Here is a 115343-nt window from a genome sequence, read left to right as displayed (position 1 = left end):
AAAGCGGTTTGCTGGAAGCGCAGGCGCGCGAGCTCAACCGTGGCTTTCTGTCGCGTATCGAACGCGGCAGACCGTTTATCCGCCTCAAATGCGCCGCCAGTTTGGACGGCAAAACCGCCCTTTTAGACGGCCGCAGCTTTTGGATTACCGGCGAAGCGGCGCGCGAAGACGTACAGATTCTCCGCGCCGAAAGTTGCGCCGTTTTGACCGGTATCGGTACCGTACTTGCCGACAACCCGAAACTCAACGTCCGCAGCTTCCCCACCTTGCGCCAACCTGCGCGCATCGTCTTAGACAGCCGGCTGCAAATCCCTTTGGACTGCCACCTCGTGACCGATACCGACAGCCCGACCGTTATCGTTACCCTTTCCTCAGACGAACAACGTTTGCAGGCGCTGGGTAAATTTGAACATATCCGCATCATCAGGCCGTCTGAACACATCAACGGCCGCATCAATCTTCCTTCCCTCATGCCGCAACTGGCAGAGCTTGGCTTTGGCGAAGTTCTGGTAGAAGCCGGCTCAACACTTGCCTCAGCCTTCCTGAAGGATGACTTGGTGGATGAAATCGTCCTCTACCAAGCGCCGAAACTGTTAGGCGCAGGCAAACCTCTTTTCTCCCTCCCTGAAAATCCGGCCGCCCTACTTTCAGACGGCCCTTGGCACAGTCAATCGGTAGAAATCATCGGGCAGGACATCAAATGGGTTCTACGGAAAAATCCGTCTGATTGCTTGTCATAAATAATTTAATTATTTTCAATAGAGTTATTCTATTGTTTATACAGCAATAAATGTGATTTATTCATCAATCTATTATAATGACTATAGCGTATTTCAATTTAAAACTTTGACTTAGGCTCATTATAATTAACCTGATTGTCAACAAAATTCTTTTTTTCTTCACGAAATAATAAACTTTTAAAATAAGTTAAGCCGAGAAAATTTATTAAAAGTTTTTATTCTAGAAGGGTTTTAAACGACATAACCGACAGCTTGATTTCATAAACCAAGCATTTGACAGAAAAATATCCAAAATTAAAACATGTGGTTGCATAAAACCTTTTAAAATTAAATATTCAAAAATACCGTTTCCATACCTCAGAGGCCGTCTGAACGACCGTTAAACTTTTTTGATTGAGACGAATCTGATAAATGCTTATGATTTCGTCTGCTGGGATTATAAGTACGGTTTTGAGGCTTCACACGATACGGCAGCAGCAAACAACTCAGGCATCGGGCAAACACTCCCGATTTACTCATTCATTACACGAAAGACATCATGAAAAACATTACGATACAAAAATTTGCCGATAAGACCGCAAAAATCGGCATCGTCGGTTTAGGCTACGTCGGTTTACCACTGATGCTGCGCTATGTGGACATCGGTTACCAAGTTTTGGGTTTCGACATCGACAAAACCAAAGTCGACAAGCTCAACAAAGGCGAAAGCTACATCGAGCATATTCCTTCCGACAAAATTGCCGCCGCTTCAAACAGCCTGTTTGAAGCCACCACCGACTTCTCCCGCATCGGCGAAGTAGAAGCCGTGATTTTGTGCGTACCGACTCCGCTGAACAAATACCGCGAACCGGACATGAGCTTTGTGATCGACACTACCGACGCGGTCAAACCTTACCTGCGCGCCGGTCAAGTGCTGTCCTTGGAATCCACCACCTACCCCGGCACTACCGAAGAAGAATTGCTGCCGCGCATGGAAGAAGGCGGCTTGAAAGTCGGTCAAGACGTGTTCTTGGTTTACTCTCCTGAGCGCGAAGACCCGGGTAACCCTAACTTCGAAACCCGTACCATCCCCAAAGTCATTGGCGGCCATACCCCTGCTTGTTTGGAAGTCGGCCTGGCACTGTACCAACCCGCCATCGATAAAGTTGTTCCGGTAAGCTCCACCAAAGCGGCCGAGCTGACCAAACTTTTGGAAAACATCCACCGCGCCGTAAACATCGGCTTGGTGAACGAGATGAAAATCGTTGCCGATAAAATGGGCATCGACATTCACGAAGTCATCAATGCCGCCGCAACCAAACCGTTCGGCTTCGTTGCTTATTACCCGGGCCCCGGCTTGGGCGGCCACTGTATCCCTATCGACCCGTTCTACCTGACTTGGAAAGCCCGCGAATACGGCGTAAACACCCGCTTCATCGAGCTGGCAGGCGAAGTGAACTCCCACATGCCCGACTATGTTATCGAAAAAGTCGGCCTGGCTTTGAACGACCACAACCGTTCCATCAAAGACAGCAAAATCTTGGTTTTGGGTATCGCCTATAAGAAAAACGTGGACGATATGCGTGAAAGCCCGTCTGTGGAAGTGATGGACCGCCTGCACAAACTGGGCGCAGTGGTTTCCTACTCCGACCCGCACGTTCCAGAGTTCCCACACATCCCAGGCCACCACTACTTCGACCTGAAGAGTGAAGCGCTGACCCCTGAAACTGTCGCCCAATACGACTGCGTGGTTCTGACCACCGATCACGACAAATTCGACTATGACATGATAACCGAACATGCCAAGCTGATTGTCGATACGCGCGGCAAATTCCCAGTGAAAAATCCTAAAGTCATCAAAGCATAATCTTGCTTCAGACGCATCCGGCTGCCTCCGGTTTCCCCACCGGGACGGCGGCCGGTTTCCCAAGGCCATTTGTTTTTCAGACGGCCTTGGGAAACCGGCAACGGTGACAACGCATCTCTTACGAAAAACGCTCAGCTCGAACTTCCGGCCGTCTGAAAACAAATAATATGAACGCGAAAAAAATCCTCGGCTACGCATTGGGCCCGATAGGAAGCGCCGCTTTCGGCCTGCTTTCCCTGCCGCTCATCTCATGGTACTTCCCTGCGGAAGACATCGGCCGTATTGTACTCTTGCAGACCATTGCCGGATTGAGCATCCTGTTGCTGGGCCTGGGTTTGGACCAATCCTATATTCGCGACTATTACGCCGTTAAAGACAAGGCCGCGCTGTTCAAATCCGTTTTTTTATCGCCATTAATTCTGACGGTGGCGGTTGTGGTTTTAGTGTTGCTGATAAACGCATCATGGCCGTCTGAAATCATTTTCGACATCCCCAGTGCGAATTTGGGAATTCTCTTCCTGATTTTCTTGGCCACCACGCTGATTATCCGTTTTTTAGCCTTGATTTTGCGGATGAAAGAGCAGGCACTGGCTTTTTCACTCAGCCAGCTTGCGCCGAAATTTTTGATTTTGGTGTTGGTTTTTGCCGTGATTGCTTCCGGCTTGCCCGCCAATACCACTTCGCTGGTTTTTGCCTATACCGCCGCCCAAGTGCTGACCGTTGCGCTGTTGATCTATCAACTGCGCCGAGACCTGCAAGCCGTTTCCCATGCGAAATGGTCGCCTGAGCTGCATCGGGACGGCCTGCGCTACGGCCTGCCGCTGGCATTCGGCAACTTGGCCTATTGGGGTTTGACGTCGATTGACCGCTTTGTCCTCAAGAATATCTCGGGCTTGGACGAGTTGGGTATTTATTCGATGGCAGTCAGCTTTGGCGCCGTCGCCTTGATTTTCCAAAGCGTGTTCTCCACCATTTGGGCGCCTTTGGTGTTCAAATGGGTGGAAGAAAAAACCAATCTGGACAAAATCGGCGACATCACGCTTTCCATGACCGTCCTCATCAGCGCAATGATTTGCCTTATCGGGATTTTCTCGCCGATGGCGACCTGGATACTGCCGGAAAAATACACGCAGGTTCAATTTATCCTGCTCTCGTGTATGCTCTTCCCCCTGTTTTACACGCTGACCGAAGTCAGCGGCATCGGTTTGAACGTCGTCCGCTCGACTTGGCTGATTACCGCCATCAACATCGTTGCCTTTATCGCCAATACCGCCCTGCTCTATCTGCTGGTGCCGAAATTCGGTGCAAAAGGTGCGGCTATGGCCAGCGCAACGGCTTTTTGGCTGTTTTTCATCTTGAAAACCGAATTCTCTTCACGCCTGTGGCAACCTTTGCCGCGCCTGAAGATTTATACCAACTCAACGCTCTGCCTGATAATCTGCCTTGCCTACACTTGGCTGGGTACGCGCGACAACTATATTTGGTTTGCGCTGGCATGGGCAGTCGGACTGGGTTTCCTGTTCCTAAAATACAAACACGCATTATTTGCCGCGACCGAAAAAATCAAAGCCAAATTAAACCGTTCGGCAAAATAGCCAACCTGAGATTCACGTCTCTACGATAACAACAGCACGACTATGAAAATAAAACGTCTGAACTTATACACTTACATCCTATACATCATGCTCGCAGCCTATATGCTGGGGCCCGCGCTGTCCTTCAAGGTCGGCGTGCCGCGTATCGACAACCCCTTGACCCTGATATTTGTACTGCTTGGTTTTGTCGTATTTTTTCTGGAAAGCAAGCATATTCCGCGCAAGATTTTCGCTATGCTCTGCGCCCTGACTGCCATGTGCATCTGGCCTGCCATCCACATGGGCATTACATCGCTGACGCCGACGCAGTACATGGATATTTTGTTTTTTATGGCGGTTCCGGCTTTCTTCTACTTGTTTTACCAAGTATTGAAGCGCGCCGACGACCCTTTGAGGACAATTCAGAAGTTCCTCGTCGTATTTACGCTGTTTATCGCCGTGCCGCCGTTTGCAGAGCTGGCCACCGGTATTCAGTTTGTGAGTGCCAGCGATGAGTTGGCTATTGACGAAGGCTCGCTCAAGGGCTTGTTCTTTAACCCGAACAACCTTGCCGCCACCGCAGTCTGCCTTGCGCCTGCCATTTTGTTTTTCTTCCAACTCCAAGGACGGAAACACAAAGAAAAACTGCTGGGCTGGGGCTTGTTCCTGCTGTTGGGCATGGCCATTTTCGCCAGCGTATCGCGTACCGCCATCGGCTGTTACCTGTTAATTTTGCTGGTTTATACGGCCTATCGCAAAAACGGTTTTATTACGGTCGGCGTAGCAGGTTTGCTGGCGTTGGTGTTGTCGATGATTCCGTCTCGCGCAATTGCGGAATTTTTGCTCTCACTCAACGGCAACCAGTTTTTGGAACGCTTTTCCAGCCGCGTGTACCTCTTCCTGTACGACTTGGGCAGCGACAACTCCGTGTCCTACCGTCAGGAGATTTACAACTACTTCTGGAACAACCCGCCCCTGCTGCTGACCGGCTACGGCCCTAAAAACTTCCGCGAATATTTCGGCGGCCATTTGAGCGGCAGCTTGGGCTTTGAAAACCCGCACAGCTTCATCATCGAGCTGTATCTGGGTTTCGGCATGATTTCCCTGCTCGGCTTTATTGCCTTTGTGGCGTGTTATTTCCTCTATACCGCCTCAAACCGAGCAGTAACCGGCAAATCACGCGTTTTGGCTTGGGTTGCCTTAGGCATTTTCCTGCTGGCCGGTTTTATTCCGTCCACTATTTTGCGTATGCCGTTTATCTGGCTGCCCTGCCTGCTGATTTTTATTTACAGCGTATTTGTCGCGCCCAAGCTGAAAGATATGGCCGCTTACGCATACAACGAAACACTATACGATACGAAGAAACCATCATGAAAATCATCCTGACTACCTCCATGTCCGGCCTCGGTGGCACTGAAAACGCCACTTTTCGCCTCGGCCGCCTGCTCAAACAACGCGGACACGATATCGTATTGGCCTCTTCAGACGGCCCTTTGATTCAGGAAGCGCAAGCATTGGGCATCCGTTGGCAGCCGATTGATTTTTATCAAGGCGGGCTTTTGGGTTACATCAAAGGCATGTTTGCCTACATGAAACTGCTGAAAAAAGAGAAACCTGATGTGATTCACTGCCAAATGGCGCGTATCGTTCCGGCCTGCGCCATTGCGGCCAAGTTTGCCTCGCCGAAAACCAAAGTGTTCTACCATGCGCGCGGCCTTGATCCGGAAACTTATCCGAAAATTGCCAAGCTTTTCGACAAGCTGGGCGTGTACATCATCGGCAACTGCAAACACGAACGCGAAAAACTCATCCGTTACGGTTTCCCTGCCAACCGCATCACCTACACTTACAACGCCCTGCACAAAGCGGATTACGTTCCTGAAAAAACAGTCAAAGACTATGTCCAACTGGGCACGCTTTCCCGTTTGGACACCGTCCGCGCCGTGCATCTGATGTTGGACATTCTCAAGAAAATGGTTGACCGCGGTATGCCTGTACGCCTTAACGTTGCAGGCATCGGCGAAGAAATGGACAACCTCAAAGCCCAAGCCAAACGTTTGGGCATCGAAGACAAGGTTACTTTCCTCGGCGGCGTCCGCGACTTGACCGGCTACTTCAAAGAAGTCGATATTTTGGTGAACACGCCGCATTGCGTGGGCGACCACGGTGCAGGCGTCGGCAACAATATTTTGGAAGCCGGCCTTTACGACACACCTGTCGTGACCTACAACATGGCGGGCATTTCCGAAATGGTCATCACCGGCCAAACCGGCTACTGCATTCCTTTCGGCGATGACGAAGCGTTTATCGAAGCCGTCGATACACTCATCAAACATCCAGAGTTGCGCGGTCAAATGGGCAAAGCCCTGCACAAACATGTCGAAACTTTATGCTCCGACGACGAAATCTACCGCACCACCATGGCTGCGTACAAAATGTAAGGCCGTCTGAAACATGAACATTACCATCGTCGCCCCTTATTGCTCGCTGCCGTCCGAGCCGCATTTCAACCGCTTCTGGTATCTTGCCGAGCTGTTGTCGCAGTCGCATGACGTGTTGCTGATTACCAGCAATTTCAAACACTACGACAAATCTTTCAGACGGCCCGAAGATGCAAAGGCCGCCTCACAAGGCCGTCTGAAAGTGATGTTGTTGGAAGAAAGCGGATACAGCAAAAACGTGTCTTTAGGGCGCGTGACCAGCCATCACCGCTTCGTCAAACATTTTGAAAAATGGTTGGAAAACTGCCGTCCGGGAGAACAAGACGTCGTCTTTTCCGCCTATCCGCTGATTGCTACCAACCTGCTCTTGGGCAAACACAAAGCGCGTTTGGGCTACAAGCTGATTGTCGATGTGCAGGACGTATGGCCAGAGTCCTTCTCTTCGGTCGTACCGTTTTTGAAAAAAGTACCGCACAACCTGCTGCCCTTTGCTTCACGCGCCAACCAAGCCTACCGCTACGCCGACGCGCTGGTCGCCGTATCGCAGACTTATCTCGACCGCGCCAAAGAAGCCAATCCGAATGTACCCGGCGAAGTCGTCTATATCGGCGCGGATTTTCCGAAACTCGATGCCGCGCCTGCCAAAAATTTCGGCGACGACAAAACCCGCTTCTTCTACTTGGGCACGCTCAGTTACAGCTATGACGTGGAAACCGTGTGCAAAGGCGTTCGCAAGCTGTTAGATGCCGGCGAAAATGTCGAATTGCACATCATGGGCGGTGGCCCCGATTTGGACAGGCTCAAACAATACGCCTGCGACGGCATCAAGTTTTACGGCTACATTCCTTACGCCGAAATGATGTCTGTCGCCAAGGGCTGCGACATCTCCGTCAACGCCATCCACTCTTACGCCATGCAGTCGATTACCAACAAACTGTCCGACTATATGGCTTTGCAAAAACCGATTCTGAACAGCCAGGTCAACGACGAAGTTGCCGAAGTCCTCACCCTGCTGCCGCATGCGAACTACCGTTCTGGCGATGTGGAAAGCTTCGTTAAAGCCGCCAAAGATATGTTGAAGCGCAAAGACGATCCTGTTCAGTCCGAAGAAATCGTCCGCCGCTTCAAGCGCGACGTTGCCTATCAAAAAATCGTCAACCTGATTGAAAGATTAGCTCATGAATAAATTTTTCAAACGCCTGTTTGACATTGTTGCCTCCGCCTCAGGGCTGATTATCCTGTCGCCTGTGTTTTTGATTTTGGTGTACCTCATCCGCAAAAACTTAGGCTCGCCCGTGTTCTTCATCCAAGAGCGGCCGGGCAAGGATGGCAAGCCGTTCAAAATGATTAAATTCCGCTCCATGCGTGATGCAATCGATAAAGACGGCAACCCCCTCCCGGACAGCGAACGCCTGACCGATTTCGGCAAAAAATTACGTGCTACCAGCTTGGACGAACTTCCTGAATTATGGAATGTCTTAAAAGGCGAGATGAGTCTGGTTGGCCCTCGTCCGCTGCTGATGCACTACCTGCCGTTGTACAACGACTTCCAAAACCGCCGCCACGAAATGAAACCGGGCGTGACCGGTTGGGCGCAAGTCAATGGCCGCAACGCTATTTCATGGGACGAAAAGTTCGCCCACGATGTTTGGTACATCGACCACTTCAGCTTCTGGCTGGATATTAAAATTTTGTTCCTGACGGTTAAAAAAGTCTTCGTCAAAGAAGGCATCTCAGCCGAAGGAGAAGCCACTATGCCTTATTTCACGGGTAATAAAACTGATGAAAAAAAATAACATACTGATTCTGTCGGCAGGCCGCCGCGTCGAATTGGTGCAGGACTTCCAAACCGAAGCCGCACGTTTTTCAGACGGCATCGGCGTATTTGCCACTGACCTCAATCCCCACATGTCTTCAGCCTGTCATGTCGCCGACCGCGCTTTCAGCGTACCGCGCATCGACGCAGCCGAATACATCGACAGCATTTTCGAACTGGCCAAACAACACAACATCGGCCTGATTGTGCCGACCATCGATACCGAACTGCTCAAGCTGGCCGAAGCACGCGACCGTTTTGAAGCCGAAGGAATACACATCGTCATTTCCGACGCCAAACTGATTACCCTGTGTCGCGACAAGCGCCTGACCGCAGGCCTGTTTGCACAATACGGCATCCGTTCGCCTGAAATTTACGAACGGGACAGCCTGGCCTTCCCGTGTTTTGCCAAGCCTTACGACGGCAGCCGCGCCATCGGTGCGAAAAAAATCAACACACCGGCCGATCTGACCGCCGACATTGCCGAAGATCCGAAAATGATGTTCGCCCAATACATCGATATTGAAAATGCTTTTTCCGAGTTTACCGTCGATATGTATTACGACCGTCAAGGCCGTCTGAAATGCGCCATTCCTCGCGAACGTTTGGAAGTGCGCACCGGCGAAGTCAGCAAAGGCGCGACCCGGCGCAATGCCCTGTATGAAGAGCTGGTTGAAAAAATGGCCGTATTGGAAGGCGCACGCGGCTGCATTACCGCGCAGTTCTTCGTCAGCAAAACCGACAATACGACCTACGGCGTGGAAATCAACCCGCGTTTCGGCGGCGGTTTCCCACTGACCTACGCCGCAGGCGGCAACTATCCGGGCTGGCTGATTCAAGAATACATCGGCGGCCAAGACATTCCCTTCTCCGACGACTGGGAAAACAATTTAATCATGCTTCGTTATGATGCTAAGGTTTTGGTAAGAGAACATGATTAAGCCGGAAGAATCCGTCATCGTTTTTGACCTTGACGATACGCTTTACTCCGAACATGACTACAAATGCTCCGGAATACGGGCAGTTGTAGAGATGATTACGTCGCTTTATCCGCAATACAATGCCGGCGTACTATATGAAATTGCCGACAATAAAAGTAAAGACTGGCTCGACAATTTGTGTCATCATTGCAAATTAAACGAATCAGAGAAACAATCACTCTTGTGGCAATATCGACTGCATCGGCCTGCCATCCGACCCTATGTCGAACCGTCTTTTTTACGGAAGCTGATGCGCCCTTTTGCCGCACGCGCCCTGATTACAGACGGCCGCAGCCTGACACAGCGGTTGAAAATACAGGCCTTGGGCCTGACCGATTTGTTTGACGACATTTTGATTTCGGAAGCCATGCAATCGGAAAAACCCGACGATAAGCGTTTTGTCTTCCTGCAAAACAAATATCCGGCCGCAAAACGTTTTATTTACATCGGCGACAACATCAAAAAAGATTTTGTCGCACCCAACAAACTGGGTTGGCTCTCCATAGGCATCATGCCTAAGCCGCACAATATTCATCAAGCCGAGCCCGAGCAATACGGCCGTGAATACCAGCCCACCCTTTGGATAAACACCCTGGAAGAATTGACTACACTGACAACTTCCGCCACCGAAAAAGCAAATGCATAAGGGACATTTCTCCATGAAAATCTTATTTATGGGTCGTAAACAGGTTTCCGCCAACCTGCTTCGTTTTTTGACCAAACAAGACCATATCGAAATCGTCGGCGTTTTGACCGACAGCCATCTGCAAGGCTCGCCGACCACGGCTGCCGCGCAGGAATTGGGCCTGCCCCTGTACACCTTCGATACGGCTTTGGAAGCAATGCGTGAAGGCCGTCTGAAATACGATTTGGGCTTGTCCGTCCTTTACTGGCGCAAGCTGCGTGATGAATTCCTGAGCATTCCGACTTTGGGCACGATCAACTTCCACCCTGCGCTGTTGCCTGAATACAAAGGCACAGGCGGCTACAACCTGGCCATCATGGATGAGCTGAACGAATGGGGCAACACCGCCCACTACGTCGATGCCTCCATCGACACCGGCGAAATCATCGAAGTGGACCGCTTCCCCATCGATGCCGAAACAGAAACCGCCCAATCGCTCGAACGCAAAACCATGCAGGCGCTGGAACCGTTCGCACAACGCATCATCGCCCGCGCCATCGAGTCGAAAACCAAATTGCCGACCACGCCCAACATCGGCGGCCGCTACGTCAGCCGCGACGAAATGGAAGCCATGAAGCAAATCCTCGACGGCGACAATATCGAGAAGAAAATCCGCGCCTTCTGGTTCCCTCCTTACGACGGCGCATACGTCGAAATCAACGGTCAGAAATACACCCTGATCAACCGCCAACTGCTGGAAGAAATCGCCCCCAAAGGCTCAACCAGTCTTTTTGCAGGAAAAACAAATGCTTAATACATCACTCTCCCCATGGCCAAGCTTTACTCAAGAAGAAGCCGATGCCGTTTCCAAAGTCCTGCTGTCCAACAAAGTCAACTACTGGACAGGTACGGAATGTCGCGAATTTGAAAAAGAATTTGCTGCCTTTGTCGGCACGCAATACGCCGTCGCCCTTTCCAACGGTACGTTGGCTTTGGACGTAGCCCTCAAAGCAATGGGCATCGGCCAAGGCGATGATGTGATTGTCACTTCGCGCACCTTCTTGGCTTCCGCGTCCTGCATCGTAACCGCCGGCGCCAATCCGGTTTTCGCCGATATCGATTTAAACAGCCAAAACATCAGCGCCGAAACCATCAAAGCCGCGCTGACACCAAACACTAAAGCCATCATCGTGGTTCACCTTGCCGGCATGCCTGCCGAAATGGACGACATCATGGCTTTGGCCAAAGAACATAACTTGTGGGTTATCGAAGACTGCGCCCAAGCACACGGCGCGAAATACAAAGGCAAATCCGTCGGCTCTATCGGCCACGTCGGCGCTTGGTCGTTCTGCCAAGACAAAATCATGACCACCGGCGGCGAAGGCGGCATGGTCACCACCAACGACAAAGAGCTGTGGAGCAAAATGTGGTCGTACAAAGACCACGGCAAAAGCTACGATGCCGTGTACCACCGCGAACACGCACCCGGTTTCCGCTGGCTGCACGAAAGCTTCGGTACCAACTGGCGCATGTTGGAAATGCAGGCGGTCATCGGTCGCATCCAGCTCAAACGCATGCCCGGATGGACGGCGCGCCGCCAAGAAAACGCCGCCAAACTGGCTGAAAGCTTGGGCAAATTCGCCAGCATCCGTTTGGTTGAAGTGGCCGACTACATCGAACACGCACAATACAAGTTCTACGCCTTCGTCAAACCCGAACACCTGAAAGAAGGCTGGACGCGCGACCGCATCGTCAGCGAACTGAACGCGCGCAAAGTCCCCTGCTATCAAGGCAGCTGCTCCGAAGTGTATTTGGAAAAAGCCTTCGACAACACGCCTTGGCGTCCGAAAGAGCGGCTGAAAAACGCTGTCCAACTGGGCGACACCAGCCTGATGTTCTTGGTGCATCCGACACTGACCGATGAAGAAATTGCGTTCTGCAAAAAAAACATAGAAGCCGTATTGACTGAAGCCACGGCATAATCATTTTCAGACGGCCTGCAACCTCAGGCCGTCTGAAAAAAGCAAAACAGCCTGCTTCAAACAATCCGTACCAAGCCACATTACAACACTCAGACACACGTAAAAAATAAAATGAACTTGGAAACCCTGCTGGCTCTGCCGCGCAATCTAAAAAAAACCTTCTTCGTCATTCACGATATCTTGATGATCTTCGTGGCATTTTGGTTTGCCCAAAGCCTTAAAGTGCAATACTCCGACGAATGGTTGAGTATCGCCAACTGGCTGGCTTTCGGTAGCACCGCGTTGCTGACCATCATCCTTTTCATCCGTATTGGCCTCTACCGCGCCGTTACGCGCTTCGTCAGCGTCCGCGTCCTGACCGCCGCCGCATTCGGCAGCATTATTTCAGCGGTCTTGTTCTGCCTGACCACCCTGGTTTTTGAACAAAAACTGCACCTTGCCCTGCCCATCGTCTATTTCTTGGTCTTGGTGGTCGGCGTAACCAGCTCGCGCATGATCCTGCGCGCGATTCTGACCGACCACCACCGCAAGCAGATGACACCCGTCATCATCTACGGCGCAGGCCAATCCGGCCGCCAATTGCTGGAAGCCATCAAACAGGTTAACGAATACTCGGCCATCGCCTTTGTCGATGACAACCCGAAAATCCAACGCACCGTCATCTATGACCTTGCCGTCTACAACCCCAACGAAATCCCGATGCTGATCAGCCGCTACGGCGTTCGCAAAATTCTGCTGGCGATTCCAAGTTCTACGCCTGAAGAACGCAAAGACATCATCCGCCGCCTCGAAGCATACAAATGCGAAGTCCTGACCATTCCGGGCATGAAAGATTTGGTGGACGGCAAAATCAGCGTCAGCTCATTGAAAAAAATCTCCGTGGTCGATTTGCTCGGCCGCGCCCCTGTGGCACCGCGCCCTGAATTGATGAGTGCCGACATCAGCGACAAAGTCGTGATGGTGACCGGCGCAGGCGGCTCTATCGGCTCCGAGCTTTGCCGTCAAATTCTCAACTGCCGTCCGACCAAACTGCTGTTGTTTGAATTGTCCGAATTCGCCCTGTACAGCATAGACAAAGAATTGCGCGAAACCCAAGCCGCGCAAGGCAGCCAAGTCGAAGTCGTACCGCTTTTGGGTTCGGTTCAAAACAAAGAACGCCTCAGCAGCGTCATGAAGGCCTACCAAGTCGATACCGTCTATCATGCCGCAGCCTACAAACATGTCCCTATGGTCGAGTTCAACACCATCGAAGGCATTCAAAACAACGTGTTCGGCACACTCTGCTGCGCACAGGCTGCCGTAGATGCTGGCGTTTCCACCTTTGTTTTGATTTCCACCGACAAAGCCGTCCGCCCGACCAACACCATGGGCGCCAGCAAACGCATGGCCGAACTCTGCCTGCAAGCCCTTGCCGCCGAGCCGGAACAAAAAACACGCTTCTGCATGGTGCGTTTCGGCAATGTATTGGGTTCGTCCGGCTCCGTTGTCCCGGTATTTGAAAAACAAATTGCCGAAGGCGGCCCGATTACCCTGACCCACCAAGACATTACCCGCTACTTCATGACCATTCCCGAAGCGGCGCAACTGGTTATCCAAGCCGGCGCAATGGGTAAAGGCGGCGACGTTTTCGTCCTCGACATGGGCGAATCCGTCAAAATCATCGACCTTGCCCGTCAAATGATTGTCCTCAGCGGCCTCAAAGTCAAAGACGAGCAACACCCGCACGGCGACATCGAAATCAAGATTACCGGCCTGCGCCCGGGCGAGAAACTTTATGAAGAACTGCTCATCGGCGACGAGGTGCAAAAAACCACTCATCCCCGGATTATGACCGCCAGTGAAGTAATGCTTCCATGGACGCAATTATCTGACATACTGTCGGAACTCCAAACCGCTTGTCTCCAAAGCGACCAAAACAGCCTGCGCCAGCTTCTGTTGCGCGCACCGACAGGCTTCGTACCTAAAGACGGTATCTGCGACTTGGTTTGGCAACAAAACAACAAGGCCGTCTGAACATTTTCAGACGGCCCGGACACCATACTGCAAGGACTACTACATGAAAAAAACGCTCTCCCTGCTTACTCTATTTGCACTGGCTGCCTGTAACAGCACGACAGTCATTCCCGGTTCGACCATCAAAACCCGAACCAAAACCATTGTTTACACCGACAACGACACCGCCGCCGATACCAACCTCGACAGCCGTGTTGCCGTTTACCCCATCACGCCCAACCTGATTGAAAAAATGCGTACGCCGCCCGTACTTTCCCAAGACAACCAAGGCTTGGAGCAAAGCAAAAGCGCTTACCGCTACCGCATCGGCAGCGGCGACGTCCTCAACATCATGGTTTGGGCGCATTCCGACCTCAACTCCCCTATCCAACAAAGCAACCCGCAAACCAACCAAGTCAGCCGCGGCGCCTGGGTGGATGAGGGCGGTTACATCACTTACCCGTTGGCAGGCAAAATCCAAGCCAAAGGCAAAACTTTGGACGAATTGCAAAACATCCTGACCAACCTTTTAAGACGCTACATCAAAAACCCTCAAGTCGCCATCAACGTTACCGAGTTCCGCTCGCAACGCGTTTCCGTTTCCGGCGCCATCAACCAAGCCGGCCAATTGCCGATTACCAATATCCCGATGACCATTTTGGATGCCATCAACCAAGCCGGCGGCGTTACCCAAAGCGCCGACACCCAGCACATCAAATGGACGCACAACGGCGTCGACCGCACCATCTCCCTGCAAAACATGCTGCAATACGGCGATATGTCGCAAAACCACCTCCTCAGCCATGGCGACATCGTTTACGTTCCTAACAGCAGCAACAACAAAATCTACATCATGGGTGAAGTCGGCAAACAAGCGACCCTGCCGATCGGCAACCACGGCCTCAACCTGACCCAAGCGCTCGGCGAAGTGGGAGGTATGAACCAAGCCTATGCGGATGCAACCGGCGTATTCGTGATCCGCCGCGTGCCTGAAGATGCGGCCAAACCTATCCACATCTACCAGCTCAACCTGAAAGATGCGACCTCTTACGCAATGGGCAGCGAATTCAAACTGCGTTCGGAAGACACCGTTTACGTTACCTCCGCCCCGGTTACCCGTTGGAACCGCGTAATGTCACAAATTACCAACTCCATCAGCAACGTCAACACCCTCGACAATACGTTTAAATAAGCAGTGGTTCCTGCTGTCAGACCCCGTTTGACAGCAGGATACAAAATCACGCACAATCCGACCAAATTACATAAACGGCATATAAAAGCCGTACACACCACACAAACGGAAAAGCAGTACCTTATAGTCTGACTCACGCTTTTTTCAGACCATAAACCGAAACAATATCATGTACCACAACATACTCATTGTCTGCCTAGGCAACATCTGCCGCTCCCCCACCGCAGAGCGGATTATGCAGAAAAAACTACCCGGCCACCGCATCAGCAGCGCCGGCATAAAAGCACTGGCAGGTAAGGATGCCGATTTCCAAGCCATCAAAACCGCACTCAAATACGGCGTTATCGTTGCAGGCCATACGGCACGCCAACTGACCGCCCAAATGTGCGAACAGGCCGATTTGATTCTCGTCATGGAGCCCAGTCAAATCGACATGGTGGCCGACATCCATCCGCCGGCACGCAGCAAAACCATGCTGTTTGCCCAATGGTTGCCGAAGAAAACCGTACCTGACCCATACAAACAAAGCAGCGAAATGTTTGAAGCCGTTTTCGAACAGCTCAATGCTGCCGCAGACACTTGGAAAACCAAACTAAACGGAAAAACTCAACCGGTATAAAACCGGCATGAACAAGAAAGCAAGCAATGAAAAAAACGACCTACACACCTTATAGCGCAGACAACGACGAAATCGACTTCGGCCAACAGCTCCGCGTCATTTGGATGCACAAATACAAAATCCTCGCCGCCCTGCTTGCAGGCGGCATACTCGGCACGGCCTTCAGCCTGGCATCCACCCCGCAATACCGCGCCGACGCCATGTTGGAAATTGAAACGCGGCAAAACCAAATCCTGACCGAAATCAACAGCATCTTCAACAACCAAACCACGCCGTCTGAAGCAGAAGTCGAGCTGGTTCAATCACGCCTGGTGCTGGGTAAAACCGTTGACGACCTCCAACTCGACCAAGAAGTCAAAGCCAAATACACGCCTGTTATCGGCAGCCTGATGCACAATCTCAGCGGCAACCCCGATCCCAAACTGACCGTCGGCAACTTTACCGTACAAGAAGAATGGTTCAACAAAACCTTCACGCTGACCGTCAAAAACAACAAAGCCTATACCCTCACCCTTCCCGACAAACACGTCGTCGAAGGCAAGGTCGGCGTGCCTCTGAAAATCAACAACCAAACCATCCTCAAAATCGATCAAATCCTGGCCGATCCGGGCCAAGAGTTTGCGTTGACCAAGTTCTCACGCATCAGCGCCATCGAAAACATCCAAAGCAAACTGGCGGTCATCAGCAAAGGTAAAACCAGCCCCATCATCAACCTTACCTTTACCGGCACCGACCCTAAACGCACTAGCGTCATCCTCAACAGCATTGCCGACAACTATGTTGCGCAAAACCGCGAACGCGACGTCCAAGTCGCATCCAGCGGCTTGGCTTTCATCAGCGAAGAATTGCCGCGCCTGAAAGAAACCTTGCAGGACGCTGAAAACAAACTCAATGCCTACCGCCAACAATCAGGCTCCCTCGACATTCCGCTTGAGTCTAAAGGCGCATTGGAAAGCCTGACCGGCATCGAAACCCAAATTACCCTGCTTAAAACCGAAGAAGCAGGTTTGGCCGAGCTGTACACACCGGAACACCCTTCCTATAAAGCCGTATTGGACAAACTCTCCGTCCTCGAACGCGCCAAAAACAAAATCAACCAACAAATCGCCGAATTGCCCAATACCCAACAAGAAGTCATCCGCCTGACCCGCGACGTAGAAACCAACCAAGCAACCTACGTCCAACTGTTGAGCAAACAACAAGAGCTCAACATCATGAAAGCCAGTGCGCAAGGTAATGTCCGCATCGTCGATTATGCTTACGTCCCTGAAAACCCGGTTGCACCGCGCAAAGCCGTCATCACGCTCCTGAGCGCACTTGCCGCAGGCTCGTTGACCGCTTTGTGGCTGATGATCCGCAACCGCATGAAAAACGGCATTACTTCATCCGAAGAAATCGAAAACCTCAACTTAGAAGTCGTTGCTCTTGTTCCGCACTCCAAAACCCAGCAAAAACGCGACTTCTTCAAAAACAAATTCAAGAAAACCGGCGGCCGTTCCAACTATCTGCTGGCTAGCGAAGACCGTACCGACACGGCCGTCGAAGCCATCCGCGCCCTGCGTACCAATATCTACTTCTCTATGCTGGACGCGCCCAACAACGTCCTCATGATTACCGGCGCCGCGCCTGAGGCAGGTAAATCCTTTATCTCCGCCAACCTCGCCGCCGTAATGGCGCAATCGGGCAAACGCGTTCTGCTTATCGATACCGATATGCGCAAAGGCTATCTTGACCGACTCTTCGGCCTTACCCCCGAGTTCGGCTTGTCCGACATCCTAAGCGGCAAAGCGGCTCCGGCCAAAGCCGTACAAGAGACCGGCATTGAAAACCTCCACTTCATCAGCAGCGGCAGCTATCCCAGCAATCCGTCCGAGCTTTTGATGGACAACCGCTTCAACGAGTTGCTTGCCCACGCGCGCCAACGCTACGATTACGTCATCTTGGACACGCCGCCCGTATTGGCCGTTACTGACGCCGTTATCATCGGCCAACATGCCGGCACCGTCCTGATGATCAGCCGTTATGCGCACACGCGTGCACGAGAGCTTGAGGCCAGCGTCGAACGCCTCAAACAAAACCACATCAACATCAAAGGTGTCGTCCTCAACGGCATGAAGCGCGAAGCCAACAACAGCTACGACTACTACGCCTACGATGCCTACCATTCCGGCAACAATAAATCATAAAACGAAGCAGGCCGTCTGAACTTTCAGACGGCCTGAGGCTTTTTAAACAGCACAAAATGTTTTTCACAAACGCCGCCCTTGCACCCCAAAGCCGTTTGTTTTAAAGTAAGCCCCGTTCCCATATGGAAGAAAAACATGAAAATTACCGTCATCGGCGCAGGTTCGTGGGGTACAGCTCTCGCGTTGCACTTTGCGCACCACAACAATGAAGTCGCCCTTTGGACACGCAATCCCGACCAAATCCGCACCCTGCAAGCAGACCGCGAAAACAAACGCGGCCTGCCCGGCTTCCCTTTCCCTGAGTCCCTGACCGTTTATGCCGATTTGGGCGAAGCGCTGAAAGACAGCCAACTTGCCCTGATCGTTACCTCCGTAGCCGGCCTCAGAAGCAGCGCCGAGCTGCTCAAACAACATAACGCCGCCGACATTCCCGTTCTCGCCGCCTGCAAAGGTTTTGAACAAGATACCGGCCTCCTGACTTTCCAAGTACTGAAAGAAGTCCTGCCTAACAATAAAAAAATCGGCGTTCTCTCAGGCCCGAGCTTTGCCCAAGAACTTGCAGCCCAACTGCCTTGCGCCGTCGTTCTTGCTTCCGAAAACAAAGACTGGGTGGAAGAAACCACCGCCCAACTGAACACCAACGTAATGCGCCTATACGGCAGCACCGACGTCATCGGCGTTGCTGTGGGCGGTGCCGTTAAAAACGTCATGGCGATTGCCACCGGCCTTTCAGACGGCCTCGAATACGGTCTCAATGCACGTGCAGCCTTAGTAACACGCGGCCTTGCCGAAATCACACGCCTTGCCATCGCCATGGGCGCGCAACCCAAAACCATGATGGGCTTGGCAGGCATCGGCGACCTTATCCTGACCTGTACCGGCGCACTCTCGCGCAACCGCCGCGTCGGCCTCGGCCTCGCAGAAGGCAAAGAGTTGCATCAAGTGCTTGTCGAAATCGGCCACGTTTCCGAAGGCGTCAGCACCATTGAAGAAGTCTTCAACACCGCCGCCAAATACCAAATCGATATGCCCATCACTCAAACCCTGCTGCAACTCATCCGCAAAGAAATGACCCCGCAGCAAGTCGTTGAACGACTGATGGAACGAAGCGCGCGCTTCGAATAAATGGTCGCGCCGTCTGCCATTCAGACGGCCTGACGCACAATATGACGACCATAAGGCCGTCTGAAGGGAAACACATGAACCAATCACTGAACAATCTGGAAATCAACGTTTACCAACTTGTCCAAAAATTTGAAACGCTGGTTTCAGAAAACCGCCGTCTCAACGAAGAAATCGACAGACTCAAACTCGAGCAAGAGCAACAAAAACGCCAACACGACGCGGCCATTGACGAACTCAGCGAAGCCTTGCTGGTTCAAGTCGGCAAACTCAAAGAAGACCTGCAAAGCAAAATTGACAACCTGACTGCCGAAAAAGAAAACTACCGCAACGCGCTGGCCCAAAGTGCAGACCAAATCCGCAGCCTCATTGCCCGATTGCCCCAAGAAACACAACAATAAAAGGACGCCCCGTGAGTATCGAACAAGTCAATCTCGACATCATGAATGTCAACTTCACCATCAACACACCGAGTGAAGAAAAAGCCACCCTTCTGCAAGCCGTTGAAATGCTCAACAAGAAAAGCGATGCGATTAAAGAAAGCGGCCGCATCGTCGGCACGGACAAAATCGTCGTCATGGCAGCCCTCAACGTCGTACACGACCTCTTGAAAACCACCCTCAACGACGATTTGGCAATCGGTGAATTTGAGCGTAAAATAACCGACATGAACAACGCGTGCCAAAAAGCACTGGCGCGCTTGGAGCAAAACTAATTTCCCCTTTTCCCTGCGGTGTTCGCGAAGGCATATATTCCTTTGAACCAATACGTTCGCTTTAGGTTGCCGGGAGTTGTAGTGGGCGCGAGCGTCCGTTTGCCGGACGCACCCGAAACTACCCGAGGTGACCGCCTTGTCAGCAAGGTTCAAGCGGATTCAGCCTAAACGGCACTCGTGGGGATTCCCTAAAAAAGCCATACCGAAAGGTGTGGCTTTCCCCTTTCTAAGTAAAGACTTTCGTAAAGATTTCCGGCCGTCTGAAAAAACCGCATATTCATGCATCAAACACGCTCAATTAAGATTGACAAAAACCAATCTCCTCTTTAAAATCCATAACTTTCTATATATATCTGGATTCCAACCATGAAAACCTTCTCTGCAAAACCCCATGAGGTGAAGCGCGAATGGTTCGTCATTGACGCAGAAGACAAAGTTCTGGGTCGTGTCGCAGCCGAAGTCGCACACCGTCTGCGCGGCAAACACAAACCCGAATACACCCCTCACGTTGATACCGGCGACTACATCATCGTCATCAATGCAGACAAACTGCGCGTGACCGGTGCTAAATTCGAAGACAAAAAATACTTCCGTCACTCTGGTTTCCCAGGCGGCATCTACGAGCGCACTTTCCGCGAAATGCAAGAGCAATTCCCTGGCCGCGCTTTGGAACAAGCCGTAAAAGGCATGTTGCCTAAAGGTCCTCTGGGCTACGCCATGATCAAAAAACTGAAAGTGTACGCCGGTGCCGAACACGGCCACGCTGCACAACAACCTAAAGTTTTGGAACTGAAATAATAAGGACACGACATGAACGGTAAATACTACTACGGCACAGGCCGCCGCAAAAGTTCAGTGGCTCGTGTATTCTTGACTAAAGGTACCGGCCAAATCATCGTAAACGGCCGTCCCGTTGACGAATTCTTCGCACGTGAAACCAGCCGCATGGTTGTACGTCAACCTCTGGTTCTGACTGAAAATGCCGAATCTTTCGACATCAAAGTTAACGTAACCGGCGGCGGCGAAACCGGTCAATCCGGCGCTATCCGTCACGGCATCACCCGCGCCCTGATCGACTTCGACGCAGCCCTGAAACCAGCTCTGTCTCAAGCAGGCTTCGTTACTCGCGATGCTCGTGAAGTTGAACGTAAAAAACCAGGTTTGCGCAAAGCACGTCGTGCAAAACAATTCTCCAAACGTTAATACGTTTTCAGAATCGAATCAAAAGCCTTGCTCTGCAAGGCTTTTTTCATTTATCAAACAATCATTCAATCTTTTTTCACGGCAAATACATGACGAAAACCCTGCTCCACTACGCCAAATCATTGCTTCAGGCCGTGATTATTTTCATCTTTCTCTCCTTGATTGTCGACTGGGTACGCAAACCCGACCAACCCTTGCAATCAGCAGCGCAAACCCTCACGCTAACCAACGGACAAACCACTTCCCTCCAATCCTTCAGCCAGAACCGTGTTGCCGTTGTTTACTTTTGGGGTAGCTGGTGCGGTATTTGCTCATACACATCGCCGACCATAGAAAAACTGCATCAAGACAATATTCCGACTCTGGGCGTAGCCTTGCGCTCCGGAAGCGACCATGATATTGCCCGCCATATGCAAGAAAACAATCTATCCTTTCCAAACCTCAATGATTCAGACGGCCTGATGGCTCAAAAATGGAACATAGCCGTCACACCAACCATTATCATATTAAAAGATGGAAAAATGATTCATCACACATCCGGACTTTCCAGCTACATCGGCTTAAAAATCAGAATTTACTTAGCAGACATCTTCGGCTAAATTCATTGAAAATCCACTAAAAATAGAAAATCCAAAGAATCATCTCCGCCGAATATATTTACCCTATTCCATTTCATAAATAAATAAACTATCTCTTTCCCGATAACATATGATTTTGTTGAGATTATAAAGAAAATAGACTAAGATATAACCATAAGAACAATTGGAAACATTATTATCAAAACAAACTGTTAGAGATCTTCATCTAATATTGTGGCCGTGATGCTTTTGTTCCCATAGACCCGGTTGCCGACGGCAGCCTTAAAACAGCAATATTCGCCTTTATTAATTTACCTCACGCTTCAACGGTTTGATTTTTGATAACCCCGGAGACTTAGTAATGCCCAACCAATCTAAACATGCATCTATCAATATCGGTCTGATTCAGGCAAGGGAAGCATTGATGACCCAATTCCGCCCTATTCTGAACCAAGCCAATATTACTGACCAGCAATGGCGTATCATCCGGCTCTTAGCGGAAAACGGCACACTCGACTTTCAAGATTTGGCCAATCAGGCCTGCATCCTCCGTCCCAGCCTGACCGGCATTCTGACCCGCTTGGAAAAAGCAGGTTTGGCCGTGCGCCTGAAGCCTTCCAACGACCAACGCCGCGTTTATCTGAAACTGACGCCCGAAGGCGAGAAACTCTATGAGTCCACCGGCGCATTGGTTGACGAGCGCTATGACGCAATTGAAAAAGTCCTTTCCAAAGAAAAAATGGCACAACTCAAAGAACTCTTGGCAGAGCTGGCAAAAATCGAACAGGCATTAAAATAAAGCGAGCCGGATGACAGATTCAACACACACACTCAAGAGATCCTTCCGAGATGCCATGGCCTCCTGTGCCGCCGGTGTACACGTTATCACGACAGACGGTGAAGCAGGGCGCTATGGCATTACCATGACTGCCGTCACTGCCGTTACCGACGAGCCGCCGACAGTCATGCTGTGCATCAACCGCCAATCCGCCATCATCCCCATCCTGCAGGGCAACCGCGATTTGTGTATCAACACGCTCAACGACAGCCAGCAGGATGTCGCCGAACACTTTGCCGGACTGACCGACCTCTCGCCCGAAGAACGCTTCGAATACCATATTTGGCATAGAGGGCAAACCGGACAGCTCGAAGTCGAAGGCGCGCTGGCGCACCTACACGGCAGTATTGTCGATCAACGCGAAATCGGCACACATTACGTCTTTTTCGTTCAGATCAACGAAATCCGCAATACCGACGCGCAAGCGCCGGCATTGCTGTATTTCCGTAGGCAATTCAAATCTTTGGCATAAATAAAGGTCTCAGGCCGTCTGAAACATCTGTTTCATTTTTTCAGACGGCCTGAGACTTTTTCTGTTTCACACATTATAGGCACAACCATGAAAGCAATGATATTGGCCGCCGGTCGCGGCGAGCGCATGCGCCCTCTGACCGACCACACGCCCAAACCTTTACTCGAAGTAGCAGGCACGCCACTTATCGGTTGGCACTTGCGCCGCCTGCAGCAGGCCGGATTCACTGAAATCGTCATCAACCATGCCTGGCTTGGCCAGCAAATCGAAGACACCTTAAAAGACGGTTCGGACTACGGCGTGCGCATCGCCTATTCTCCCGAGCGCGCCGGAGGCCTGGAAACCGCCGGCGGCATTGCCACTGCCCTGCCGCTTTTGGGCAACGAGCCGTTTTTGGTCGTCAATGGCGACGTGTTGACCGACATTGATTTCCAAGCTGCACGACTGGCTGCCCAGCGTATGCAGGAACACAACCTTCTCGCCCATTTGTGGCTGGTGGACAATCCGCCCCATCATCCCGAAGGCGACTTCGGCCTGCTTTCAGACGGCCTGGTATCTGCATCATCCGCAGACGGCCAAGCCCTTACTTTCAGTGGTGTGGGCGTTTATCATCCTGCGCTTTTCAAAGACACCCCGGCACACCAGGCTGCCAAGCTTGCCCCTCTGTTGCGTCAAGCCATGAGCCAAAACCAAATCAGTGGCGAACACCATAACGGCCTTTGGTTGGACGTCGGCACAGTCGAACGCCTGCAAGAAGCCGACCGTATCGCCCAAAGCTGGTAAAACAAAAGGGACGTATCCGATACGCCCCTTTTAATATTCAAGGCCGTCTGAAAACATTGATCAAATCATTTTCAGACGGCCTCAATCCATCAATCAAATTTTGCCAATTTCTTTTCTTTCTTCATTCCCAACAGGCCATTGGCAATCATCACGCACAATCCCGACCAAATCAGTCCGTAGCCGATCAATGCGCCGCCTTGTACCGGCTCGCCCAGCCACACAATCGACACAATAAAAAGCAATACAGGCTCCAAATAGCTCAACATACCGAACACTGCCACCGGCAGCAATTGATTCGCCTTCAAATTCAAATGCATGGATATTGCACTATTAAAACCCAGCAACACAATAAAAAAGATTAAAACCGGTTTGGCCGCAATCATCGCCGGCGTATCCGTTGCCAGCACAATATACGCCAACGCAAACGGCGTAATCATCATCAAATCAAAGGTCAGCCCGATTAAGGAAGGCACGCCCAGCTTGCGGCGCAGCAGATAATAAAACGGATAAGTACCGAACACCCATACAGTCGTCCACGAAAACGCGCCCGACCGCACCAATTCACATGCCACGCCTGCACACGCCAAGATTACCGCCACCCTCTGCAACCGGTTCAAACGCTCTTTAAACCAAATCCGTCCGCCCAGCATCATCGCCAAAGGAAACAGGAAATAACCCATGGCAATGTTTACCCCTTCCCCATTGACCGGCCCCCAGACAAACAGCCACAACTGGCTGGCAAATATCGGCGTCGGCAATACAATCAGCAGCCACCGTTTCCAATCCCGGCCGACGCCATAAGCAAAACGCATTGCCGCCTGCCAACCGTTGACCATGGTCATCAGCACGCACAAAGCCGACAGCATGGCGACCATGCGCCAGGCAAACACCTCCGTCCCCGTCATCGGCCTCATCCACATGCCGTACAAAAATAGCATGGAAAACAACAAATTGGACGCTACCGCAGCCAGCAAACCTTTGGATAAATTCGTCATTTCAGACGGCCTTTTGCAATCAATCAAAGTTAATATTGTAGAAAAAACGGATGAAAAAATTACTCATCTTTTTGAATGAAGTTGTACCGCAAACATCTATTTCATTAAAGGCCGTCTGAAAACCCTGTCTTCAGGTTTTCAGACGGCCTTTCATTACATCGAAGCAGTCTAATGTATCAACCCTGCTTCACAATATCCGACAGCGGCCAGCGCGGCTTGACATTGAATGCACCGACAGCCTGACGCTCGGCAAGACGCATCGCGCCGGCAAAGGCAATCATTGCGCCGTTGTCGGTGCAATATGCCATCGGTGGGAAATAGACGTTGATTTTTTCTTCCTGCGGCTTGGGTTTGCCTTTTTCAGACGGCATTTTGACGGTTAAGCGCGAAAATTCATCGCGCAGTTTCCAGTTTGCACCCACACCGCCGGCAACCACCAAAGTTCTGAAACCTGTATCCAACAACGCTTTTTTGGCTTTGGCCGCCAATACGTCAACCACCGCATCTTGGAAAGCGCGGCAAATGTCGTTACGCGTCTGCTCGGGAATTTCATCGCAACCCGTTTCGGCGCGGACTTTTTCGACAGCGGTTAAAACGGCGGTTTTCAAACCGGAAAAGCTCATCTGCAAATCGTGCGAATGGAGCATGGGGCGTGGGAACGTGAAGGCATCAGGCGTGCCGAGTTTGGCCAACTCGGATAATTTGGCACCGCCGGGATAAGGCAGGCCCAAGAGCTTGGCCGTTTTATCAAATGCCTCGCCTGCCGCATCATCCACACTTTCACCCAGCAAGGTGTAATCGCCGATACCGCGTACAGCCATAAATTGCGTATGTCCGCCCGACACCAGCAAAGCAACAAATGGAAATTCAGGCTTGTCGTCTGCCAACAAGGGCGAGAGCAAATGGCCTTCAAGATGGTGGACAGGGATAACGGGCTTGCCGATGGCAAATGCCAACGCATTGGCAAAGCTTGAACCGGCCAGTAATGCGCCACCCAAGCCCGGACCTTGCGTAAAGGCAACCGCGTCAATATCGGCATAGCCTACGCCTGCCTCCTTCAAGCAACCTTGCGTCAACGGCACCACACGGCGGATATGGTCGCGACTGGCCAATTCGGGAACAACGCCGCCGTATTCGGCGTGCATCGCCATCTGGGTGTGCAAATGATGCGCCAACAGGCCGCGCTTGGTGTCGTAGAGCGCAACGCCGGTTTCGTCGCAAGATGATTCAATTCCTAATACCAACATGGTTTGAGGCCGTCTGAAAAAATGATTAAAAACGATTCAGACGGCGTTTTCCCCGAAAACGGAAAAAGGCCGTCTGAAATAAAGTGCAGAATAAGCGATTTACAAAGTGCCGTAAGAGTGCAGGCCGCTCAAGAACATATTCACGCCGATAAAGGCAAAGGCGGTAATGACCAGGCCGATGACCGCCCACCAAGCCAACACTTTGCCGCGCCAGCCTGCCACCAGCCGCAAATGCAACCAGACCGCGTAATTCAGCCAAACGATGAATGCCCAAGTCTCTTTCGGGTCCCAGCTCCAATAGCGGCCCCACGCATCGGCCGCCCACAATGCGCCGAGGATGGTGGCAATGGTGAAGAACAGGAAACCGACGGCAATCGCTTTGTACATGACTTCTTCAATAACTTGAGATTGCGGCAGCCATGATTTTTTGCCCGCATCTTCTTTTCTGAGCGCCAACAGTTCGGCAATACCCAGCATGGCGGCGATACAGAATGCGCCGTAGCCGATAAAGTTGGCCGGAACGTGGATTTTCATCCACCAAGACTGCAAAGCAGGAATCAGCGGCTGAATGGTATGCGCCTCGCGCGAAACGCTGTACCACAAGACAAATCCGACTACAACCGCCATAAAGCTGAAGACAAATCCGCCCAGTTTTTGTACGGCAAAACGGCCTTCGTAATAGAGATACATCAGCGCCGTAATGACCAAGAACAAGATGAATACTTCGTAAAGGTTGGAAACCGGAATATGGCCGGCATCGGGACGCAACAGATAGCTTTCATGCCAGCGCACCAGCAAGCCAACAAAGCCCGCCATCGCGGAAACCCACGCAAACACGCTCCCCATGCCCAAAAGCGTATTGGTCGGCACATTCTTGCGCACCGCCGCTATCGCACCGACGATATAGGCAAACAAGGCAAAGAATACAAACGCGCATTGCCACATAATCGCCGACTGGCTGCTTAACAGGTATTTGAGCAGGAAGCCGTCTGCGCGTTTGATATCGCCGCCATACAAATCAACGGCCAAATACGCCAGGCACACGCCCACAGGGATAAACCAGCGCATCGGTTTAAAAAACCAACCCAGAAAAACGGCAATACCGGCACTCGCCCACAAAATCACCATTTCGTAGATGTCCATATGCAGACCGGCCTGGGTTTGGGCAATAAACGCACCGATGGCAATCAGCAGTGCGAATGCCCAGTCGAAGAGGTTGAGGTTTCGGATAAATGATTTGTGTGTCAGAAGCTCATGCTCGGGCAAGGCCTGATGTTTGTTATTCATGGTTCAAATCCTTGGCAAGCTGCTGCAATTGCCGTGTGTGTTGCGGAAATTCTTTCTGCAAGTCGCGTTCGTTGCGGCTGGAAGACATGGCAAAACGGATACGGCCGTCTGAAAACAGCAGCCAAGCGCGTTTTTCACGAATATAGAACATAAACACCGTACCCAACACCAGCAATACCGAACCCAGATATACCAAGAATGCGCCCGGCGAACGGGTCATCTGCAATCCGGAAGAGCGCACTTCGGAATAGCCGTCCAATTGCAACAACATCGGCGCAGGATACTCGGTCAAACCGGTGTACGCGTCCATTGCATGCAGCAGGAAGCGGTTGCGCTTTTCGTCTTGCGGCCAAGCCGGCAGGTTGTATGTACTGATCGTGTCTTCCAAAGCGGCGTTCATCACACCATAGAGCATCTCGTAAAAATAGCCCTGCATTTTTTCCTGCTGCTCTTTCGGAATATTGGTGGTAACAAATTTGTCCAAAGCCAAATAGCCGCCTTTGGCAAAAATCGACAAGGTATTTTCCGCCGCCGCCATGAATTGCTCGCGGATTTCGGCGGGTGCGCCTTTAACGGCGTTGGCAACGGTTTTACGGCGTGCCGCATCGTCTTTCAAATATTGGCGCAAAGCCATAAAGGTATCGATTTTACCGTTTTTATCCATCGGAATGCGCAACCAACGGTATTGCTGCGCCAAGCCGCTGCGCGTGCCGGTAATGAAGAAATAGTCTTCATCTTGTTTCAGCGGCAACATATAGTTTTTATATTCGACCGCCTGCCCCGCTTTATCGCGGATACGGTAAACGATAGACGGGCCAATATTGGTGTATTTTTTGTCTTCCTGACGGACGGAGCGTACATCATTAAGGGCGGATTTCAGGTTTTGCTCTTTTTCAGACGGCTCGCTCATGTCTTCGACGTTCATCGAAGTAAACTGGTCGAATTCCAGTTTATAAGAGGTCTTGCCCAAATCCAGCGGAAACTCGCGCATGGAAGTCGCTTTGAGTTTGACCGGAGTGCGGTCGGCATCGGCCAGATTCCACGCTTTAAACGTCAAGTCTGAACCGCCGTCGGCGAAACTTGCCTGATAAACCGTAATACCGTGCAGCGTCAAAGGATGGTTGACGCGGATGGTGTGTTCGCTGACTTTGCCGGTTGCCTTGTCCGTGACTTCCAAGTCGCTGGCGAAATCGCGTGGCATACCGGTATCGTAAAAATCAATATGGAATTTCTTCAATTTGACGGAAAACGGCAAGTCTTGCACGAGCATGCCGTTATCCGCATTCAAAAATACCACGTCCGCGCTCTGACCTTCCGAAATATTGACATTGCCCCTAAACGACAAATTAGACGTACCCAACACGCTTTCGGGCTTAAAGTCTTTGGCGTAAACCGCCGTATTGTCCGGCACGACCTGGCCGGTAAGCATACCGATTTTCAGCAGGATATTGCTGTCTATCAAACCGCCCAAACAAATCACAATCAGCGCGGCATGGGCAAAGATATAGCCCCATTTGTTCATCGCACCTTTTTTTGCCGCCACCAAAACCGAACCGTCTTCACGCGTAACGGTTTTGCAGCCATAGCCCTGCACTTCCAAATAACGTTGCGCGACTTCAGGCGTCACCTGTCCGTCTAAAACGATGGAATGGCGCATTGCCGCCAGCGATTTTTCCTTCGCATTTTCACGGAAGGAACGAATCTCGCGCAAAAACGGCGGAACATTGCGAATCAGGCACAATCCGGTGGAAATCACCAAAAACATCATGATGACAACGAACCACGCCGAGGCGTACACGTCGTACAGGCCCAAAAAGCCGAAAATCTGCGACCAAAACGGGCCGAATTTCACCAAATAATCGACTTGTGGCTGGTTTTGCTGCAAGACCGTACCGATAATCGAAGCCACACCCAACAGGCTAAGCAGGGCAACGGCAAAGCGCATGGAGCTGAAAAAGGCAAACCATGGTCTACGGATGAGTGGGACGGATGATGAAGATTTACTCATGTCTCAAATGTCGGCTTTGGGCAACCCGATCGGTAGAACGGACTGCAATGACGTGTGATGCGAAAGGAAGAATACTGCATATTGTAGTAAAAATCTTGCTGTCGCTATTTGAAAAAACCAATCAGGCTTATCGGCCTATATTGGCTAAGGCCGTCTGAAGGGTTTTCAGACGGCCTGTATCAATAAGCTCGTTTCAAAACGAAATTAGTGCAAACCTTGAATGAAGTTGGCTACTGCGTTCAACTCTTCTTCGCTCAGGCGGTTGGCAATATCGGCCATAATGGCGTTTTTGCGTTGGCCGGATTGGTAAGCTTTCATTTGCTCGACAACGTAAGCTTTGTGTTGGCCGCCCAGACGAGGATAGGCTTGGATTTCAGTACCGCCGCCCGGGATACCTGCGCCGCTAGGACCGTGGCAAGACATACATGCCGGCAGTTTTTTAGCGCTCAGGCCGCCGCGATAGATTTTCGCGCCCAGCTCTGGGTTTTCTTTAGGATTGGCTTCGCCCGGTTTGCCTTGTTGTTTGGCGTAGTAGGCGGCAGCGTCGCGGATGTCTTGTTCGGACAAGTTCATCACCATCGGTTTCATCACGCCGGCAGCACCGTGGGTACGGGTACCGTCTTTGATGGCCATGGTTTGACCGTAGGTGTAGGCCGCAAACTGACCTGCCAGTTTAGGATAAGTTGCGATACCGCTGTTACCATCGGCTGCGTGACACGCCGCACAGATAGTAGTCGCTACCTGTTTGCCTTTTTCAGCATCTGCTTTAGGGGCAGCGGAAACCGCACCGGCAGCCAATACCAAGGCCAATAAAGTCAATCGTTTCATGGAGTGCTCCTGATTACAGCATTGCGTACCGCGTCAATGCCTTTTTTATACTCAAATACCGGGGAATTTTCCCGATTAAAACCGATAATTCTATAAACGTGCTATTCTATACCAAGTTTACATTAAATTACTACTCAAATTACCAAACTGCTGCAACATAAATGCCCGATACAAATTATGATGTTGCAGTTTTGTTTCCATGCAAGGAAATACTGATGAACCTTTTTCAAAACGCCAAATTCTTTACAACGGTCAACCATCTGAAAGACCTGCCCGACACGCCGGCCGAGATTGCCTTTGTCGGTCGAAGCAATGCCGGCAAATCCAGCGCCATCAATACTTTAACCAATCATGTGCGCCTTGCCTACGTTTCCAAAACACCGGGCCGCACCCAACACATTAATTTCTTTGAACTGGAAAACGGCAATTTCATGGTCGACTTGCCCGGCTACGGCTACGCGCAAGTACCGGAGGCCATCCGTGCGCACTGGGTCAAACTCTTGGGCGACTACCTGCAACAACGCCGCCAGCTGATCGGCCTGATTTTGATTATGGACTCGCGCCATCCTCTCAAGGCTTTGGACATTCAGATGCTGGACTTCTTCCACATCACCGGCCGTCCTGTGCATATCCTGCTGTCAAAAGCAGACAAGCTGTCTAAAAACGACCAGATTAAAACTTTGGCGGCGGTTAAAAAATCACTCAAACCCTACACCGAACGCCAAAAAATCAGCGTTCAACTGTTCTCCAGCCTGAAAAAGCAAGGTATAGACGAAGTCAATCAAGTGGTTGGCTCATGGTTTGACGCGCATCGCGAAGAAATCGAAAATCTTGCAGGCGAAGCATCGCCTGAATGATTGTAAAACAAGGCGGAATGAGATGAGTTGACCAACCGCAAATCTTATTCCGTCATTTGTTTCCACAATGCCGTTTTCTATCTCACTTTCAAAGGGTATGTATACGCATACCCTTTTTTATTGCGTTTTTTTATTTCCTCATCGCAAACTCAAAGCAACGACGTATCAGTAAAAATTCTTAAAAAGCATGGTGTTATTCAACCAAACCTTTTTCAGACGGCCTTTGCACCATCTTCGCCGTCCACCCAACCTGCTTCTTTCAATTTCCGCTGTTGCGCATCATATCGGGCTTTTTCCGCCCAATACATTGTCTGAATACAGGCATCGCCGCACTCGCTGCCGCAACATTCCCACGACTCGGGGCGGACGGGTTCGTCTAACAACGGCTCGCCCAAGATGGCTTCGGCTTTATTCTTCAGGGTCGTATCCATCGGCGATTTCCAAGCGCGCACCATCAAACTCAATCACTTCGCCGCCACGTATTTTGGCGGTTTTACGCGTTTCGGTTTCGCCATTGCGCAACACCAGCCCTTCGGCGATAAACGCTTTTGCCTGTCCGCCGCTTTCGGCAAGACCGGCCAATTTCAACAGGTCGCATAAAGCGATGTATTCGTTGTCTTCAAGATAGACAGTAGCTTCCATCATTTAATCCTTTTCAATAATGGCGATATTTTAACATGGCCGTCTGAAAGAAAGCCCACTTCTGTTTTATTTGCTTTATCCAACCCCATTACATTTGGTTTTCAGACGGCCTTTCGCTGCCAACCCTGCTACAATACGCCTTTTATTGTTCACGCCGATTTTGCCATGACCGAGCCGACCTACATCCCCCTGCGCCTGCATACCGAATTCTCGATTACCGACGGTATGGTGCGGATAAAAAAACTGATTGCCAAAGCGCAGGAATACGGTTTGCCTGCTTTGGGCATCAGCGATTTGATGAACGAATTCGGCTTGGTGAAATTCTATAAAGCCTGCCGCGGTGCAGGGATTAAGCCCATCGGCGCGGCGGATGTGTGGATAGGCAATCCGAATGCGCCCGACAAGCCGTTCCGCGCCATGCTGATTATCCGCAACGATGCGGGCTACCTGCGCTTGAGCGAGCTTTTGACGGAGGCCTATGTCGGTAAAGACCGCAATATCCATCATGCGGAACTCAATCCCGAATGGCTGGAAAACGGCGACAACAGCGGCTTGATTTGTTTGAGTGGCGCGCATTACGGCGAAGTGGGCGTGAATCTCTTGAACGGCAATGAAGACGCGGCGCGTGCGGCAGCGTTGAAATATGCGGCGTGGTTCCCCAATGCGTTTTATTTAGAGCTGCAACGCCTGCCCGAACGCCCTGAATGGGAGGCTTGCGTTTCGGGCAGCGTGAAACTGGCGGAAGAATTGGGCTTACCGGTAGTGGCAACGCATCCAACCCAGTTTATGAGCAGCGATGATTTCAACGCGCACGAGGCGCGTGTGTGCATCGCAGGCGGCTGGGTACTGACGGACAAAAAACGTCCGCGCGATTTTACGCCGAGCCAGTTTTTCATTCCGCCGGAAACCATGGCCGAACGTTTTGCCGATTTGCCCGAAGCCTTGGAAAACACGGTAGAAATTGCCAAACGCTGCAATCTGCACATCACATTGGGCAAAAACTTCCTGCCGCTCTTCCCTACTCCGGACGGCCTGTCGCTGGATGATTATTTGGTGAAACTCTCCAACGAGGGTTTGCAGGAACGCATGGTTCAGCTTTATCCAGACGAGGCGGAGCGTGCGGCAAAAATGCCGGAATATCAGGAACGTTTGGATTTTGAGCTGAACATCATCATCCAGATGAAATTCCCCGGCTATTTCCTTATCGTACAAGACTTTATCAACTGGGCGAAAACACACGGCTGTCCGGTGGGACCGGGCCGTGGTTCGGGCGCAGGTTCGCTGGTGGCGTATTCATTGAAGATTACCGACCTTGATCCGCTCAAATACGCGTTGCTGTTCGAGCGTTTCTTAAACCCTGAACGCGTTTCCATGCCTGACTTTGACGTGGACTTCTGTCAGGCAAACCGCGGCCGCGTGATTGAATATGTGCGCGAGAAATACGGCGCGGAAGCGGTCAGCCAGATTGTCACCTTCGGCACGATGTCGTCCAAAGCGGTGATTCGCGACGTCGGACGCGTGCTGGAACTGCCGTTTATGCTGTGCGACAAACTGTCCAAGCTGATTCCGTTGGAAGCCAACAAACCCCTGAGTTTGGAAAAAGCCATGGAGGCCGAGCCGCAGATTCAGGAATTGATTGAAGCGGAAGAAGCGGACGAACTGATTACGCTGGCGAAAAAGCTGGAAGACCTGACGCGCGGTTTGGGTATGCACGCGGGCGGCGTGTTGATTGCGCCGGGCAAGATTTCCGATTACAGCCCCGTGTATCAGGCGGACGAATCCGCCTCGCCCGTATCCATGTACGACAAGGGCGACGTGGAAGACGTGGGTTTGGTGAAGTTCGACTTTTTGGGTCTGCGCAACCTGACCATTATCGAAATGGCGCAGAACAACATCAAAAACACCACCGGCGATATTGTCGATGTCGGCAAGATTCCGCTTGACGACCAGGCCGCCTACCAAATCTTCCGCGATGCGAACACCACCGCCGTCTTCCAGTTCGAGTCGACCGGCATGAAAAAAATGCTGAAAACGGCGCACACGACCAAGTTTGAAGAACTCATCGCCTTCGTGTCGCTCTACCGCCCAGGCCCGATGGACAACATCCCCGACTTCGTCGCGCGCATGAAGGGACAGGAATTCCAATACATCCACCCGCTGCTCGAAGGCATCCTCGCGCCGACCTACGGCATTATGGTGTATCAGGAACAAGTAATGCAGGCGGCGCAGATTATCGGCGGCTACTCGCTCGGCGGCGCAGACTTGTTGCGCCGCGCCATGGGTAAGAAAAAGCCCGAAGAAATGGTGAAACACCGCGAAATTTTCGCCGAAGGCGCGGCAAAACAAGGCATTTCGCGCGAAAAATCCGACGAAATCTTCAACTACATGGAAAAATTCGCCGGCTACGGTTTCAACAAATCCCACGCCGCAGCCTACGCCCTGATTTCCTATCAGACCGCATGGCTCAAAGCCCATTATCCTGCCGAATTTATGGCGGCAACCATGTCGTCTGAATTGGACAACACCGACCAGCTCAAGCATTTCTACGACGACTGCCGCGCCAACGGCATCGAGTTCCTGCCGCCCGACATCAACGAATCCGACTACCGCTTCACGCCGTATCCGAACATGAAAATCCGCTACGCACTCGGCGCGATTAAAGGCACGGGCGAAGCCGCCGTCGAATCCATCATCGCCGCGCGGCAAAGTGGCGGCAAGTTTACCGGCCTCTTGGACTTCTGCGAGCGCGTCGGCAAAGAACACATGAACCGCCGTACCCTCGAAGCCCTGATACGCGGCGGCGCGTTCGACAGCATCGAACCCAACCGCGCCATGCTCTTGGCGAACATCGACCTAGCCATGAACAACGCCGACCAAAAAGCCGCCAACGCCAATCAGGGCGGGCTGTTTGACATGATGGAAGACGCCATCGAACCGGTGCAGCTCATCGATGCGCCCATGTGGAGCGAATCGGAAAAACTCGCCGAAGAGAAAACCGTCATCGGCTTTTACCTGTCCGGCCACCCGTTCGGCCCATATGCCCAAGAAGTCCGCCAAATCGCCCCGACCAAATTAGGCCGTCTGAAACCGCAAGACAGCGTGCGCCTCGCCGGATTCGTTACCGCCGTGCGCACCATGATGGGCAAGCGCGGCAAAATCGCCTTTGTCAGCCTCGAAGATTTGAGCGGGCAGATTGAAATCATGGTCAGCGGCCAGACGCTGGAAAACTGCGCCGACTACCTCAAATCCGACCAAGTGCTGATTATCGAATCCAAAGTCAGCCGCGACGACTACGGCGGCGGCGACGGGCTGCGCATCATGGCCAACCAAGTCATGACCCTGCAAATGGCGCGCGAACGTTACGCCCGCAGCCTCAGCCTCGCCCTCGCCCCCGGCCACGACATCGCGCGCCTCGCCGCCATCCTTACCGCCCACCGCCTGCCCGATACGGCGCACATCCCACTGCAACTGTCGTACAGCAACGGCAAAGCATCGGGCAAATTGAAAATTGCGCCAAAATGGATGGTAACGCCAAGCACCGCTTTGTTTGAAGAACTGGAAACATTGCTCGGCAGCAGGGCAGTTCGTGTGAATTGGTAACACTAAAGGCCGTCTGAAACCATACGTTCAGACGGCCTTTAATTTAAAAAGCGCTTTAAAAACATAAATCAGATAAAGATTCAGGCTTTCAGACGACCTTATTGTATAGGGAGATTATCTGAAAAGTTTATTGTACAAAGCCTTTGGCCAATAGGGAAAAGTAGCCCACAATAAAGGGGAACGACAATGCCGAAACAATACCCAGCACCCAGTAAATACATTGGTTCAGTACAGTTTTTGAGGCGGTAAGCCGCAACAGTTTGAAATACAGAGAGAACCAGGTTGATGACAAGGCAATAATCAGCAAAAAGCTGACTAGGGAGAAGGAACCGGAGAAAGCGTATCCCAGCATTGTCCCTATCGCGGCATAAAGCATGCCTGCGCCTAGCGCCCATTTCCAGATGGGATAAAGCCTATCGGGAAAATTCAGTGTTCCGGAGGCTTGGAGCCTGCCGAATACCAATACAAATATGATGTCAAACATAATAATGGCTGTTTTAGTGTAGGGTACGACAATATATATGAAAAGGGGGTGAAAATACCCCCCCTTTCCCTACAGATGCTCCATATTAAAGGCCGTCTGAAAAACAGTTTTATTTAACGATTTCAACCGGGCCGTGGTCGTCGCAGTGGTCGCCATGTTGGTGATGCAGACGGCCGTTGACGATGTAGTCAACGTGATCGCCGTGCGGTACGGCTTCGTGGCCGCAACCTTCGCCGTGAACGTGGCCGTGGCAGGTGTCAACCGGATGGCAGCCGTCAGGGTTGGTTTCATTGACGCTCAGAGCATGCTCGTCGTAGTGGCCGTTGTGCTCATGGTGCAGGTGGCCGTCGTGCAGATAATCGACGTGGCCTTCGTGTTTGATGGCAGTGTGGCCGCAGTTTGCGCTGTGAACGTGGTCATGATGTTCGTGGGTTTTACAGGTCATTTTTCTCTCCTAATGTTCAGTGAATAGCAATCTTTCTCGATTGATTTTTTCATCTTATCTTTTTTTGATGCAAACGTAAAAAAATTTACAGTTATTAATATATTGTTACGATATATCATCTATTGATATATCAGCCTATTTTGTTTTTCAGACGGCCTTTTATTTATCATTCATTTATTTTCGGCGGGTAATTTAACCCTTTCCGCCTATGCTGAATATCGAATTTTTCAGCCGTAACGGGTAATATTGAAACCAAGGGATGAATCCTTCAAACAAACAGGTACTGCAATGGGAAAACAAGCCAGACTTTATATGGTTCGCAGCACGCAAGGTGCGCTTTATGATGTATTTTTTGAACGCGGTGTGGCGGCGTTGGCCTGGCCCATGCTGGCCGAAGCGGCGGCCAAGGGTTTTGGCCGAGAGGAACTGACGGATATTTACCGTTCGGCCGTGCCGGATGTGAAGTTGAGAACGGCGCAATCGGGTGCGGCTCAGATGTGGCGGTTTGTCAACGAATTGGCTGATGGAGATGCCGTACTGACCTACTCGCCTGCCCTGCGCCGTTATCGGGTCGGCAGGATTACGGGCGGAGCGGTGCATTGTCCGCAATGGGACGATGAAAAAATGTCGCTGGTGCGGCCGGTTGAGTGGCTGGGCGAAGTGTGCCGCGACGATTTGAGTGCGGCAGCACAACGGGCTTTGGGCAGCGTGGCAACTTTGTTTGCGGTATCGGAAGCGTGTGCGGCAGAAATTTTTGAACGCGTGGGTTTTCAGACGGCCTAAAAAGGAAAAGGAAACAGGATTATGTGGAACACCATGCATGAATGGCTGAACGCTTTGCCTGTCAGTGAAGAAATCATTAAATCGGCATTGATGTCGGTATTGATGATTGTGGCCGTCATTGCCGGGCGCAGCATTTTGCTCTCGGCACATTTTCGCAGCCATCCGGATTTGAGCATTGAAAACAAACGCCGCTCGCTGGTGTTCAGCCGCAACGTGACCATGCTGCTGATCCTGCTCGGGCTGGCGATGATTTGGGCGGCGCAGATTCAAACTTTGGCCTTGTCGATGTTTGCAGTGGCCGCGGCGATTGTGGTGGCAACCAAAGAGCTGATTATGTGTTTGTCCGGCAGCATCCTGCGCTCGGTAACCAAACAATATTCCATCGGCGACTACATCGAAATCAACGGTCTGCGCGGACGGGTAGTCGATATCAATATGCTGAACACGCTGATGATGCAAATCGGCCCCAATCCGTTGATTGGCCAACTTTCCGGCAAAACGCTCTCGTTTCCCAACAGCCTGCTTCTAAGCCATACCGTGCGCCGCGACAATATTTTGGGCAATTATGTGATTCATACGGTGGAAATCCCCGTGCCGATTCATTTGGATTCGGACGAAATCATAGGCCGTCTGAAAGCCGTTCTTGAGCCCTTGTGCGCAGCCTATGTTCCCGTTATCCAACAATATTTGGAAAACGTTCAAGCGCAAAAACTCTTTATTACCCCCGCCGCCCAGCCGCGCGTGTCCCGCGTGCCGCATGATGACAAGGTGTACCACATCATCGTACGCTTCGCCTCCCCCGTTTCCAAACGGCTGGAAATACAACAGGCCGTCTTAGACGAATTTTTGCGCACGCAATACCGACTGATCAACCAAACAAAATAGTACGGTTTGTTTATTGATACAATTAAATCCCTTACAATAATGAAGTTCACAATCAACAATAAGGAAAAGTCATGTTGCCCGAATCAGCCCTTGCCGAAATGTATCCCGTCATTATGACCCCCAGCCATGACGGCAAATATTTCCACAACTACACCCTCTCGCTTCTGAACATCGTCCACACCAACGCCTCCCTCGGCCTGCCGCTGCAAGTAATGATGCAGCGCGGCGAAAGCCTGATTACGCGCGCGCGCAACAACTGCGTGGCCAAATTTTTGGAAAACAAAGAATGGACGCATTTATTCTGGATTGACTCCGACATCGGCTTCTCTCCCGACTCATTCTACCGCCTGCTCTTGGCCGATAAAGACGTTGTAGCCGGCGTTTATCCGCTCAAACGCGAAAACTGGCCGAAAGCAGGCCTTCCGGCCGGCATGACCCAAGCCGATTTTGAGCGTATGTACACTTCTTACACCGTCAACACCAACGACAAAGATGAAAACGGTGAAATCGTATTGAAAGTCGATGAAGACGGTTTTATGAAAGTCCATGACGCGCCAACCGGCTTCATGGTTATCAAACGCAGCGTATTTGAAAAAATGATAGAGGCCTACCCCGAGTTGAACTACGTCTCCGACAGCGACTACAGCCCGGAAAACAAAGGCCTGCACTACCGCTTCTTCGACTGCATGGTCGATCCCGAAAGCAAACGCTACCTGTCTGAAGACTACACCTTCTGCTACCTCTGGCGTCAAATCGGCGGAGAAGTGTACGTCGACGTGCAATCCAACCTGACCCACCAAGGCGCAAAAGTGTATCGCGGCTCGTTTGCCGAATCCCTGCAAACCAATGTTGCCAATGCGGTTTATGCCCCAGAAGGCACCACCATGCGCCTCGAGCTGGCTGCGCCATTGCACGCCAATCCGCGCGGCGCAGAATAAGATTGGCCGACAGGAAGGCAGGACACTTTAATTCTGCCTGTCTGCCACCATATAACGCCTATCGTTTTCTTTTCAGACGGCCACAAGGCCGTCTGAATCCATCTTATTCAGGAGAAACCATATGAGCGACAACGTCCTGCTCCACTTGGGCGAAGAACCCCGTTTCGACCAAATCAAAACCGAAGACATCAAACCCGCCCTGCAAACCGCCATTGCCGAAGCGCGCGAACAAATCGCCGCCATCAAAGCGCAAACGCACACCGACTGGGCCAACACCGTCGAAAAACTGACCGACATTACCGAACGCGTCGGCCGCATTTGGAGCGTGGTTTCCCATCTCAACTCCGTGGTCGATACGCCCGAGCTGCGTGCCGTATACAACGAATTGATGCCTGAAATCACCATTTTCTTCACCGAAATCGGTCAAGACATCGAGTTGTACAACCGCTTCAAAATCATCAAAAATTCTGCCGAATTCGACAGCCTCTCCCCGGCGCAGCAAACCAAGCTCAACCACGACTTGCGCGATTTCGTCCTCAGCGGTGCCGAATTGCCGCCCGAACAGCAGGCAGAACTGGCGCAACTGCAAACCGAAGGTGCGCAACTGGGCGCCAAATTCGCACAAAACATCCAAGACGCGACCGACGCTTTCGGCATTTACTTTGACGATGCCGCGCCGCTTGCCGGTATTCCCGAAGACTCCATCGCCATGTTTGCCGCCGCCGCGCAAAGCGAAGGCAAAACAGGCTACAAAATCGGCCTGCAGATTCCGCACTACCTCGCCGTTATCCAATACGCTGACAACCGCGAACTGCGCGAACAAATCTACCGCGCCTACGTTACCCGTGCCAGCGAATTGTCTGACGAAGGCAAATTCGACAACACGGCCAACGTCGAACAAACGCTTGCAAACGCGCTGAAAACCGCCAAACTGCTCGGCTTCAAAAACTACGCCGAGCTGTCGCTGGCAACCAAAATGGCGGATACGCCCGAACAGGTTCTAAACTTCCTGCACGACCTTGCCCGCCGCGCCAAACCGTTTGCCGAAAAAGACTTTGCCGAAATCAAAGCCTTTGCACGCGAGAGCCTGAATATCGAAGATCCGCAATCTTGGGATTTGAGCTACGCCGCCGAAAAACTGCGCCAAGCCAAATACGCCTTCAGCGAAACCGAAGTGAAAAAATACTTCCCTATCAGCAAAGTATTGGCAGGCCTGTTTGCCCAAATCAAAAAACTCTACGGCATCGAGCTGGCTGAAAAAACCGTCCCCGTTTGGCACAAAGACGTGCGCTATTTCGAGCTGAAACAAGACGGCCAAACCATCGGCGGCGTTTACATGGACTTGTACGCACGCGAAGGCAAACGCGGCGGCGCATGGATGGACGGCTACAAAAGCCGCCGCCGTTTCGCCGACGGTACGCTGCAACTGCCGACCGCCTACCTCGTCTGCAACTTCACCCCGCCTGTTGGCGACAAAGAAGCGCGTTTGAGCCACGACGAAATCATCACCCTCTTCCACGAAACCGGCCACGGCCTGCACCACTTGTTGACCCAAGTTGACGAAGTGGGCGTATCCGGCATCAACGGCGTCGAATGGGACGCGGTCGAGCTGCCTAGCCAATTCATGGAAAACTTCGTTTGGGAATACGACGTATTGGCGCAAATGTCCTCGCACGAAGAAACCGGCGCGGTATTGCCGAAAGAGCTGTTCGACAAAATGCACGCGGCTAAAAACTTCCAACGCGGTATGTTCCTCGTCCGCCAAATGGAATTTGCCATCTTCGACATGGAAATCTACCATCAGGAAGATGAAGGCCGTCTGAAAGAATGGCCGCAAATCTTGGACAAAGTGCGTCAAGAAGTCGCCGTAACCCAACCGCCGGCATATAACCGCTTTGCCTTGAGCTTCAGCCACATCTTCGCCGGTGGCTACGCCGCAGGCTATTACAGCTACGCATGGGCGGAAGTTTTGAGCGCAGACGCTTACGCGGCGTTTGAAGAAAGCGACGATGTGGCCGAAACCGGCCGCCGCTTCTGGAAAGAAGTGCTGGCCGTCGGCGGTTCGCGCAGCGCAGCAGAATCCTTCAAAGCCTTCCGCGGTCGCGAACCAAGCCTGGATGCCCTGCTCCGCCACAGCGGTTTCGACAACGCAGCTTGATTTGAAAATCCGCCGTTTTAAACAGAACGGTTGCTGATTCAAAGTTAAAGGCCGTCTGAAATGTTTCAGACGGCCTTTCGGTTGGCACAATTAATGAGGAACAATAAATACGTCCAATCTCTAACAACTTTTTCGGGAGAAACTGAAGCCCGTATTTCAAAACCCAATCTCCCCGGCCCATCACTCAAATCAATTTTTGCCCTTTTTATCGCTGGCGGCCAAACGCATATTGATAAATTCCATCATCAAATCTTTTTTCGTCCAGAAAAAGGTTTTCATTTTTTCCAAAGAATAGATTTTCCGAATCATCGCCGGCAATCCTGTGTGAACGATGGCCGCGACTTCGCCATTGGTTGTTTCATTGTCCATGGCGGCTTTGAGGTTTAGATTGCGCGTATTCAGGTAGTCACAAAGCGCTTTTCTGACGCTGCTGCTGATTTCAAATTGTTTCATGTTTTCCGTCCATAATGCTTTTATAGTTAAATAGCATAGGATTCTAGCAAGTTTTTTGCATTGTGCATATCTCAATGTGCATATTATTGCGGAATTTACAATTTGGCTTTTGGGTAAAATCATGCCTGCAACACATTGTTGCGGCGCACCTTGTCGGATTGTTTTGACTATTTTGTTTCGGCTTGGGCCGCATTGCGGATAAAATAACGGTTTTAGGTGTTGAGGCCGTCTGAAATGTATTTGTGGTTTAAGCTGTTGCACATATTTTTTGTGATTTCTTGGTTTGCAGGACTGTTTTATCTGCCGCGGATTTATGTGAATCTGGCGCAATTGGAACCCGGCAGCGCGGAATATGTACGGCTGACGGATATGTCGCGGCGGCTGTACCGCTTTATGTCGCCTTTGGGCTGGGGAACGCTGATATTTGGCGCGGCCATCGGCTTTGTCAACAATTGGTGGGGCAACGGCTGGCTGGCGGTTAAATTATTGTGCGGCCTGCTGCTCTTGGCTTATCAGCTTTATTGCGGCCTGCTGCTGCGCCGTTTTCAAAACGGCAGCAATGTGTATTCGCACCGCTGGTATCGGGTATTCAACGAACTCCCCGTTTTGATGATGGTGGCCGCGCTTTATATGGTGGTTTTCAAGCCGTTTTGATCTTCAGACGGCCTGTTTGGTAAATAAGGAAAGAATTCATGACGGTCGAAATCGAACGCCGCTTTTTACTGGCGGATGACAGTTGGCGCAAAGCGGCAGGCGAGCCGCTGGTGTTGCAACAGGGCTATTTGAGCGTGGAAAAAGAGCACACCATCCGTGTGCGGATTATCGGTTCGCAAGCATGGCTGACCCTGAAAGGCTATATTTCCGACATGACGCGCAGCGAATTTGAATACGAAATTCCGTTGGCTCATGCGCAGGCGATGATGGCGGATATGTGCCCGTTTAAAATGGAAAAATACCGCTATCGTGTCGAATTTGAAGGCTTTGTGTATGAAATCGACGAATATTTCGGCGACAATGCGCCCTTGATTGTGGCGGAAATCGAATTGCCGTCTGAAGATACCGAGTTTCCCAAACCGTCTTGGCTGGGCAAGGAAATCACGGCAGACGGAAAATTCACCAATGCGTATTTGAGCAAACATCCGTATTCGTCTTGGACGGAATAACGGGTACAACCCACATACAAAAAAGGCATGTATCACACATGCCTTTTTTTCTTTTCAGACGGCCTGATTTGCCTTACCGATATTTGCATCGAGCTGCTTTTGACATACCGTTTCAAATATCGGGCAAGTCCGTGTGTTTTATCCGTGTAACCTTACGCCGGACGGCAGGCAACCATGTAGTTGACTTCAGTCGAATCGCACAGGGAATAACGGCCGCTCAACAAATTGTAGGTCATGCCCTTGCTGCCGACGGTATCCAATCCGGCTTGGCGGCACATGCGCGCGAGTTCTGCCGGCGTGATGAATTTTTTCCAGTCGTGCGTGCCTTTGGGGACGAATTTCAACAGATATTCCGCACCGACAATCAGATGCAGATAAGATTTGGGATTGCGGTTGATGGTGGAGAAAAACACCATGCCGTCGGGTTTGACCAGTTTCGCGCAGGCTTGAACGATGGCGGCCGGATCGGGAACGTGTTCCATCATTTCCATACACGTTACCACATCGAAGCTGTGCGGCTGCTCGGCGGCGAGGTCTTCGACGCGGATACAGCGGTAATCGATATTGGCAACGTGTTGGCTGGCCGCATGGGCAGCGGCGGTTTGCAGGGATTTTTCCGCCATATCGATGCCGGTAACGTGTTCTGCGCCGCGTTTGGCCATGCTTTCGGATAAAATACCGCCGCCGCAGCCTACATCCAGCACGCGTTTGCCTGCCAATCCGGCATAGCCGTCGATATAGTCGAGGCGCAAGGGGTTGATGTCATGCAGGGGCTTGAATTCGCCGTTTTTATCCCACCATTTGTCGGCGATTTGGCTAAACTTGGCGATTTCGCCGGCATCTACGTTGTCGTGTTGATTGCTCATGGTTTGCTCCTGCATAAAATCATTCGCCTGATTTTAGCCGATTGTGCTTCAAAATAAAATGTTTCAGACGGCCTTTGCCCGTTTATCGGCCCTATTTCAACTTTCATCCGCCTGCCCATAAAAAACGCACCTTGTGACAAGGTGCGTTTCAATCGGCATGATTTAGAATTTAGCGCCGGATTCGTTGGCCATGTAGTCAACTGCGGCTTTCACTTCATCGTCGCTCAAGCTGCTGTTGCCGCCTTTGGCAGGCATGGAATTGAAGCCTTCGAGGGCGTGTTTGTGCAAGGTGTCTTTGCCTTGTTTAATGCGAGGCGCCCAGTCTTCTTTTTTGCCTACGGCCGGAGCGCCGGGAATCAAGCCGCCGTGGCATGCTTTACAGTTCGCTTCAAAAACGGCTTTGCCGTCCACTTTGGCGGATTCGGCAGGCTTGGCTTCAGTGGCAGGCGCTTCGGCTTTCTCTTCGGGCTTGGCGGCTTCTTCAGGCTTGGCAGCTTCCTCTGCTTTGCTGGCAGCGGCTTCAACCTTATCGGCAGCTTCTTGAGCGGCAGATGCAGTCGCATCGGCAGCAGAAGTGGCTTCGTTTTTCACTTCAGATGCAACGGCTTGAGCAGTCTCTTGTGTCTCCTGTTTAGCCTCTTGGGAACAAGCTGTCAAACCAGCCATCATCATTACGGCAATCAGTAATTTGTTCATGTTCTGTCTTTCCTTAATTTTATTTAAATCACTGTTTTATATAAACAGCTCAAAAATTCTAACATAGAAAATAATACTTTCGACCTACACTATAATAAATATTGGTATAAATCAGATTTTGTCTCAAAAACTGAAAAACATATTGACACCACCTCTCTACTCGGATAGAAATTCACCCCATTTGTCATGAAGTGCAATAACTTTCATTTTATTGTTCAAGCAGTTACTCATTTTATTTTCAAAGTTTCTTTTAGAATTCAACTTTTTACCGACTTCTCCATGAATAGCGTCAACCTGAAAGCCATCCCCATCCCAACCAGGCCGTCTGAACCCCAATCAGGTTTCAGACGGCCTTTTTGAATCATGTTAATAAACATTTGCCGCTTGGCCATGCAAAAGACACCGGCAGGCCTACTTGTTTATAGAGTTTTTCATATTCCGACTACGATTTAATCCAATGCCATTAGCCTTTTGCCAAGGTTTCAGCTTCAGTCCACAATCCCCGCTTCTGCTCTGCCGTCAATTTCTTAATCCCGATTTCCCGTTTCAGCGCCTCACTTTTAGTCAGGCCGTCTGAAACGATGCGCATCTCGACAGGCTTGTTCAAACGCGTGTATTTTGCGCCTTTTCCTGACAAGTGCGCCGCAAACCGCTCTTGCGGACGGTTGCTGATGCCGCAATAAAACGCGCCGTTTTCGCACAAAATCAGGTAAACGCTCCAATTTTCCGCGTTCATAAATCCCCTTCCTTGGCAAAACTCTCAGTAAAAATGCGCACGGCAGCCTCGGTTTTGGCAGACTGTACACGATAAGGCGTGATCAAATAAAGGCTGACCGGCGGCAATGTCCATTCGGGCAAAACCGCTTTCAGACGGCCTTGGGCAATTTTCTCCCGAACTTCGCCGCCCACTTGCAAAGACAAACCGAAACAGCTTTCGGTCAGGCTGCGTACAGCGGCCAAATGCGTGCAGGCAATGCTGTCGGCAACGTCGAGGAAATAGCTTTCTTCACCATTTTGCAAGGTCGTGCGGACAGGTAAAAAATGCAGCCAGCGGTGCGCATGAAGCTGCGCGGGATGGGTAATGGGCGGATGACGGTCGAGATAATCAGGCGCGGCGCAAATGGTGTACGGCCAGGTAACGAGATGGCGCGCAACCAGATTAGGATCGTCCAAAGCACGGTCGCCGCCGCGTATGGCGATGTCGGTCTGATTGTGTTGCAGGTCGTCCAAAGTATCGCTGAAATTAAGGATAGGACGGATTTTGGGAAACTCGGTTTGCAATCGCGAAAAGGCCGTCTGAAAAGCGCAGGATTCGATGACCGTAGAAGTCAGGGCAATCCGCAATTCGCCGACGGGTTCGGTTTTCAGATTGTCGATAACGGTGCGCGTATCGGACAAGGTAGCGGCGAGGCGGCAACAGTATTCGCCCAAGGCACGGCCGGCATCGGTCGGCGCAAGGCTGCGCGTGCTGCGGTTTAACAGCTTGATGCCGTGCAGGGTTTCGAGGCGGTTGATGTGCTGGCTGACCGCCGACGGGGTCATGCCCAGCGCGGCAGCGGCGGCGTTCATGCTGCCGTGTTCGAGGACAGTGGCGAAAACGAGCAGGGGTTTGATGTCTTGCATTTCGACTGATTATGTAGTTCAACTTCATAATCATAACAGCAAAACAGGGATTATCAAGCGTTTCAGACGGCCTTACAATGCACTCATCTAATCAATCACATCCCCACAAGGAGTCAAACATGAAAATCGCAGTCATCGGTGCAACTGGTTATGTCGGCAATGCAGTCGTGCAAGAACTGGCAGGCCGCGGTCATGAAGTAATCGCTTTCGCCCGCAATACAGACAAAGTTTTCCAAGCGCAAAATGTTGCCGCCGTCTCCGCAGATGTCAACGCAGCAGATTTTGCCGACAAACTGGCAGGCTTTGATGCCGTGGTCAGCGCGTTCAATCCCGGCTGGACCAATCCCAACATCGGCGCGGATTTTACACGCGGCGCAAACAGCATCGTCGAAGCGGCAAAAGCAGCGCAAGTGCCGTATCTCTTGATTGTCGGCGGCGCGGGCAGCCTGTATGTCGCGCCCGGTTTGCAAGTTATCGATACGCCCGACTTCCCGAAAGAAATTTACGACGGCGCCAATGCCGCACGCCATCTCTTGGCAGAACTCCTGCCGCGCCGCGACGTGAACTGGTCTTTCGTTTCCCCTCCGGCACGACTGGGCGCGGACAGCGGTTTCAGCGAAGACAAAACCGGCAAATACCGCTTGGGCAAAGATGATTTGCTGATGGATGGTGAAATTCCGGCAGGCATCAGCGTGGCAGATTTGGCAGTCGCCATCGCCGACGATGTGGAAAACAAAGCGCATTTGTTTGAACGCTTTACCGTTGCCGCCGCTTAACCGCCTTCATTTAAAGGCCGTCTGAAACCCAAAGTTTCAGATGGCCTTTTGCTATAATACGCACATTAAATTTATCTATACGCGAGTTCTCATGTCCGTAACCCAACCCACCATCGCCGCCATCGCCACCGCACCCGGACGCGGTGGAGTCGGCGTTATCCGCCTTTCCGGCAAAAACCTGTTGCCTTTGGCGCAAACCCTCAGCGGCGGCAAAACGCCCAAACCGCGCACCGCACTTTACACCGACTTTCTCGGCGGCGACGGGCAGCCGATAGACAACGGCATCCTGCTCTACTTCGCCGCACCCGCCAGCTTTACCGGCGAAGACGTGATTGAATTGCAGGGACACGGCGGCCCTGTGGTAATGGACATGCTGCTCTCGCGCTGCCTCGAACTGGGCGCGCGTATGGCGGAGCCGGGCGAATTTACCAAACGCGCCTTCCTCAACAACAAACTCGACCTTGCCCAAGCCGAAAGCGTCGCCGACCTCATCGACGCCTCCAGCAAGTCCGCCGCGCGTATGGCATTGCGTTCGCTCAAAGGCGCATTTTCCCAACACATACACGAGCTGGTGGACGACCTTATTACTTTGCGGATGCTGGTTGAAGCTACGCTGGACTTCCCCGAAGAAGACATCGACTTTCTCGAAGCCGCCGACGCGCGCGGCAAGCTCCAAGCTCTGCAAGGTCGTCTGGAAACCGTCCTCGCCAGTGCGGAACAAGGCGCGATCTTGCGCGAAGGCATGAACGTCGTCCTCGTCGGCGCGCCCAACGTCGGCAAATCCAGCCTGCTCAACGCCTTGGCGGGCGACGACATCGCCATCGTAACCGACATCGCCGGCACCACCCGCGACACCGTACGCGAACAAATTACCCTCGACGGCGTGCCCGTCCACATCATCGACACCGCCGGCCTGCGCGAAACCGACGACGTAGTCGAACAAATCGGCATCGAGCGCAGCCGCAAAGCCGTTTCCGAAGCCGATGTCGCCCTGATTCTGATTGACCCACGCGAAGGCGTGAATGCCAAAACCCAAGCCATTTTGAACAACCTGCCCGAAGGTTTAAAAAAAATCGAAATCCACAACAAAGCCGACCTGACCGGCGACCCCGTCGCCGTCCGTTCAGACGGCCTCACGCAAACCGGCGCGGAAAGCGTCATCAGCCTCTCCGCCAAAACCGGTGCGGGGCTCGACTTGCTCAAACACGCGCTCTTGCAGGAAGTCGGCTGGCAAGGTGAAAGCGAAAGCCTGTTCCTCGCCCGCAGCCGCCACCTCAACGCCTTACACGAAGCCGAAGCCGAGCTGGAAAACGCCGCCCTCTGCAACAACAACCAAATTGAGCTTTTCGCCGAACACCTGCGCCTCGCCCAAAACGCGTGCAGCGAAATCACCGGCGAATTTACCGCCGACGATTTACTGGGCGTGATTTTCTCGCGCTTCTGTATCGGCAAATAAAACGGTTTGCCATCAAATACAAAGGCCGTCTGAATGTTCAGACGGCCTTTTTTATCACCAAAACAAGCTTTGTTTTACTCGTATTTATTTATCGGCAGCTTCTGCCATATTCTTGACGATATTGGTCGCACCCACTGTCAAACCGGACATGCCGATCAGAGAAGCCGCGGCCAATTTGATTAAATTTTTCATTCTGACTCTTTTCTGTGTATTGATTTGAGGAAGCGTTGTGTGTTTTTATTTGTCGGCATCAGCCATATTGTGGGCAATATTGGTAGCACCGACGGTCAGGCCGGACATGCCGATTAAAGAGGCTGCAGCCAGTTTGATTAAAGTTTTCATTGTTTGTCTCACTTTCTTGTCTGTCGGCCGAAAAACGGCCTAAGTTGCGTTTTCTAAGGTATTGTAATTGATTCGTTTATAATTGAATTATTTGTGTACGGCCGTTTCGATATTACGGGAGATGCCGATGGCAGAAGCTAATATTCCGGACATACCGATTAAAGAAGCGGCAGCAAGCGTTATTAAATATCCCATTTTAAGTAGTCCTTTTTCATAGATACAAAATGTTATTTAACAACATATACATTTTTTCGCCGGCATCTGCGCTGCCGACAGGACGAATCATACCGTGTTAATCGTTAATTAATACAACTTTTCCGTAAAGATAAAATAATAAAAATATACATAATGAAGATTTTAGTTAATTTATATTTTGTTTTGAAAATGACACCGATGTCTTTCTCAATGACACCGATGTCTTAATTACATACACACTACAAACGTATCTTTCCGCGCCCATAAAATCCCTCTTTTTTTGTTGCAAAATCGCACTATAAATTAAATATATTTTTAAATTCAAAATGTTAAAAATTTATCCTTTCCGCAGCCCAAATCTTAAATTAGTCAAAACCAATACCTTTGATAGCTTCTTTTAAAGAACACACACGTTTCTAGCGCATATCCGACCATAAAATGCGCTACAAATATATGATATAGTGAAACATTCTGCGTATTGACTATTTCCAGCATGAACAACACCCTAATCCTGACCGGCGCGGCCGCATTTTTTATCGGCGCGCTGTTTGCTTGGCTGATAACACGCTACCAAGCCCAAAGCCGACACTTTATTGTTTTGCAAGAATTGGCCGAAAGCCGCCGCCTGCATGAGTTTGCCGAACAGGTTCAAGCTCAAACTGCGGCGGATTTGGCGCAAAGCCGCCATACCGTGCAGGAATTACAAGACGAATTGCAGGAGACGGGCAACCGCTTTGCCGCAGCCGAAAAACAAATTGCCTATCTGCAAGATTGCGAGGCCGAAGCCGAAGCTTTAAAACACGAATGTGTAAAATGGCAGCAAAGCGCGCAAAACCTGCAAATCAACAATGAGCGCCTAAACACGCAACTGGTTCAAGAACAAGCATTGAGTGCGGATAAAAATACGCTTTTGCAACAACAAGAAACGGAAAAAGGCCGTCTGAAACAAGACTACGACACGCTGTTAGAGCAAAACCATGCGCTGCAAGTCCAAAACGAGCGCCTCTCCACACAACTGACGCAAGAAAAAGCCAATATCGACGACAAAAACAGCCTTTTACAGCAACAGGAAGCTGAAAAAGGCCGTCTGAAACAAGAATACGCCGCCCTTTTAGAGCAAAACCATGCGCTTCAAGTCCAAAACGAGCGCCTCAACACCCAATCGGAAAAAGACCGTCAGGCTGCCGAAGAAAAATTGGCTCTATTGGCAGATGCGCGTAAAAACCTGAGCGACCAGTTCCAAAACCTCGCCAACACTATTCTGGAAGAGAAAAGCCGCCGCTTTACCGAACAAAACCACGACCATCTCCAACAACTGCTCAATCCGCTCAACGAACGCATACACGGCTTCAGCGAGCTGGTTCAGCAGACTTATGAAAAAGAAGCCAAAGAACGCCTGACTATAGAAAACGAACTCAAACGCCTGCAAACCCTCAACACCCAGCTCCACCACGATGCCAAAGCGCTGACCACTGCGCTGACCGGCACACAAAATAAAACCCAAGGCAACTGGGGCGAGATGATTTTGGAAAGCGTATTGGAAAATTCCGGCCTGCAAAAAGGCCGCGAATACATCGTCCAAGCTTCCAGCGTCCGCCACGAAGCAGACGGCACCCAACGCCGCCTCCAGCCCGATGTCCTCATCAATCTGCCCGACAACAAACAAATCGTCATCGACTCCAAAGTATCGCTGACTGCCTACGTCCGCTATACGCAAGGCACCGGCGCAGAAGCAGAGCGCGAGCTTGCCAACCACGTCGCCAGCATCCGCGCCCACATCAAAAGCTTGGCAGCAAAAGACTACACCGACCTTGAGGGCGTCAAAACGCTGGACTTCGTCTTTATGTTCGTCCCTGTCGAACCGGCCTACCTCCTCGCCCTGCAACACGATCCGAACCTCTTCCAAGAGTGTTTCGACAAACGCATCATGCTGACCGGCCCCAGCACCCTGCTCGCCACCCTGCGCACCGTTGCCAACATCTGGCGCAACGAGCAGCAAAACCAAAACGCGTTGGCGATTGCCGAGGCAGGCAGCAAACTCTATGACAAATTTGTCGGCTTTGTCGAAAGCATGGACGGCATCAATAAAGCGCTTGGCCAGGCACAATCCCAGTTTCAGACGGCCTACAGCCGTTTGGTTTCAGGCAGGGGCAACCTCATCAGCAGCACTGAAAAACTGCGCAAATTGGGCATCAAAGCCGGCAAACAGCTGCAACGGGATTTAGTAGAAAAGGCCGTGTCGGAAACCGAAGACTACGCCGCTTTACCCACCACGCAAAATCAAGAAAATAACTGACCAACTCCAAAACATTGTAAAAAAGGGAATTTAATCAATGAGCGACATCACCATCGTCCTTGCCGCCGATACCGGCTACGCCGAGCAGGTTCATACCCTAATGAAGTCCGTCTGTACGCACAATACAGGTGTCAATTTCTACCTCATGCACAACACCTTCAGGAAGGAATGGATCAACTATACCAACCAAAAACTCGCCGCCAGCGGCAGCCGTCTGAATGATGTCAAAATTGAAATGGACTTCAGCCAATATCGCCGCCTGTCCCATATTTCGGATGCCGCATTTTTCCGCCTGATGATGCAGCACCTGCCCGTCGACCGCGCCCTTTACCTCGACAGCGATATGGTGGTTACCCAATCCCTGCACGATTTGTTCAACCTCGATATGCGCGGCTATCCCGTCGCGGCGGTACAAGATTCCTATCTTGCCCGTACCGATTGGAACCATCCGACCGGCCTGCACACCACACCCTATTTCAATTCCGGCATGCTGCTGGCCGATTTGGGTCAATGGCGCAAACACAATATCGCGGCGCAACTGCTGCAAACTGCTGCCACCATTGACAAATCCGTTCCCTACGGCGACCAATGCTTTCTAAACACCGTATTTCAAAAAAACTGGCTGCAACTAGAAGAATCTTGGAACTTCCAGACCGGCGCAGTCGAATATTTCCAAAAACGAAACCTCAGCGAAGTATTCCCCAAACCCGACACTGTTCCGCCCGTTATCCACTACACCACACGCGCCAAACCTTGGTTGTGCGATTACGGCGAGATTCCTTTTATCGAAGTCTATTGGCAATACTATTGCGCCGACTGGCCGGAAGCGTAGTCTCAGACAGGGAATACCCTTCCCTTGCCTCAATTGACCTTAAAACACCACATCATCAAAAACAAAAGGCCGTCTGAAATCGTTTCAGACGGCCTTTAAGCCATAAAAAACAGGCAGAACATTCTGAACATTCTGCCTGTTTTTTGTTCAAACCCGACTGTAAAGTAAGCATTGCCACCCTCAGCCGGCGTCATCGTTATCCGATTAAATACCGCGCAACAATTCATTTACGCTGGTTTTTGCACGGGTTTGCGCGTCCACACGTTTGACGATAACCGCGCAGTATAGGCTGTGGCTGCCGTCTTTGGAAGGCATGCTGCCGGATACGACAACCGAACCAGCCGGTACGCGGCCTTGATAGATTTCGCCGGTAGTACGGTCTAAGATTTTAGTAGATTGACCGATGAACACGCCCATAGAAATCACGCTGCCTTCTTCGACAATCACGCCCTCAACGATTTCAGAACGCGCACCGATGAAGCAGTTGTCTTCAATAATGGTCGGGCTGGCTTGCAGAGGCTCGAGTACGCCGCCGATGCCGACGCCGCCGCTCAAGTGCACGTTTTTACCGATTTGCGCGCAAGAGCCGACAGTCGCCCAAGTATCGACCATCGCACCTTCGTCAACGTATGCGCCGATGTTGACATAAGAAGGCATCAACACGACATTTTTCGCTACAAAGCTGCCGCGGCGGGCAACCGCACCCGGAACTGCGCGGAAACCTGCGCTGCGGAATTCGTCTTCAGACCAGTCGGCAAACTTGGTCGGTACTTTGTCAAAGTATTTGTTCACACCGTCATTGAGGATTTCATTGTCCTGAATGCGGAAAGACAGCAATACGGCTTTTTTCGCCCATTCGTTAACTTTCCATTCGCCCACGCCCAAACGCTCGGCAACGCGCAGTTTGCCGGAGTCGAGTTGATGAATGGTTTCCAAAACCGCTTCACGCACTTCCGGGGTAACGGTATTCGGATTGATTTCGGCACGGTTTTCAAAAGCCGTTTCAATGATGTTTTGCAAAGACATGTTGATTCCTTCAAGAGATCAGGGCCGTCTGAAACCTATTCAGGCCACCCTATTACAAATATTTAACTTGTTATTTTGCCATGTAAAAGCAATTTCGTCAGCTATTAACATGATGAGCACCGCGCGTTACACGGCCGGATTTCGGCTAAGCCAAGATTTTCAGACGGCCTGTTCAAGTGAATGGAATAGCATTTATTTTCTAACTGATTTTCCAGCTACGATATGCAAGCTGTCGATTCTGCCGACACGCCGTGCCGATAAATCAATTACCACCAATCTTTTGCAGCAGATTTTCAGCCACCGCGCCGCATTCGATATTCCGCTTTAACGGTTTCGCGTTCCAATCCTTCAAGGCCATCTGAAAATCGGCAAAACCCATCAACTGCGAACCGAAACGGCGCATATGTTCGGTATCCTGCTGACAGTCTATCAGCGCAACGCCCAAATCCGCCAAAAATGGGACGGCGCAGGCAAACGCAATCTTGGACGCATCGGGACGCAAGGCAAACATCGATTCACCATAAAACACGCAGCCGATTTGCACGCCGTAAAACCCGCCCGCCAACTGCATTTCGCCTTGCTCATCCGGCAGCCAGCATTCAAACGAATGCGCATGCCCCTGATGGTGCAGCTTCAAATAGGCCGTCTGAAACGCAGGCTCTATCCACGTTCCGTCCTGTTCCGGACGCGGCACATCGGCGCAATGGGCAATCACTTTTTCAAAACAGCGGTTGACCGTTACCCGATACGGTTTGTTGCGCAAAGCTTTGGCAAGCGAACGGCCGATATGCAGGCTTTCCGGCACAATCACGGCTCGCGGCGCAACCGCATACCAGAAAAACCAACCGTCACGGCTAAACCACGGAAAAATCCCCTGCCGATACGCCGACAACAGCCGCCCCGTATCCAAATCGCCGCTGACGCCGACCAAGCCGTCGCATTCGGCCAAAGCGTAAGACGGTTCGGGGAAACGATAATCCCGTGGCGCAAGTAAAGGAATCTTCATTGCAAAGCCCATAAAGTTTCAGACGGCCTCAAGCTGAAAACGCCCAAGGCCGTCTGAAAAATCAACACACAAACTGATTAACGTTTGGTTTTGGTTTGGCATTCGCCGCATACGCCGTACATATACAGCGCGTGATCAACGATGCGGTAGCCGTTTTCTTCGGCGATTTTGTCTTGCAGCGCTTCGATTTCCGGATTGTGGAATTCGGTTACTTCGCCGCATTTCACGCAGACGATGTGGTCGTGGTGGTCGCCTTTGTCCAATTCGTAAACCGCTTTGCCGGTTTCAAAATGGTGGCGTTGCAAAATGCCGGCCTGTTCAAACTGGGTCAGCACACGGTAAATCGTCGCCACGCCGATTTCCACGCCCTCTTCCAACAGGATGCGGTATACATCTTCCGCACTCAAATGCTCCTCGGCATGAGTTTCAAACAAGTCCAAAATTTTCAAACGCGGACCCGTAACTTTCAAACCACTGTCTTTCAATTGCGCAATGTTGCTGAATTTTTCCATAATATTCAATATCCCTGTAAGGTAATAACCGTTATAATACGCACTTTCCGCCCGTTTGCCCACTATTGGGCCGTTAAAGGACGGCAATCTGCCGCCGGTCTTGCAATTGAAAATCGGCGAAAAGAAAAATTAAGAAGATGATTATCGTTTGCTTTTTAAAAATATTCAAGCGATGATAACCATCTTTCCCGAAATGACACAGAAAGGTAAGCCCGTGAATAAAGCCTTATGCCTTGCCATCGCCGCTATTTTAGGTCTGGCCTCATGCAGTGCCGAGCGCGTATCCAACTTTCCATCCTACAAACTCAAAATCATTCAAGGTAATGAGCTCAACCCCCGCGCCGTGGTTTCCCTGCGCCAAGGTATGACCCGCGACCAAGTCCAACTGCTGCTCGGCACGCCGCTCCTGCGCGACGCCTTCCATGCCGACCGCTGGGATTACACTTTCAACACCAGCCGCAACGGCATCATCAAAGAACAAAGCAACCTGACCCTGTACTTTGAAAACGACGTCCTCGCACGCGCCGAAGGCGATGCCATTCAAAAATCCATCGAAGCGGTTCAAGCCGGACAAAACGTCGTTCCGACCACCGAAACCAAGCCGCAATAAGGAAGCCCCATGAGCGCATTGAAAATCGCCATCGCCGGCGTCAACGGCCGCATGGGCCGCGTCTTGGTTGAAGCAGTCAACAACCATCCCGACACCGTCCTCTCCGGCGCACTCGAGCATTCCGGTTCGGAAGTATTGGGTTTGGATGCAGGCTTCGCCTCCGGCCTCAAAACCGGCGTCGCCATTTCAGACGACGTGGATGCCGTACTGGCTCAAAGCGATGTCCTTATCGACTTTACCCGCCCCGAACCAACCCTGAAACACCTGCAAAAATGCGTGGAAAAAGGCGTCAACATCATCATCGGTACGACCGGTTTTGACGACGCAGGCAAAGCCGCCATCCAAGCCGCAGGCGAGAAAACAGGCGTTGTCTTCGCCGCCAACTTCAGCGTCGGCGTCAACCTGACCTTCCACATCCTCGACACCGTCGCCCGCGTGTTAAACGAAGGCTACGACATCGAAATCATCGAAGGCCACCACCGCCACAAAGTCGATGCACCAAGCGGCACCGCGTTGCGCATGGGTGAAGTCATTGCCGACGCACTCGGCCGCGACCTCAAAGAATGCGCCGTTTACGGCCGCGAAGGCCATACCGGCCCGCGCGATCCGTCCACCATCGGTTTTGCCACCGTCCGCGCAGGCGACATCGTCGGCGACCACACCGCCCTCTTCGCCACCGACGGCGAGCGCGTGGAAATCACCCACAAAGCCAGCAGCCGCATGACCTTTGCCGCCGGTGCCGTACGCGCCGCAGTTTGGGCAAACGGCAAAAAAGGCCTGTACGATATGCAAGACGTACTGGGTTTGAAAAACCGATAAACCCGCATCATCAGGTTTCATCCCTGACAAGGCCGTCTGAAAGCACAACGTCGATTTTCAGACGGCCTTATTAAAAAGAAAGCTCCACCATGTCCTATCAACAAATCACCATCAACGTCAACGATGCCGTCGCCGAACGCCTTGCCGACGCGCTGATGGAACACGGCGCATTGTCCGCCGCCATTGAAGATGCCTACGCCGGCACAGAAAACGAGCAGGCCATTTTCGGCGAGCCGGGCATGCCGACCGAGCAAATCTGGCAACAAAGCAAAGTCATCGCCCTTTTCGGCGAAAGCGACGCCGCCGCTTCCATTATCGAAGCCGCCGCGCAGGAATGCGGTTTGAACGATTTGAAATACACCGGCGAAATCCTTGAAGATCAAGACTGGGTACGCCTGACCCAAGCGCAATTCGACCCGATTCAAATTTCCGACCGCCTGTGGATTACCCCGTCTTGGCACGAAGCGCCCAACAGCGACGCCGTCAACCTGCAACTCGACCCGGGCCTTGCCTTCGGCACAGGCAGCCATCCGACCACCCGTCTCTGCCTCAAATGGCTCGACACGCAGCTCAAAGGCGGCGAAAGCGTGTTGGACTACGGCTGCGGCTCCGGCATTTTGGCCATTGCCGCCCTCAAACTCGGCGCAGGTTCCGCCATCGGCGTGGATATTGACGAACAAGCCATCCGAGCCAGCAAAGACAATGCCGCGCAAAACAACGTCGACGCGCAGTTCTACCTGCCGGACGGCCTGCCGCAAGGCCAATTTGATGTCGTTGTCGCCAACATTCTGGCCAACCCGCTGCGTATGCTCGGCGAAATGCTTGCCGCACGTACCAAACAAGGCGGCCGCATTGTCTTGTCCGGCCTTTTGGACGAACAAGTCGAAGAACTCAGCGGCATTTACAGCCAATGGTTCGACATCGAGCCTGCCGAAATCGAAGAAGGCTGGGCGCGATTGAGCGGCGTCAAACGCTAAAGCTGTTTTCCGATATAAAGGCCGTCTGAAATTTAAGCTTTCAGACGGCCTTTTTGCACTTAAAACGCTGAATATTCCAGCAAAATCAGGTATAATTGCCTATTATTTTGACCTTTCGGAACACATCCGCCGCGCCCGTTTGACATTTCATTGCGCGCACGGAAAATTTCCTTGAAATTCAGCAAGAAAAGACCATGACTGACCAAAAACACGAAGAATACGGCGCCGACAGCATACAAGTGCTGGAAGGCTTGGAAGCGGTACGCAAACGCCCCGGTATGTATATCGGCGACACGCAGGACGGCAGCGGCCTGCACCACATGGTGTTCGAGGTGCTCGACAACGCCATTGACGAAGCGCTCGCCGGATATTGCGACAAAATCACCGTAACCATCCATGCCGACAATTCCGTCAGCGTGGCCGACAACGGCCGCGGTATGCCGACCGGCATCCATCCGAAAGAAGGCCGCTCCGCCGCCGAAGTCATTATGACCGTCTTGCACGCAGGCGGCAAATTCGACAACAACAGCTACAAAATCTCCGGCGGCCTGCACGGCGTGGGCGTATCCGTCGTCAACGCGCTGTCCGACTGGGTAACGCTGACCATCTACCGCGACGGCAAAGAACACTTCGTCCGCTTCGTACGCGGCGAAACCGAAGAGCCGTTGAAGGTTGTCGGCGATTCCGACAAAAAAGGCACAACCGTGCGCTTCCTCGCCAGCGCGGAAACCTTCGGCAATGTCGAATACAGCTTCGACATCCTTGCCAAACGCATCCGCGAGCTTTCCTTCCTGAATAACGGCGTGGACATCGAACTGACCGACGAACGCGACGGCAAACACGAAAGCTTCGCCCTCTCCGGCGGCGTGGCCGGCTTCGTGCAATACATGAACCGCAAAAAAACACCGTTGCACGAAAAAATCTTCTACGCGTTCGGTGAAAAAGACGGCATGAGCGTCGAATGCGCGATGCAGTGGAACGACAGCTACCAAGAAAGCGTGCAATGTTTCACCAACAACATTCCGCAACGCGACGGCGGTACGCACCTGACCGCATTACGCCAAGTGATGACCCGTACCATCAACAACTATATCGAAGCCAACGAAGTGGCTAAAAAAGCCAAAGTGGAAACCGCCGGCGACGATATGCGCGAAGGCCTGACCTGCGTGTTGTCCGTCAAACTCCCCGATCCGAAGTTCTCATCGCAAACCAAAGACAAACTGGTTTCCAGCGAAATCGGCCCCGTCGTCAACGAAGTCATCAACAAAGCCCTGACCGACTTCCTTGAAGAAAACCCGACCGAAGCCAAAATCATCACCAGCAAAATCGTCGATGCCGCGCGCGCGCGCGAAGCCGCACGCAAAGCACGCGAAATTACCCGCCGCAAAGGCGTGATGGACGGTTTGGGCCTGCCGGGCAAACTTGCCGACTGCCAAGAAAAAGACCCTGCCCTGTCCGAACTCTACCTCGTCGAGGGCGACTCCGCAGGCGGTTCCGCCATGCAGGGACGCGACCGTAAATTCCAAGCGATTTTGCCGCTCAAAGGTAAGATTTTGAACGTCGAAAAAGCACGTTTTGAAAAAATGCTGGCCAGCCAAGAAGTCGCCACGCTGATTACCGCTTTGGGCGCAGGCATCGGCAAAGAAGAGTTCAATGCCGAAAAACTGCGCTACCACCGCATCATCATCATGACCGATGCCGACGTGGACGGCGCGCACATCCGCACCCTGCTCCTGACCTTCTTCTACCGCCAAATGCCCGAGCTGGTCGAGCGCGGATACATCTACATTGCCCAGCCGCCTTTGTACAAAGCCAAATACGGCAAACAAGAGCGCTATCTCAAAGACGAATTGGAAAAAGACCAATGGCTGCTCGGTTTGGCCTTGGAAAAAGCCAAAATCGTTTCAGACGGCCGCACCATCGAAGGCGAAGAGCTTGCCAATACCGCCAAACAATTCCTGTTGGCCAAAACCGTTATCGAGCAAGAAAGCCGCATCATTGACGAACTCGTCTTGCATGCCATGCTGCACGCTTCGCCGGTCGATCTCAGCACCGCAGAAAGCGCAGACCGCGCCGTTGCCGAATTGAGCGGCCTCTTGGACGAAAAAGAAGTCGCACTCGAACGCATCGAAGGCCACGAAGGACACCAGTTCATCAAAATCACACGCAAGCTACACGGCAATGTGATGGTGAGCTACCTCGAGCCTAAATTCCTCAACAGCAAAGCCTATCAAACCCTTACCCAAACCGCCGCCGCACTCAAAGGCATGGTCGGCAAAGGGGCAAAGCTCTACAAAGGCGACAACGAATATGACATCGACAGCTTTGAAGCCGCTTTGGACATCTTGATGAGCGTTGCCCAAAAAGGCATGTCCATCCAACGATACAAAGGCTTGGGCGAGATGAACCCGGAACAACTTTGGGAAACCACGATGGATCCTACCGTCCGCCGCCTCCTGAAAGTCCGCATCGAAGACGCCATCGCCGCCGACGAAGTGTTCGTTACCCTGATGGGCGACGAAGTCGAGCCGCGCCGCGCCTTCATCGAAAACAACGCCCTGCTGGCACAAAACATCGACGCCTAAGCATGGAAAGATAAAAGGCCGTCTGAAAAACGATTTTCAGACGGCCTTTTTGTTTTTTATTTTATTCACAATATTCTTTTTATAATCCAAAGTCCGATAATTTTTTGTTTTTACTTTCAAGTAAATCATGAATAAATTGCGGTTCTATTTCTAATAATGATTTTACAGTATCATGGATTTCCCAATACCGTTTACTTGGATAGTCAATAATATGCTGTAGATACTCCTTAACGAGCGGCACATACTCTATAAACTGCATTTTCGTGACCAGCCAAAACAACTCACTGATAGAAAAATCTGCCGATGATGCTTTACGAATAATTCTAGCCACAGGAGGAAAGATTTTCTGACGTGCATCATCACCTTTTTGCTGACTCTGATCTGCTTTAGATGCCCAGTAACTGATAAAAGCAGACAAGATATGCCGATCCGTATCATCATAACCATGTAAACGATGATCAATCATTCCCTCTGTATCCCCTTTCTCAAACATCAAAACCAAAGTATCAAAGCCTTCATCAATACCCCAGTGAGCAAGCAGGCGTGCTGAATCAAATTGCAATACCTCTTTTTCATTGGATAGCAATTCGATTAATCCATCTATCCTCTCTTGTGGCACATCCTCCAAGTCAAGCTCTTCTGGAATCGTCGTATAGTCCACATTTTCCGGTACGCTATACAGCAAAAAATCTATTTTTTTCTCATCCATTAATTTGACCCTTAGGCAACTTACTTAAGCCGCGTATTCTAGTAGAACGTTTCAACTGATGATTCGGATTCGGGTCAATCCCAAATAACCAGTTTGAAACGCTCCAATCCGTTTCCGATTTATTCCGTTTTCCCCAAAATCATTGCATCGCCATAGCTGAAAAAGCGGTATTCCTGTTCCACGGCATGGCGGTAAACGCTGCGGATATGTTCCATGCCCGAAAACGCGCTGACAAGCATCAGTAAGGTTGATTTGGGCAGGTGGAAATTGGTAATCAATCGGTCGGCAACATTGAAGCGGTAGCCCGGCGTAATGAAAATATCGGTATCGCCGCGACCGGCTTTCAGACGGCCTGTTTCGCGTGCGGCGGATTCCAAGGCGCGCATGGAGGTTGTGCCCACTGCCCACACTTTATTGCCGCGCGCTTTGGCGGCTTCAACGGCGGCAACGGTCTCGGCCGGTACGTCAAACCACTCGCTGTGCATTTTGTGTTCTTCAATTTTATCGACGCGCACGGGTTGGAATGTACCGGCACCGACGTGCAGGGTTACTTCTGCGGTTTCTACGCCTTTGGCTTTCAGACGGCCCAACAATTCATCGGTAAAGTGTAAGCCTGCCGTCGGTGCGGCCACTGCGCCTTGATATTTGGCGTACACGGTCTGATAGCGGCTGTCGTCTTCATCATCGGCCGCGCGTTCGATATAAGGCGGCAAGGGCAGATGGCCGTTTTGCTCTAAAAGTTCGTAAACGGTTTGCGCGCCTTCAAATTTCAGGCAAAACAATTCTTCCGCACGCTCCAGCATGACGGCGCGGATATCGCCTTCAAAAATCAATTCTGTACCCGGTTTCGGCGATTTGGACGAGCGGATATGCGCCAATGCGGTATGCGCGTCCAATACCCGTTCAATCAGGGCTTCGATTTTGCCGCCGCTGGCTTTTTGGCCGAACAGGCGCGCCTTCATCACTTTGGTATTGTTAAACACCAGCACATCGCCCGGTGCGACATAATCGGGTAAATCTCCGAAATGTTGGTCTTCAATCGGCAATGTAGGCAAGGCAACCAGAAGCCTGCTGCTGCCGCGCACTTCCGGCGGATGCTGGGCAATCAGTTTTTCGGGCAATTCAAAATCAAAATCGGAAATATCCATTGTCGTGCATAATTTAAAAAAACAGGCGCCATTATACGCGCAAAGTGGGTTTTCAGACGGCATGTTTTTTCGAAAAACCAATAAATTAGAATAAACGCTCTTGGGAAAATCACTTTTTAACGAAAATCAGCGTTCCTTTCTTTTTTCGCCGAAAAACGCCTTTTTTCTATCTTTTACTGGACATTTACCGACAAGTTCGGGAAAATAACCGGATTCATTTTTCAGGCTCCGCCCTGTTCCGACATTATTTAAACGCCGGATGGCAAACCTGCCTTCCGACGTATCAGGAAATCATCTAAAACCACTGCGGCGCATACCTAATATGCACTTTATGCCGCGCTAAAAAGGAAAAGCAATGGATTTGCGTAAATTAAAAAAACTGATTGATTTGGTCGAAGAATCAGGCATTGCAGAAATTGAAGTTACCGAAGGCGAAGAAAAAGTCCGCATTACGCGTACCACTGCCGCCGCAGCTCCTGTTTATGCTGCTCCGGCACCTGCCGCAGCTCCGGTTGCCGCACCTGCCGCTGCTCCGGCTGCAGCCGCTCCGGCCGCCGCCCCTGCCGCTCGCGATTTGTCCAACGCGCAAAAATCGCCTATGGTCGGTACGTTCTACCGCGCCCCCGGCCCGAACGCCGCCGCTTTCGTCGAAGTCGGCCAACAAGTCAAAGTCGGCGATACTTTGTGCATCATCGAAGCCATGAAACTGATGAACGAAATCGAAGCCGAGAAATCCGGTGTCGTTAAAGAAATTCTGGTTGAAAACGGTACTCCGGTCGAATACGGCGAGCCGCTCTTCATCATTGAATAATCCGTTTTTTCAGACGGCCTTTATCTTTAAGGCCGTCTGAAATTCCTTTTTCTGTTCATTAAGGACAAACCATGCGTCTGATTTTGGCTATTTTCTTGCCATGGCTGCAGTTTTTCACCATTGGCCGTCCGTTTGCAGGCATCATCTGTCTGATTCTGCAATGTACACTGGTTGGCTGGATACCGGCAGCCATGTGGTCGGTCTACGCCTTGAGCCAATACAAAACCGACCAAAAAATCCGCAACGCATTAGGCGGCCGACAATAGGCCGTCTGAACCATCCGGAAAGATTATCATGCTGAAAAAAGTATTGATCGCCAACCGGGGCGAAATCGCCCTGCGCGTCCTGCGTGCCTGCCGTGAAATGGGCATCGCCACCGTCGCCGTCCATTCCGAAGCCGACAAAGACAGCCTGCACGTCAAACTCGCCGACGAATCCGTGTGCATCGGCCCTGCCGCATCCGCACAAAGCTACCTCAACATCCCGGCCATCATCGCCGCCGCCGAAGTAACCGAAGCCGACGGCATCCACCCGGGCTACGGCTTCCTCGCCGAAAACGCCAATTTTGCCGAACAAGTCGAACAATCCGGCTTTGTCTTCATCGGCCCTAAAGCCGACACCATCCGTCTGATGGGCGACAAAGTATCCGCCAAACACGCCATGATTGAAGCCGGCGTGCCTTGCGTTCCCGGCTCTGACGGTGCATTGCCGGACGACGGCGAAGAAATCCTCAAAATCGCCGATAAAGTCGGTTATCCCGTCATTATCAAAGCCTCTGGCGGCGGCGGCGGTCGCGGTATGCGCGTCGTCGAGAAAAAAGAAGACCTCCTCCAGTCTGTCGAAATGACCAAAGCCGAAGCAGGCGCGGCATTTGGCAACCCGATGGTTTACATGGAACGCTACCTGCAACGTCCGCGCCACGTCGAAATCCAAGTGATTGCCGACGAACACGGCAACGCCATCTACCTCGCCGAGCGCGACTGCTCCATGCAGCGCCGCCACCAAAAAGTCATCGAGGAAGCACCGGCTCCGTTCATCACTGAAGAAGAACGCGCCAAAATCGGCAAAGCCTGTGCCGACGCTTGCAAACGCATCGGTTATCGCGGCGCAGGTACGTTTGAATTCCTGTACGAAGACGGCGAATTCTTCTTTATCGAGATGAACACACGCGTTCAGGTTGAGCATCCGGTTACCGAACTCATCACCGGCGTGGACATCGTCCAAGAGCAATTGCGCATCGCATCCGGCCTGCCTTTGCAATACAAACAGGAAGACATCCACGTTGAAGGCCATGCTTTTGAATGCCGTATCAACGCCGAAGATCCGTACAACTTCATTCCAAGTCCGGGCCTGATTGAAAGCTGCCACCTGCCCGGCGGCTTCGGCGTCCGCGTCGACAGCCATATTTACCAAGGCTATCGCATCCCTCCTTACTACGACAGCCTGATCGGCAAAATCTGCGTCGTCGGTAAAGACCGCGACCAAGCCATGGCAAAAATGCGCGTTGCCCTTGCCGAGCTGGCGATTACCGGCATCAAAACCAATACGCCGCTGCACCGCGACTTGTTCAGCGACCCAGGCTTCCAAAAAGGCGGTGTCAGCATCCACTACTTGGAACATTGGTTGGAAGAACGCAAAGCCAAACTGGATAAATAATCCCTTGTTTTGACTAAAAATAAGGCCGTCTGAAACGCAAAATAAAGTTTCAGACGCCCTTTTTTCACAATTAAATTATTTATTAAAACTAATGATATTTAATAATTGATTTATTATATCTATTCTAAATCGGTTTCATAGTTCCAATAGTTAAAACCTTTCTGTATAGTTGTTTTAATAGTTAACAGCAAAAGGAAATAAAATGTCGATACAAGAAATTTATGAATGCCAAGAAACCGGCTACGAATATGCCTTCCGGCAAATTGTTTTATAAACCACTGACCATTTCACAAAGGAAATCATCATGACTGCCTCTAAATGCCCCGTAATCCACCTGACCATGAACAACGGCGCGCCTGTTGCCGACAATCAAAACAGCCTGACTGCCGGCCCACGCGGCCCGTTGCTGGCGCAAGATTTGTGGTTGAATGAAAAACTCGCCGACTTCGTGCGCGAAGTCATCCCTGAACGCCGTATGCACGCCAAAGGTTCGGGTGCATTCGGTACGTTTACCGTAACGCACGACATCACGAAATACACCCGAGCCAAGATCTTCAGCGAAGTCGGCAAGCAAACCGAGATGTTCGCCCGTTTCACCACCGTGGCAGGCGAGCGCGGCGCAGCCGATGCGGAACGCGACATCCGCGGCTTTGCGTTGAAGTTCTATACCGAAGAAGGCAACTGGGATATGGTCGGCAACAACACGCCCGTATTCTTCCTGCGCGACCCGCGCAAATTCCCCGACCTGAACAAGGCGGTCAAACGCGACCCGCGCACCAATATGCGCTCCGCTACGAACAACTGGGACTTCTGGACGCTGCTGCCCGAAGCCCTGCACCAAGTCACCATCGTCATGAGCGACCGCGGCATCCCAGCCAGCTACCGCCATATGCACGGCTTCGGTTCGCATACTTACAGCTTCTGGAACGAAGTGGGCGAGCGTTTTTGGGTGAAATTCCATTTCCGCAGCCAGCAAGGGATTAAAAACCTGACCAACGAAGAAGCCGCAAAAATCATCGCCGACGACCGCGAAAGTCATCAGCGCGACCTGTACGAAGCCATCGAGCGCGGCGAGTTTCCGAAATGGACGATGTACATCCAAGTCATGCCTGAAGCCGATGCGGAAAAAGTGCCGTACCATCCTTTCGACCTGACCAAAGTTTGGCCGAAAAAAGACTATCCGCTGATTGAAGTGGGCGAATTTGAGTTAAACCGCAATCCCGAAAACTTCTTCGCCGATGTGGAACAATCCGCCTTCGCACCGAGTAACCTGGTTCCCGGTATCGGCGCCAGCCCCGACAAAATGCTGCAAGCCCGTTTGTTCAATTACGCCGATGCGCAACGCTACCGTCTGGGCGTAAACTTCCGCCAAATCCCCGTCAACCGCCCGCGTTGCCCTGTTCACAGCAACCAGCGCGACGGACAAGGCCGCGCCGACGGCAACTACGGCAGCCTGCCGCACTACGAACCCAACAGCTTCGGCCAATGGCAGCAACAGCCCGACTTCGCCGAACCGCCTTTGAAAATCAGCGGCGATGCGGCGCACTGGGACTACCGCCAAGACGATGACGACTATTTCAGCCAACCGCGCGCCTTGTTCAATCTGATGAGCGACGCACAGAAACAGGCTTTGTTCGACAACACCGCCGCAGCCATGGGCAATGCACCAGACTTCATCAAATACCGCCACATCCGCAACTGCTACCGTTGCGATCCGGCATACGGTGAAGGCGTAGCCAAAGCCCTTGGACTGAATGTCGAAGATGCCCAAGCAGCACGAGCCAACGACCCGGCTTTAGGTCAACCTGGTTTACTGTAAGGAGGCATTATGTGGATAGAAATTGAAGAAATCTTGTCTCAAGCTGTCCGATACAGCCGTTCGAGCAAAAAGTAACGGTTTAGATCATTAATCAGGCCGTCTGAAACGCAAAATAAAGTTTCAGACGGCCTTTTTTTGATGATGAAGTTTATTTGATTGCTTCTGATTCAATGGAACTGGCTACCCTTATTGCTCCGTAAATCATGGCATGCCCCTCACTATCTCACGCCTCTACTGGCAAATAAAAAACCGCACGGCTGATTACCGTGCGGTTTTGCTTTTTGTCTGAAGGGTTCAGACGGCCTTACATCATGCCGCCCATACCACCCATGCCACCCATATCAGGCATAGCAGGTTTTTCTTCAGGGATTTCGGCAATCATGCAATCAGTGGTCAGCATCAGGCCGGCGATAGATGCGGCGTGTTGCAGCGCAGAACGGGTTACTTTGGCAGGGTCGAGTACGCCCATTTCAATCATGTCGCCGTATTCACCGGAGCCTGCGTTGTAACCGTAGTTACCTTTACCTTCCAACACTTTGTTCACGACCACGCTAGGTTCGTTGCCTGCGTTGGTAACGATTTGACGCAGCGGAGACTCAACGGCGCGCAATACGATTTGTACGCCTGCGTCTTGGTCGGCATTGCCGGTGTGCAGATTTTCCAGAGCGGCACGGGCGCGCAACAGGGCTACGCCGCCGCCTGCAACCACGCCTTCTTCAACGGCTGCGCGGGTAGCGTGCAGCGCGTCTTCCACGCGGTCTTTTTTCTCTTTCATTTCGACTTCGGTAGCGGCACCGACTTTGATCACTGCCACACCGCCGGCCAATTTAGCAACGCGCTCTTGCAGTTTTTCTTTGTCGTATTCGCTGGTTGCGGTTTCGATTTGTTGGCGGATTTCGGCAACACGCGCTTCGATTTGGGCTGCGTCGCCGAAGCCGTCGATGATGGTGGTGTTTTCTTTACCGATTTCGATGCGTTTGGCTTGACCCAAGTCGTCCAAAGTTGCTTTTTCCAGAGACAGGCCGACTTCTTCGGAAATCACCACGCCGCCGGTCAGGATGGCGATGTCTTGCAACATGGCTTTGCGGCGGTCGCCGAAGCCAGGGGCTTTCACGGCAACGGTTTTCAGAATACCGCGGATGTTGTTCACCACCAAAGTCGCCAAGGCTTCGCCTTCTACGTCTTCAGCGATAATCAAGAGCGGACGGCTGGCTTTGGCCACTTGTTCCAAAACAGGCAACAAGTCGCGGATATTGCTGATTTTTTTGTCGAACAACAATACAAACGGATTGTCCAGCGCAGCGATTTGTTTTTCAGCGTCGTTGATGAAGTAAGGAGACAGGTAGCCGCGGTCGAACTGCATACCTTCAACCACGTCCAGCTCGTTTTCCAAAGATTTACCGTCTTCAACGGTAATCACGCCTTCTTTGCCGACTTTTTCCATCGCTTCGGCGATAATCGCGCCGACTTGTTCGTCAGAGTTGGCGGAAATAGAGCCGACTTGGGCGATTTCTTTAGAAGTATCGCAAGGTTTGGCGATGTTTTTCAGCTCGTCAACCAAAGCGGCAACGGCTTTGTCGATACCGCGTTTCAGGTCGGTCGGATTCATGCCGGCGGTAACGTATTTCATGCCTTCGGCAACAATGGATTGCGCCAATACGGTTGCAGTAGTGGTACCGTCGCCGGCTACGTCGTTGGTTTTAGACGCCACTTCTTTCACCATTTGCGCGCCCATGTTTTCGAATTTGTCTTTCAATTCGATTTCTTTTGCTACAGACACACCGTCTTTAGTGATGTGCGGGCCGCCGAAAGCGCGGTCAAGTACCACGTTGCGGCCTTTAGGGCCCAAAGTTACGCGTACGGCGTTTGCCAATACATTGACGCCGTTTACCATTTTTTGGCGAACTTCATTGCCGAATTGTACGTCTTTTGCTGCCATTTAAATTCTCCAAATCAATATTAAAAATCTGTTCGAGGCCGTCTGAAAACTTCGTGTTTGATGCAGACGGCCTTTGGTTCTGAAACTTAATTCAACAATTATTCAACGATACCGAAGATGTCTTCTTCACGCATTACCAACAGCTCTTCGCCGTCGGCTTTTACAGTTTGACCGCTGTATTTGCCGAAGATCACTTTGTCGCCGACTTTGACATCCAGCGGACGGCGCTCGCCGTCTTTACCGATTTTGCCCGCACCCACGGCGATTACTTCGCCCATGTCGGGTTTTTCAGCAGCCGCACCCGGCAAAACGATGCCGGAGGCGGTTTTTTCTTCAGCTTCTAAGCGTTTGACGACTACGCGGTCGTGTAAAGGGCGGATGGTCATGTCTTAATGCTCCGATAAATAAATAGATTGAAAACAATTGTCTGTCGGACATGACAGACACGGTTTACTTGGAAATAGCGGCACGCTTATGGAAAGCCTGCCTTAATGGCGGGTAGATTTGGGTTGTTTGCGACAAATTCAAGGGAAAAAGTAAAAATTTCTATGCAGTCTTTCCAAATATTTTCATACGCAAAAATGCCCGATCATATATTTTTCAGACGACCTGATATACCAACTGCAAAGTTCGTTTAAAAACAAGCCACTTTCTTTACAAATTCAATACAACTCTTTACAACTATTTCTTTTTAACGCACTATTATAAATGATGATTATTCTTAATTGCATATTTTAAAGATAATTTCTCTTTATTTGCTTTTATTTTTTATTACTGTCATTTTATTAAGGACATTTCTCAATGAATACGCCCCTGTTCCGACTGAGCCTGCTGTCACTGACACTGGCAGCCGGTTTTGCACACGCAGAAAATGAAGCCAAAGACAATGTTGTACTTGATACCGTTACCGTCAAAGGTCAGGCTACAAGCGCCACACACCGTGTAACGACGAAACGTATGGAAGAAACGACTTCCACTGATTTAAAAGACGTATTGTTCAACGAACCCTCTATCAGTTTCGGCGGCGGCAACGGTCAGTCGCAGTGGGTAACCATCCGCGGCATGGGTCAAGACCAAATAGATTATAAAGTTGACGATACCTACACCGACAGCCAGATTTTCCACCACAACGGCCGCTTTATGCTTGACCCCGCATTGGTAAAAGTCGTTGCCGTACAAAAAGGTACGGGTTCGGCCTCCGCAGGCATCGGTGCAACCAGCGGTGCGATTGTTGCCGAAACGGTTGAAGCCAAAGATTTGCTGAGAGAAGGTCAAAACGTCGGTTTCAAAGTCAATGTCGGTATCAGCAGCAATAAAGGCTATTCACGCGGCGCAAGCGTTTATGGTCAGGCAGGCGGTTTTGACGCTTTGGTTTCAGGCAATTTCGTACGCGACAAAGAATACACGGCAGGCAAAGGCTACCGTAATTTGCTCGGAAGCGATAAGGTTTTAAACAGTGGATTGGGTTCACGCGGCTTGTTGGGCAAAATCGGCTATCGTTTCAACGAAGACAACCGTATTGAATTAAGCCACCGCCAAGAGAAACAATATGGGGAACGCGCCCTGCGCGAAGAGTTCGATTTCTCGCAAGTCTTCCAAACTGACCGCCGTACGGGTCAATACGTTTTGGATGCCAACGGCAACCGTATTCCGAACGTCGCCACCAACTCGCCGCGCTACCGCACGCTGACCCAAGACACCACCAACTTGGAATTCAAAGGCGGAAACTTGGGCTTTATCGACAAAATCAAAGCCAATGTTTACCGTTTGAACACCAAACGTGATGAAGTCCCCAATCCAAATTATGAATTGGACGGCGAAGTACGGACATACGGAGCCAATCTGAATCTCGACAGCCGTCTATTTGACCGCCATACCCTGAAATACGGAGTAAACTGGCGCACTCAAAAAAGCAGCTCAAACGGAGAAAACAGCGAGAAGAAAAGCGATGCCGGCGTATATGTAGAAGGCATTTGGGATTTCTCTCCGGTTACGCTGACCACAGGTTTGCGCTATGACCGTTGGAAAATGAAAACCAGCAGTAATACAGAAAATTCAGACGGCAACCTCAATCCAAGCATCGGGTTGGTTTATGACATTACCCCTGATTTTTCCATCAACACCAGCCTGAACTATGCAACCCGCAGCCCCCGCCTGTACGAAGCAGCTTTAATGAGCAGCAGATCGATTAAAGCATCGCCTGACTTGAAAGCGGAACGCTCTCGAAATGCAGAAATCGGCTTCAACTACCACTGGAATTCTGCCCTTACATTGTCCGGCAGCTATTTCCATCAACAAATCAAAGATGTACAAGCCATCCGCCAAGAGGGTCAATACTATGTTTGGTATAACGGCGGCAAGCTGAAAAACACAGGTTACGAACTGAACGCAGCCTACCGCTGGAAAGGTCTGACCGCACGTGCAGGCGTAGCCTACAGCAAACCGAAGCTGAACGGCGATACCGCCGACAAAGTAACGACCGCTATCCCGATGGGACGCACATGGACAACAGGTCTGTCGTACCAATTTGACAATCCGAATCTGGAAATCGGCTGGCGCGGACGTTATGTCCAAAATGCAGGCTACGCCCCGACCTCGCGTGGCTCTGATGTAGCTCTGAATGTCGTCCGCGCAGGCTACGGCGTCAACGATATCTTCGCCAACTGGAAGCCGACAGGCAAAGACGACTTGAACGTCAACTTCTCAGTCAACAATGTCTTTGATAAAAACTACAAGCCGCACAGCCAACGCGCAGGTGCTAACTCCCTGTCTGAACCTGGCCGCGATGTCCGCTTGGGTGTGAACTACCGCTTCTAAGCAATCAGCTTGAAAAGGCCGTCTGAAAACAAAAGTTTTCAGACGGCGTCTAGCTTTATAATCCGATACAAGTTATCATTTCTATTTGCTTTATTTCCGACCACGGAGAACCTCTATGTTACGTTTGACCGCTTTAGCCGTATGCTGCACCCTCGCTTTGGGTGCGTGTTCGCCGAAAGATTCTGCTTCCAATCAGGCACAAACTGCTTCCGCTTCTGCCGCCCAAACCGAAGGCGCAAGCCTGACGGTGAAAACCACGCGCGGCGACGCGAAAGTGCCGCAAAATCCGGAGCGTATCGCCGTTTACGATTTGGGCATGCTCGACACTTTAAACAAATTGGGCGTGAAAACCGGTTTGTCCGTCGATAAAAACCGGCTGCCTTATTTGGACGAATATTTCAAAACCACGAAACCTGCCGGTACGCTGTTTGAGCCTGACTACGAAGCGCTTAACGCCTACAAACCGCAGCTCATCATCATCGGCAGCCGCGCAGCCAAAGCGTTTGACAAGTTGAACGCCATTGCGCCGACCATCGAGATGACCGCCGAAACCGCCAATCTGAAAGAAAGCTCAAAAGAGCGCATCGACGCGCTGGGGCAAATCTTCGGCAAACAGGCGGAAGCCGACAAGCTGAAAGCGGAAATCGATGCTTCGTTTGAAGCGGCGAAAACCGCTGCTCAAGGCAAAGGCAAGGGTTTGGTGATTTTGGTCAACGGCGGCAAGATGTCGGCTTTCGGCCCTTCTTCCCGTTTGGGCGGTTGGCTGCACAAAGACATCGGCGTTCCCGCTGTCGATGAATCGATTAAAGAAGGCAGCCACGGCCAGCCTATCAGCTTTGAATACCTGAAAGAGAAAAACCCTGATTGGCTGTTTGTTTTGGACCGCGGTGCGGCCATCGGTGAAGAAGGTCAGGCTGCGAAAGATGTGTTGGACAATCCTTTGGTTGCCGAAACAACTGCATGGAAAAAAGGCCAAGTCGTGTACCTCGTGCCGGAAACCTATCTGGCAGCCGGCGGCGCACAAGAATTGCTGAATGCTTCCAAACAGGTAAGCGATGCGTTTAATGCGGCCAAGTAATTCGGCGTGGGTATAGCCGCCCGCTTCTTTCAGACGGCCCGAAGGGTTTGATGATTCACAGAGTCAAGCTGCTTGACCTGAAGTCATTGGATTTAGGCCGTCTGAAAATACATGGTGCAAATGGACAATTTTTGCTTGCTTGCATCTGTTTTTTATGATGGGCGAACCTGCTTTTTTCCCAAATACCTTAACCCTTCTTTCAGACGGCCTTATTTTTTCCGAACCATTTTATGTTTCACAAACCTTCATTTTTAAATGCGGTCAACGGTGTGGCGCTGCTGATATTGTTTGCCGTCAGCCTGTCGGTCGGCGTGGCCGAATTCAAATGGTCCGCCCTGTTTTCGCTATCCGACAGCCAGCAGGTTATGTTCATCAGCCGCCTGCCGCGCACGTTTGCGATTGTGCTGACGGGTGCGTCGATGGCGGTAGCCGGCATGATTATGCAGATTTTGATGCGCAACCGTTTTGTCGAACCGTCGATGGTGGGCGCAAGCCAAAGCGCGGCTTTGGGTTTGCTGTTGATGACCCTGCTGCTTCCGGCTGCGCCACTGCTGGCAAAAATGTCGGTTGCCGCCGTTGCTGCGCTGATCGGGATGTTGGTCTTTATGCTGCTGATCCGCCGCCTGCCGCCGACCGCGCAACTGATGGTGCCTTTGGTCGGGATTATTTTCGGCGGTGTGATTGAGGCGGTGGCCACCTTTATCGCGTATGAAAACGAAATGCTGCAAATGCTCGGCGTGTGGCAACAGGGCGATTTTTCCGGCGTGTTGCTCGGGCGGTATGAATTGTTGTGGGCAACGGGGATTTTGGCTTTGTTTGCCTATTTGATTGCCGACCAGCTAACGATTTTGGGTTTGGGCGAAACGGTGAGCGTGAACTTGGGACTGAACCGGACGGCGATTCTGTGGTCGGGGCTGATTATTGTGGCGCTGATTACGTCTTTGGTGGTCGTGACGGTCGGCAATATTCCGTTTATCGGCCTAGTCGTGCCGAACATCATCAGCCGCCTGATGGGCGACAAACTGCGCCAAAGCCTGCCTGCGGTAGCCTTGCTGGGCGCGTCTTTGGTGTTGCTGTGCGATATTGTCGGACGCGTGATTGTGTTTCCGTTTGAAATTCCGGTCTCTACGGTTTTTGGCGTAATGGGGACGGCTTTGTTTTTGTGGCTTTTATTAAGGAAACCTGCTCATGCCGTCTGAAAAAAATATCGGTTTTATGGCAGGAAGCAGCCGTCCGTTGTGGGTCGCCTTTGCGCTGTTGCTGGTTTCCTGCGTTCTGTTTATGACGCTCAACGTCAAAGGCGATTGGGACTTTGTCTTGCATCTGCGCCTGACCAAGCTTGCCGCACTGCTGATGGTTGCCTATGCAGTCGGCGTGTCCACTCAACTCTTCCAAACGCTGACCAACAATCCGATTCTGACCCCTTCGATTTTGGGTTTCGATTCGCTGTATGTGTTTTTGCAGACCTTGCTGGTATTTACGCTCGGCGGCGTGGGCTATGCTTCCCTGCCGTTGACGGGCAAATTCGGCTTTGAACTGGTCGTCATGATGGGCGGCTCGCTGCTGCTGTTCTACATACTCATCAAACAGGGCGGACGCGATTTGTCGCGCATGATTTTAATCGGCGTGATTTTCGGGATTTTGTTCCGCAGCCTGTCATCGCTGCTTTCGCGCATGATTGACCCCGAAGAATTTACCGCCGCGCAGGCGAATATGTTTGCCACCTTCAATACCGTCCACTCGGAATTGTTGGGTATCGGCGCAATCGTGTTGCTCATCAGCGCCGCCGTAATCTGGCGCGAACGCCACCGCCTCGATGTTTACCTGCTCGGCCGCAATCAGGCCATTAATTTGGGCATCAACTACACGCGCAATACCTTATGGCTGCTGTTGTGGATCGCCGCACTGGTTGCAACTGCGACCGCCGTTGTCGGCCCGGTAAGCTTTTTCGGCCTGCTGGTTGCCGCGCTGGCCAACCATTTTTCTCCGTCGGTGAAACATTCCGTCCGCCTACCCATGACTTTTTGTGTCGGCGGCATCCTGTTGGTCGGCGGGCAAACTATCTTCGAGCACTTCCTCGGTATGCAGGCCGTATTGAGCGTGGTCGTCGAATTTGCAGGCGGATTGGTATTTTTATATTTGGTGTTGAAAAAGAAATAAATTAAACGAGCCCAAACGCTCGCAAAAATAAACTCAGGCCGTCTGAAATCCATGTTTAAAAAATATTTAGTACTTGAAATGAAACTAAATTTCTGACATGTACTCATAGTAAACATTACTGGATTTACTAAAATTACAAAAAATGAGCACGACATTAAAATACCGTCCCGACTTGGACGGCATCCGGGCGTTGGCAGTCTTGGCTGTCATTATTTTCCACATTGATGCCGCTTGGCTGCCCGGCGGTTTTCTTGGTGTAGATATGTTTTTCGTTTTGTCCGGCTACCTGATCACCACCATCATCAGCCGCGAAATGCAAAACGGCAGTTTTTCGTTTTTAGAGTTTTACAAACGCCGCGCGAAACGCATTTTGCCCGTTTTTTCCTGTGTATTGCTGTGTACGAGCTTGGCCGCCGCAATCTTTTTCTTGTCGTTTGACCTGCGCCAATACGTCAAATCGGCAGTGTTTGCGTTGCTGTTTTCGGCCAACCTGTTTTTTGCACGGCGCGGTGGCTATTTTGATGCCGATGCGGCGGAAAAACCTTTGCAACACATTTGGTCTTTATCTCTGGAAGAGCAGTTTTACTTTGTTTTTCCAGTTTTGCTGACTGCTTTTTTCCGATTCAGCAAAGGGCGCAACATACGCCAATTCATCCTTTTGCTGATTGTATTGAGCCTGTTGTCCGTCTTTTTGCCCACCTTCGGTATGGATCCTTATTTCCTGCCTTATGTGCGCGCATACGAGCTGCTGATCGGCGCACTTTTTGCCTTTATTCCGCCCTCCCAAACCAACGACCGTTTCAGCACACCTGTGGTCGGCTGGGCGATGATGGCGGTGATTGCCGCCATGTTGCTGCTTCCTTACGGCGTATTGCCCGGCGAAGGCAATATCGAACGGCTGCTGTGCTGTACGGCGGTTGGCGGCTTGATTTACTCGGGCAAAACCCTGCAAACGCAAAACGGCTTCAATACCGCCAAACTGTTGAGCCTCAAGCCTGTTGTGTTTATCGGTTTGATTTCCTATTCGCTGTATCTGTGGCATTGGGTGGTCTTAGCCGTCATGCGCTATGTTTACATGGACAACGCTTTGCCAATGTCCGCGATTGTATTGGCAGTGGTGCTGATGTCCGGCTTGTCTGTTTTGTCCTATTACTTTGTCGAAACACCGGCGCGACGGATAAAGAATTTCACCACCCAAAAATTCATCGGAGTAATCGCTGCCTATTTCGCCCTGCTGATTCCTGCCGTCGGCTACCTGCTGACTGCCAAACCGGCCGCATACGAGGCAAACCTATATACGGTTGACGAAAGTAAAATCTGCGCGGATACCTTGACCAAAACCGACTGCGCCGTCGGTGCGGAAAACCAAAGCAGCAAAGTCCTGCTGATGGGTGACTCCCACGCCGCCCACCTGACGCCCTTTATCGATATGGTGGGCAAACAGGAAGGCTTTGCCGCCGACATTATCTCGTCCAACAGTTGCGGCGTTGCCTTCGGCTTCCTCCTGCCGCAAAGCGACCGCCGTGCCAACCGTTGCAACCCTTACAACCGCTTTATCGCACAAAAAGTCGAAAACTATCCGGTGGTCTTTATCTCGCAACGTTGGTTCCTGCATACCGACAAGCCCGGTTTTACGGAGCATTTCGGCAAAATGCTCGACACCCTGATTCAACAGGGTAAACAGGTTTACGTCTTTGCCGACACGCCGATGAGCGCGCAACTGCCCCTGCGCCATCACTACCTGAAACAGCGTCTCGGCATCGACATGCAATACGTTTCCGAGCATAAAAAAGCGGAAATTGCCCGCTCCACCGAAGCTGACAAAACCATAGAAAGCATCGTCAAACAGCGGCCTGCCGTGCATTGGGTCAACATCATGGGTCCGATTCCGGCAGACAAAACCATAGACGGCCTGCCGATATATTTTGACACCAACCACCTCAATACCCACGGTGCGACAAAACTGGCGGAAAAATTTATACAGGACAAACAAATACTCCTAAAATAACACCGCAGTTTCAGTCCGAAACCTTTGCCGCAATACTGAATGCAAATGCCGCTCAAAGCGCAGCAAACAGTATGCCGCAAAGGTTTCAGGTCGTCTGAAACCTTCAGACGGCCTTAGCAAACCCATAAAGGACAACCCTCATGACACAAGAACGCCTCCCTTCATTCTTCGATAATGCCCCGACCATTACCGTCCAAGACGCATTGGCCGACTTCCTCGGCGCGGCCGAAAACGGCATCCTCACTTACCACTACGCCGATGCCGTGCGCCTGTGCGGCCACTCCTGCCCGACCGTCGCCGGTGCCTACCTGATGGTGGTCAAAGGCCTGAAAACCCTTTACGGTGCAGAGCTGCCGCAACGCGGCGACATCGAAGCCTTTATGCAGGGCGAGCGTGACGAAGGCACAACCGGTGTTACTGCTTCCGTCGTCCAACTCCTTACCGGCGCAGCACCCGAAACCGGCTTTGGCGGCGTAGGCCCAGCCGGACGCTTTGCCCGCCGCCACCTCTTGTCCTTTGGTGCAGGCGAAATCAACGGCACACTCGCACTCCGCCGCCGCGATACCGGCAAAACCGTTGCCGTCAGCCTCAATGCCGCGCTCCAACCCTTTGCGCCGCAAATGCGCGACATCATGCCCAAAGCCGTCAGCGGTAGCGCAAGTGCCGACGAACTCAAACAATTCGGCGAGCTTTGGCAAGAACGCGTCCGCGCCTTCCTGATCGATCAAGCCGACAATCCCGAATTTGTGACTGTCAGCGAAATCTAAACCACACCATACAGAAATAAAATTCAGACGGCCTCACGCTAAAAGGCCGTCTGAAACCCCAAGTTTTCCATACTCGAATCCGCCTATGATTACCATCCGCAACGTCAGCCACACCATCGGCAGCAACCCCATCCTCAACGACGTCAGCCTCGACATCCCCGAAGGCGGCATTACCGCGCTGATCGGCCCGAACGGCGCAGGCAAGTCCACCCTCCTCTCCTTTATGGCGCGCCTACAGCCCTTGGTACACGGCGACATCAGCTACGCAGGCAAAGACATCAAAACCACGCCCACCGCCGAACTTGCCCGCACGCTCTCCATTCTCACCCAAGAAAACAGCATCATGAGCCGCATTACCGTGCGCGACCTGCTCATGTTCGGCCGCTATCCCTACCACCAAGGCAGGCCGTCTGAAACGGATAAAACCATCGTCGAAGAAGCACTCGCCGAGTTCCACCTGCAAGGCTTTGCCGACCGCTACCTGACCGAGCTTTCCGGCGGCCAACGCCAACGCGCCATGATTGCCATGGTGTTCTGCCAGCGCACCGACTACGTTTTATTGGACGAGCCGCTGAACAACCTCGACATGTATCATGCCCGCTCCCTCATGCAAATCCTGCGCCGGCTGACCGACGAGTACAAACGCACCACCGTCGTTGTCCTGCACGACATCAACCAGGCCGCCGCCTACGCCGACCACGTTGTCGCCATGAAAAACGGCCAAGTCGCCATGCAGGGCGCACCCAACGACATTTTCACCGCCGAAAACATCAAAACCCTATTCGATATGGACGTCAACGTCCTCGATTACGAAGGTAAAAAACTGGTTATCCACCACGTTTGAATCCAATAAAAAAGGCCGTCTGAAACCTGATTACTCAGGTTTCAGACGGCCTTTGCCTATTCAAAAAATTTATTTTTTTTCGTACAAACCGCGCACCACGCGACCAATCGCAGCAATGCCTTTTTCCAGCGTTTCCGCATCCTGCGCAATGCTCATGCGAATGCACTCGCTCGCGTGCGGATAATCTTGCGTATCGATGCCGACAAAGAAATGCTCGCCCGGAATAATCAGCGTGCCTTCAGCCTTGAGCATTTCGTACAAGGTTTGCGACGAAACCGGCAGGTTTTCAAACCAAAGCCACAAGAAAATTGCACCTTCAGGCTTGTGGATTTTCAACGGATACGCACCCAATTCGCGTTTGAGCAGGGAAACCGCCGTTTGCGCCTGCTGACGGTAAAACGGCTGAATCACTTCGTCGGCTAGCTGTTTCAGACGGCCGTCGTTCAACAGCGGAGCCGCAATCGCCGCGCCGAAACGCGTAGGCGACAGGTTCACAATCGCATTCAAACTGCTGACGGCTTTAACCACTTCCGGCGCAGCGACAATAATGCCGGTACGCACGCCGGGCAGGCCGATTTTAGAAAGGCTGAAGCAGAGGATGATGTTTTCGTGCCAGTTGAGCGTCACATCGCTGTAAATAATATTCGGGAACGGCATTCCATAAGCGTTGTCGATAATCAGCGGAATCCCGTGTTCCTGCGCCAAAGCATCCAAACGCGCCATCTCGCCGTCGGTCAACACATTGCCGGTCGGGTTGGTCGGGCGCGAACAGCAAATCGCACCGATTTTGCCCTCTTTCAATTCAGGCAGGCCCTCCAGCGCGTCAAAGTCAACGCGGTATTTAAAAAAGCCCGCTTCACCTTCGTGTTCGACATTTTCGATTCTCGGTTTTACCGAAATAAAATGCTGCCCTTCAACATGCACGTCGGCATAACCGATATATTCAGGCGCAAGCGGCAACAAAATGGCTTTTTCAGCCGTTTGGCCGTCTGAAAGATTGAATTTGCCGCCAAACAGGTTGAACAAATAGAAAAACGCGTTTTGCGAACCATTGGTCAGCGCAATATTGTCCGCCGTCAGATTCCAGCCGTATTCGCGGTTAAGAAACTCAGTCAAAGCCGCAATCAGCGCCGCATCGCCCTGCGGATTGGAATAATTGCCGATATTCTCAACAGCGTGTTCCGCCGCCAGTTTAGAAAACACATCGGCAAACACCGCATTGACTTCAGCAATCTTCGCCGGATTGCCTCCGCCAAGCATATTGACGGGCTTGTCGCTTTTGAGCGCGTCGCCCAAATCGTCCATCAACTGCAAAATACCGCTGTGTTGTGTGAATTTTTCGCCGAATGCTGAAAACTGCATGAAAACTCCGTTGCTGAGTGTGTAAAAAAATAAACCGCTATTATAAGAACAAAGGCCGTCTGAAAACCAGTTATCCTGATTTTTCAGACGGCCTTTAGTTCCTCAGCTATCTATGCTGAATAACCCGATAGCCATTTTCTACGCTTTTACCTGTCTTGGCACAAAGTTCATCGCCGCATCGCACGATATTGGCTCTATTGATGCGACCAACCATATCTGCATCCTGTCGTTTTTGGTCAATCAACATTGTATAAAAGAAAGATAATGCCAATCCACCAATAACCAATGTTGCCATTGCAAGCGAAATAACCCATACCAAACGTGAAGAAATCTTCTGATTTTCTTCATTTACCTTATTCAAATATACATTGAATTCACGTACTTGATCAGCCATTTGGTTGCGTGCCTTTTCCATGTCACGCACATAACCAGCCACAGAACTTGACATTTCTTTCGTCACTTCCGCGCGTACCATCTCTGTAATCATCTTTCGTTGATCATAAAGTGATTTATCCAATTTATCCTCAAGATTTTGGACAATCTGATGAGCGCTTTGCCTAAATTGTACCATTACCTCGGCGGTTTCAAGCAAAAGATTATGTGCCTGTTCAAGTTCGTTATTATTCATACTTAACTATTTATTGAAAGAATAAGGAAAAAACGTGCTACCAGCATTTTTCAAATTTGGGAAAGATTTAACCAAACGAACGACCGCCATAGCTGCGCTCTTCTTGAACTTGAGGAGTATTTTGAGCAACTTCTTGAGCCTGATTTTGTTTTAAGGTTTCTCGCAACTCATCTCTAAAATTTGCCACCACATCGGCATTGTCAGCCAATGCTTTGGCTGTGAACGTACCATCTTTGTCGTTTTTAAAGCCTTGAATTAGAGCTTGGAGTTTATCAGTTGGACTTAAATCTAATTCTGCAAGATTTGTATCAGATTTTTCCATGCTATGTTTTTCAGAGCGCTGTTTAATCAACTCCAAATATTGCAATTCAGATTTTTCACGGCCTGAAAAATTAGAATTTGCCCCTATAGCTTGTTTCATTCTTGAATGCAAAGTAGACTCTGAAATTTCACCTTTCCAATAATCGCCAATAGCATCAGCTACTTTTTTAGCTTTTTCTATCCGACCATGGTAAGTCATAGAATATAGAGCCGCACGTTGTTCTTCTGATAAAGCTTCTTTAGGGCAATTTACTTTTTTTAAAACTGCATTATCCAATCTTCTTTCATACTCAGGAGCAATTTGAGCATACATTTCCATCGACTGCTGACGAGTTAAACTAATTTTTATTGTACTTTCTGATTGAGTATAAACATCATAAGTATAAGCACCATTATGCTTTGTTAACTTTATTGTTCCAAATATTTGCTCAGCCTCTTTTCCAAGCTCTGATGATAACAGAGACTTAAAGTTAGAATATTCAGTTGGTTTCGGTTGGTATTTATTTAAAAGGCTTTCTTGTTTATTTAATGAGGTATTCAAAATTTTATTTTCTTCTTTAGTTAAATTTAACATGCTAGACAATTTTGCAACTCTATCGGCATTTACATGCCAACGCTTATCTTCACCGCGTTCAATTAATGCAACACCAGCAGAAATTGTTGGAACTGCCCTAGTATCTAAATAGATATTATCGACAACGTTCTCATTGTTTTCTATCATCTTATTACGCAATTTCATATAGCGATCTTGATCGAATTTATTATTCATAATATTTTACCTATTTTTAATAAAATGCCATTTACCATTACGCCAGCAATAATGATCCTGGGAGTATTCCATTGAATTTTTCCGATAATCAACGTAAATACAGTTTTTTTCGCTAGCATGAATTTCGCCAAGCTGGGTAATATCTTTAGTTTCCTCAAATTGTTTAGTTTCAGGATTGAACATATAAAGTTCATTACCATTAATTGCTGACGCTGCAACAGGAAAACCCTTTAAAATAATATCAGGGTACCCATCATTATTTAAGTCTTGTATTTGAACCAAATGATCTGCAGTCAGAGGGGGATGTGACATACTTTCAATAATTTGTATTTTTTTAGTTTTTTTATTTGTAATGACAGCCCGATAATCCATATCAGAAAGTGGTTTTATCTTAATTTCAAAAGGAAAATTTGCTACTGGTGGATAAACACTTTCTTTTCCAACTACGTTTCCACTTTGCACAGCGCACGCAGTAGAAAATAAAGAAAGTGCAATGAAAGGAATTGTGAATAGTTTTTTATATTGCATTATCTCTCCTAAAAAATGTGAATTTTTTCAAATTACATTTTAACCTTAAATTAAGATATAAATCAAATATTTTTATCAAAATTTTCTAATACTTTCATATGAAATAATTTCTGCTCCACATTACAAACAAGCTCTTTTGCATCATAAGAATTTTTCAACCCACCCGTAATATCATTTAATGGATTAAAACAAGCTTCATCCTCATAAGCAGAGTACGTTTTTCTTAACTTAGAAAAATAACTTGAAGGAAATTTTTCAACTAACTTATTTTTTTTATTTTTAATTTGCAATTCTTTATATCTTTTATCTATCGCACTATCTAAACTAAGAGATAAACTATATAAACATTCATTTCCAATTTTATGTATCTGATCATATTTTTCCACATTACATAGAGTATACGTTTTCTCATCGATTGAATTTTTAATAGTATCTCTAAAAGCAGAAAGTATTGAAAAATCTTGAGCAAAACAAGAACCAGATCCTAACAGGCAAATAGAAAGAAAGAATGCTTTTTTCATTTCAAACTCCTTAAATTTGTAATGTCTTATCCCATGTATAGCAATAACCATTTTTAAAACTTATAAAATTACATTTTATTGCTCACAAGATTCTAGCACCATTTTGAAGACTTAGTCCTAATAAATAACTATCAATTATATTTCAAAGATAAAACAGTAAGTTAAAAATACACTATACAATTATCCTCAAAATAAACAAAGGCCGTCTGAAAACCAGTTATCCTGATTATTCAGACGGCCTTTAGTATTCAATCTTTCATTCAACGGCCAAAATGCTCACGGCGTTCGCGCCAGTCTTGGCGGATGGAGCCGCTTTTGCCGACCGGCGTGTCTTGTTCGACTTCCCAAATAAAATTCGTTCCGCCGCCTATCGGATGCGAGCCGCGCAGGCCGATGTGGCTGCCTTGGTCGGCAACGGCGGTGCTGCTGCGTGTTTGGCCCCCGAAACGGGTTTGCGAGGTTTCGATGCCGCTTTTGATGCTGCCGTAAAGCTGTACGTCGGCATGTGCGGCGAGTGCGGCGGTGGAAAGTGCGGCCGTGAGGAGAAGTTTCAAGTTCATGGTTTATCCTTTTTTTGGAGAGGAATTGTGAGGCGATTGTATCGGCCTTGTGCGTAAACAAGTTACAATTCTTGCAAAATCTGACAGGAGTTTTGATGATGCGCTCTTTACGCGCCGCCGCTGTGCAAATGGTGTCGTCCACCGCCCCCGAAACCAATATTGCCACGATGAAACGCCTTGTCCGCGAGGCGGCCGAACAAGGGGCGGATTGGGTGTTGCTACCCGAATATTGGCCGCTGATGGGCAAAAACGATACGGACAAGCTGGCATTTGCCGAGCCTTTGGACGATGGAGGCGTCGGCGAAACCTGCGACACCCGTTTTCAGACGGCCTTAAGCGAAACGGCAAGGGAATGCGACGTGGTGTTGTTTGGCGGTACTGTTCCACTGCAAAGCCCAGACGCGGGCAAAGTGATGAACACGATGCTGGTGTATGACCGCAACGGCAACCGAATCGGGCTTTACCACAAAATGCACCTTTTCGGCTTTTCCGGTTTGGGCGAACGCTACGCCGAAGCCGATACGATACTGGCGGGCAGCGATGTGCCGAAGCTGAGCGTGGACGATGTTCCGCTGGCGGCCGGGGTCTGCTACGATTTGCGCTTTCCTGAGTTTTTCCGCGCCCAGCAGCCGTTTGATGTTTTGCTGTTGCCGGCCGCGTTTACCCACACGACCGGCAAGGCGCATTGGGAATTACTGCTGCGCGCCCGTGCAGTGGAAAACCAATGCTACGTCATCGCGTCGGCACAGGGCGGACTGCATGAAAGCGGCCGCCGCACATTCGGCCACAGTATGATTATCGACCCTTGGGGCGATGTGTTGGCGACGTTGCCCGAAGGCGAAGGCGTAATTTGTGCCGATTTGGATACCGCGCGACTGCAAAGCGTGCGCACGCGCCTGCCTGCCCTGAAACACCGATTACTTTAAACACGCACTATGTCCCAGTTCCAACCTACACGCATTCTCGGCATCGACCCCGGCAGTCGCGTAACCGGCTTCGGCGTTATTGATGTCCACGGCCGCGAACATCATTATGTTGCTTCCGGCTGTATCAAAACGCCGACCGGCGCGTCGCTTTCCGAACGCATCGCCGTGATTGTCCGCCATATCGATGAAATCATCCGCCACTATCAGCCGCATCAGGCAGCCATCGAACAAGTGTTCGTCAACGTCAACCCAGCCGCGACGTTAATGCTCGGTCAGGCGCGCGGTGCCGCGATTGCCGCTTTGGTCATGCACGATTTGCCCGTGTTTGAATACACCGCGCTTCAGGTCAAGCAGGCGGTGGTTGGCAAGGGTAAGGCCGCCAAAGAGCAGGTGCAGCATATGGTGGTCCAAATGCTTGCACTTTCAGGTACACCGCAAGCCGATGCCGCCGACGGACTCGCCGTCGCCCTCACCCACGCCCTGCGCAATCACGGATTGGCTTCGCAACTCAACCCCGACGGCTTGCAGGTCAAGCGCGGCCGTTTTCAATGGTAGGCCGACATTCAGGCCGTCTGAAATATGTTCCAGCCCGTTTTCAGACGGCCTTTCGGTTATAATAGCCCTTTGCCCACATACAGCGAGCCTTCATGAAAGCCGCCTTCCTTTTTCTCTATCTCATCCGCCTGCTGCCTTTTTGCGTGTTGCACAAGATTGCCGACGCGATCGGTATTCTCGCCTATTACGCAGTCAAACCACGCCGCAAAGTCGGCGAGGTAAACCTCAAAAAATGCTTTCCCGAGCTAAACGACAGCCAGCGCACTGCCCTGCTCAAACGCCATTTCCAACACATGGCGAAGCTGATGCTCGAATACGGCCTCTACTGGTACGCGCCTGCGGATAAGCTGCGCTCGTTGGTACGCTATCAAGACAAACACCATCTTGACGAAGCCCTCGCCGCCGGCGAAAAAGTCATCATCCTCTATCCGCACTTTACCGCATTTGAAATGGCGGTTTACACGCTCAATCAGGATGTGCCGCTGACCAGCATGTATTCGCACCAAAAAAACAAAGCCCTGGACGAGCAAATCCTGAAAGGCCGCCACCGCTACAACAATGTTTTCCTGATCGGCCGCACAGAAGGCCTGCGCGCCATCATCAAACACCTGCGCAAAAGCGATGCGCCCTTTCTTTATCTGCCCGACCAAGACTTCGGCCGCAACGATTCCATTTTCGTCAATTTCTTCGGCATTCAGACGGCCACGATTACCGGCCTCAGCCGCATCGCCGGTATGACCAAAGCCAAAATCATTCCCGCCATTCCCACACGCGAAGCTGACAATACCGTAACCCTGCGCTTCTATCCGGCTTGGGACAATTTCCCGACCGAAAATGTCGAAGCCGATACCCAGCGCATGAACGACTTCATCGAAGAGCGGGTACGCGAGCATCCCGAACAATATTTCTGGCTGCACAAACGCTTCAAAACCCGTCCCGAAGGCGAAAGCAGCTTTTATTGACTACATTGAATTACAATTTGAATATGCAAAAAGCGGCAAAATCCTTCTTTCGCCGCTTTTTCATTTTAATTGAATCAAACCGAAACTTATGTTTGATTTTAAACAATCAAATAATATTCCGCTTTAAATGCTTTAAAAACAACTTTTTTCATCGTGATTGAAACTTTCAAACAACCCTATATTTTTTCTCAAATGAAAAACATCAGTCCCAATACACTTTTTTCATTTACATATTAAATTTAATTTCTTTTAAAAACAATATATTAAAAAACAGTCCATCTAAAAAAATACATTTTAATCATTCAAAATATGCAATAAAATTAAATTAAAATTTAAAAAAACAAAATAAATATCTAAATTTAAAACAATTATGAAATATAATTGCAAAAATATGACAATAACTGAAATTTATACTAAAACAAGCCTTCAGAAAAAAATACTTGGCAAACTGTAAAAATTCGCGTAAATTTCACTACATCAAATTACAAAACGTTCAGACGGCCTCGCTGGTTTTAGATACTTTTGTAAGCAGTTTTCTGATATTGCAAGAAATTGCGGTATTTTAGAGGATTTCGGTGCAATGCCCGAAATGAAAGTTTACCGATGCAGAGTTGAGCTGCATCTGTAAAGCCGCAGGTGAAAGCCTGTATTGTTTGTGAAGCGTAAATCTCTGATTTGAGGTATTGGGGCAATCCTGTGGGGGATTGCCTCTTTTTTTATCTGCGCCGTCATGCCACAATGACATCATCCCTTATCCAACCCGATCACGCCATGACTCCGATACTCGCCTTCGACATCGAAACCATTCCCGACGTAAACGGCATCCGCCAGCTTTACGATTTGCCTGCCGATTTGCCCGACAATGAGGTCGTCCTGTTTGCCCAACAGCAACGCCGTGCCAAAACCGGCAGCGACTTTATGCAACACCATCTGCACCAAGTCGTTGCCATCTCCTGCTGTATGCGCTGGGGGCAAGACAAAATCCGCGTCAGCACCATCGGCGATCCCGAAGACAGCGAAGAAGTCATGATTGCCAAGTTCTTCGAGGTCATCGAAAACTATACGCCGCAACTCGTCAGCTGGAACGGCGGCGGTTTCGACCTGCCCGTCCTCCACTACCGCGCCCTGATACACGGCATCAGCGCCGCCCGTTATTGGGACATGGGCGACGGCGACTTTGGCGACAGTCGCGACTTTAAGTGGAACAACTACATCAGCCGCTACCACACCCGCCATTGCGACCTGATGGATTTGCTCGCCCTCTACCAACCGCGTGCCAGCGTACCTTTGGACGACATGGCCAAACTCTGCGGCTTCCCCGGCAAATTGGGCATGGACGGCAGCAAGGTTTGGGACGCCTATCATGCAGGCCGTCTGAAAGACATCCGCGACTATTGCGAAACCGATGCCGCCAATACCTACCTGATGTACATGCGCTTTCGCATGATGAGCGGCGCGCTCGATGCCGACGAATACGAAGTCGAAATCAAACGCATCAAACATTATCTGGCCGCACAAGCCGAAGAAAAACAACACTGGGCGGAGTTCGTCGCTGCTTGGCGTTAAACTAGGCCCTCTGATCAGACAAACCAGAAAACCAAAAGGGCGTGATCGACACGCCCTTTTTTATATATTCGACAAACCATGCCCACTAAGCAGGCAAACGCCCCAGCGTGACCCTGTCCAATCCAGCCAAATCCTGTTCGGTTGCCACTTCGACAAAACCGTTCTCCAGCATAATATTTCGCACTGCTTCGCCTTGGTCATAGCCATGTTCAAACAGCAGCCAGCCGTTGGCTTTCAGGTATTTGGGGGCTTCTTGGGTAATGTGGCGGATATGGCTGAGACCGTCTGAAAAGTCGGTCAACGCATTTTGCGGCTCAAACCTCAAATCGCCTTGCGATAAATGTTCATCGCCGTCCTCGATGTACGGCGGATTGGAAACAATCACATCATATTGGCCTTCAGACGGCCTGTCGGTATCAAACCACGAACCCTGCGCAAACTCCACTTTTGCGCCCAATTCGGCCGCATTTTGACGGGCAGTATCCAAAGCACCGACGCTGATATCAGATGCGCGAACATCGGCATCAACGCGTTCAAGCGCGACGGTCACGGCAATGGCGCCACTACCCGTCCCCAAATCCCACACGCGGCCTTGCGGCGGCAAGCGTTTGAGCACGGCTTCCACCAAATGCTCGGTTTCAGGGCGTGGAATCAGCACATGGGGATTGACGGCAAAACGTCGTCCGTAAAACTCACGTTCGCCCAACAGATAGGCCATCGGCTCGCCTTTCAGACGGCGTTGCGTCAAAATCTCCAAGGTTTGCAGGGCAGATTCTGCCAAATCGTCCGTACCGCGTGTAACCAGCTGCGCGCGCGTGTAACTCAGCGCATATTGCAACAACATCCGCGCTTCATTTTTGGGCAGTGCCGATTGGCGCAACCATTCATCAAGCGTCATTTTTCGTCCCATCTGCCAGCGTTGCGGCTTTTCTTTCCTTATTCTTTCCGGCAAACGTGCCGATGGTGGCAACCGCAAATGCGGCATACCACAAATAAAATCCTGCACCGTAACGCACGATATCCGCCGTATTTCCTGCTTCATCGACATGTACGGCTTTCACACTGAAAGCCACCAACGCCAAGCCCCAAAGTGCCGCATGGACAGGCACGACCTTCTTCCGCAACGCCAGCAAAACAATGGCCGCCAACAAAACATAATTCGCATAGGCCGCACAATACCTGATATCCAAAGAAGCAAATATCGACCCCAAAATCAAAACGGTTACACCCTTCATGCTTTCATGATTGCCCAAATAAAATGCAACATTGGACAAAGACGCTATCCACAGTGCAACCGACACCAGCAACATCGCTATGGGAAAACTTGATTTCCGATTCTCTTTCTGCATGGTTTTATCCTAATGTAAAAGGCCGTCTGAAACCTTTCAGACGGCCTGCCGTTTAAATTTCGCTACCGCCGACGGTCAGTCCGGCATCAATCCTCAGGGTCGGTTGTCCGACGCCGACAGGAACGCTCTGCCCTTCTTTGCCGCAGACGCCGATGCCGCTGTCGAGCGCAGAGTCGTTGCCTATCATGGAAACGTGTTTCAGCACTTCGGGGCCGTTGCCGATGATGGTTGCACCTTTGACAGGGTATTGCAGCTTGCCGCCTTCCACCCACCACGCTTCGGATGCGCTGAACACAAACTTGCCGCTGGTAATGTCCACTTGCCCGCCGCCGAAGTTAACGGCGTAAATGCCCTTGTCGATGGACGCAATGATTTCTTCCGGCTCATAGCCGCCGTTTTCCATAAAGGTATTAGTCATGCGCGGCATAGGTGCGGAGGCGTAACTTTCGCGGCGGCCGTTGCCGGTCGATTGCGTACCCATCAGGCGGGCGTTGGTCTCGTCCTGCATATAGCCGACCAAAATACCGTCTTCAATCAATACAGTACGGCGGGTTTCATTGCCTTCGTCGTCGATATTGAGCGACCCGCGTCTGTCGGCAATATCGCCTTGATCCACAACGGTCACGCCTTTGGCGGCCACGCGCTCACCGATTCGGCCGGAGAAAACGCTGGTTTCTTTACGGTTGAAATCGCCTTCCAAACCATGTCCGACCGCTTCGTGCAGCAACACGCCCGGCCAGCCGTTGCCCAAAACGACAGTCATCTCGCCGGCAGGCGCAGGACGGGATTCGAGGTTGGTCAGCGCTTGTTTGACGGCGGAATCGACAAACCGATGCACCAAATTTTCATCGAAATACGCCAAATCATAACGCCCGCCGCCGCCCGCGCTGCCCTGCTCGCGACGCTCGCCCTGCTTGGCAATGACAGTTACGTTCATGCGCACCATCGGGCGGATGTCGGCAGCGTGTTTACCGTCCAAACGGGCGATGTACACCATGTCGTATTCGCAGGTCAAACCGGCCATCACTTGTACGATACGCGGATCGGCGGCTTTGGCCAGCGTTTCGACTTTGTTTAACAGCGCGACTTTGGCAGCGGAATCGAGGCTGGCAATAGGGTCAATCGCCATGTGGACAGGCTTACCGTAGGCAGGTGTCGGCACTTTGACGCTGGCTTCGCCGCCGGCCGCACCAATCACGCGCACTGCTTTGGCAGAGCGGTTGATCGAATCGATACACAGGCTGTCGGCGTAGGCAAAAGCGGTTTTATCGCCCGAAACGGCACGCACGCCTACGCCCTGATCGATTTGGAAGCTACCCGATTTGACGATGCCCTCTTCCAAATGCCAGCTTTCATAGGCAGTACGCTGACAATAGATGTCGGCATAATCGACATGGTTGGCGCCGATAATGCTCAGGCTTTGGGCGAGCAAATCGGGGGAAAGATGGTTGGCTTCGAGCAAATCTCGCTGTACGGCGGCGTAGGTTTGTTGCATAATTTTTCAGACGACCCGACGAGCAGGCAAAGTTAATTTGGTCTTGATTATACGGCATTTTATATGGCTTTGGATATGTTGATTGCTTGGGTTTATGAGTGATTGAAACAAATCAAAAGGCCGTCTGAAATATAGGGTTGAAATGTTTACCTTACCCTATTTCAACGTCAGCCGTGTGAAGAAGATAACAAATCATCGTATGATTGATGCAGCGGCAGGCTGATAAAGATTCAAATAATAAATAGATTGGAATTAAAATGAAAAAGTTACTTGTTGTATTGCTAGGGCTGGCAAGCCTTAATGTTTATGCCAACGGCTGCGGCGGTGAATACCAACCGGCAACTGGAACATGCCGTATTATTGACAGCTCAGGTCAACAGATTCTATATAATGTAGGAAGACCTAACTCTGCTGCTCAGAGCCAACCAAAAATTATTAATATTAATGTTCCTTCAAAATATTTGGCACTAGCCATGAATTTAGAAACTGGTATATCAGGGGGTGCTCTCGATATGGATTCCCGTACTGCAGCAGAGAAAGAGGCCATTAGAACTTGTGAACGTGGAGGAAGCAACGCCCCATGCAAATTACTTGTATGGGCAAGAAATGGTTGTGTTGCTAGTGCACGAGGCAATGAAGAGAAACCAACACTATTCACGGTTACAGAAAAACCTGGGCTTACAGAAGAAAAAGCTTTAAGAAGATGCCAGAATGCTGGTGTTTCTGGATGCAGGATTTTCATCCCAGAAACTTGCTCACTGCCTAAATTCTAATAGACAAAAGGCCGTCTTTATTCAGACGGCCTTTTCAATCACGGCAAAGACGATACTGAAATTTAATTCTCATACAAAACAATCTATTACAGAAAAATCCCTTATTTTTTTAGTTTTGCTATTGATAATAGTTATTATTAGCGTATAATCAAAACCACTCGGAAGACGTCCTAATCCGAGCCATTAAACGACAGATTTTATCCCCCTCTTCCCCATTATCTCTTGATACTCGGAGTGCGCATATACGAAACATACCTGTTCCCCTTTATATCAGATACTCAAAACCGAAAAACATGAAACCCACTGCCGATACAGTGGGTTTCGTGTTTTGCGGCGTTCAGTTTATCAGACTTGACCGGCTGCTTATCAGGCCGTCTGAAACCGAATAGACCTGATTATCGGCAGGTTTTCATGTTCAATTTGCCATAACGGCCGACAATGTTTCTGATGTCTTGAGCATCGCGCTCGTCGACCGCCATGAAGACCACGGTCATGCGCGCCACGCTCAAACCGGTATCGGGCGCGCTTCTGTCTTCCTGCTCGACAATGCGCGCGCCGCCGAAACCTGCGCTGGACAAGCGTGAAATCAAAACTTGGGCGGAAGAACGGCTGCGTGTTACGTCAATGCTGATTTCGCCGTTGTGAATGCTGCCGCTAAAGCCGCGGCTGCCCAAGGCATCAAGCTGGGCGGAAGTGTCGCCGTCAGCAGGCAAGACCACACGGAAGGTTTTGGAAGAAGTCTCGCTACCGGATGCGCCGTTACGTTTTTCGATACTGCGGCTGGCCGCATGAGGCCATTTGCCCAACAGGCCTTTGATACGGTGGTAATCGTCTTCATCCATCACCACGGTGGCGCTGCTGGTACACAAGCGTTCCACGCCGGCCGCGTCCATCTCTTCTTCGGCGGCGCGGCGTTCTTGCGCTTCTTTCTCGCGGCGCATTTTTTCTTTTTTCTCTTTCAACTGCTGCGCTTCTTGTTTTTTACGCAAGGCTTCCGCTTCTTCGGATTCGGATTCGGGTTCGGCCATGATCAGGCCGTCTGATTCATCCGCCACCCAATCGGGCTGCGATGCCTGCTGCGGCTCGGCTTTGGGCGCGTCCAAAGAAGACGGGCGCAATAATTCGTGCGTGCCGCCTTCCAAGGCAGATTCGGGTTTGGCGGTTTTATGTTGTGTCCGATAGGCAACCATGCTGCCAAAAACAATGATGTTGAGTGCGACCAAGACCGCAAACAGCCATTTCATGATGCGTTTTCCTTTTTATTGTCCGTTGCGATGGGCAATCCAATGCAAGAGCCCGTGAATCACGAGATTATCGACGATTTTCACTTGATTGTCATGAACAAATGCCTCGGGCAAGGCTTGCACGACTCTGGCCGCACCGCCGCCCGTGATAATAATATCGACCGGTTTGCCCCCGCCCGTTTTGTCTTTCAGACGGCCATGCATCATCATCAACGCGCCGCAAACGGCATCCATCATGCCGCTGGCAATGGCGTTCGGCGTTGTGGTCGGGAACGGATATACCTTGCCGATGGGGCGGTTGAGGTTAGCGGTTTTGAGCGCCATCGCCTCTTTCATCAAGTGGAAACCGGGCATGATGGTGCCGCCGAGATAATGATTGTCTTCCGTCAGCGCGTCGGTGGTTACGGCGGTGCCGCAGCTGACGACTACGCAGGCGTTTTGCGTAAAGCGGCGGCTGCCCAGCGCATTAAACCAGCGGTCGGAACCATGTTCTTCAGGGCGGCGGTAATGGTTGCGGATGCCCAAAGCCTGCGGCATGGAAGACAGCCATTCGACCGGACGGGTCAATTGTTCTTCCACCATCGCTTTTTTGACCGAACCGCACACGGCGCAACCGACAATCTTCACATCTTCATCGGCAAATTGCAGCCATTCTTCGCCCAGCTTGGCCAAATCACGATACGGCGCACGGCTGACTTCGGTAAATGTGCCGTTCTCCACCCACGCCCATTTCAACTGGCTGTTGCCGCCGTCCAGCAGCAAAAAGCGTTCCGGCTTGGCGGCGGCAGGTTGTGCCGGACGGTTATCCGGGCGCAAGCTGATTTCGCCGCTGACGATGGTTTTCTCACCCTTGTCTGTCAGCAAACGCAACGCGCCTTGCGCGTCCACGCCTTTGACCACGCCTTCGTGGACAACGCGCCCTTCTTGAAGCAGCAAGACCGGCCTGCCTGTGTCGCGGTTGGCGGCATCGTATTCGCCGACACATGATGCAAATCCGTTTTGCGCGTATTCATTCAACAGCGCATCGAGTTGCGCCAACACCGCATTCAATAAGGCTTCGACGCTTACGCCCTGCTTAGAGGCCGTCTGAAACAAAGCCTGTACGGAAGTAGCGTTTTCCACTTCTTTCGGCAATACAAAATTAATGCCGATGCCGATGACGGCGACGGTTTTATTTTCCACCCGCGTCGTTTCAATCAACACGCCGGCCAATTTATCGTTGGCCACGACCAAATCGTTCGGCCACTTGATGTTCACGTCCAAACCGATATCGGCAAGCGCACGGCGGCAAGCCAATGCCACCACCAACGCCAGCGAACCCAGCTCATACTGCGGCTTGTCAAATGCCCAGCCTAGGCTGAACATCAAGCATTCGCCCTGTCGGTTGACCCAGCTTCGCCCCTGCCGTCCGCGCCCTTTGGTTTGAAAATGCGCCACACACAAAGCCTTGTGCGCCAAACCTGCCGACCGGCGCGCCAACGCCATGATTTCATCGTTGCTGGACGAGCATTCGTGTTTCAACTGCGCGCGAAAACCATGTTTCCCGGCCATTTGTTGCAGAGATTCTTCGGCAAACACAGCCAATGGGCGCACCAAACGCCATTGCCCGTCGTGCTGGCGCAGCAAGCCGCGGATATGGCCCGGCATCTGCTGCCAGAATCCGTTTAATTGTTGCGGCTTCATCCCGGCCGCACGCGCCAGCTGAGAAACGTGTTGCGGCAGGCCGTCTGAAAGCGCGGCGAGCAAGGCCCAATGGCGGCTGTTCAAATCCGTCATGCGCCTCCTCCGGCTTCACGGATTTTCGCCAACGTTTTGGTGGTCGAAGTCTGGTGTAAAAACGGAATCGAAAATACTTTGCCACCGCGCGCAAACGTCTCGGCCGCACCGACAATTTTATCCACAGGCCAATCGCCGCCTTTAATCAATACATCGGGTTTGACCATTTCAATCAACGCAGCCGGCGTGTCGTCATCAAACCATGTGACCAAATCCACGCTCGCCAATGCCGCTGCCACTGCCGCGCGGTTTTCCAAAGGATTAATCGGACGATCGTCCCCTTTGCCCTGACGGCGCACCGAAGCATCGGTATTCAACGCCAATACCAAAGCCGCACCGGCCGATCGCGCCTGCGCCAGATACGTTACATGGCCTCGGTGGAGAATATCGAAACAGCCGTTGGTAAACACCAGCGGACGGGGCAATGCCGCCAAACGCTCCGCCAGCTTTTCGGGCGGACAGATTTTGGATTCGAATTCTGGAGCTGACCATTCGGACATGATGCGGTTCCTTTGGGAATAAAACAGAAAATAATCGGGGTATTATAAAGGATAACGGCGAAACACCATAAAAAGATACCGAACGGTACGATATTCGGGCTTGACTGCGTATTCATCGGCATTTGGCAGACACCGTAAACGCCGTTTTTGCCGCTGCCATGATGGAACGGTTTGATGAACACTGTTTTTGAAACCCAATAAACTTGAAGTAAAATTCAGGGCATAAACGGGAAAAAGCCTGCATACAATATGCAGGCTTTCATCTGGGGTGGCTGATGGGGCTCGAACCCACGACAACTGGAATCACAATCCAGGGCTCTACCAACTGAGCTACAGCCACCGTAAAAATTGGCACGCCCGACAGGAATCGAACCTGTAACCCCCGACTTAGAAGGTCGGTGCTCTATCCGGTTGAGCTACGGGCGCTCATGCCGATTCGTGCTTAGAATTTTGTGGTCGGGGCGGTGGGATTCGAACTCACGACCCTCTGCTCCCAAAGCAGATGCGCTAACCGGGCTGCGCTACGCCCCGACTGAAGACCCGAACTATACAGACCCTTTTCAAGTCGGTCAACACTTACTTTGCTTTATTTTTCTATTTTTTATTTATCTTATTATTTTTAATCATTATTTATTTTTATGTTTCGTCATCGGGGCTACTCTTTTGTGTCAGGCCGTCTGAAAAATGCGATAATTTGAACGCAATATTTGTCCCTATTTAGAAGGAAAATCATGACTGCTCAACTTATAGACGGAAAAAAAATCTCCCAGCAACGCATCGAGGCGGTCGCGCAGGCGGTAAAGGCGCGTCAGGGAAAAGGTTTGCACACGCCTTGTTTGGCGGTGGTATTGGTCGGCGACGACCCTGCCAGCGCGGTTTATGTACGCAATAAAAAACTGGCCTGCCAAAAAAGCGGCATCGAATCTCGCTCTTACGAGCTGCCGTCTGAAACCACGCAAGACGATTTGTTGAAACTGGTGGACGAATTGAACGGCGATTCTGCCGTCGACGGTATTTTGGTGCAACTGCCGCTGCCGGCCCACATCGACAGCCAGGCGGTTTTGGAACGTATCGTGCCGCATAAAGATGTGGACGGCTTCCACCCTTACAACGTCGGCCGCCTGGTCGTCAAAATGCCGCTGATGCGCCCGTGCACACCCAAAGGCGTGATGACTTTGTTGGAAGCCTACGGCATCGACCCGAAAGGCAAAAAAGCCGTGATTGTCGGCGCGTCCAATATTGTCGGCCGCCCGCAGGCGTTGGAATTGCTGCTGTCCCGCGCGACGGTAACCATCTGCCACAGCGCCACGCAAAACCTTGCCGATGAAGTTGCCGCCGCCGATATTTTGGTGGTCGGCGTGGGCATTCCGAATTTTGTTAAAGGCGAATGGATCAAACCCGGCGCAGTCGTTATCGATGTGGGCATCAACCGCTTAGACGACGGCAGCCTGTGCGGCGACGTGGAATTTGACGTTGCCAAAGAACGTGCGTCCATGATTACGCCCGTTCCTGGCGGCGTCGGCCCGATGACGATTGCCACTTTGTTGGAAAACACGCTACACGCGGCCTCATTGCACGATTAATCACTGTCATTAAATTAGGCCGTCTGAACATGGTTTTTCAGACGGCCTGACCTGTTTTTTGTTTTTTTACCTTATCGGCTTCACATGTCCTTACTCGCTTCCCACACCGACAACCCGACTTTCCGCAATGCTTCCTATATCCTGATGGGTTTGGCTTTGCTGATTGTCTTGCACTACCATCTGCTGCCGCTGCTGCTGTCGGTTATCCTGACCTATATCTTTATTACGCGCACCAACGGCGTCATCCTCAAACTCCGCCGCCGTGTTTTACCGCGCAACACGCGGCTGCATAAATCGCTCAACGCGCACAATATCAACCTGATTTCCACCACACTGACGCTGGCCATCGTGTTCAGCATCATTGCGATGATGTCTTTGGGCATTTACCACCTGATACACGGCGGCCACGTCGGCTTTATGCTGGCCAAGCTGGCGGCGATTTTGGAAGACACCAAAAACAGCCAAGACCTGCCTGCGGCCATTCTCAATATGCTGCCCAACAATATGGCCGAAATCAAAGCCTCGGCAATCAAGCTGATTGACGAATACCGCGCCGCGCTGACCCGCATCAGTAAAAACAGCATCACGTCCTTCGTGTACATCCTCATCGGCATCATTATCGGCGCCATGCTCAGCTTCCACCGCCTGAAAATGCGTAAAAACCGCCGCAAAATGCCATTGTTTAAAGCCGAATTGGTGCAACGCATCGTCACTTTTGAAACCAGCTTTGAACGCGTGTTCCTCGCCCAAGTCAAAATCTCGCTGATCGACACTTTCCTGACCGGCCTGTACCTTTACTTGGTTTTACCGCTGTTCGGCGTTGAGCTGCCGTTTAAAATGACCGTCCTGATCGTCGCCTTTATCGTCGGCCTGATTCCGGTGGCGGGCAACCTGATTTCCAACACCATCATCATTATTTTGAGCCTCGGCGCATCGCTTTACGTCGCACTCGCCTCGCTGGTGTTCCTCGTTGTCATCCACAAGCTCGAATATTTCCTCAACGCCAAAATCATCGGCTCGGAAATCGAATCCAGCGCGTGGGAATTGCTGGTGGCAATGGTCGTCTTTGAACGCATTTTCGGCATCGGCGGCATCATCGTCGCGCCGGTTTATTACGCCTATTTGAAAAACGAATTGAAACTGCGAAAATTGATTTAATCAGTTGCATTTATACACATCAAAGGCCGTCTGAAAACGACAATCGGGTTTTCAGACGGCCTTTGCTTTACCTTTTCTTACACTTTACGGCATAATGACAACCACGCATTTCTAGAAGAAAGACAAACAATGTCAACCAAAACCCCTTCCCTATTCGGCGGCGCGATGATTATCGCCGGTACGGTTATCGGCGCAGGCATGCTTGCCAATCCGACCGCCACCTCCGGCGTCTGGTTTGCCGGCTCGCTGGTCGTGTTGCTGTACACCTGGTTTTCCATGCTCTCCAGCGGCCTGATGATTTTGGAAGTCAACACCCATTATCCGCACGGCGCCAGCTTCGACACCATGGTCAAAGACCTACTCGGCCCGGCTTGGAACATCATCAACGGCGTTGCCGTCGCTTTCGTTTTATACCTGCTCACCTACGCCTACATCTTCGTCGGCGGCGACCTGACCGCCAAAGGCATCGGCAGCGCGGTAGGCGGCGAAATTTCGCTCTCCGTCGGCCAACTCGTCTTCTTCGGCATCCTCGCCTTTTGCGTTTGGGCATCCGCACGCTTGGTTGACCGCTTCACCAGCATCCTTATCGGCGGCATGGTATTGACCTTTATTTGGGCAACCGGCGGCCTGATTGCCGATGCCAAAATGCCTGTTTTGTTTGACACCCAAGCCCCGGCCGGCACCCACTACTGGATGTATGCTGCCACTGCACTGCCCGTCTGCCTTGCCTCATTCGGCTTCCACGGCAACGTCTCCAGCCTGCTCAAATACTTTAAAGGCGACGCGCCCAAAGTGGCCAAATCCCTGTGGTCGGGCACGCTGATTGCCTTGGTGATTTACGTCCTCTGGCAAATCGCCATCCAAGGCAACCTGCCGCGCAGCGAGTTTGCACCGGTTATCGCCGCCGAAGGCCAAGTTTCCGTCCTGATCGAAACGCTGTCCAAGTTCGCCCAAACCGGCAATATGGACAAAGTGTTGACCCTGTTCTCCTACATGGCGATTGCAACGTCCTTCCTCGGCGTAACACTCGGCCTGTTCGACTACATCGCCGACATCTTCAAATGGAACGACAGCATCTCCGGCCGCACCAAAACCGCCGCGCTGACCTTCCTACCGCCCCTGATTTCCTGCCTGCTCTTCCCCACCGGCTTCGTTACCGCCATCGGCTATGTCGGCCTGGCCGCTACCATCTGGACCGGCATCATCCCGGCCATGCTGCTCTACCGCTCGCGCAAAAAATTCGGCGCCGGCAAAAACTACCAAGTTTACGGCGGATTCCGGCTGATGGTTTGGGTTTTCCTCTTCGGCGTCATCAACATTGCCGCCCAAATATTGAGCCAAATGGAGCTTGTTCCCGTATTTAAAGGTTAAATTCCCTTAAGGCCGTCTGAAACACCCTCTTTCAGACGGCCTAATTCATTATTTTCCGCTACAATACCCCCTTTCCCCCCAACGAACCCCGTCCATGTACGACAATATCCGTTTCCACCTCGACGAAGACTATCCCGACCAGCTCCCGCCCGAAAACGCCGCCACCCACATCGGCATGTACTGGCAGTGGGCGGCAAAATCAGGCCTCGTCAACCCCGTCTGGCAAACCGCCCCCGAAACCGAGGCCGACTTCGCCGCCATGACCGCAGGCACGATCAGCGGACGGCACTTCCTGCTCAAACACATGGACGGCGCATTGACGGCGGACGACTTTACCGAACTCGGCCAACGGTTTACCGAGTTCTACTACACCGACGAAGAAGACGGCTACGGCGCATTTATGGAAGACTACGTCCTCGCCCTCGACACGCCCTCGCTCGGCGGCTTCTACCACGTCAAAAACACCCCGGAAACCTTCGCCAAACTGACACCCGTTTTTCAGACGGCCTTTGAAAAATGGCAAAGCAGTTTGAAAGCAGAAAAATAAGGGCCCGAACCATGAAACTCATCATCCTCGACCGCGACGGCGTCATCAATCAAGACCGCGACGATTTCGTCAAATCCGTTGACGAATGGATTCCCATCGAAGGCAGCATGGATGCCATCGCCTTTTTAACGCAGGCAGGCTACACCATCGCCGTGGCCACCAACCAATCCGGCATCGGCCGAAAATACTTTACCGTGCAAGACCTGACCGAAATGCACGCGAAAATGCACCGCCTTGCCGTTCAAGCCGGCGGCACCATCGACGGCATATGGTTTTGCCCGCATACCGCCGTCGACAACTGCGAATGCCGCAAACCCAAACCCGGCATGATTCTCGACATCATCGAACGCTTCAAAGCCGATGCTGCCGAAACCTGGCTGGTCGGCGACAGCCTGCGCGACCTGCAGGCCATTGATGCCGCTGGCGGCAAATCTGCGCTCGTCCTGACCGGCAAAGGCAAAAAAACGCTGGTCCAACACGAACAAGACCTGCCCGAACACACCCAAATCTTCGACAACCTGCTCGCTTTCTCGCAATACATCATGCGCGAAAACACACAAATCGAAGAAACCGCGCAAGCCATCTTATAAACAAACAACAAGGCCGTCTGAAACCTGATCACACCGGCGTTCAGACGGCCTTCCAACGACAGACTTTTCCCCGATATGCTGATTATCCGCAACCTGATTTACTGGTTCATCCTTTCCTCCAGCATTATTTTGCTGTTCCCCTTTATGCTGCTTGCCCTGCCCTTCCAAGGCGGCGCGCACAAAATGGCACAAGTTTGGGTACGCATCCTCAATTGGTCGCTCAAACACGTCATCGGTTTGAACTACACCTTAAGCGGCGCGGAAAACATTCCCGACCGACCGGCCATCATTTGCGCCAAACACCAAAGCGGCTGGGAAACCCTCGCCCTGCAAGAAATTTTTCCGCCTCAAGTCTATGTTGCCAAACGCGAACTTTTCAAAATCCCTTTCTTCGGCTGGGGCTTGAAACTGGTTAAAACCATCGGCATCGACCGCAGCAACAGCCGCGAAGCCAACAGGCAGCTGATAGAACAAGGCCTTGCGCGCAAAAACGAAGGCTACTGGATTACCATTTTCCCCGAGGGCACACGCCTGCCGCCCGGCGAAAAAGGCCGCTACAAACTCGGCGGCGCGCGTATGGCAAAAATGTTTGAGATGGACATCGTCCCCGTCGCGCTCAACAGCGGCGAGTTTTGGCCGCGCAACTCCTTCCTCAAATACCCCGGCACCGTCAGCGTCATCATCGGCAAACCCATTGCCTACGGCAGCGGCAACGAAGCCGAACTCATGGCCCAATGCGAGCAATGGATAGAAAGCCAACAGCCCCTGATTACCGGACAAGGCCCGTTCGCGCCCCAAACCAAATAAATCATTCCATCGGGTGGGTCGCCATGCCCGCTCCTTTCCCTCAAACACCATGCCCCGCCTCCATACCCACACCCTTTCAGACGGCCTGACCATTCATATCCAGCTCAAACGCAGTGCCAAGAAAAACCTTATCTTGCGCCCCGTTTCCGCTGATACCGTCAGCATCAATATCCCGCCGTTTGTGACCCAGCGCAACTTTACCCAATGGCTGAACGACAACGAGGCCATCCTGCGCCGCACCCTAAACAAAACACCAGCCCAGCAAAAATCCACCGACACGCTTCCCGAATGGATTTGGTATCAAGGCGTTCAGACGGCCTTGTCCGTCCACACGGCAAACCACATCCAAATCAGGCCGTCTGAAATCCTGTTGCCCGAAAAAGAAACCGCCGCCCAACTCACCCATTTGCGCCGCTTCCTGCTCGAACGTGCGCACGAATACCTGCTGCCGCGTCTCGAAAGCCATATCCGAACCACCCGCCTGACCCCGAGCGCCATTTCCCTTTCCAACGCCAAAACCTTCTGGGGTGTTTGCCGCCACACCACCGGCATCCGCCTCAACTGGCGACTCATCGGCGCGCCCGAATATGTCGCCGACTACGTCTGCCTGCACGAACTCGCCCACCTGCGCCATCCCGACCACAGCCCTGCATTTTGGGCGCTGACCCGCTCGCTCACACCGCATGTCGATCAAGCCAAACAATGGCTGAAGGCACACGGAGGCGAATTGTTCCTTCTCGGCTAAGCCTTTACTTTCAGTATTTTTCTGCAAGCAAACACCGGCCCAAGGCAAAGAATCAACGCCTTCCAAACAAATCATGTAGCCGCGCGTAAAATCGAGTTTATCCGCTTGCCGCCCTACAGGCATGCCGATAAGATGATGTCGTTCTCCAAACCCTTTTCAGAAAGGAAAACCGATGACCAAAGCAAAATCGTTACTGGCCACCGGCATTTTGGCTCTTTTCTCCGCCACGGCATTCGCCTCCCCGCTGCCTTCCGAAATCTACCGTCCGGCAGGCGCACACACCATCAAAGCCGATCATCAAGGCGACGGTGAGTTTGAATACGAAGCCGAACTTTCCGGCCGACACAATTCCATTCCTTCCCTGGCCAAAAAAGTGATCGCCCACGCGCGCAGCAAAGGTTTCCATGTGGTCGAGTCCGAAATCAAACACGACGATGCCGATCTGAAATTCAAACGCGGCAAACAAGAGCTGGACGTTTCCATCGAAGACAAAGGCCAAGGCCGTATCGAATACAAAGCCGATTTAGATTTGGATAAAAACTAAATCCGATCCGTAAACAAAGGCCGTCTGAAATCCCATCGGGTTTCAGACGGCCTTTTGTCGTCTTTATCAGATAAAATGGCAATCGGTTTGCAAAATTTCCAACTCAAAACATTGTACAATCTGCCCACTTATACCGATAACATCCCAAACATTGCCATGAAAAAACGTCTGCTCCTCCTCACCATCCTTCCCCTTTCCCTTCACGCCGCCGATGTGCCGCCCGACGTGAAACCCGAGCTTCAAGTCAACACTGCCGAACCCCAACAACCCGAAACGCACAACATACCTGCCGAGCAGACAAACAGGCCGTCTGAAAAAATCATCAACGTCGATGCCGACACCCTGCTTGCCAACACCGAATTACTGGCACGCGCCATGTATTCCGCCGTTGTCGCCCACAACATCCCCGGCATCAAAGCCGTTTTACCCATTTACGAACAATGGCCAGAACACGACCGTGCCATGGCACGCTATGCCAAAGGTTTGCTTGCCCAATCCGAAGGGCGCGCCGCCGAAGCCGTCGGCCATTACCGCCGCTTTATCGCCGAGCAGCCCGACGCCTCCGCCGTCCGCTGGCAGCTTGCAACCGCCTTGTTTGAAGACAAACAAAACGAAGCCGCGGCCGACCAGTTCGACAAACTGCAAACCGAATCCCTCCCGCCCGCCTTGCAAGAACGCATCGAAACCTACCGCAAAGCCCTACGCGAACGCGACTCATGGCAATTCAACGCTGGCCTGAACATCACACGCGAACAAAACATCAACCAAGCCCCCGGCCAACGCCGTCTGGGCAACCACCTGAGCGACGAACAATGCCGCGCCGTGCGCCTTGTCTATCCTGACGACGACTGCTTCCGAGGCTGGACCTTCCCCGAGCCCATCGATGCCACCGCCGTCCACTACCAAATCGGTGCAGAAAAAAAATGGTCGCTGCCGCGCGGCTTCTATGCCACGGCAGGCGCAGACCATTACGGCAAAATCTATCCCAAACACACCAACTACAACGACCTCACCACACGCTTCTCGGCAGGCCTCGGCTATGCCGACCAGCGCAGCGATATCGGCATTACCCCGTTCCACGAACGCCGCTTCTACGGCAACGACCCCTACACCTACACCAACGGCGCACGCCTTCACTACAACCATTGGTGGCAACCCAAGCTGCAAACCCTCAGCGCATTTGAAGCAGGCCGTCTGAAAAACAGCCGCCGCGAGCATTCCGACAACACCAGCCAACTGCTCAGCAATTCCATCGTGTACCACCGCAACGCGCGCCAATACTGGGTAGCCGGTATCGACCTCTACCGCGAACGCAACCGCGATGACAAAAGCGACAGCTTCAACCGCTACGCCCTGCGCGGCACATGGGGACAAGAATGGCCCAAAGGCCTCTCCACCGTCCTACGCCTCAGCGTCGCCCAACGCCTTTACCAAGCCCCCAGCTTCTTCAGCAACGAACAAAACCGCCGCGACAAAGAAGCCTCCGCCTCCCTAAGCGTATGGCACCGCGCCCTCCATTTCAAAGGCATCACCCCGCGCCTGACCATTGCCCACAACAAAACATGGAGCAACGACAAGTTCTACGAATACGGCAAAACCAAAATGTTTGTCGAACTGAGCAAAACATTCTGACAAGTAGAAACCAAAGCCATATTGCCCACACTGTGATGCAATCTCTATTTTGGCTGTTTTAAACTCACAAGGCCGTCTGAATATTTCAGACGGCCCATATTTTCGATAAACCCTCAATTTTTCCATTGTATAAACGAAATTTTATAACAGCATTAAATATTAATTTAAACAAATAAACTGATTTTAAATTCTATAAAATAATTAAAATAAAGAAATTTTAGAATAAAATTGCTAAAACAAAAAATCAAGCCTTGTTTAATTCCGCTAAAACCTGTAACCTGTATCAAAAATAAACAAGAGAGTTCATCATGTCCCAACACCACCCTACTGACGATATTAAAATTAAAGAAGTCAAAGAGTTATTACCTCCAATCGCGCATTTGTATGAGCTGCCTGTTACGCCTCAGGTTGCCAATTTGGTTTATAAAACACGTCATGAAATCTCGGATTTGGTTCACGGCCGCGACAACCGTTTGCTGGTCATCATCGGCCCATGCTCGATTCACGATACTAAGGCGGCGGTTGAATATGCGCAAAAATTGCTGCCCTTGCGCAAAAAATATGAGAAAGAGCTGCTGATTGTGATGCGCGTGTATTTTGAAAAACCGCGTACAACCGTTGGCTGGAAAGGCCTAATTAACGATCCGCACTTGGACGGTACGTTTGACATCAACTACGGCCTGCGCCAAGCGCGTCAGTTGTTGCTGACTTTGAACGAAATGGGCATGCCTGCTTCGACTGAATTCTTGGACATGATTACGCCGCAATACTACGCCGACCTGATTTCTTGGGGCGCGATTGGTGCGCGCACGACTGAAAGCCAAGTGCACCGCGAATTGGCCAGCGGCCTTTCCTGCCCTGTCGGTTTTAAAAACGGTACGGACGGCAACCTGAAAATCGCCATCGACGCCATCGGCGCGGCCAATCATCCGCACCACTTCCTGTCTGTAACCAAAGCCGGTCATTCTGCGATTGTCCACACCAGCGGCAACCCTGACTGCCATGCGATTTTGCGTGGCGGTAAAGAGCCTAATTACAGCGCGGAACACGTTAAAGACGCAGTTGCGCAGCTTCAAAAAGCCGGCGTGAGCAGCAAACTGATGGTGGACTGCAGCCATGCCAACAGCCGTAAAGACTTCCGCAAACAAATGGATGTGGCGCGCGATGTTGCGGCGCAGCTGAAAGCCGGTGAAAAACACATTATGGGCGTGATGGTGGAAAGCCACTTGGTTGAAGGCCGCCAAGACAAGCCTGAAGTTTACGGTCAAAGTATTACGGATGCCTGCATCGGTTGGGATACGACCGAAGAATTGCTGGCCCTGCTTGCCGAAGCGAAAGGTTACCAAGCGTAAGTGCGAAAACATTAAAAAGACCGGATATGTTCCGGTCTTTTTTGTGTCTGTCATTTTGATTTCTTCACTCGAGATACCGAGCAAATTTTAGCCAGGTTCAACATAAAAACAATATGTCAGAAAATATTCAGGCCGTCTGAAAAACCAATCATTCAGGTTTTCAGACAGCCTCTTCTACTTTTCTTTTCAATTAAAACGTGTGTTTAACCGTCGCAGTCACACTACGCGGCGTACCGTAAACGTGAATATCCGGCATGGTGCGGTAGCGTTTGTTGAACACGTTTTCAAAGTCCAAACCGATGCGGGTGGATTTGCCGATTTTGTAATGCGCGGTCAAATCCAGCGTGGCGTATGGGCGTTGGGTCAACGCGGCCGCGGCGGCTGGATTGATGTCTGCCGGGTATTCGTCCAGTGTGTGGCTGCGGCTTTGCCAGTTGACGTTGGCACCCAGATTCAAACGGTCGGTTACGTCATACGCGGTAAAGAGTTTGAACAAGTGAACCGGATAAGACGGATGCAGTTGAACCCCTTCGCTGTCTTTGATTTTGGAACGTGCATAAGATGCATTCAGCAGCCATTTGTCGCTCAGGCGGCCGCCGACAGAGAGTTCCACGCCTTTTGTCGTGGTGTTGTCGGCTGCACGGTAGTATTCCTCGCCATTTGCGAATTTGCCTGCGACAACGCCCAAATGGTCGCGTTTGTTCATAAAGACGGATGCTGAAGCATTCAGACGGCCTTCAAACCATGACGCTTTCAAACCGGTCTCGTAAGTTTTGCCGCGCTGCGGTTTGAGTGCTGCGCCGTCTTTGGTCAGGTAACGCACTTGCGGACGGAAGATGGTGGTGTAAGACGCATAGGCGGTCAGATTGTCTCCTATGTCGTAGGTTACTCCCAAATAAGGAATGAAAACGTTTTGTTTGTGGCTGCTGTGTGCGAATTTGTTGCGTTCAGTGCTGTAACGGTAACGCCAATCCACAAAACGGCTGCCGCCGATAAAGGCGAGCCTGTCGGTCAGTTTGAAACGGGTCGAGCCGTAAACCGACAGGTTTTTCATGCGTGAAAAACCATCGCGCAGATACGGCATATCGGGTTTGGCGATGTTGCCGTCAAATTTACGCAAATCGGGAATCATCGACTCGCCTTCTTCATAGAAAGACAGGTTTTCTTTGTTGTCCTGATAGCTGATGCCGACATTGAACTCGTGCGAGCGGCCCAGCGCTGGATAATCGCCGTCCAAGGCCAGCGCAAAATTCTGATCGCGGTATTTGCTGCGGTCGCGGTCGGATGTAAAGAGCGCGGAGTAGTCGGGTTTAATTACAAAAGTACCGGCAATGCCTGAAACGATGTCGTTTTTACCCGAAACATGGCTGTAATCACCAGTCAGTTTCCAGCCGTTGTCAAACTCATGGCTAAGGGAAGTGAATACTTCGGCACTGGTGTCTTTGCCGTATGCCCAGCGTGCGGAAGAATTGCTGCGTGGCGAAGATTCAAACGGTTTGAATCCGTCTTTGCGATTACCTGCTGCTGTCAGATAGCTGAAACGCGAGCTGCCGGTATTGCGGAAACGGTGTATTTCCGTACCGAGGCGCCATTGGGTTTGCGGCGTGAGATCGTAAGACAAAATGCCATAGAAAGTGTGATTATGGCGCGATGTGTTCGGCAGGTAATCGCCGCCGTGGTCGCTGACCAAAATAGCGCGGCCGCGCAAGGTATTGTCGGCATTCAGAGGATGATTGGCATCAAGGACGAAACGGTAGTGGTTCCACAAACCGACACCGGCTTCCACGCTGATGGCTGGCTTGGCTGTCGGTTTTTTGCGTTCCAAAGCAACCGTACCGCCCGGTTCACCCATACCGCCGTTGGACAAACCGCTTGCGCCGCGTACGACGACGACTTGTTCGTACAATGCGCTGTCCAGATTGTTGGTGCCGCGGCGGATGGCTTTGCTGTCGTAAAGGAATTTGGGCGCGCCGTCCACGGAAATGCTGTCAATCGCCTGACTGCGCGAAATAAATTGGCTGTGGCCGGAGACGTTGTTGCCCATTTTGCTGTGGAACACGCCCGGTGTTTGTTTCAATACGTCCTGCAAGGTATCCAAACCTTGGTCGTCCATTTGTTTTTCGGTAACGACGGACAAAGACTGCGGCGTTTCGCGCTGGGTCAGGCGGATGCCTGTCGCGGCGGAAGATACGGGAATAGTGTAGTTGGAAGTAGTCTGTTTTCCGACACCTTGGACGGTAACTGTCGGCAAATCGACACGTTCTTGCGGCTGGCTATTTTCTACTTCGGTTGCGAAAGAATACGCCGAACACAAAGCCAGACTGACGGCAAAGCTTAATTTGCCATAGGGAAATACGGGTAGTGACATAGCTTCTCCAGTTAGCTGATGTTTTAATTTGGTGGCAGATTCTATCAAAAAGATGTAGTCCGATGAAACTATGTTCTAATCACTATTTTATAAGTAGTTCGTTTAATTCAAAATATTTATTTTTAATCTAGTCCTAATTGACTAAAAAGGCCGTCTAAAAACCCGCATCATCAGGTTTTCAGACGGCCTTAATCTTTTTATTACAAGGTAATCAATCTGCCAATTTTCGTGCCAACTCTGCCAAACGTTTACCTTGTGCGAAGGCAATGTCGTTTTCTTCGGCGGTCAATGCCGGCTTGCTGTCATGGCCGGAAACATGGCTTGCGCCGTAAGGCGTGCCGCCGCTTTGGGTATTGCTGAGCGCGGACTCGGTATAGGGAATGCCGCTGATGACCATGCCGTGGTGCAACAGGGGCAGCATCATGGTCAGCAGGGTAGTTTCTTGGCCGCCGTGCAGCGAAGATGTGCTGGTGAATACGGTGGCAGGCTTGCCGACGAGTTCTGCGCCGAGCCAAAGGGGAATGGTGCCGTCGATAAAGTATTTCATCGCGGCGGCCATATTGCCGAAACGTGTCGGGCTGCCGAGCGCGAGGCCGGCGCAATTTTTGAGGTCGTAGGCAGTCGCGTAGGGCGCGCCTTCGTCGGGAACGGCTTTTTCAACGGCTTCGCAAACGGTGGAAACTTTGGGCACGGTACGCAATACGGCTTCGCAACCGTCCACGCTTTCGATGCCGCGTGCGATTTGGCGGGCAAGGTTGCGCGTGCTGCCGTTTTGGGAATAAAAGAGGACGAGGATTTTCAGGGGATTTGGGTTCATTTGGGGTTTCCGTTACAATGCTGTCAGGTTTCAGACGGCCTTTTGAATACTCGGGCCGTCTGAAAAGAAAAATTTCTATTCAAAAGTGGGAAAAGGTTATGCCGTTTTCGCAATGGTGGCAAGATTTTTTGAAAAGTAAGGGCGTGGCGTTTGCTTGGTTTGTCGTGCGCCGTTTTGATGATGAGCGTGTGCCGCAGGTGGCGGCAAGCATGACGTTTACGACGCTTTTGGCTTTGGTGCCCGTGTTGACGGTGATGGTCGTCATCGCTTCGGCCTTCCCCGTTTTCGACCAATGGTCGGGGGAATTTGTCTCTTTTATCAACCGCACCATTGTGCCGCAGGGCGCGGATATGGTGTTCGACTACATCAATGCGTTCCGCGATAAAGCCACCAAGCTGACGGCGATCGGCAGTGTGATGTTGGTCGTAACCTCGCTGATGCTGATTCGGACGATAGACAATGCGTTCAACCGGATTTGGCGCGTCAATTCGCAACGGCCCTGGATGATGCAGTTTTTGGTGTATTGGGCGTTGCTGACGTTTGGGCCTTTATCTTTGGGCGTGGGGCTGTCGGTCGTGATCGGTCAGGTGCAAGTGGTGGGCGGCTCGGAATGGCTGAGGGTTATCACTGCGGTTTCATTTATTACGGTACTGCTGTGGGGCTTGTACCGCTTTGTGCCCAACCGTTTCGTACCGGCCAGCCATGCTTTGGTCGGCGCGGCCGTAACGGCGTTTTGCTTGGAAACGGCACGCTTTTTGTTCGCTTGGTACATGGGCAACTTTGACGGCTACAAATCGATTTACGGCGCATTTGCCGCAGTACCGTTTTTCCTGTTGTGGCTCAACCTGTTGTGGACGCTGGTATTGGGCGGTGCGGTCTTGACCTCGTCCCTGTCCTACTGGCGCGGCGAAGCGTTCCGCCGCAGTTTGGATGCGCGCGGCCGCTTTGACGATGTATTGAAAATCCTACTGCTGCTCGATTCTGCCCAACAAAACGGCAAGGCGTTGCCGGTGCAGGAGTTCAGACGGCATATCAATATGGGCTTTGACGAATTGGGCGAGCTTTTGGAAAAACTGGCGCGACACGGTTATGTCTATTCCGGCCGCCAAGGCTGGGTCTTGAAAACAGGGGCGGAGTCCATCGACTTGGCGGAGCTGTTCAAACTCTTTGTCTACCGCCCGCAAACGCTCAACAAAGACAAGGTTAATCAAACGGTTGACCACATCATGCAGCCCTGCTTGGAAACCTTGAACATGACGCTTGCCGAGTTCGGCGCCCATACAAAAAAACAATCCTCTTAAACCTGACGCCGTCTGAAAGCAAAAATATCAAGTTTCAGACGGCCTTTGCTATAATCGGCACACTACTGAATACAATATTCAACCTACAAGGAAAAATAGATGAAAACACCAGCCCTACTCTCTCTGCTCGGTCTGATTCCATCTGCCGCCTTTGCCGCCCACGGCGTAGGCCTCGGCCAACCACCCAAATATCCGGCCAACTTCACTGCTTTCGAATACGTCAACCCCAACGCCCCCAAAGGCGGCACATTTACCACGCCTTTCCTCGGTGCTTTTGACACGCTCAACCCCTTTACCCTCAAAGGCAACCACGAATACGGCATCAGCATGCTGACGCTCGACACCCTGACCGAGCAAAGCATGGACGAACCTTACGCCGTTTACGGCCTGATTGCCGAAGACATCGCCCTGGCGCCGGACGGCCTTTCCGTTACCTTCAAAATCAACCCCAAAGCCAAATTCCACAACGGCGACCCCGTTTTGGCCAAAGACGTTGCCGCTTCATTTAACATCCTGACCAAAGACAAAGCCGCCGCCCCCATGTACCACTTCTACTGGAGCGACGTGGCCAAAGTAGAAACGCCCAACGATCGTACCGTCGTGTTCCGCTTCAAGCAGCGCAACTCAGAATTGCACATGATTCTCGGCAGCCTGCCCGTCTTCTCGCATAAAAGCTATCCCAAAGGCCTGGCCGCCGCGCCCAACAGCCTGCCGATCGGCTCCGGCCCCTACCGTTTTGCCAAAGCCGAAAACGGCCGCATCAGCGAATTTGTCCGCGACAAAAACTACTGGGCGCAAAATCTGCCCGTACGCAAAGGCCGCTATAACTACGACCACATCCGCATCAAATACGTCAAAGACGAAGTTGTCCGCATCGAAGGGTTAAAAGGCGGCCAATATGACTTCGTACAAGAAAACGTCGCCCGCAACTGGGCGCGCGCCTACTCCGACGAAGTCCTCAAAAAACGCAATCTGTCCAAACACGAATGGGTACAAAACAGCACAGCCGGTATGCAAGGCTTCGTCATCAATATGCGCCACAAGCCCTTGGACAATATTTACGTCCGCCGCGCCTTGATTGAAAGCTTCGACTACGAAAGCGTCAACAGCCGCATCTTCTACGGCGCATACCGCCGCACCGACAGCTTCTTCACCAACAGCACCATGGCCGCAACCGGCAAGCCTGACAGCGCAGAAACCGCATTGCTCAAATCATTGGGCGCCAAGCTGCCCGACGGCGTATTGGATCAAGACGTCCCTATGCCGCCGGTTACCGACCCCAAACTGGGCGTGCGTCCGAACCTGCTCAAAGCACGCGCCCTGCTTGAAAAAGGCGGCTATCAATACAAAAACGGCAAAGCAGTCGACAAACAAGGCAAACCGCTGACCTTTGAATTCCTCGCCCCAAGCAAAAACTACGAACGCATTACCGCCAAATGGCAGCGCGACCTTGCCAAAATTGGCATCACCATGAACGTGCGCACCGCCGATTCCGCCGTATATCAAAAACGCATGAACGACTTCGATTTTGACGTAACCACAGGCTACTACGGCAACAGCGAAAGTCCCGGCAACGAGCAATACGACTACTTCAGCTGCGCCGCCGCCAAAACCGAAGGCAGTCGCAACCTATCCGGCGTCTGTCATCCTGCGGTTGAAAAACTGCTGACCCATTTCAACAGCTTTACCAACCGCCAAGAGCTGCAAACCACTTCGCGTGCGCTCGACCGACTGATCCGCCACCAATACACCATTGTTCCAAACTGGTTCGCCGACCGCTACCGCGTCGTGTACCGTAACGATGTGGGCATTCCGTCCAAGCTGCCGAAATACTACGACCCCATCACCTTCGCCATGACCGCAGGTTGGAAGAAAAAGTAGTCGCATTTCGACAACACGTCCAAGCGTCTGACAAGCCCTTGGCGTGTTGTCCTAAGCATAGAATCATAAAACCTAGTTGTTTGTTTAAAAACAATCAATCGGCTGATTCCAAACAAACATAAAAGAAAAAACAACTTAAAGCCAAATCAAAGGCCGTCTGAAACATCCGTCAGCAAAATCATCTGCAACGGAACATTTCAGACGGCCTTTTCGTCTCTTTTCAATCCATTTTCGCAACCGAAGCAAACTATCGAAAATGAACAAAAAATTGCAAAACAATGCCCTCAAATTTTACAAAACCGTGTACACTACGAGATAAGAGTTTGAATTATAAGGTTAATCTTAATAAAAACTACAATCATCCAAATTTAACTCAAATCAAGCATTCATATAACAGACAATAAGGAACAATAATATGGAAATCAAGCGTCTCTCTACCATTCTCAAACTGATTGCCAACCCCGAACGTATGGCCATCCTTTTTCTGCTGCTTGACGGCGACCGCAGCATTACCGAACTGGTACAAGCGCTCGACTCCTCCCCGACCGGCATCGCCAACCACCTCGCACGCCTGCGCACCGAAGGCATCATCGATTTCACGCGCTACCACCGCATCATCGAATACCGCATCATCTCCGAAGAAGCCACCACCATCCTCAATACCCTGCGCACGCTCAAAGACCAAGCCGAATAAACAAATTATTCCACATCACAACATCAAGGCCGTCTGAAACATCAGCTTTCAGACGGCCTGCCACTTTCAGCCCATATCGAAAAATAAACCAATCCGCTATACAATACCGCCCATTCCCACAGGTGCAATCCACCGCCTTCCCACCCAACAACACACACGGAAACATCATGAAAATCGCCACTTGGAACGTCAATTCCCTCAACGTCCGCCTGCCCCAAGTACAAAACTGGCTGGCCGACCACCAAGCCGACATACTTGCCTTACAAGAACTCAAGCTCGACCAAGACAAATTTCCGGCCGCCGCCCTGCAAATGATGGGCTGGCATTGCGTCTGGAGCGGCCAAAAAACCTACAACGGCGTCGCCATCATCAGCCACCACGAACCGCAAGACGTACATTGCGGCCTGCCCGCCCTCCCTGACGACCCGCAACGCCGCGTCATCGCTGCCACCATCAACGGCGTGCGCGTCATCAACGTCTATTGCGTCAACGGCGAAGCCCTGGACAGCCCCAAATTCCAATACAAAGAACAATGGTTTGCCGCATTGACCGAGTTCGTCCGCGCCGAAATGGCCGCACACCCCAAGCTCGTCCTGCTCGGCGACTTCAACATCGCCCCGGCCGATGCCGACTGCTACGACCCCGAAAAATGGCACGAAAAAATCCATTGCTCCTCCATCGAAAGACAATGGTTTAAAACCCTGCTCGACCTCGGCCTGACCGATAGCCTGCGCAAAATCCACCCCGAAGGCGCGTTCTACACATGGTTCGACTACCGCGGCGCCATGTTCCAACGCAAACTCGGCCTGCGCATCGACCACATCCTCAGCAGCCCCGAACTCGCCGCCACCCTTACCGACGTCACCGTCGACCTAGAAACCCGCGCCCAAGAACGCCCCAGCGACCATGCGCCGGTAATCGCTGAATTTGACTGTTAGATTTTGAGTGAATAAACAATAAGGCCGTCTGAAAACTAGATTTCAGACGGCCTTTACACTAAGAGGTTTTCAGACAACGTTTGAGGTCTTCTGAAAGTTTGAAACAATGGTTTGAACACCAAAAAACGCGTGCGTGCGTACCGCACACACCCTACGCATGACCCACGCTACGCTTGCTGCTTTTTTGGTGAGTGCGTGGTAGTTAGGGGTGTTAAATCCAATGCAGCAGGCATGCACGTGGGTTTGAGGTGGTTGATTGGAAACCGCGTGCGTGGCAGAGCAACACGCACTACACAGGCTACGCTTGCTATTTGTTATCTAAAAAAGTCATCAGAAAATTCTCAAGTTCTTCTTCATATGCTAGATTTGGTTTTCGGACTGATGCTGGGTTAATTTTAATAATTGCCACAAGCCATTTAACCAGATCACAGAATGCAGCTTCTACTTTCTCTTTAGTTGGATTAGCATGTAATCCAGCATTAAACAAATCAACTAATCTGTCAGCCTCTTTCCCGAGAGTTTTTAAAGAAGACATATTATTTTTTTCACACTCAATAGTAATGTATGCCCAAATTCTATTTTTATATTGGGTTTTTCCAACTTTTCTATCTCTCCAGAGTTTCTCTTGAGCAGGAAACAGATAGTCTGCCAATTTTTCCAAAAATCTTCTACCTGATAATGCTGCTTGGGCTAAATCTTCATCAGTCTCTGCCCTTTCTAATGTTCTAGAAGCAGCTGCTAATACATCAAAAAGCTTAGGATGAAGCTCTTCTAGTGCATAGATAATATCCGATATGTCTTCATTTTTCAGATCAAGCATGTTTGTAAAAAATTCCTCAAATGACTCAATCCTTTTGAAATGATTCAACGTATCAAAGTTATCGAATATTGTTCTTCTTGCTCCTATACATTCATGCTTTACTTTAAAACCATGTTGCACGAGCAATTCATTTTCATAATTTTCTGGATCTTCATTAAAACCATAGAATATGGAAATAATCCCGTTCTCAATACGGAACAATTCAATCAAACTGTTTCTAAAAACCTGAAGATGGATATTATTTGAGAATTTAATATCCATAGCTCCCAAATAAGGATCAAAAATATTAAGTTTTTCATGAAGTGATTGAGCTGTTTTTATATCCATATTTTGAAACATCCAACAAAAAATTGTTGAAGTTAGAAATGAATTATAAAGTTTTTCTCTATGGACGAGATTTAGTGTGGTTGGTGTGTATATTTCTTTAAGTATTATTCTATAATCATTTATTCTCAGTGGCTTTTTACCATTGGGAATGATAACATCTCCAATAGATACGCGCATGCTACGTTTTGTGCTTTGTAATACATGAGTTTCTAAAATGGCTTTCATGATGGAAAAACCATAATAAGAACCCAAAGTTGGGTGATCTGAATTAAATAAAAAAACTACGTTCATATTAATCTAACCCTAAAAAGATTTTCTAAATACTACCAAATAGACTTTCCTTAATCCCCCTAATCCTATCCCTTAACACAGCCGCCTCTTCAAACTGCAAATCCCTAGCCGCCTGCTGCATGGCTTTTTCCAGTTTGGCAATTTCTTTAATCGCATCTTCTTCATTGTGAATCTCGCCGACTTTAACCTTATTTTTGCCTTTCAGACGACCTTTGCCGCTGTCTTCTTCGTGGTACACGCCGTCGATGATGTCTTTGACCTGTTTTTTAATCTGCTGCGGCACGATGCCATGTTCTTCGTTGAATTTAATCTGTTTTTCGCGGCGGCGTTCGGTTTCGTCGATGGCGGCTTTCATGGAGTCGGTGATTTTGTCGGCGTACAAAATCGCTACGCCATTCACGTTACGCGCGGCGCGGCCTATGGTTTGAATCAGGCTGCGGTGGGAGCGTAGGAAGCCTTCTTTGTCGGCATCGAGAATGGCGACGAGGGAGACTTCGGGGATGTCGAGGCCTTCGCGCAAGAGGTTGATGCCGACGAGTACGTCAAACAGTCCGAGTCGCAAATCTCTAATGATTTCAACGCGCTCGACGGTGTCGATGTCGCTGTGCAGGTAGCGTACTTTGATGCCGAGTTCGCTGTAATAGTCGGTGAGTTGCTCCGCCATGCGTTTGGTGAGGGTGGTAACGAGCACGCGTTCGCCTTTTTGGATGCGGTCGTTGATTTCGCTCATTAAGTCATCGACTTGGGTGGCGACGGGGCGGATGATGATTTGGGGATCGACCAGCCCTGTGGGGCGGACGACTTGTTCGACCACTTGCCCAGCGTGTTCTTCTTCGTATTTGGCGGGGGTGGCGGAAACGAAGACGGTTTGTGGCATGACTTTTTCAAATTCGTGGAATTTGAGCGGGCGGTTGTCGCGGGCGGAAGGCAGGCGGAAGCCGTAGTCGACGAGGTTTTGTTTGCGCGAGGCGTCGCCTTTGTACATGCCGCCGATTTGGGTGACGGTAACGTGGCTTTCGTCGATGAACATGATGGCGTTGTCGGGCAGGTAGTCCATCAGCGTGGGCGGCGGTTCGCCTTCTTTTTTGCCGGAGAAGTGGCGGGAGTAGTTTTCGATGCCTTTGCAGAAGCCCATTTCGTAGAGCATTTCGAGGTCGAAGCGGGTGCGTTGTTCGATGCGTTGTTGCTCGACGGGGCGTTGTTCGCGTGCGAAAAATTCGATGCGTTCGCGCAGCTCTTCTTTGATGGACTCGCAGGCGCGCAATACGGTGTCGCGCGGGGTAACGTAGTGGCTGGACGGGAAGACGGTGTAGCGGCCGACACGTTGGATAAGGCTGCCTGAAAGCGGGTCGAACATATCGAGGCGGTCGATTTCGTCATCGAACAGGCTGATGCGCAAGGCGTTTTCAGAGCTTTCGGCGGGGTACACGTCAATCACGTCGCCGCGCACGCGGAAGCTGCCGCGTTTGAAATCCAAATCGCCGCGTTCGTACTGCATGGAAACGAGCGTGGCGATGATGTCGCGTTGCTCGATAGTGTTGCCTTCTTTGACGGACAACACCATTTGTTGATACTCGGTCGGGTCGCCGATACCGTAAATGGCGGACACGGTGGCGACGATAATCACGTCGTCGCGCGTCATCAGGTTTTTGGTAGCGGAAAGGCGCATTTGCTCGATGTGTTCGTTGATCGCGCTGTCTTTTTCGATGAACAAATCGCGGCTGGGCACATAGGCTTCGGGCTGGTAATAGTCATAATAAGACACGAAATATTCCACCGCGTTTTCGGGGAAAAATTCGCGCATTTCGGCGTAGAGCTGGGCGGCAAGGGTTTTGTTGTGCGCCATGATGATGGCGGGGCGGCCGCTTTGAGCAATGACGTTCGCCATGGTGTAGGTTTTGCCCGAACCGGTTACGCCGAGCAGGGTTTGATAAGCCAGGCCGTCTGAAAGCCCTTCGAGCAGGCCGGCAATGGCGGTAGGCTGGTCGCCTGCGGGCGGGAAGGGTTGGTGGAGTTTGAAGGGGGAATTTGGGTATTGGATGACTTCCATATTGCCGCCTGTTTTCGGTTCGGGGAAAGAGAGGATTATAACAAAGGGCCGTCTGAAAATTGATAGTGCGCCAATCTGATAAGACTAAATATTTCATCTCCTCTCTTTGCTACTTGAGGTTTATTCTGTTGAATCTCTCCTCTTCATTCCCCTACCCCATAAAAGGCCGACACTCCGCATCATTACCCCTAAATATCTCCTCGCCGTCCGCACAGCTACCCTTCCCCTTCATCTTCCCACACACCACCGCCGTCAGCGACTCGTTCAAACGTAATACCCTCGGCTCCGCTTCCCTATCCAGCGCCACCGCCTTCAAGGTAAACTTACCCTCCAGAATCCCCTTAGCCTGACCGCTCATCCTGATACAGAAACCACCCGCCTCCTTCACCGGCAATTCCGGCCACTTCGTCGACGTCAGCTTAAAGCTGCCCTTTTTCGTGTAGAACTGCTCCATAAAGCGCGCATTTTCCAGCAGCGCGGCATGCGCCGCACGCAGGTTGGCCGAACGGACCGATTCCCGATAGGCCGTAAAGGCCGCCGTCGCCAAGATCGAAACCAGCAGCATTACCACCAACAGCTGTACCAAAGAATACCCCCTCTGCACAGTTGCCTCATTCTGTTTTCCGTCAAATGCTTTTAAGTACATATCATTATTCCCTTTATCTTTTATATCCCCTATCCGACAAGAGGCTATCCGTTTGTCCCTTAACCCAATGTAAAGTCTCCACTGGTTCAAGTTTTATTCCCGCCCCCAAACAAAGCCGCCCCGTGGCCCAACCGGCAAACGGTTCGGCCGCAGGGCGGCATACAGGCAGAGTCCGGCTTATTTTTTCACGGCAGGC

Annotated in this window: 108 protein-coding genes, 3 tRNA genes and 1 other RNA gene (1 of these 112 running past the window's edge); 71 read left to right on the top strand and 41 right to left on the bottom strand. The window is 51.2% G+C overall.

All coding sequences use genetic code 11. The features are described 5' to 3' along the window. The 25 genes from ribD to murU all read left to right on the top strand — a co-directional run. Positions 1 to 740: the 3' portion of a bifunctional diaminohydroxyphosphoribosylaminopyrimidine deaminase/5-amino-6-(5-phosphoribosylamino)uracil reductase RibD gene (gene ribD / locus ACTHRY_RS01980; protein WP_049322608.1), read on the top strand. Its footprint begins 376 nt before the window's first position; the window shows 740 of its 1116 coding nt (coding positions 377-1116); its start codon lies off the left edge, out of view; the stop codon is at positions 738 to 740. 538 nt (positions 741 to 1278) lie between these two features. Then, on the top strand, positions 1279 to 2586 hold the full coding sequence (locus tag ACTHRY_RS01975; protein ID WP_036492804.1) for a nucleotide sugar dehydrogenase: 1308 nt from the start codon (positions 1279 to 1281) through the stop codon (positions 2584 to 2586). 167 nt (positions 2587 to 2753) lie between these two features. Then, entirely contained in the window at positions 2754 to 4181 is a 1428-nt protein-coding gene (locus tag ACTHRY_RS01970; protein ID WP_049322609.1) for an oligosaccharide flippase family protein, read from the top strand. 42 nt (positions 4182 to 4223) lie between these two features. Further along, entirely contained in the window at positions 4224 to 5534 is a 1311-nt protein-coding gene (locus ACTHRY_RS01965) for an O-antigen ligase family protein (protein WP_049322610.1), read from the top strand. Then, a complete protein-coding gene (locus ACTHRY_RS01960) occupies positions 5531 to 6601 on the top strand; it encodes a glycosyltransferase family 4 protein (protein ID WP_049322611.1) in 1071 nt (356 codons plus the stop codon). Before ACTHRY_RS01965 ends, ACTHRY_RS01960 begins: the two co-directional genes overlap by 4 nt. A 13-nt stretch (positions 6602 to 6614) precedes the next feature. Further along, on the top strand, positions 6615 to 7787 hold the full coding sequence (locus tag ACTHRY_RS01955) for a glycosyltransferase (protein WP_049322612.1): 1173 nt from the start codon (positions 6615 to 6617) through the stop codon (positions 7785 to 7787). Beyond that, positions 7780 to 8397 (top strand): sugar transferase, encoded by a 618-nt coding sequence (locus tag ACTHRY_RS01950; protein ID WP_036492790.1) that lies wholly within the window; start codon positions 7780 to 7782, stop codon positions 8395 to 8397. Before ACTHRY_RS01955 ends, ACTHRY_RS01950 begins: the two co-directional genes overlap by 8 nt. Then, positions 8384 to 9358 (top strand): ATP-grasp domain-containing protein, encoded by a 975-nt coding sequence (locus ACTHRY_RS01945; protein WP_049322613.1) that lies wholly within the window; start codon positions 8384 to 8386, stop codon positions 9356 to 9358. The genes ACTHRY_RS01950 and ACTHRY_RS01945 overlap by 14 nt, the downstream gene beginning before the upstream one ends. Then, positions 9351 to 10043: an HAD family hydrolase gene (locus tag ACTHRY_RS01940; RefSeq protein WP_036492784.1), complete on the top strand. Its 693-nt coding sequence runs from the start codon at positions 9351 to 9353 to the stop codon at positions 10041 to 10043. The genes ACTHRY_RS01945 and ACTHRY_RS01940 overlap by 8 nt, the downstream gene beginning before the upstream one ends. A gap of 13 nt (positions 10044 to 10056) precedes the next feature. After that, positions 10057 to 10836 carry a methionyl-tRNA formyltransferase gene (locus tag ACTHRY_RS01935; protein WP_049322614.1) on the top strand — a complete coding sequence of 260 codons (780 nt, stop codon included), beginning with the start codon at positions 10057 to 10059 and terminating at the stop codon, positions 10834 to 10836. Further along, entirely contained in the window at positions 10829 to 12004 is a 1176-nt protein-coding gene (locus tag ACTHRY_RS01930) for a DegT/DnrJ/EryC1/StrS family aminotransferase (RefSeq protein WP_049322615.1), read from the top strand. The genes ACTHRY_RS01935 and ACTHRY_RS01930 overlap by 8 nt, the downstream gene beginning before the upstream one ends. Before the next feature lie 111 nt (positions 12005 to 12115). Then, entirely contained in the window at positions 12116 to 14017 is a 1902-nt protein-coding gene (locus ACTHRY_RS01925; protein ID WP_003749000.1) for a polysaccharide biosynthesis protein, read from the top strand. 43 nt (positions 14018 to 14060) lie between these two features. Next, positions 14061 to 15188: a polysaccharide export protein gene (locus ACTHRY_RS01920; protein ID WP_440373990.1), complete on the top strand. Its 1128-nt coding sequence runs from the start codon at positions 14061 to 14063 to the stop codon at positions 15186 to 15188. A gap of 169 nt (positions 15189 to 15357) precedes the next feature. After that, positions 15358 to 15807 (top strand): low molecular weight protein-tyrosine-phosphatase, encoded by a 450-nt coding sequence (locus ACTHRY_RS01915; RefSeq protein WP_049322617.1) that lies wholly within the window; start codon positions 15358 to 15360, stop codon positions 15805 to 15807. A 26-nt stretch (positions 15808 to 15833) separates the two neighbouring features. Next, the gene (locus ACTHRY_RS01910; RefSeq protein ID WP_049359205.1) at positions 15834 to 17993 is read left to right on the top strand and encodes a polysaccharide biosynthesis tyrosine autokinase; all 2160 of its coding nucleotides are present in this window, start codon (positions 15834 to 15836) and stop codon (positions 17991 to 17993) included. 135 nt (positions 17994 to 18128) lie between these two features. After that, positions 18129 to 19118, top strand: a complete 990-nt coding sequence (locus ACTHRY_RS01905) for an NAD(P)H-dependent glycerol-3-phosphate dehydrogenase (protein WP_049322619.1) — start codon at positions 18129 to 18131, stop codon at positions 19116 to 19118. A 74-nt stretch (positions 19119 to 19192) separates the two neighbouring features. Continuing rightward, complete coding sequence (locus tag ACTHRY_RS01900; protein WP_036494022.1) at positions 19193 to 19516, top strand: hypothetical protein; 324 nt, start codon at positions 19193 to 19195, stop codon at positions 19514 to 19516. Between the two features lie 11 nt (positions 19517 to 19527). After that, complete coding sequence (locus ACTHRY_RS01895; RefSeq protein WP_003681511.1) at positions 19528 to 19830, top strand: cell division protein ZapA; 303 nt, start codon at positions 19528 to 19530, stop codon at positions 19828 to 19830. Between the two features lie 7 nt (positions 19831 to 19837). Beyond that, a non-coding RNA gene (gene ssrS / locus ACTHRY_RS01890) (6S RNA) lies at positions 19838 to 20018 on the top strand. Positions 20019 to 20196: 178 nt separating this feature from the next. Further along, entirely contained in the window at positions 20197 to 20628 is a 432-nt protein-coding gene (gene rplM, locus ACTHRY_RS01885) for a 50S ribosomal protein L13 (RefSeq protein ID WP_003684605.1), read from the top strand. A gap of 12 nt (positions 20629 to 20640) precedes the next feature. After that, positions 20641 to 21033: a 30S ribosomal protein S9 gene (gene rpsI, locus ACTHRY_RS01880; RefSeq protein ID WP_003681515.1), complete on the top strand. Its 393-nt coding sequence runs from the start codon at positions 20641 to 20643 to the stop codon at positions 21031 to 21033. 89 nt (positions 21034 to 21122) lie between these two features. Continuing rightward, positions 21123 to 21632 (top strand): protein disulfide oxidoreductase, encoded by a 510-nt coding sequence (locus ACTHRY_RS01875; RefSeq protein WP_049322620.1) that lies wholly within the window; start codon positions 21123 to 21125, stop codon positions 21630 to 21632. A gap of 340 nt (positions 21633 to 21972) precedes the next feature. Beyond that, positions 21973 to 22410, top strand: a complete 438-nt coding sequence (hpaR, locus tag ACTHRY_RS01870; protein WP_003681518.1) for a homoprotocatechuate degradation operon regulator HpaR — start codon at positions 21973 to 21975, stop codon at positions 22408 to 22410. A 10-nt stretch (positions 22411 to 22420) separates the two neighbouring features. Beyond that, positions 22421 to 22921, top strand: a complete 501-nt coding sequence (hpaC, locus tag ACTHRY_RS01865; protein ID WP_049322621.1) for a 4-hydroxyphenylacetate 3-monooxygenase, reductase component — start codon at positions 22421 to 22423, stop codon at positions 22919 to 22921. A gap of 87 nt (positions 22922 to 23008) precedes the next feature. Next, the gene (murU, locus tag ACTHRY_RS01860) at positions 23009 to 23704 is read left to right on the top strand and encodes an N-acetylmuramate alpha-1-phosphate uridylyltransferase MurU (protein ID WP_049322622.1); all 696 of its coding nucleotides are present in this window, start codon (positions 23009 to 23011) and stop codon (positions 23702 to 23704) included. A gap of 89 nt (positions 23705 to 23793) precedes the next feature. On the opposite strand, the gene rarD is transcribed toward murU, so the two are convergent. The 5 genes from rarD to ACTHRY_RS01835 form a co-directional block, all read right to left on the bottom strand. Continuing rightward, positions 23794 to 24699 carry an EamA family transporter RarD gene (gene rarD, locus ACTHRY_RS01855; RefSeq protein ID WP_003749022.1) on the bottom strand — a complete coding sequence of 302 codons (906 nt, stop codon included), beginning with the start codon at positions 24697 to 24699 and terminating at the stop codon, positions 23794 to 23796. 176 nt (positions 24700 to 24875) lie between these two features. After that, positions 24876 to 25946 carry a tRNA (adenosine(37)-N6)-threonylcarbamoyltransferase complex transferase subunit TsaD gene (gene tsaD / locus ACTHRY_RS01850; protein WP_049322623.1) on the bottom strand — a complete coding sequence of 357 codons (1071 nt, stop codon included), beginning with the start codon at positions 25944 to 25946 and terminating at the stop codon, positions 24876 to 24878. Positions 25947 to 26045: 99 nt separating this feature from the next. Next, positions 26046 to 27233 carry a c-type cytochrome biogenesis protein CcsB gene (gene ccsB / locus ACTHRY_RS01845; RefSeq protein ID WP_003749026.1) on the bottom strand — a complete coding sequence of 396 codons (1188 nt, stop codon included), beginning with the start codon at positions 27231 to 27233 and terminating at the stop codon, positions 26046 to 26048. Then, entirely contained in the window at positions 27226 to 29178 is a 1953-nt protein-coding gene (locus ACTHRY_RS01840; RefSeq protein WP_049322624.1) for a cytochrome c biogenesis protein ResB, read from the bottom strand. The genes ccsB and ACTHRY_RS01840 overlap by 8 nt, the downstream gene beginning before the upstream one ends. Positions 29179 to 29445: 267 nt before the next feature. Beyond that, complete coding sequence (locus ACTHRY_RS01835) at positions 29446 to 30069, bottom strand: c-type cytochrome (RefSeq protein WP_049322625.1); 624 nt, start codon at positions 30067 to 30069, stop codon at positions 29446 to 29448. 215 nt (positions 30070 to 30284) lie between these two features. Here ACTHRY_RS01835 and yihA point away from each other — a divergent pair, with 215 nt between their 5' ends. After that, a complete protein-coding gene (yihA, locus tag ACTHRY_RS01830) occupies positions 30285 to 30926 on the top strand; it encodes a ribosome biogenesis GTP-binding protein YihA/YsxC (protein ID WP_049322626.1) in 642 nt (213 codons plus the stop codon). A 212-nt stretch (positions 30927 to 31138) separates the two neighbouring features. On the opposite strand, the gene ACTHRY_RS01825 is transcribed toward yihA, so the two are convergent. Both ACTHRY_RS01825 and ACTHRY_RS01820 read right to left on the bottom strand, forming a co-directional pair. Beyond that, positions 31139 to 31357, bottom strand: a complete 219-nt coding sequence (locus ACTHRY_RS01825; protein ID WP_049322627.1) for a hypothetical protein — start codon at positions 31355 to 31357, stop codon at positions 31139 to 31141. Beyond that, on the bottom strand, positions 31335 to 31568 hold the full coding sequence (locus ACTHRY_RS01820; RefSeq protein ID WP_002221492.1) for an RNA-binding S4 domain-containing protein: 234 nt from the start codon (positions 31566 to 31568) through the stop codon (positions 31335 to 31337). Before ACTHRY_RS01820 ends, ACTHRY_RS01825 begins: the two co-directional genes overlap by 23 nt. 165 nt (positions 31569 to 31733) lie before the next feature. On the opposite strand from ACTHRY_RS01820, the gene dnaE reads away from it, so the two are divergent. Further along, positions 31734 to 35168: a DNA polymerase III subunit alpha gene (gene dnaE / locus ACTHRY_RS01815; RefSeq protein WP_108700071.1), complete on the top strand. Its 3435-nt coding sequence runs from the start codon at positions 31734 to 31736 to the stop codon at positions 35166 to 35168. A gap of 127 nt (positions 35169 to 35295) precedes the next feature. Here the strand turns inward: dnaE and ACTHRY_RS01810 are convergent, their stop codons facing one another. Together ACTHRY_RS01810 and ACTHRY_RS01805 are read right to left on the bottom strand one after the other, a co-directional pair. Continuing rightward, positions 35296 to 35652 (bottom strand): hypothetical protein, encoded by a 357-nt coding sequence (locus ACTHRY_RS01810; RefSeq protein ID WP_440373989.1) that lies wholly within the window; start codon positions 35650 to 35652, stop codon positions 35296 to 35298. A gap of 109 nt (positions 35653 to 35761) precedes the next feature. Beyond that, a complete protein-coding gene (locus tag ACTHRY_RS01805; RefSeq protein ID WP_039862525.1) occupies positions 35762 to 36097 on the bottom strand; it encodes a hypothetical protein in 336 nt (111 codons plus the stop codon). 288 nt (positions 36098 to 36385) lie between these two features. Here ACTHRY_RS01805 and ACTHRY_RS01800 point away from each other — a divergent pair, with 288 nt between their 5' ends. The 4 genes from ACTHRY_RS01800 (at position 36386) to ACTHRY_RS01785 (ending at position 40861) form a co-directional block, all read left to right on the top strand. Further along, positions 36386 to 36880, top strand: coding sequence for a restriction endonuclease (locus ACTHRY_RS01800; RefSeq protein ID WP_003749044.1), 495 nt, complete (start codon positions 36386 to 36388; stop codon positions 36878 to 36880). A gap of 21 nt (positions 36881 to 36901) precedes the next feature. Continuing rightward, positions 36902 to 37765, top strand: coding sequence for a mechanosensitive ion channel family protein (locus tag ACTHRY_RS01795; protein ID WP_004520900.1), 864 nt, complete (start codon positions 36902 to 36904; stop codon positions 37763 to 37765). Positions 37766 to 37836: 71 nt separating this feature from the next. Further along, on the top strand, positions 37837 to 38703 hold the full coding sequence (locus ACTHRY_RS01790; protein WP_004520901.1) for a hypothetical protein: 867 nt from the start codon (positions 37837 to 37839) through the stop codon (positions 38701 to 38703). 121 nt (positions 38704 to 38824) lie between these two features. After that, entirely contained in the window at positions 38825 to 40861 is a 2037-nt protein-coding gene (locus tag ACTHRY_RS01785; protein WP_440373988.1) for a M3 family metallopeptidase, read from the top strand. Positions 40862 to 41050: 189 nt separating this feature from the next. Here the strand turns inward: ACTHRY_RS01785 and ACTHRY_RS01780 are convergent, their stop codons facing one another. Continuing rightward, positions 41051 to 41314 (bottom strand): hypothetical protein, encoded by a 264-nt coding sequence (locus ACTHRY_RS01780; RefSeq protein WP_440373987.1) that lies wholly within the window; start codon positions 41312 to 41314, stop codon positions 41051 to 41053. A gap of 234 nt (positions 41315 to 41548) precedes the next feature. On the opposite strand from ACTHRY_RS01780, the gene ACTHRY_RS01775 reads away from it, so the two are divergent. Together ACTHRY_RS01775 and ACTHRY_RS01770 are read left to right on the top strand one after the other, a co-directional pair. Then, positions 41549 to 41968, top strand: a complete 420-nt coding sequence (locus ACTHRY_RS01775) for a CopD family protein (RefSeq protein ID WP_036492713.1) — start codon at positions 41549 to 41551, stop codon at positions 41966 to 41968. A gap of 38 nt (positions 41969 to 42006) precedes the next feature. Beyond that, positions 42007 to 42477 carry a CYTH domain-containing protein gene (locus tag ACTHRY_RS01770; RefSeq protein WP_049322634.1) on the top strand — a complete coding sequence of 157 codons (471 nt, stop codon included), beginning with the start codon at positions 42007 to 42009 and terminating at the stop codon, positions 42475 to 42477. A gap of 152 nt (positions 42478 to 42629) precedes the next feature. On the opposite strand, the gene ubiG is transcribed toward ACTHRY_RS01770, so the two are convergent. The 4 genes from ubiG to ACTHRY_RS01750 all read right to left on the bottom strand — a co-directional run bounded on the left by ubiG (position 42630) and on the right by ACTHRY_RS01750 (position 45662). Next, positions 42630 to 43343: a bifunctional 2-polyprenyl-6-hydroxyphenol methylase/3-demethylubiquinol 3-O-methyltransferase UbiG gene (ubiG, locus tag ACTHRY_RS01765; protein WP_003749057.1), complete on the bottom strand. Its 714-nt coding sequence runs from the start codon at positions 43341 to 43343 to the stop codon at positions 42630 to 42632. 162 nt (positions 43344 to 43505) lie between these two features. Further along, positions 43506 to 44039, bottom strand: coding sequence for a c-type cytochrome (locus ACTHRY_RS01760; RefSeq protein WP_049322635.1), 534 nt, complete (start codon positions 44037 to 44039; stop codon positions 43506 to 43508). Between the two features lie 463 nt (positions 44040 to 44502). Continuing rightward, positions 44503 to 44775: a GIY-YIG nuclease family protein gene (locus ACTHRY_RS01755; protein ID WP_049322636.1), complete on the bottom strand. Its 273-nt coding sequence runs from the start codon at positions 44773 to 44775 to the stop codon at positions 44503 to 44505. Further along, entirely contained in the window at positions 44772 to 45662 is an 891-nt protein-coding gene (locus ACTHRY_RS01750) for a LysR family transcriptional regulator (protein ID WP_049322637.1), read from the bottom strand. The genes ACTHRY_RS01755 and ACTHRY_RS01750 overlap by 4 nt, the downstream gene beginning before the upstream one ends. Positions 45663 to 45781: 119 nt before the next feature. Between ACTHRY_RS01750 and ACTHRY_RS01745 the strand changes: the two genes are divergently transcribed. The 4 genes from ACTHRY_RS01745 to ACTHRY_RS01730 all read left to right on the top strand — a co-directional run bounded on the left by ACTHRY_RS01745 (position 45782) and on the right by ACTHRY_RS01730 (position 51559). Next, positions 45782 to 46438, top strand: coding sequence for an NAD(P)-dependent oxidoreductase (locus tag ACTHRY_RS01745; protein ID WP_049322638.1), 657 nt, complete (start codon positions 45782 to 45784; stop codon positions 46436 to 46438). A 91-nt stretch (positions 46439 to 46529) separates the two neighbouring features. Next, positions 46530 to 47894, top strand: a complete 1365-nt coding sequence (gene mnmE / locus ACTHRY_RS01740; protein ID WP_049322656.1) for a tRNA uridine-5-carboxymethylaminomethyl(34) synthesis GTPase MnmE — start codon at positions 46530 to 46532, stop codon at positions 47892 to 47894. 1030 nt (positions 47895 to 48924) lie between these two features. Next, positions 48925 to 50727 (top strand): DNA recombination protein RmuC, encoded by a 1803-nt coding sequence (gene rmuC / locus ACTHRY_RS01735; protein ID WP_049322639.1) that lies wholly within the window; start codon positions 48925 to 48927, stop codon positions 50725 to 50727. Positions 50728 to 50764: 37 nt separating this feature from the next. Further along, positions 50765 to 51559 (top strand): glycosyltransferase family 8 protein, encoded by a 795-nt coding sequence (locus ACTHRY_RS01730; RefSeq protein ID WP_049322640.1) that lies wholly within the window; start codon positions 50765 to 50767, stop codon positions 51557 to 51559. A gap of 204 nt (positions 51560 to 51763) precedes the next feature. Here ACTHRY_RS01730 and dapD read toward each other — a convergent pair whose 3' ends face one another. The 3 genes from dapD to fur all read right to left on the bottom strand — a co-directional run bounded on the left by dapD (position 51764) and on the right by fur (position 54166). Further along, a complete protein-coding gene (gene dapD, locus ACTHRY_RS01725; protein WP_003749076.1) occupies positions 51764 to 52585 on the bottom strand; it encodes a 2,3,4,5-tetrahydropyridine-2,6-dicarboxylate N-succinyltransferase in 822 nt (273 codons plus the stop codon). 262 nt (positions 52586 to 52847) lie between these two features. Beyond that, entirely contained in the window at positions 52848 to 53591 is a 744-nt protein-coding gene (gene aat, locus ACTHRY_RS01720) for a leucyl/phenylalanyl-tRNA--protein transferase (RefSeq protein ID WP_049322657.1), read from the bottom strand. A gap of 77 nt (positions 53592 to 53668) precedes the next feature. Further along, complete coding sequence (fur, locus tag ACTHRY_RS01715; protein WP_003682812.1) at positions 53669 to 54166, bottom strand: ferric iron uptake transcriptional regulator; 498 nt, start codon at positions 54164 to 54166, stop codon at positions 53669 to 53671. A 151-nt stretch (positions 54167 to 54317) separates the two neighbouring features. On the opposite strand from fur, the gene ACTHRY_RS01710 reads away from it, so the two are divergent. The 4 genes from ACTHRY_RS01710 to gyrB all read left to right on the top strand — a co-directional run bounded on the left by ACTHRY_RS01710 (position 54318) and on the right by gyrB (position 59094). Continuing rightward, positions 54318 to 54713, top strand: coding sequence for an outer membrane protein assembly factor BamE (locus ACTHRY_RS01710; RefSeq protein WP_003682810.1), 396 nt, complete (start codon positions 54318 to 54320; stop codon positions 54711 to 54713). Positions 54714 to 54722: 9 nt separating this feature from the next. Beyond that, complete coding sequence (gene dapB, locus ACTHRY_RS01705; RefSeq protein WP_049322641.1) at positions 54723 to 55532, top strand: 4-hydroxy-tetrahydrodipicolinate reductase; 810 nt, start codon at positions 54723 to 54725, stop codon at positions 55530 to 55532. 89 nt (positions 55533 to 55621) lie between these two features. Then, positions 55622 to 56509 carry a 50S ribosomal protein L11 methyltransferase gene (prmA, locus tag ACTHRY_RS01700; protein ID WP_049322642.1) on the top strand — a complete coding sequence of 296 codons (888 nt, stop codon included), beginning with the start codon at positions 55622 to 55624 and terminating at the stop codon, positions 56507 to 56509. A 194-nt stretch (positions 56510 to 56703) separates the two neighbouring features. After that, a complete protein-coding gene (gyrB, locus tag ACTHRY_RS01695) occupies positions 56704 to 59094 on the top strand; it encodes a DNA topoisomerase (ATP-hydrolyzing) subunit B (RefSeq protein ID WP_049322643.1) in 2391 nt (796 codons plus the stop codon). 79 nt (positions 59095 to 59173) lie between these two features. Here gyrB and ACTHRY_RS01690 read toward each other — a convergent pair whose 3' ends face one another. Beyond that, the gene (locus ACTHRY_RS01690) at positions 59174 to 59803 is read right to left on the bottom strand and encodes a hypothetical protein (protein WP_049322644.1); all 630 of its coding nucleotides are present in this window, start codon (positions 59801 to 59803) and stop codon (positions 59174 to 59176) included. A gap of 119 nt (positions 59804 to 59922) precedes the next feature. Beyond that, complete coding sequence (gene queA, locus ACTHRY_RS01685; protein ID WP_049322645.1) at positions 59923 to 60951, bottom strand: tRNA preQ1(34) S-adenosylmethionine ribosyltransferase-isomerase QueA; 1029 nt, start codon at positions 60949 to 60951, stop codon at positions 59923 to 59925. A 355-nt stretch (positions 60952 to 61306) separates the two neighbouring features. On the opposite strand from queA, the gene accB reads away from it, so the two are divergent. The 4 genes from accB to katA all read left to right on the top strand — a co-directional run bounded on the left by accB (position 61307) and on the right by katA (position 65237). Continuing rightward, entirely contained in the window at positions 61307 to 61762 is a 456-nt protein-coding gene (gene accB, locus ACTHRY_RS01680) for an acetyl-CoA carboxylase biotin carboxyl carrier protein (protein ID WP_049322646.1), read from the top strand. A gap of 71 nt (positions 61763 to 61833) precedes the next feature. Beyond that, positions 61834 to 62028, top strand: a complete 195-nt coding sequence (locus ACTHRY_RS01675; RefSeq protein WP_039862547.1) for a YqaE/Pmp3 family membrane protein — start codon at positions 61834 to 61836, stop codon at positions 62026 to 62028. A 28-nt stretch (positions 62029 to 62056) separates the two neighbouring features. Beyond that, positions 62057 to 63418: an acetyl-CoA carboxylase biotin carboxylase subunit gene (gene accC, locus ACTHRY_RS01670; RefSeq protein WP_440373986.1), complete on the top strand. Its 1362-nt coding sequence runs from the start codon at positions 62057 to 62059 to the stop codon at positions 63416 to 63418. A 304-nt stretch (positions 63419 to 63722) separates the two neighbouring features. Then, on the top strand, positions 63723 to 65237 hold the full coding sequence (katA, locus tag ACTHRY_RS01665; protein WP_049344324.1) for a catalase KatA: 1515 nt from the start codon (positions 63723 to 63725) through the stop codon (positions 65235 to 65237). Between the two features lie 304 nt (positions 65238 to 65541). On the opposite strand, the gene groL is transcribed toward katA, so the two are convergent. Then, positions 65542 to 67176: a chaperonin GroEL gene (groL, locus tag ACTHRY_RS01660; RefSeq protein WP_440373985.1), complete on the bottom strand. Its 1635-nt coding sequence runs from the start codon at positions 67174 to 67176 to the stop codon at positions 65542 to 65544. 98 nt (positions 67177 to 67274) lie between these two features. Then, a complete protein-coding gene (groES, locus tag ACTHRY_RS01655) occupies positions 67275 to 67562 on the bottom strand; it encodes a co-chaperone GroES (protein ID WP_003684150.1) in 288 nt (95 codons plus the stop codon). A 415-nt stretch (positions 67563 to 67977) separates the two neighbouring features. Between groES and ACTHRY_RS01650 the strand changes: the two genes are divergently transcribed. From ACTHRY_RS01650 to ACTHRY_RS01620, 7 genes are all read left to right on the top strand, one after another. Beyond that, the gene (locus tag ACTHRY_RS01650) at positions 67978 to 69993 is read left to right on the top strand and encodes a TonB-dependent receptor domain-containing protein (RefSeq protein ID WP_049322650.1); all 2016 of its coding nucleotides are present in this window, start codon (positions 67978 to 67980) and stop codon (positions 69991 to 69993) included. Between the two features lie 115 nt (positions 69994 to 70108). Next, positions 70109 to 71071, top strand: a complete 963-nt coding sequence (locus ACTHRY_RS01645; RefSeq protein ID WP_049322651.1) for a siderophore ABC transporter substrate-binding protein — start codon at positions 70109 to 70111, stop codon at positions 71069 to 71071. Positions 71072 to 71301: 230 nt separating this feature from the next. Then, a complete protein-coding gene (locus tag ACTHRY_RS01640) occupies positions 71302 to 72270 on the top strand; it encodes an ABC transporter permease (RefSeq protein ID WP_036472618.1) in 969 nt (322 codons plus the stop codon). Further along, entirely contained in the window at positions 72260 to 73231 is a 972-nt protein-coding gene (locus ACTHRY_RS01635; protein WP_049322652.1) for an iron chelate uptake ABC transporter family permease subunit, read from the top strand. Before ACTHRY_RS01640 ends, ACTHRY_RS01635 begins: the two co-directional genes overlap by 11 nt. Before the next feature lie 142 nt (positions 73232 to 73373). Beyond that, a complete protein-coding gene (locus ACTHRY_RS01630; protein ID WP_049322653.1) occupies positions 73374 to 75239 on the top strand; it encodes an acyltransferase family protein in 1866 nt (621 codons plus the stop codon). Between the two features lie 140 nt (positions 75240 to 75379). Continuing rightward, positions 75380 to 76006 (top strand): FmdE family protein, encoded by a 627-nt coding sequence (locus ACTHRY_RS01625; protein WP_049322654.1) that lies wholly within the window; start codon positions 75380 to 75382, stop codon positions 76004 to 76006. 85 nt (positions 76007 to 76091) lie between these two features. Further along, entirely contained in the window at positions 76092 to 76850 is a 759-nt protein-coding gene (locus ACTHRY_RS01620; protein WP_036492647.1) for an iron ABC transporter ATP-binding protein, read from the top strand. 69 nt (positions 76851 to 76919) lie between these two features. Here ACTHRY_RS01620 and ACTHRY_RS01615 read toward each other — a convergent pair whose 3' ends face one another. From ACTHRY_RS01615 to ACTHRY_RS01590, 6 genes are all read right to left on the bottom strand, one after another. After that, positions 76920 to 78212, bottom strand: coding sequence for a valine--pyruvate transaminase (locus ACTHRY_RS01615; RefSeq protein WP_049322655.1), 1293 nt, complete (start codon positions 78210 to 78212; stop codon positions 76920 to 76922). Positions 78213 to 78318: 106 nt separating this feature from the next. Beyond that, positions 78319 to 78840, bottom strand: coding sequence for a lytic enzyme (locus ACTHRY_RS01610; RefSeq protein WP_308881628.1), 522 nt, complete (start codon positions 78838 to 78840; stop codon positions 78319 to 78321). 67 nt (positions 78841 to 78907) lie between these two features. Next, positions 78908 to 79930, bottom strand: a complete 1023-nt coding sequence (locus ACTHRY_RS01605) for a hypothetical protein (RefSeq protein ID WP_440373984.1) — start codon at positions 79928 to 79930, stop codon at positions 78908 to 78910. Positions 79931 to 79936: 6 nt separating this feature from the next. After that, positions 79937 to 80458, bottom strand: coding sequence for an XAC2610-related protein (locus ACTHRY_RS01600; RefSeq protein ID WP_049359190.1), 522 nt, complete (start codon positions 80456 to 80458; stop codon positions 79937 to 79939). A 62-nt stretch (positions 80459 to 80520) separates the two neighbouring features. Then, positions 80521 to 80979 carry a hypothetical protein gene (locus tag ACTHRY_RS01595; RefSeq protein ID WP_049359182.1) on the bottom strand — a complete coding sequence of 153 codons (459 nt, stop codon included), beginning with the start codon at positions 80977 to 80979 and terminating at the stop codon, positions 80521 to 80523. Between the two features lie 260 nt (positions 80980 to 81239). Then, positions 81240 to 81539 (bottom strand): porin, encoded by a 300-nt coding sequence (locus tag ACTHRY_RS01590; protein WP_049359180.1) that lies wholly within the window; start codon positions 81537 to 81539, stop codon positions 81240 to 81242. A 95-nt stretch (positions 81540 to 81634) separates the two neighbouring features. Here ACTHRY_RS01590 and ACTHRY_RS01585 point away from each other — a divergent pair, with 95 nt between their 5' ends. The 4 genes from ACTHRY_RS01585 (at position 81635) to ACTHRY_RS01570 (ending at position 85548) form a co-directional block, all read left to right on the top strand. After that, positions 81635 to 82465, top strand: a complete 831-nt coding sequence (locus tag ACTHRY_RS01585) for a carbon-nitrogen hydrolase family protein (RefSeq protein WP_440373983.1) — start codon at positions 81635 to 81637, stop codon at positions 82463 to 82465. 9 nt (positions 82466 to 82474) lie between these two features. Next, positions 82475 to 83020 (top strand): crossover junction endodeoxyribonuclease RuvC, encoded by a 546-nt coding sequence (ruvC, locus tag ACTHRY_RS01580; RefSeq protein WP_003684216.1) that lies wholly within the window; start codon positions 82475 to 82477, stop codon positions 83018 to 83020. Positions 83021 to 83097: 77 nt separating this feature from the next. Beyond that, positions 83098 to 83982: a lipid A biosynthesis lauroyl acyltransferase gene (locus tag ACTHRY_RS01575; protein WP_283122203.1), complete on the top strand. Its 885-nt coding sequence runs from the start codon at positions 83098 to 83100 to the stop codon at positions 83980 to 83982. Between the two features lie 771 nt (positions 83983 to 84753). Continuing rightward, positions 84754 to 85548 (top strand): 3'-5' exonuclease, encoded by a 795-nt coding sequence (locus ACTHRY_RS01570; protein WP_039863832.1) that lies wholly within the window; start codon positions 84754 to 84756, stop codon positions 85546 to 85548. Positions 85549 to 85633: 85 nt separating this feature from the next. Here the strand turns inward: ACTHRY_RS01570 and prmC are convergent, their stop codons facing one another. The 3 genes from prmC to tldD are packed head-to-tail and all read right to left on the bottom strand — an operon-like array spanning position 85634 to position 88392. Continuing rightward, positions 85634 to 86446, bottom strand: coding sequence for a peptide chain release factor N(5)-glutamine methyltransferase (gene prmC / locus ACTHRY_RS01565; protein WP_440374009.1), 813 nt, complete (start codon positions 86444 to 86446; stop codon positions 85634 to 85636). Beyond that, positions 86436 to 86897: a hypothetical protein gene (locus ACTHRY_RS01560; RefSeq protein WP_070822043.1), complete on the bottom strand. Its 462-nt coding sequence runs from the start codon at positions 86895 to 86897 to the stop codon at positions 86436 to 86438. Before ACTHRY_RS01560 ends, prmC begins: the two co-directional genes overlap by 11 nt. Positions 86898 to 86949: 52 nt before the next feature. Next, positions 86950 to 88392 carry a metalloprotease TldD gene (gene tldD / locus ACTHRY_RS01555; RefSeq protein ID WP_036492608.1) on the bottom strand — a complete coding sequence of 481 codons (1443 nt, stop codon included), beginning with the start codon at positions 88390 to 88392 and terminating at the stop codon, positions 86950 to 86952. Positions 88393 to 88649: 257 nt separating this feature from the next. On the opposite strand from tldD, the gene ACTHRY_RS01550 reads away from it, so the two are divergent. Further along, complete coding sequence (locus tag ACTHRY_RS01550) at positions 88650 to 89165, top strand: DUF4189 domain-containing protein (protein ID WP_308881618.1); 516 nt, start codon at positions 88650 to 88652, stop codon at positions 89163 to 89165. Positions 89166 to 89560: 395 nt separating this feature from the next. Here the strand turns inward: ACTHRY_RS01550 and ACTHRY_RS01545 are convergent, their stop codons facing one another. The 6 genes from ACTHRY_RS01545 to ACTHRY_RS01520 form a co-directional block, all read right to left on the bottom strand. Then, complete coding sequence (locus tag ACTHRY_RS01545; protein WP_440373982.1) at positions 89561 to 90409, bottom strand: cell division protein; 849 nt, start codon at positions 90407 to 90409, stop codon at positions 89561 to 89563. A 15-nt stretch (positions 90410 to 90424) separates the two neighbouring features. Then, entirely contained in the window at positions 90425 to 92185 is a 1761-nt protein-coding gene (locus tag ACTHRY_RS01540; protein ID WP_440373981.1) for a bifunctional biotin--[acetyl-CoA-carboxylase] ligase/type III pantothenate kinase, read from the bottom strand. Next, positions 92182 to 92688 (bottom strand): adenylyltransferase/cytidyltransferase family protein, encoded by a 507-nt coding sequence (locus tag ACTHRY_RS01535; protein ID WP_107723979.1) that lies wholly within the window; start codon positions 92686 to 92688, stop codon positions 92182 to 92184. The genes ACTHRY_RS01540 and ACTHRY_RS01535 overlap by 4 nt, the downstream gene beginning before the upstream one ends. Before the next feature lie 261 nt (positions 92689 to 92949). Continuing rightward, positions 92950 to 93025: transfer RNA gene (locus ACTHRY_RS01530), tRNA-His, on the bottom strand. A 9-nt stretch (positions 93026 to 93034) separates the two neighbouring features. Further along, positions 93035 to 93111: transfer RNA gene (locus ACTHRY_RS01525), tRNA-Arg, on the bottom strand. Between the two features lie 27 nt (positions 93112 to 93138). Beyond that, a tRNA-Pro gene (locus ACTHRY_RS01520) sits at positions 93139 to 93216 on the bottom strand. A gap of 200 nt (positions 93217 to 93416) precedes the next feature. On the opposite strand from ACTHRY_RS01520, the gene folD reads away from it, so the two are divergent. From folD to aroG, 10 genes are all read left to right on the top strand, one after another. Then, complete coding sequence (folD, locus tag ACTHRY_RS01515) at positions 93417 to 94268, top strand: bifunctional methylenetetrahydrofolate dehydrogenase/methenyltetrahydrofolate cyclohydrolase FolD (protein WP_049322948.1); 852 nt, start codon at positions 93417 to 93419, stop codon at positions 94266 to 94268. An 84-nt stretch (positions 94269 to 94352) separates the two neighbouring features. Next, on the top strand, positions 94353 to 95426 hold the full coding sequence (locus ACTHRY_RS01510; protein WP_049322947.1) for an AI-2E family transporter: 1074 nt from the start codon (positions 94353 to 94355) through the stop codon (positions 95424 to 95426). A gap of 129 nt (positions 95427 to 95555) precedes the next feature. After that, a complete protein-coding gene (locus tag ACTHRY_RS01505; protein ID WP_440373980.1) occupies positions 95556 to 96797 on the top strand; it encodes an aromatic amino acid transporter in 1242 nt (413 codons plus the stop codon). Positions 96798 to 96891: 94 nt separating this feature from the next. Continuing rightward, on the top strand, positions 96892 to 97344 hold the full coding sequence (locus ACTHRY_RS01500) for a DUF7832 domain-containing protein (protein WP_440373979.1): 453 nt from the start codon (positions 96892 to 96894) through the stop codon (positions 97342 to 97344). A gap of 11 nt (positions 97345 to 97355) precedes the next feature. Beyond that, positions 97356 to 97934, top strand: a complete 579-nt coding sequence (gene gmhB, locus ACTHRY_RS01495; protein WP_440373978.1) for a D-glycero-beta-D-manno-heptose 1,7-bisphosphate 7-phosphatase — start codon at positions 97356 to 97358, stop codon at positions 97932 to 97934. A 75-nt stretch (positions 97935 to 98009) separates the two neighbouring features. Further along, positions 98010 to 98741, top strand: a complete 732-nt coding sequence (locus ACTHRY_RS01490) for a lysophospholipid acyltransferase family protein (protein WP_049347813.1) — start codon at positions 98010 to 98012, stop codon at positions 98739 to 98741. Positions 98742 to 98790: 49 nt separating this feature from the next. Continuing rightward, positions 98791 to 99486 carry a M48 family metallopeptidase gene (locus ACTHRY_RS01485; RefSeq protein ID WP_440373977.1) on the top strand — a complete coding sequence of 232 codons (696 nt, stop codon included), beginning with the start codon at positions 98791 to 98793 and terminating at the stop codon, positions 99484 to 99486. Between the two features lie 172 nt (positions 99487 to 99658). Beyond that, entirely contained in the window at positions 99659 to 100030 is a 372-nt protein-coding gene (locus tag ACTHRY_RS01480) for a hypothetical protein (RefSeq protein ID WP_036492581.1), read from the top strand. Between the two features lie 156 nt (positions 100031 to 100186). Further along, a complete protein-coding gene (locus ACTHRY_RS01475; RefSeq protein ID WP_239662101.1) occupies positions 100187 to 101662 on the top strand; it encodes a surface lipoprotein assembly modifier in 1476 nt (491 codons plus the stop codon). Positions 101663 to 101970: 308 nt separating this feature from the next. Beyond that, positions 101971 to 103014 (top strand): 3-deoxy-7-phosphoheptulonate synthase AroG, encoded by a 1044-nt coding sequence (gene aroG, locus ACTHRY_RS01470; RefSeq protein WP_049322939.1) that lies wholly within the window; start codon positions 101971 to 101973, stop codon positions 103012 to 103014. 190 nt (positions 103015 to 103204) lie between these two features. Here the strand turns inward: aroG and ACTHRY_RS01465 are convergent, their stop codons facing one another. Together ACTHRY_RS01465 and wrbA are read right to left on the bottom strand one after the other, a co-directional pair. Next, entirely contained in the window at positions 103205 to 105382 is a 2178-nt protein-coding gene (locus ACTHRY_RS01465) for a TonB-dependent siderophore receptor (protein ID WP_049322938.1), read from the bottom strand. A gap of 211 nt (positions 105383 to 105593) precedes the next feature. After that, positions 105594 to 106199 (bottom strand): NAD(P)H:quinone oxidoreductase, encoded by a 606-nt coding sequence (wrbA, locus tag ACTHRY_RS01460; protein ID WP_049322937.1) that lies wholly within the window; start codon positions 106197 to 106199, stop codon positions 105594 to 105596. Positions 106200 to 106297: 98 nt separating this feature from the next. Here wrbA and ACTHRY_RS01455 point away from each other — a divergent pair, with 98 nt between their 5' ends. The 4 genes from ACTHRY_RS01455 to xth all read left to right on the top strand — a co-directional run bounded on the left by ACTHRY_RS01455 (position 106298) and on the right by xth (position 111013). Next, positions 106298 to 107500, top strand: coding sequence for a YihY family inner membrane protein (locus ACTHRY_RS01455; protein WP_049322936.1), 1203 nt, complete (start codon positions 106298 to 106300; stop codon positions 107498 to 107500). A 99-nt stretch (positions 107501 to 107599) separates the two neighbouring features. Then, the gene (locus tag ACTHRY_RS01450) at positions 107600 to 109381 is read left to right on the top strand and encodes an extracellular solute-binding protein (RefSeq protein ID WP_049322935.1); all 1782 of its coding nucleotides are present in this window, start codon (positions 107600 to 107602) and stop codon (positions 109379 to 109381) included. Between the two features lie 415 nt (positions 109382 to 109796). Beyond that, positions 109797 to 110075, top strand: a complete 279-nt coding sequence (locus ACTHRY_RS01445) for an ArsR/SmtB family transcription factor (RefSeq protein WP_049322934.1) — start codon at positions 109797 to 109799, stop codon at positions 110073 to 110075. A gap of 167 nt (positions 110076 to 110242) precedes the next feature. Beyond that, complete coding sequence (gene xth / locus ACTHRY_RS01440) at positions 110243 to 111013, top strand: exodeoxyribonuclease III (RefSeq protein ID WP_049322933.1); 771 nt, start codon at positions 110243 to 110245, stop codon at positions 111011 to 111013. Positions 111014 to 111320: 307 nt separating this feature from the next. Here xth and ACTHRY_RS01435 read toward each other — a convergent pair whose 3' ends face one another. The 3 genes from ACTHRY_RS01435 to ACTHRY_RS01425 form a co-directional block, all read right to left on the bottom strand. Beyond that, complete coding sequence (locus tag ACTHRY_RS01435) at positions 111321 to 112451, bottom strand: hypothetical protein (RefSeq protein ID WP_141759983.1); 1131 nt, start codon at positions 112449 to 112451, stop codon at positions 111321 to 111323. 25 nt (positions 112452 to 112476) lie between these two features. After that, positions 112477 to 114501, bottom strand: a complete 2025-nt coding sequence (uvrB, locus tag ACTHRY_RS01430) for an excinuclease ABC subunit UvrB (protein ID WP_049322931.1) — start codon at positions 114499 to 114501, stop codon at positions 112477 to 112479. 151 nt (positions 114502 to 114652) lie between these two features. Beyond that, positions 114653 to 115147 carry a type IV pilin protein gene (locus ACTHRY_RS01425; RefSeq protein ID WP_199900477.1) on the bottom strand — a complete coding sequence of 165 codons (495 nt, stop codon included), beginning with the start codon at positions 115145 to 115147 and terminating at the stop codon, positions 114653 to 114655. Positions 115148 to 115343 lie beyond the last annotated feature (196 nt).

Origin of the sequence: Neisseria sp. P0004.S004 (assembly GCF_051963335.1) — a bacterium.
Taxonomy (GTDB): domain Bacteria; phylum Pseudomonadota; class Gammaproteobacteria; order Burkholderiales; family Neisseriaceae; genus Neisseria.
This window is presented reverse-complemented; position numbering and strand designations above follow the sequence as displayed.

Coding starts and splice junctions, on each gene's coding strand:
- ACTHRY_RS01975 (WP_036492804.1), top strand. CDS start 1,279: ATGAAAAACATTACGATACAAAAATTTGCCGATAAGACCGCAAAAATC.
- ACTHRY_RS01970 (WP_049322609.1), top strand. CDS start 2,754: ATGAACGCGAAAAAAATCCTCGGCTACGCATTGGGCCCGATAGGAAGC.
- ACTHRY_RS01965 (WP_049322610.1), top strand. CDS start 4,224: ATGAAAATAAAACGTCTGAACTTATACACTTACATCCTATACATCATG.
- ACTHRY_RS01960 (WP_049322611.1), top strand. CDS start 5,531: ATGAAAATCATCCTGACTACCTCCATGTCCGGCCTCGGTGGCACTGAA.
- ACTHRY_RS01955 (WP_049322612.1), top strand. CDS start 6,615: ATGAACATTACCATCGTCGCCCCTTATTGCTCGCTGCCGTCCGAGCCG.
- ACTHRY_RS01950 (WP_036492790.1), top strand. CDS start 7,780: ATGAATAAATTTTTCAAACGCCTGTTTGACATTGTTGCCTCCGCCTCA.
- ACTHRY_RS01945 (WP_049322613.1), top strand. CDS start 8,384: ATGAAAAAAAATAACATACTGATTCTGTCGGCAGGCCGCCGCGTCGAA.
- ACTHRY_RS01940 (WP_036492784.1), top strand. CDS start 9,351: ATGATTAAGCCGGAAGAATCCGTCATCGTTTTTGACCTTGACGATACG.
- ACTHRY_RS01935 (WP_049322614.1), top strand. CDS start 10,057: ATGAAAATCTTATTTATGGGTCGTAAACAGGTTTCCGCCAACCTGCTT.
- ACTHRY_RS01930 (WP_049322615.1), top strand. CDS start 10,829: ATGCTTAATACATCACTCTCCCCATGGCCAAGCTTTACTCAAGAAGAA.
- ACTHRY_RS01925 (WP_003749000.1), top strand. CDS start 12,116: ATGAACTTGGAAACCCTGCTGGCTCTGCCGCGCAATCTAAAAAAAACC.
- ACTHRY_RS01920 (WP_440373990.1), top strand. CDS start 14,061: ATGAAAAAAACGCTCTCCCTGCTTACTCTATTTGCACTGGCTGCCTGT.
- ACTHRY_RS01915 (WP_049322617.1), top strand. CDS start 15,358: ATGTACCACAACATACTCATTGTCTGCCTAGGCAACATCTGCCGCTCC.
- ACTHRY_RS01910 (WP_049359205.1), top strand. CDS start 15,834: ATGAAAAAAACGACCTACACACCTTATAGCGCAGACAACGACGAAATC.
- ACTHRY_RS01905 (WP_049322619.1), top strand. CDS start 18,129: ATGAAAATTACCGTCATCGGCGCAGGTTCGTGGGGTACAGCTCTCGCG.
- ACTHRY_RS01900 (WP_036494022.1), top strand. CDS start 19,193: ATGAACCAATCACTGAACAATCTGGAAATCAACGTTTACCAACTTGTC.
- rplM (WP_003684605.1), top strand. CDS start 20,197: ATGAAAACCTTCTCTGCAAAACCCCATGAGGTGAAGCGCGAATGGTTC.
- rpsI (WP_003681515.1), top strand. CDS start 20,641: ATGAACGGTAAATACTACTACGGCACAGGCCGCCGCAAAAGTTCAGTG.
- ACTHRY_RS01875 (WP_049322620.1), top strand. CDS start 21,123: ATGACGAAAACCCTGCTCCACTACGCCAAATCATTGCTTCAGGCCGTG.
- hpaR (WP_003681518.1), top strand. CDS start 21,973: ATGCCCAACCAATCTAAACATGCATCTATCAATATCGGTCTGATTCAG.
- hpaC (WP_049322621.1), top strand. CDS start 22,421: ATGACAGATTCAACACACACACTCAAGAGATCCTTCCGAGATGCCATG.
- murU (WP_049322622.1), top strand. CDS start 23,009: ATGAAAGCAATGATATTGGCCGCCGGTCGCGGCGAGCGCATGCGCCCT.
- rarD (WP_003749022.1), bottom strand. CDS start 24,699: ATGACGAATTTATCCAAAGGTTTGCTGGCTGCGGTAGCGTCCAATTTG.
- tsaD (WP_049322623.1), bottom strand. CDS start 25,946: ATGTTGGTATTAGGAATTGAATCATCTTGCGACGAAACCGGCGTTGCG.
- ccsB (WP_003749026.1), bottom strand. CDS start 27,233: ATGAATAACAAACATCAGGCCTTGCCCGAGCATGAGCTTCTGACACAC.
- ACTHRY_RS01840 (WP_049322624.1), bottom strand. CDS start 29,178: ATGCGCTTTGCCGTTGCCCTGCTTAGCCTGTTGGGTGTGGCTTCGATT.
- ACTHRY_RS01835 (WP_049322625.1), bottom strand. CDS start 30,069: ATGAAACGATTGACTTTATTGGCCTTGGTATTGGCTGCCGGTGCGGTT.
- yihA (WP_049322626.1), top strand. CDS start 30,285: ATGAACCTTTTTCAAAACGCCAAATTCTTTACAACGGTCAACCATCTG.
- ACTHRY_RS01825 (WP_049322627.1), bottom strand. CDS start 31,357: ATGGATACGACCCTGAAGAATAAAGCCGAAGCCATCTTGGGCGAGCCG.
- ACTHRY_RS01820 (WP_002221492.1), bottom strand. CDS start 31,568: ATGGAAGCTACTGTCTATCTTGAAGACAACGAATACATCGCTTTATGC.
- dnaE (WP_108700071.1), top strand. CDS start 31,734: ATGACCGAGCCGACCTACATCCCCCTGCGCCTGCATACCGAATTCTCG.
- ACTHRY_RS01810 (WP_440373989.1), bottom strand. CDS start 35,652: ATGTTTGACATCATATTTGTATTGGTATTCGGCAGGCTCCAAGCCTCC.
- ACTHRY_RS01805 (WP_039862525.1), bottom strand. CDS start 36,097: ATGACCTGTAAAACCCACGAACATCATGACCACGTTCACAGCGCAAAC.
- ACTHRY_RS01800 (WP_003749044.1), top strand. CDS start 36,386: ATGGGAAAACAAGCCAGACTTTATATGGTTCGCAGCACGCAAGGTGCG.
- ACTHRY_RS01795 (WP_004520900.1), top strand. CDS start 36,902: ATGTGGAACACCATGCATGAATGGCTGAACGCTTTGCCTGTCAGTGAA.
- ACTHRY_RS01790 (WP_004520901.1), top strand. CDS start 37,837: ATGTTGCCCGAATCAGCCCTTGCCGAAATGTATCCCGTCATTATGACC.
- ACTHRY_RS01785 (WP_440373988.1), top strand. CDS start 38,825: ATGAGCGACAACGTCCTGCTCCACTTGGGCGAAGAACCCCGTTTCGAC.
- ACTHRY_RS01780 (WP_440373987.1), bottom strand. CDS start 41,314: ATGAAACAATTTGAAATCAGCAGCAGCGTCAGAAAAGCGCTTTGTGAC.
- ACTHRY_RS01775 (WP_036492713.1), top strand. CDS start 41,549: ATGTATTTGTGGTTTAAGCTGTTGCACATATTTTTTGTGATTTCTTGG.
- ACTHRY_RS01770 (WP_049322634.1), top strand. CDS start 42,007: ATGACGGTCGAAATCGAACGCCGCTTTTTACTGGCGGATGACAGTTGG.
- ubiG (WP_003749057.1), bottom strand. CDS start 43,343: ATGAGCAATCAACACGACAACGTAGATGCCGGCGAAATCGCCAAGTTT.
- ACTHRY_RS01760 (WP_049322635.1), bottom strand. CDS start 44,039: ATGAACAAATTACTGATTGCCGTAATGATGATGGCTGGTTTGACAGCT.
- ACTHRY_RS01755 (WP_049322636.1), bottom strand. CDS start 44,775: ATGAACGCGGAAAATTGGAGCGTTTACCTGATTTTGTGCGAAAACGGC.
- ACTHRY_RS01750 (WP_049322637.1), bottom strand. CDS start 45,662: ATGCAAGACATCAAACCCCTGCTCGTTTTCGCCACTGTCCTCGAACAC.
- ACTHRY_RS01745 (WP_049322638.1), top strand. CDS start 45,782: ATGAAAATCGCAGTCATCGGTGCAACTGGTTATGTCGGCAATGCAGTC.
- mnmE (WP_049322656.1), top strand. CDS start 46,530: ATGTCCGTAACCCAACCCACCATCGCCGCCATCGCCACCGCACCCGGA.
- rmuC (WP_049322639.1), top strand. CDS start 48,925: ATGAACAACACCCTAATCCTGACCGGCGCGGCCGCATTTTTTATCGGC.
- ACTHRY_RS01730 (WP_049322640.1), top strand. CDS start 50,765: ATGAGCGACATCACCATCGTCCTTGCCGCCGATACCGGCTACGCCGAG.
- dapD (WP_003749076.1), bottom strand. CDS start 52,585: ATGTCTTTGCAAAACATCATTGAAACGGCTTTTGAAAACCGTGCCGAA.
- aat (WP_049322657.1), bottom strand. CDS start 53,591: ATGAAGATTCCTTTACTTGCGCCACGGGATTATCGTTTCCCCGAACCG.
- dapB (WP_049322641.1), top strand. CDS start 54,723: ATGAGCGCATTGAAAATCGCCATCGCCGGCGTCAACGGCCGCATGGGC.
- prmA (WP_049322642.1), top strand. CDS start 55,622: ATGTCCTATCAACAAATCACCATCAACGTCAACGATGCCGTCGCCGAA.
- gyrB (WP_049322643.1), top strand. CDS start 56,704: ATGACTGACCAAAAACACGAAGAATACGGCGCCGACAGCATACAAGTG.
- ACTHRY_RS01690 (WP_049322644.1), bottom strand. CDS start 59,803: ATGGATGAGAAAAAAATAGATTTTTTGCTGTATAGCGTACCGGAAAAT.
- queA (WP_049322645.1), bottom strand. CDS start 60,951: ATGGATATTTCCGATTTTGATTTTGAATTGCCCGAAAAACTGATTGCC.
- accB (WP_049322646.1), top strand. CDS start 61,307: ATGGATTTGCGTAAATTAAAAAAACTGATTGATTTGGTCGAAGAATCA.
- ACTHRY_RS01675 (WP_039862547.1), top strand. CDS start 61,834: ATGCGTCTGATTTTGGCTATTTTCTTGCCATGGCTGCAGTTTTTCACC.
- accC (WP_440373986.1), top strand. CDS start 62,057: ATGCTGAAAAAAGTATTGATCGCCAACCGGGGCGAAATCGCCCTGCGC.
- katA (WP_049344324.1), top strand. CDS start 63,723: ATGACTGCCTCTAAATGCCCCGTAATCCACCTGACCATGAACAACGGC.
- groL (WP_440373985.1), bottom strand. CDS start 67,176: ATGGCAGCAAAAGACGTACAATTCGGCAATGAAGTTCGCCAAAAAATG.
- groES (WP_003684150.1), bottom strand. CDS start 67,562: ATGACCATCCGCCCTTTACACGACCGCGTAGTCGTCAAACGCTTAGAA.
- ACTHRY_RS01650 (WP_049322650.1), top strand. CDS start 67,978: ATGAATACGCCCCTGTTCCGACTGAGCCTGCTGTCACTGACACTGGCA.
- ACTHRY_RS01645 (WP_049322651.1), top strand. CDS start 70,109: ATGTTACGTTTGACCGCTTTAGCCGTATGCTGCACCCTCGCTTTGGGT.
- ACTHRY_RS01640 (WP_036472618.1), top strand. CDS start 71,302: ATGTTTCACAAACCTTCATTTTTAAATGCGGTCAACGGTGTGGCGCTG.
- ACTHRY_RS01635 (WP_049322652.1), top strand. CDS start 72,260: ATGCCGTCTGAAAAAAATATCGGTTTTATGGCAGGAAGCAGCCGTCCG.
- ACTHRY_RS01630 (WP_049322653.1), top strand. CDS start 73,374: ATGAGCACGACATTAAAATACCGTCCCGACTTGGACGGCATCCGGGCG.
- ACTHRY_RS01625 (WP_049322654.1), top strand. CDS start 75,380: ATGACACAAGAACGCCTCCCTTCATTCTTCGATAATGCCCCGACCATT.
- ACTHRY_RS01620 (WP_036492647.1), top strand. CDS start 76,092: ATGATTACCATCCGCAACGTCAGCCACACCATCGGCAGCAACCCCATC.
- ACTHRY_RS01615 (WP_049322655.1), bottom strand. CDS start 78,212: ATGCAGTTTTCAGCATTCGGCGAAAAATTCACACAACACAGCGGTATT.
- ACTHRY_RS01610 (WP_308881628.1), bottom strand. CDS start 78,840: ATGAATAATAACGAACTTGAACAGGCACATAATCTTTTGCTTGAAACC.
- ACTHRY_RS01605 (WP_440373984.1), bottom strand. CDS start 79,930: ATGAATAATAAATTCGATCAAGATCGCTATATGAAATTGCGTAATAAG.
- ACTHRY_RS01600 (WP_049359190.1), bottom strand. CDS start 80,458: ATGCAATATAAAAAACTATTCACAATTCCTTTCATTGCACTTTCTTTA.
- ACTHRY_RS01595 (WP_049359182.1), bottom strand. CDS start 80,979: ATGAAAAAAGCATTCTTTCTTTCTATTTGCCTGTTAGGATCTGGTTCT.
- ACTHRY_RS01590 (WP_049359180.1), bottom strand. CDS start 81,539: ATGAACTTGAAACTTCTCCTCACGGCCGCACTTTCCACCGCCGCACTC.
- ACTHRY_RS01585 (WP_440373983.1), top strand. CDS start 81,635: ATGATGCGCTCTTTACGCGCCGCCGCTGTGCAAATGGTGTCGTCCACC.
- ruvC (WP_003684216.1), top strand. CDS start 82,475: ATGTCCCAGTTCCAACCTACACGCATTCTCGGCATCGACCCCGGCAGT.
- ACTHRY_RS01570 (WP_039863832.1), top strand. CDS start 84,754: ATGACTCCGATACTCGCCTTCGACATCGAAACCATTCCCGACGTAAAC.
- prmC (WP_440374009.1), bottom strand. CDS start 86,446: ATGACGCTTGATGAATGGTTGCGCCAATCGGCACTGCCCAAAAATGAA.
- ACTHRY_RS01560 (WP_070822043.1), bottom strand. CDS start 86,897: ATGCAGAAAGAGAATCGGAAATCAAGTTTTCCCATAGCGATGTTGCTG.
- tldD (WP_036492608.1), bottom strand. CDS start 88,392: ATGCAACAAACCTACGCCGCCGTACAGCGAGATTTGCTCGAAGCCAAC.
- ACTHRY_RS01550 (WP_308881618.1), top strand. CDS start 88,650: ATGAAAAAGTTACTTGTTGTATTGCTAGGGCTGGCAAGCCTTAATGTT.
- ACTHRY_RS01545 (WP_440373982.1), bottom strand. CDS start 90,409: ATGAAATGGCTGTTTGCGGTCTTGGTCGCACTCAACATCATTGTTTTT.
- ACTHRY_RS01540 (WP_440373981.1), bottom strand. CDS start 92,185: ATGACGGATTTGAACAGCCGCCATTGGGCCTTGCTCGCCGCGCTTTCA.
- folD (WP_049322948.1), top strand. CDS start 93,417: ATGACTGCTCAACTTATAGACGGAAAAAAAATCTCCCAGCAACGCATC.
- ACTHRY_RS01510 (WP_049322947.1), top strand. CDS start 94,353: ATGTCCTTACTCGCTTCCCACACCGACAACCCGACTTTCCGCAATGCT.
- ACTHRY_RS01505 (WP_440373980.1), top strand. CDS start 95,556: ATGTCAACCAAAACCCCTTCCCTATTCGGCGGCGCGATGATTATCGCC.
- ACTHRY_RS01500 (WP_440373979.1), top strand. CDS start 96,892: ATGTACGACAATATCCGTTTCCACCTCGACGAAGACTATCCCGACCAG.
- gmhB (WP_440373978.1), top strand. CDS start 97,356: ATGAAACTCATCATCCTCGACCGCGACGGCGTCATCAATCAAGACCGC.
- ACTHRY_RS01490 (WP_049347813.1), top strand. CDS start 98,010: ATGCTGATTATCCGCAACCTGATTTACTGGTTCATCCTTTCCTCCAGC.
- ACTHRY_RS01485 (WP_440373977.1), top strand. CDS start 98,791: ATGCCCCGCCTCCATACCCACACCCTTTCAGACGGCCTGACCATTCAT.
- ACTHRY_RS01480 (WP_036492581.1), top strand. CDS start 99,659: ATGACCAAAGCAAAATCGTTACTGGCCACCGGCATTTTGGCTCTTTTC.
- ACTHRY_RS01475 (WP_239662101.1), top strand. CDS start 100,187: ATGAAAAAACGTCTGCTCCTCCTCACCATCCTTCCCCTTTCCCTTCAC.
- aroG (WP_049322939.1), top strand. CDS start 101,971: ATGTCCCAACACCACCCTACTGACGATATTAAAATTAAAGAAGTCAAA.
- ACTHRY_RS01465 (WP_049322938.1), bottom strand. CDS start 105,382: ATGTCACTACCCGTATTTCCCTATGGCAAATTAAGCTTTGCCGTCAGT.
- wrbA (WP_049322937.1), bottom strand. CDS start 106,199: ATGAACCCAAATCCCCTGAAAATCCTCGTCCTCTTTTATTCCCAAAAC.
- ACTHRY_RS01455 (WP_049322936.1), top strand. CDS start 106,298: ATGCCGTTTTCGCAATGGTGGCAAGATTTTTTGAAAAGTAAGGGCGTG.
- ACTHRY_RS01450 (WP_049322935.1), top strand. CDS start 107,600: ATGAAAACACCAGCCCTACTCTCTCTGCTCGGTCTGATTCCATCTGCC.
- ACTHRY_RS01445 (WP_049322934.1), top strand. CDS start 109,797: ATGGAAATCAAGCGTCTCTCTACCATTCTCAAACTGATTGCCAACCCC.
- xth (WP_049322933.1), top strand. CDS start 110,243: ATGAAAATCGCCACTTGGAACGTCAATTCCCTCAACGTCCGCCTGCCC.
- ACTHRY_RS01435 (WP_141759983.1), bottom strand. CDS start 112,451: ATGAACGTAGTTTTTTTATTTAATTCAGATCACCCAACTTTGGGTTCT.
- uvrB (WP_049322931.1), bottom strand. CDS start 114,501: ATGGAAGTCATCCAATACCCAAATTCCCCCTTCAAACTCCACCAACCC.
- ACTHRY_RS01425 (WP_199900477.1), bottom strand. CDS start 115,147: ATGTACTTAAAAGCATTTGACGGAAAACAGAATGAGGCAACTGTGCAG.